Source organism: Ruegeria sp. HKCCE3926 (assembly GCF_017872515.1).
GTDB lineage: Bacteria > Pseudomonadota > Alphaproteobacteria > Rhodobacterales > Rhodobacteraceae > Ruegeria.
The window spans coordinates 113,616-227,130 of sequence record NZ_JAEDOU010000003.1 but is presented as its reverse complement, the minus strand read 5'-3'; the positions used below and the strand labels follow the sequence as shown (position 1 = coordinate 227,130).

The 113,515-nt window shown below is 58.0% G+C and carries 111 protein-coding genes, 1 tRNA gene and 2 pseudogenes (1 of these 114 running past the window's edge); 65 read left to right on the top strand and 49 right to left on the bottom strand.

Annotated elements, in window-relative coordinates; genetic code table 11:
* The 3 genes from I9184_RS11035 to secA form a co-directional block, all read right to left on the bottom strand.
* A protein-coding gene (locus tag I9184_RS11035) for a phosphate ABC transporter substrate-binding/OmpA family protein (RefSeq protein ID WP_209834340.1) crosses the window boundary here: on the bottom strand, positions 1-1,207 show its 5' portion. It extends 350 nt beyond the left edge of the window; 1,207 of the gene's 1,557 nt are visible here — the first part of the coding sequence; its start codon is at positions 1,205-1,207; its stop codon lies beyond the left edge, outside the window.
* Positions 1,208-1,231: 24 nt separating this feature from the next.
* Positions 1,232-2,149 carry a hypothetical protein gene (locus I9184_RS11030; RefSeq protein WP_171724036.1) on the bottom strand — a complete coding sequence of 306 codons (918 nt, stop codon included), beginning with the start codon at positions 2,147-2,149 and terminating at the stop codon, positions 1,232-1,234.
* Between the two features lie 99 nt (positions 2,150-2,248).
* Positions 2,249-4,966 (bottom strand): preprotein translocase subunit SecA, encoded by a 2,718-nt coding sequence (gene secA, locus I9184_RS11025; protein WP_209834338.1) that lies wholly within the window; start codon positions 4,964-4,966, stop codon positions 2,249-2,251.
* Positions 4,967-5,142: 176 nt separating this feature from the next.
* On the opposite strand from secA, the gene I9184_RS11020 reads away from it, so the two are divergent.
* The 13 genes from I9184_RS11020 (at position 5,143) to I9184_RS10960 (ending at position 18,737) form a co-directional block, all read left to right on the top strand.
* Complete coding sequence (locus I9184_RS11020) at positions 5,143-5,991, top strand: peptidylprolyl isomerase (protein WP_209834336.1); 849 nt, start codon at positions 5,143-5,145, stop codon at positions 5,989-5,991.
* Between the two features lie 6 nt (positions 5,992-5,997).
* Entirely contained in the window at positions 5,998-7,224 is a 1,227-nt protein-coding gene (gene argJ / locus I9184_RS11015; RefSeq protein ID WP_209834334.1) for a bifunctional glutamate N-acetyltransferase/amino-acid acetyltransferase ArgJ, read from the top strand.
* Positions 7,221-7,619, top strand: a complete 399-nt coding sequence (locus tag I9184_RS11010) for a (deoxy)nucleoside triphosphate pyrophosphohydrolase (RefSeq protein ID WP_171635455.1) — start codon at positions 7,221-7,223, stop codon at positions 7,617-7,619. Before argJ ends, I9184_RS11010 begins: the two co-directional genes overlap by 4 nt.
* A gap of 173 nt (positions 7,620-7,792) precedes the next feature.
* On the top strand, positions 7,793-9,736 hold the full coding sequence (locus tag I9184_RS11005; RefSeq protein ID WP_209834474.1) for an AMP-binding protein: 1,944 nt from the start codon (positions 7,793-7,795) through the stop codon (positions 9,734-9,736).
* A 78-nt stretch (positions 9,737-9,814) separates the two neighbouring features.
* A complete protein-coding gene (locus tag I9184_RS11000; protein ID WP_171635456.1) occupies positions 9,815-10,633 on the top strand; it encodes an ABC transporter ATP-binding protein in 819 nt (272 codons plus the stop codon).
* Positions 10,634-10,662: 29 nt separating this feature from the next.
* A complete protein-coding gene (locus I9184_RS10995) occupies positions 10,663-11,649 on the top strand; it encodes a branched-chain amino acid ABC transporter permease (RefSeq protein WP_171635458.1) in 987 nt (328 codons plus the stop codon).
* 3 nt (positions 11,650-11,652) lie between these two features.
* Positions 11,653-11,910 (top strand): hypothetical protein, encoded by a 258-nt coding sequence (locus I9184_RS10990; protein ID WP_170345775.1) that lies wholly within the window; start codon positions 11,653-11,655, stop codon positions 11,908-11,910.
* A 3-nt stretch (positions 11,911-11,913) separates the two neighbouring features.
* Entirely contained in the window at positions 11,914-12,990 is a 1,077-nt protein-coding gene (locus I9184_RS10985; protein ID WP_171635463.1) for a branched-chain amino acid ABC transporter permease, read from the top strand.
* A gap of 74 nt (positions 12,991-13,064) precedes the next feature.
* Positions 13,065-14,348 (top strand): ABC transporter substrate-binding protein, encoded by a 1,284-nt coding sequence (locus tag I9184_RS10980; RefSeq protein WP_171635465.1) that lies wholly within the window; start codon positions 13,065-13,067, stop codon positions 14,346-14,348.
* A 107-nt stretch (positions 14,349-14,455) separates the two neighbouring features.
* Positions 14,456-15,289: an ABC transporter ATP-binding protein gene (locus tag I9184_RS10975; protein ID WP_152459549.1), complete on the top strand. Its 834-nt coding sequence runs from the start codon at positions 14,456-14,458 to the stop codon at positions 15,287-15,289.
* A 19-nt stretch (positions 15,290-15,308) separates the two neighbouring features.
* Positions 15,309-16,526, top strand: coding sequence for a phenylacetate--CoA ligase family protein (locus I9184_RS10970; RefSeq protein ID WP_209834473.1), 1,218 nt, complete (start codon positions 15,309-15,311; stop codon positions 16,524-16,526).
* Between the two features lie 122 nt (positions 16,527-16,648).
* Positions 16,649-18,313, top strand: a complete 1,665-nt coding sequence (locus tag I9184_RS10965; protein WP_171635788.1) for an iron ABC transporter permease — start codon at positions 16,649-16,651, stop codon at positions 18,311-18,313.
* Positions 18,314-18,386: 73 nt separating this feature from the next.
* Positions 18,387-18,737: a DUF2794 domain-containing protein gene (locus I9184_RS10960; protein ID WP_117871396.1), complete on the top strand. Its 351-nt coding sequence runs from the start codon at positions 18,387-18,389 to the stop codon at positions 18,735-18,737.
* Here the strand turns inward: I9184_RS10960 and I9184_RS10955 are convergent.
* From I9184_RS10955 to I9184_RS10945, 3 genes are all read right to left on the bottom strand, one after another.
* Positions 18,734-19,471, bottom strand: coding sequence for a C40 family peptidase (locus tag I9184_RS10955; RefSeq protein WP_171724044.1), 738 nt, complete (start codon positions 19,469-19,471; stop codon positions 18,734-18,736). The genes I9184_RS10960 and I9184_RS10955 overlap by 4 nt on opposite strands.
* Entirely contained in the window at positions 19,468-20,850 is a 1,383-nt protein-coding gene (locus I9184_RS10950; RefSeq protein WP_209834332.1) for a leucyl aminopeptidase family protein, read from the bottom strand. The genes I9184_RS10955 and I9184_RS10950 overlap by 4 nt, the downstream gene beginning before the upstream one ends.
* Before the next feature lie 63 nt (positions 20,851-20,913).
* Positions 20,914-21,303: a hypothetical protein gene (locus I9184_RS10945; RefSeq protein ID WP_170345768.1), complete on the bottom strand. Its 390-nt coding sequence runs from the start codon at positions 21,301-21,303 to the stop codon at positions 20,914-20,916.
* 144 nt (positions 21,304-21,447) lie between these two features.
* Between I9184_RS10945 and I9184_RS10940 the strand changes: the two genes are divergently transcribed.
* Both I9184_RS10940 and I9184_RS10935 read left to right on the top strand, forming a co-directional pair.
* A complete protein-coding gene (locus tag I9184_RS10940; RefSeq protein WP_152459543.1) occupies positions 21,448-22,098 on the top strand; it encodes a carbonic anhydrase in 651 nt (216 codons plus the stop codon).
* A 98-nt stretch (positions 22,099-22,196) separates the two neighbouring features.
* On the top strand, positions 22,197-22,733 hold the full coding sequence (locus I9184_RS10935) for an SRPBCC family protein (RefSeq protein WP_209834331.1): 537 nt from the start codon (positions 22,197-22,199) through the stop codon (positions 22,731-22,733).
* 47 nt (positions 22,734-22,780) lie between these two features.
* Here the strand turns inward: I9184_RS10935 and I9184_RS10930 are convergent, their stop codons facing one another.
* The 5 genes from I9184_RS10930 to I9184_RS10910 form a co-directional block, all read right to left on the bottom strand.
* Positions 22,781-23,698: an endonuclease/exonuclease/phosphatase family protein gene (locus tag I9184_RS10930; RefSeq protein WP_209834329.1), complete on the bottom strand. Its 918-nt coding sequence runs from the start codon at positions 23,696-23,698 to the stop codon at positions 22,781-22,783.
* Between the two features lie 264 nt (positions 23,699-23,962).
* Positions 23,963-24,889, bottom strand: a complete 927-nt coding sequence (locus I9184_RS10925; RefSeq protein WP_209834328.1) for a DMT family transporter — start codon at positions 24,887-24,889, stop codon at positions 23,963-23,965.
* A gap of 150 nt (positions 24,890-25,039) precedes the next feature.
* Positions 25,040-26,062, bottom strand: coding sequence for an aspartate-semialdehyde dehydrogenase (locus tag I9184_RS10920; protein WP_209834325.1), 1,023 nt, complete (start codon positions 26,060-26,062; stop codon positions 25,040-25,042).
* 95 nt (positions 26,063-26,157) lie between these two features.
* A complete protein-coding gene (locus I9184_RS10915; protein ID WP_209834323.1) occupies positions 26,158-27,213 on the bottom strand; it encodes a glycosyltransferase family 4 protein in 1,056 nt (351 codons plus the stop codon).
* A 19-nt stretch (positions 27,214-27,232) separates the two neighbouring features.
* On the bottom strand, positions 27,233-28,405 hold the full coding sequence (locus tag I9184_RS10910; RefSeq protein ID WP_209834321.1) for an MFS transporter: 1,173 nt from the start codon (positions 28,403-28,405) through the stop codon (positions 27,233-27,235).
* A gap of 141 nt (positions 28,406-28,546) precedes the next feature.
* Between I9184_RS10910 and I9184_RS10905 the strand changes: the two genes are divergently transcribed.
* Positions 28,547-29,689: a DUF3095 domain-containing protein gene (locus I9184_RS10905; RefSeq protein ID WP_171635484.1), complete on the top strand. Its 1,143-nt coding sequence runs from the start codon at positions 28,547-28,549 to the stop codon at positions 29,687-29,689.
* Between the two features lie 4 nt (positions 29,690-29,693).
* Here I9184_RS10905 and I9184_RS10900 read toward each other — a convergent pair whose 3' ends face one another.
* Entirely contained in the window at positions 29,694-30,464 is a 771-nt protein-coding gene (locus I9184_RS10900; protein ID WP_209834319.1) for an HpcH/HpaI aldolase/citrate lyase family protein, read from the bottom strand.
* Positions 30,465-30,696: 232 nt separating this feature from the next.
* Here I9184_RS10900 and hpaR point away from each other — a divergent pair, with 232 nt between their 5' ends.
* Both hpaR and I9184_RS10890 read left to right on the top strand, forming a co-directional pair.
* Positions 30,697-31,131, top strand: coding sequence for a homoprotocatechuate degradation operon regulator HpaR (hpaR, locus tag I9184_RS10895; RefSeq protein ID WP_171206457.1), 435 nt, complete (start codon positions 30,697-30,699; stop codon positions 31,129-31,131).
* Between the two features lie 607 nt (positions 31,132-31,738).
* A complete protein-coding gene (locus tag I9184_RS10890) occupies positions 31,739-32,437 on the top strand; it encodes a fumarylacetoacetate hydrolase family protein (RefSeq protein WP_171635793.1) in 699 nt (232 codons plus the stop codon).
* Positions 32,438-32,440: 3 nt separating this feature from the next.
* On the opposite strand, the gene I9184_RS10885 is transcribed toward I9184_RS10890, so the two are convergent.
* The gene (locus tag I9184_RS10885) at positions 32,441-33,661 is read right to left on the bottom strand and encodes a crosslink repair DNA glycosylase YcaQ family protein (RefSeq protein WP_209834317.1); all 1,221 of its coding nucleotides are present in this window, start codon (positions 33,659-33,661) and stop codon (positions 32,441-32,443) included.
* Positions 33,658-34,683 (bottom strand): LacI family DNA-binding transcriptional regulator, encoded by a 1,026-nt coding sequence (locus I9184_RS10880; RefSeq protein WP_171635491.1) that lies wholly within the window; start codon positions 34,681-34,683, stop codon positions 33,658-33,660. The genes I9184_RS10885 and I9184_RS10880 overlap by 4 nt, the downstream gene beginning before the upstream one ends.
* Positions 34,684-34,996: 313 nt before the next feature.
* Between I9184_RS10880 and I9184_RS10875 the strand changes: the two genes are divergently transcribed.
* Positions 34,997-36,148 carry a site-specific integrase gene (locus I9184_RS10875; protein ID WP_209834315.1) on the top strand — a complete coding sequence of 384 codons (1,152 nt, stop codon included), beginning with the start codon at positions 34,997-34,999 and terminating at the stop codon, positions 36,146-36,148.
* A complete protein-coding gene (locus I9184_RS10870) occupies positions 36,141-36,608 on the top strand; it encodes a hypothetical protein (RefSeq protein WP_209834313.1) in 468 nt (155 codons plus the stop codon). Before I9184_RS10875 ends, I9184_RS10870 begins: the two co-directional genes overlap by 8 nt.
* 3 nt (positions 36,609-36,611) lie before the next feature.
* Here I9184_RS10870 and I9184_RS10865 read toward each other — a convergent pair whose 3' ends face one another.
* A complete protein-coding gene (locus I9184_RS10865) occupies positions 36,612-36,914 on the bottom strand; it encodes a hypothetical protein (RefSeq protein ID WP_209834311.1) in 303 nt (100 codons plus the stop codon).
* Positions 36,915-37,063: 149 nt separating this feature from the next.
* Here I9184_RS10865 and I9184_RS10860 point away from each other — a divergent pair, with 149 nt between their 5' ends.
* The 16 genes and pseudogenes from I9184_RS10860 to I9184_RS10790 all read left to right on the top strand — a co-directional run.
* Positions 37,064-37,363 carry a hypothetical protein gene (locus I9184_RS10860; RefSeq protein WP_209834309.1) on the top strand — a complete coding sequence of 100 codons (300 nt, stop codon included), beginning with the start codon at positions 37,064-37,066 and terminating at the stop codon, positions 37,361-37,363.
* A gap of 126 nt (positions 37,364-37,489) precedes the next feature.
* Complete coding sequence (locus I9184_RS10855) at positions 37,490-38,086, top strand: hypothetical protein (protein ID WP_209834307.1); 597 nt, start codon at positions 37,490-37,492, stop codon at positions 38,084-38,086.
* Positions 38,083-38,595: a hypothetical protein gene (locus tag I9184_RS10850; RefSeq protein WP_209834305.1), complete on the top strand. Its 513-nt coding sequence runs from the start codon at positions 38,083-38,085 to the stop codon at positions 38,593-38,595. The genes I9184_RS10855 and I9184_RS10850 overlap by 4 nt, the downstream gene beginning before the upstream one ends.
* Positions 38,592-41,831 carry a hypothetical protein gene (locus I9184_RS10845; RefSeq protein ID WP_209834303.1) on the top strand — a complete coding sequence of 1,080 codons (3,240 nt, stop codon included), beginning with the start codon at positions 38,592-38,594 and terminating at the stop codon, positions 41,829-41,831. The genes I9184_RS10850 and I9184_RS10845 overlap by 4 nt, the downstream gene beginning before the upstream one ends.
* 279 nt (positions 41,832-42,110) lie before the next feature.
* Positions 42,111-42,623, top strand: coding sequence for a hypothetical protein (locus tag I9184_RS10840; RefSeq protein WP_209834302.1), 513 nt, complete (start codon positions 42,111-42,113; stop codon positions 42,621-42,623).
* A 419-nt stretch (positions 42,624-43,042) separates the two neighbouring features.
* The gene (locus I9184_RS10835; RefSeq protein WP_209834300.1) at positions 43,043-43,231 is read left to right on the top strand and encodes a hypothetical protein; all 189 of its coding nucleotides are present in this window, start codon (positions 43,043-43,045) and stop codon (positions 43,229-43,231) included.
* Positions 43,232-43,350: 119 nt separating this feature from the next.
* The gene (locus I9184_RS10830; protein WP_209834298.1) at positions 43,351-43,611 is read left to right on the top strand and encodes a hypothetical protein; all 261 of its coding nucleotides are present in this window, start codon (positions 43,351-43,353) and stop codon (positions 43,609-43,611) included.
* 205 nt (positions 43,612-43,816) lie between these two features.
* Positions 43,817-44,236 carry a hypothetical protein gene (locus I9184_RS10825; RefSeq protein WP_209834297.1) on the top strand — a complete coding sequence of 140 codons (420 nt, stop codon included), beginning with the start codon at positions 43,817-43,819 and terminating at the stop codon, positions 44,234-44,236.
* Positions 44,237-44,320: 84 nt separating this feature from the next.
* A complete protein-coding gene (locus I9184_RS10820) occupies positions 44,321-44,728 on the top strand; it encodes a hypothetical protein (RefSeq protein WP_209834295.1) in 408 nt (135 codons plus the stop codon).
* Positions 44,725-46,407: a terminase TerL endonuclease subunit gene (locus I9184_RS10815; protein WP_209834293.1), complete on the top strand. Its 1,683-nt coding sequence runs from the start codon at positions 44,725-44,727 to the stop codon at positions 46,405-46,407. The genes I9184_RS10820 and I9184_RS10815 overlap by 4 nt, the downstream gene beginning before the upstream one ends.
* Before the next feature lie 675 nt (positions 46,408-47,082).
* Positions 47,083-48,294 (top strand): hypothetical protein, encoded by a 1,212-nt coding sequence (locus tag I9184_RS10810; RefSeq protein ID WP_209834291.1) that lies wholly within the window; start codon positions 47,083-47,085, stop codon positions 48,292-48,294.
* Complete coding sequence (locus I9184_RS10805) at positions 48,294-48,530, top strand: hypothetical protein (protein WP_209834290.1); 237 nt, start codon at positions 48,294-48,296, stop codon at positions 48,528-48,530. The genes I9184_RS10810 and I9184_RS10805 overlap by 1 nt, the downstream gene beginning before the upstream one ends.
* Before the next feature lie 138 nt (positions 48,531-48,668).
* Positions 48,669-48,745 (top strand) — tRNA-Arg (locus I9184_RS10800).
* A 308-nt stretch (positions 48,746-49,053) separates the two neighbouring features.
* The gene (locus I9184_RS20920; RefSeq protein ID WP_245218087.1) at positions 49,054-49,704 is read left to right on the top strand and encodes a hypothetical protein; all 651 of its coding nucleotides are present in this window, start codon (positions 49,054-49,056) and stop codon (positions 49,702-49,704) included.
* A 119-nt stretch (positions 49,705-49,823) separates the two neighbouring features.
* Positions 49,824-50,126 carry a hypothetical protein gene (locus I9184_RS20915; protein ID WP_245218086.1) on the top strand — a complete coding sequence of 101 codons (303 nt, stop codon included), beginning with the start codon at positions 49,824-49,826 and terminating at the stop codon, positions 50,124-50,126.
* Positions 50,071-50,601 (top strand): annotated as a pseudogene (locus I9184_RS10790) (integrase core domain-containing protein); the annotation flags it as partial. The gene I9184_RS20915 and the pseudogene I9184_RS10790, both read left to right, overlap by 56 nt.
* A 44-nt stretch (positions 50,602-50,645) precedes the next feature.
* On the opposite strand, the gene I9184_RS10785 reads toward I9184_RS10790, so the two are convergent.
* The 4 genes from I9184_RS10785 to I9184_RS10770 form a co-directional block, all read right to left on the bottom strand.
* Positions 50,646-51,020 (bottom strand): DUF202 domain-containing protein, encoded by a 375-nt coding sequence (locus tag I9184_RS10785; protein WP_171635494.1) that lies wholly within the window; start codon positions 51,018-51,020, stop codon positions 50,646-50,648.
* A gap of 124 nt (positions 51,021-51,144) precedes the next feature.
* The gene (locus I9184_RS10780; protein ID WP_171635495.1) at positions 51,145-51,645 is read right to left on the bottom strand and encodes a DNA starvation/stationary phase protection protein; all 501 of its coding nucleotides are present in this window, start codon (positions 51,643-51,645) and stop codon (positions 51,145-51,147) included.
* A 70-nt stretch (positions 51,646-51,715) separates the two neighbouring features.
* Positions 51,716-53,341, bottom strand: coding sequence for an acetolactate synthase large subunit (locus tag I9184_RS10775; RefSeq protein WP_209834288.1), 1,626 nt, complete (start codon positions 53,339-53,341; stop codon positions 51,716-51,718).
* 51 nt (positions 53,342-53,392) lie between these two features.
* Positions 53,393-53,554, bottom strand: a complete 162-nt coding sequence (locus tag I9184_RS10770) for a DUF1328 domain-containing protein (RefSeq protein ID WP_093961673.1) — start codon at positions 53,552-53,554, stop codon at positions 53,393-53,395.
* A gap of 123 nt (positions 53,555-53,677) precedes the next feature.
* Here I9184_RS10770 and I9184_RS10765 point away from each other — a divergent pair, with 123 nt between their 5' ends.
* Positions 53,678-53,962: a DUF883 family protein gene (locus I9184_RS10765; protein ID WP_209834286.1), complete on the top strand. Its 285-nt coding sequence runs from the start codon at positions 53,678-53,680 to the stop codon at positions 53,960-53,962.
* A gap of 166 nt (positions 53,963-54,128) precedes the next feature.
* Here the strand turns inward: I9184_RS10765 and I9184_RS10760 are convergent, their stop codons facing one another.
* Positions 54,129-54,983 carry a formate/nitrite transporter family protein gene (locus I9184_RS10760; protein ID WP_209834284.1) on the bottom strand — a complete coding sequence of 285 codons (855 nt, stop codon included), beginning with the start codon at positions 54,981-54,983 and terminating at the stop codon, positions 54,129-54,131.
* A gap of 187 nt (positions 54,984-55,170) precedes the next feature.
* On the opposite strand from I9184_RS10760, the gene I9184_RS10755 reads away from it, so the two are divergent.
* A complete protein-coding gene (locus I9184_RS10755; protein ID WP_171172676.1) occupies positions 55,171-55,362 on the top strand; it encodes a PLDc N-terminal domain-containing protein in 192 nt (63 codons plus the stop codon).
* 93 nt (positions 55,363-55,455) lie between these two features.
* Here the strand turns inward: I9184_RS10755 and I9184_RS10750 are convergent, their stop codons facing one another.
* A complete protein-coding gene (locus I9184_RS10750) occupies positions 55,456-55,854 on the bottom strand; it encodes a hypothetical protein (protein WP_209834282.1) in 399 nt (132 codons plus the stop codon).
* A gap of 63 nt (positions 55,855-55,917) precedes the next feature.
* Between I9184_RS10750 and I9184_RS10745 the strand changes: the two genes are divergently transcribed.
* Entirely contained in the window at positions 55,918-56,667 is a 750-nt protein-coding gene (locus I9184_RS10745) for a Crp/Fnr family transcriptional regulator (RefSeq protein ID WP_171635504.1), read from the top strand.
* A gap of 87 nt (positions 56,668-56,754) precedes the next feature.
* On the opposite strand, the gene I9184_RS10740 is transcribed toward I9184_RS10745, so the two are convergent.
* The 3 genes from I9184_RS10740 to I9184_RS10730 all read right to left on the bottom strand — a co-directional run bounded on the left by I9184_RS10740 (position 56,755) and on the right by I9184_RS10730 (position 58,391).
* A complete protein-coding gene (locus I9184_RS10740; RefSeq protein WP_171635506.1) occupies positions 56,755-57,324 on the bottom strand; it encodes a PRC-barrel domain-containing protein in 570 nt (189 codons plus the stop codon).
* A gap of 154 nt (positions 57,325-57,478) precedes the next feature.
* Positions 57,479-58,099, bottom strand: a complete 621-nt coding sequence (locus I9184_RS10735) for a PRC-barrel domain-containing protein (protein ID WP_209834280.1) — start codon at positions 58,097-58,099, stop codon at positions 57,479-57,481.
* A 94-nt stretch (positions 58,100-58,193) separates the two neighbouring features.
* Positions 58,194-58,391, bottom strand: a complete 198-nt coding sequence (locus I9184_RS10730; protein ID WP_171635510.1) for a CsbD family protein — start codon at positions 58,389-58,391, stop codon at positions 58,194-58,196.
* A gap of 211 nt (positions 58,392-58,602) precedes the next feature.
* On the opposite strand from I9184_RS10730, the gene I9184_RS10725 reads away from it, so the two are divergent.
* The 4 genes from I9184_RS10725 to I9184_RS10710 are packed head-to-tail and all read left to right on the top strand — an operon-like array spanning position 58,603 to position 61,268.
* Entirely contained in the window at positions 58,603-59,112 is a 510-nt protein-coding gene (locus I9184_RS10725) for a hypothetical protein (protein WP_209834279.1), read from the top strand.
* Entirely contained in the window at positions 59,105-59,503 is a 399-nt protein-coding gene (locus I9184_RS10720) for a phage holin family protein (protein ID WP_209834277.1), read from the top strand. The genes I9184_RS10725 and I9184_RS10720 overlap by 8 nt, the downstream gene beginning before the upstream one ends.
* Positions 59,496-60,257: a DUF883 family protein gene (locus I9184_RS10715; protein ID WP_209834275.1), complete on the top strand. Its 762-nt coding sequence runs from the start codon at positions 59,496-59,498 to the stop codon at positions 60,255-60,257. The genes I9184_RS10720 and I9184_RS10715 overlap by 8 nt, the downstream gene beginning before the upstream one ends.
* A gap of 9 nt (positions 60,258-60,266) precedes the next feature.
* A complete protein-coding gene (locus tag I9184_RS10710; RefSeq protein WP_209834271.1) occupies positions 60,267-61,268 on the top strand; it encodes an AI-2E family transporter in 1,002 nt (333 codons plus the stop codon).
* Here I9184_RS10710 and I9184_RS10705 read toward each other — a convergent pair.
* Genes I9184_RS10705 through I9184_RS10690 form a run of 4 tightly spaced genes read right to left on the bottom strand, consistent with a single transcriptional unit; the run spans position 61,265 to position 65,268 of the window.
* Complete coding sequence (locus I9184_RS10705) at positions 61,265-62,761, bottom strand: phospholipase D family protein (RefSeq protein ID WP_209834269.1); 1,497 nt, start codon at positions 62,759-62,761, stop codon at positions 61,265-61,267. The two genes, I9184_RS10710 and I9184_RS10705, sit on opposite strands and share 4 nt — an antisense overlap.
* Positions 62,739-64,499 (bottom strand): sensor histidine kinase, encoded by a 1,761-nt coding sequence (locus I9184_RS10700; protein ID WP_209834267.1) that lies wholly within the window; start codon positions 64,497-64,499, stop codon positions 62,739-62,741. The genes I9184_RS10705 and I9184_RS10700 overlap by 23 nt, the downstream gene beginning before the upstream one ends.
* Positions 64,500-64,505: 6 nt before the next feature.
* Positions 64,506-65,051: an RNA polymerase sigma factor gene (locus I9184_RS10695; protein WP_171635524.1), complete on the bottom strand. Its 546-nt coding sequence runs from the start codon at positions 65,049-65,051 to the stop codon at positions 64,506-64,508.
* The gene (locus tag I9184_RS10690; protein ID WP_245218085.1) at positions 65,044-65,268 is read right to left on the bottom strand and encodes a NepR family anti-sigma factor; all 225 of its coding nucleotides are present in this window, start codon (positions 65,266-65,268) and stop codon (positions 65,044-65,046) included. Before I9184_RS10690 ends, I9184_RS10695 begins: the two co-directional genes overlap by 8 nt.
* Before the next feature lie 57 nt (positions 65,269-65,325).
* On the opposite strand from I9184_RS10690, the gene I9184_RS10685 reads away from it, so the two are divergent.
* Positions 65,326-66,141, top strand: a complete 816-nt coding sequence (locus I9184_RS10685; protein WP_209834265.1) for a response regulator — start codon at positions 65,326-65,328, stop codon at positions 66,139-66,141.
* Between the two features lie 56 nt (positions 66,142-66,197).
* Positions 66,198-67,133 carry a mechanosensitive ion channel domain-containing protein gene (locus I9184_RS10680; RefSeq protein ID WP_171635528.1) on the top strand — a complete coding sequence of 312 codons (936 nt, stop codon included), beginning with the start codon at positions 66,198-66,200 and terminating at the stop codon, positions 67,131-67,133.
* Positions 67,134-67,684: 551 nt separating this feature from the next.
* Here I9184_RS10680 and I9184_RS20910 read toward each other — a convergent pair.
* From I9184_RS20910 to I9184_RS10655, 6 genes and pseudogenes are all read right to left on the bottom strand, one after another.
* Positions 67,685-67,862: pseudogene (locus I9184_RS20910) on the bottom strand (IS5/IS1182 family transposase); the annotation flags it as partial.
* A 120-nt stretch (positions 67,863-67,982) separates the two neighbouring features.
* On the bottom strand, positions 67,983-68,999 hold the full coding sequence (locus tag I9184_RS10675; protein WP_209834263.1) for an Ldh family oxidoreductase: 1,017 nt from the start codon (positions 68,997-68,999) through the stop codon (positions 67,983-67,985).
* 11 nt (positions 69,000-69,010) lie between these two features.
* Positions 69,011-69,640, bottom strand: coding sequence for a DUF3726 domain-containing protein (locus I9184_RS10670; RefSeq protein WP_209834261.1), 630 nt, complete (start codon positions 69,638-69,640; stop codon positions 69,011-69,013).
* Positions 69,637-71,325, bottom strand: a complete 1,689-nt coding sequence (locus I9184_RS10665) for a hypothetical protein (RefSeq protein ID WP_209834259.1) — start codon at positions 71,323-71,325, stop codon at positions 69,637-69,639. Before I9184_RS10665 ends, I9184_RS10670 begins: the two co-directional genes overlap by 4 nt.
* 4 nt (positions 71,326-71,329) lie before the next feature.
* Positions 71,330-72,304, bottom strand: coding sequence for a membrane dipeptidase (locus I9184_RS10660; RefSeq protein WP_209834257.1), 975 nt, complete (start codon positions 72,302-72,304; stop codon positions 71,330-71,332).
* Positions 72,304-73,746 (bottom strand): aldehyde dehydrogenase family protein, encoded by a 1,443-nt coding sequence (locus I9184_RS10655; RefSeq protein ID WP_171724079.1) that lies wholly within the window; start codon positions 73,744-73,746, stop codon positions 72,304-72,306. The genes I9184_RS10660 and I9184_RS10655 overlap by 1 nt, the downstream gene beginning before the upstream one ends.
* Before the next feature lie 103 nt (positions 73,747-73,849).
* Here I9184_RS10655 and I9184_RS10650 point away from each other — a divergent pair, with 103 nt between their 5' ends.
* The 3 genes from I9184_RS10650 to I9184_RS10640 all read left to right on the top strand — a co-directional run bounded on the left by I9184_RS10650 (position 73,850) and on the right by I9184_RS10640 (position 79,310).
* Positions 73,850-74,734: a LysR family transcriptional regulator gene (locus tag I9184_RS10650; RefSeq protein WP_171635540.1), complete on the top strand. Its 885-nt coding sequence runs from the start codon at positions 73,850-73,852 to the stop codon at positions 74,732-74,734.
* Positions 74,735-74,850: 116 nt separating this feature from the next.
* Positions 74,851-78,126 (top strand): adenylate/guanylate cyclase domain-containing protein, encoded by a 3,276-nt coding sequence (locus I9184_RS10645; RefSeq protein WP_209834255.1) that lies wholly within the window; start codon positions 74,851-74,853, stop codon positions 78,124-78,126.
* 20 nt (positions 78,127-78,146) lie between these two features.
* Entirely contained in the window at positions 78,147-79,310 is a 1,164-nt protein-coding gene (locus tag I9184_RS10640; protein WP_209834253.1) for a hypothetical protein, read from the top strand.
* Here the strand turns inward: I9184_RS10640 and I9184_RS10635 are convergent.
* Complete coding sequence (locus tag I9184_RS10635) at positions 79,307-82,906, bottom strand: flavoprotein (RefSeq protein ID WP_209834251.1); 3,600 nt, start codon at positions 82,904-82,906, stop codon at positions 79,307-79,309. The genes I9184_RS10640 and I9184_RS10635 overlap by 4 nt on opposite strands.
* Before the next feature lie 331 nt (positions 82,907-83,237).
* Positions 83,238-84,815, bottom strand: coding sequence for a DUF5928 domain-containing protein (locus tag I9184_RS10630; protein WP_171724082.1), 1,578 nt, complete (start codon positions 84,813-84,815; stop codon positions 83,238-83,240).
* Positions 84,816-84,958: 143 nt separating this feature from the next.
* Between I9184_RS10630 and I9184_RS10625 the strand changes: the two genes are divergently transcribed.
* Complete coding sequence (locus I9184_RS10625) at positions 84,959-85,777, top strand: sulfotransferase family protein (protein ID WP_209834249.1); 819 nt, start codon at positions 84,959-84,961, stop codon at positions 85,775-85,777.
* A gap of 199 nt (positions 85,778-85,976) precedes the next feature.
* On the opposite strand, the gene ilvD is transcribed toward I9184_RS10625, so the two are convergent.
* Positions 85,977-87,809 (bottom strand): dihydroxy-acid dehydratase, encoded by a 1,833-nt coding sequence (gene ilvD, locus I9184_RS10620; protein WP_171635553.1) that lies wholly within the window; start codon positions 87,807-87,809, stop codon positions 85,977-85,979.
* A gap of 107 nt (positions 87,810-87,916) precedes the next feature.
* Between ilvD and I9184_RS10615 the strand changes: the two genes are divergently transcribed.
* From I9184_RS10615 to I9184_RS10600, 4 genes are all read left to right on the top strand, one after another.
* Positions 87,917-88,480 (top strand): XRE family transcriptional regulator, encoded by a 564-nt coding sequence (locus I9184_RS10615; RefSeq protein WP_171635555.1) that lies wholly within the window; start codon positions 87,917-87,919, stop codon positions 88,478-88,480.
* The gene (locus I9184_RS10610) at positions 88,477-88,746 is read left to right on the top strand and encodes a hypothetical protein (RefSeq protein WP_152459709.1); all 270 of its coding nucleotides are present in this window, start codon (positions 88,477-88,479) and stop codon (positions 88,744-88,746) included. The genes I9184_RS10615 and I9184_RS10610 overlap by 4 nt, the downstream gene beginning before the upstream one ends.
* A gap of 71 nt (positions 88,747-88,817) precedes the next feature.
* Positions 88,818-89,672 carry a 3-mercaptopyruvate sulfurtransferase gene (sseA, locus tag I9184_RS10605; RefSeq protein WP_171635557.1) on the top strand — a complete coding sequence of 285 codons (855 nt, stop codon included), beginning with the start codon at positions 88,818-88,820 and terminating at the stop codon, positions 89,670-89,672.
* Positions 89,672-90,856 carry an amino acid aminotransferase gene (locus I9184_RS10600; protein ID WP_209834247.1) on the top strand — a complete coding sequence of 395 codons (1,185 nt, stop codon included), beginning with the start codon at positions 89,672-89,674 and terminating at the stop codon, positions 90,854-90,856. The genes sseA and I9184_RS10600 overlap by 1 nt, the downstream gene beginning before the upstream one ends.
* A 70-nt stretch (positions 90,857-90,926) precedes the next feature.
* Here the strand turns inward: I9184_RS10600 and amt are convergent, their stop codons facing one another.
* Both amt and I9184_RS10590 read right to left on the bottom strand, forming a co-directional pair.
* The gene (gene amt / locus I9184_RS10595) at positions 90,927-92,255 is read right to left on the bottom strand and encodes an ammonium transporter (protein ID WP_209834245.1); all 1,329 of its coding nucleotides are present in this window, start codon (positions 92,253-92,255) and stop codon (positions 90,927-90,929) included.
* Between the two features lie 34 nt (positions 92,256-92,289).
* Complete coding sequence (locus I9184_RS10590) at positions 92,290-92,628, bottom strand: P-II family nitrogen regulator (protein WP_152459713.1); 339 nt, start codon at positions 92,626-92,628, stop codon at positions 92,290-92,292.
* Positions 92,629-92,886: 258 nt separating this feature from the next.
* On the opposite strand from I9184_RS10590, the gene I9184_RS10585 reads away from it, so the two are divergent.
* Positions 92,887-95,064, top strand: a complete 2,178-nt coding sequence (locus tag I9184_RS10585) for a PBP1A family penicillin-binding protein (RefSeq protein ID WP_171724088.1) — start codon at positions 92,887-92,889, stop codon at positions 95,062-95,064.
* Between the two features lie 59 nt (positions 95,065-95,123).
* Here I9184_RS10585 and leuB read toward each other — a convergent pair whose 3' ends face one another.
* On the bottom strand, positions 95,124-96,227 hold the full coding sequence (gene leuB, locus I9184_RS10580; RefSeq protein WP_171635566.1) for a 3-isopropylmalate dehydrogenase: 1,104 nt from the start codon (positions 96,225-96,227) through the stop codon (positions 95,124-95,126).
* Positions 96,228-96,318: 91 nt separating this feature from the next.
* On the opposite strand from leuB, the gene I9184_RS10575 reads away from it, so the two are divergent.
* Positions 96,319-96,846: a redoxin domain-containing protein gene (locus tag I9184_RS10575; RefSeq protein ID WP_209834243.1), complete on the top strand. Its 528-nt coding sequence runs from the start codon at positions 96,319-96,321 to the stop codon at positions 96,844-96,846.
* Positions 96,847-96,849: 3 nt separating this feature from the next.
* Here I9184_RS10575 and I9184_RS10570 read toward each other — a convergent pair whose 3' ends face one another.
* On the bottom strand, positions 96,850-97,743 hold the full coding sequence (locus I9184_RS10570; RefSeq protein WP_209834241.1) for a LysR family transcriptional regulator: 894 nt from the start codon (positions 97,741-97,743) through the stop codon (positions 96,850-96,852).
* An 84-nt stretch (positions 97,744-97,827) separates the two neighbouring features.
* Between I9184_RS10570 and I9184_RS10565 the strand changes: the two genes are divergently transcribed.
* Complete coding sequence (locus I9184_RS10565; protein ID WP_209834239.1) at positions 97,828-98,736, top strand: sugar nucleotide-binding protein; 909 nt, start codon at positions 97,828-97,830, stop codon at positions 98,734-98,736.
* Here the strand turns inward: I9184_RS10565 and I9184_RS10560 are convergent.
* The 6 genes from I9184_RS10560 to I9184_RS10535 all read right to left on the bottom strand — a co-directional run bounded on the left by I9184_RS10560 (position 98,728) and on the right by I9184_RS10535 (position 103,684).
* Positions 98,728-99,756 (bottom strand): endonuclease/exonuclease/phosphatase family protein, encoded by a 1,029-nt coding sequence (locus I9184_RS10560; protein ID WP_209834237.1) that lies wholly within the window; start codon positions 99,754-99,756, stop codon positions 98,728-98,730. The two genes, I9184_RS10565 and I9184_RS10560, sit on opposite strands and share 9 nt — an antisense overlap.
* On the bottom strand, positions 99,753-100,583 hold the full coding sequence (locus tag I9184_RS10555) for a hypothetical protein (RefSeq protein ID WP_171635576.1): 831 nt from the start codon (positions 100,581-100,583) through the stop codon (positions 99,753-99,755). Before I9184_RS10555 ends, I9184_RS10560 begins: the two co-directional genes overlap by 4 nt.
* A gap of 331 nt (positions 100,584-100,914) precedes the next feature.
* The gene (leuD, locus tag I9184_RS10550) at positions 100,915-101,520 is read right to left on the bottom strand and encodes a 3-isopropylmalate dehydratase small subunit (RefSeq protein ID WP_171635578.1); all 606 of its coding nucleotides are present in this window, start codon (positions 101,518-101,520) and stop codon (positions 100,915-100,917) included.
* Between the two features lie 41 nt (positions 101,521-101,561).
* The gene (locus tag I9184_RS10545; RefSeq protein ID WP_171635581.1) at positions 101,562-102,104 is read right to left on the bottom strand and encodes a DUF308 domain-containing protein; all 543 of its coding nucleotides are present in this window, start codon (positions 102,102-102,104) and stop codon (positions 101,562-101,564) included.
* Positions 102,105-102,141: 37 nt separating this feature from the next.
* A complete protein-coding gene (leuC, locus tag I9184_RS10540) occupies positions 102,142-103,545 on the bottom strand; it encodes a 3-isopropylmalate dehydratase large subunit (protein ID WP_209834235.1) in 1,404 nt (467 codons plus the stop codon).
* 43 nt (positions 103,546-103,588) lie between these two features.
* Entirely contained in the window at positions 103,589-103,684 is a 96-nt protein-coding gene (locus I9184_RS10535) for an isopropylmalate isomerase (protein WP_224857982.1), read from the bottom strand.
* A gap of 115 nt (positions 103,685-103,799) precedes the next feature.
* On the opposite strand from I9184_RS10535, the gene I9184_RS10530 reads away from it, so the two are divergent.
* The 4 genes from I9184_RS10530 to I9184_RS10515 all read left to right on the top strand — a co-directional run bounded on the left by I9184_RS10530 (position 103,800) and on the right by I9184_RS10515 (position 106,678).
* The gene (locus tag I9184_RS10530; protein WP_209834233.1) at positions 103,800-105,152 is read left to right on the top strand and encodes a mechanosensitive ion channel domain-containing protein; all 1,353 of its coding nucleotides are present in this window, start codon (positions 103,800-103,802) and stop codon (positions 105,150-105,152) included.
* A gap of 164 nt (positions 105,153-105,316) precedes the next feature.
* Positions 105,317-105,676 carry a ribosome silencing factor gene (gene rsfS / locus I9184_RS10525; protein ID WP_171635591.1) on the top strand — a complete coding sequence of 120 codons (360 nt, stop codon included), beginning with the start codon at positions 105,317-105,319 and terminating at the stop codon, positions 105,674-105,676.
* A 44-nt stretch (positions 105,677-105,720) separates the two neighbouring features.
* Positions 105,721-106,191 (top strand): 23S rRNA (pseudouridine(1915)-N(3))-methyltransferase RlmH, encoded by a 471-nt coding sequence (gene rlmH, locus I9184_RS10520; RefSeq protein ID WP_209834231.1) that lies wholly within the window; start codon positions 105,721-105,723, stop codon positions 106,189-106,191.
* A 1-nt stretch (position 106,192) separates the two neighbouring features.
* Positions 106,193-106,678: an NAD(P)H-dependent oxidoreductase gene (locus I9184_RS10515; RefSeq protein WP_171724095.1), complete on the top strand. Its 486-nt coding sequence runs from the start codon at positions 106,193-106,195 to the stop codon at positions 106,676-106,678.
* A gap of 3 nt (positions 106,679-106,681) precedes the next feature.
* Here the strand turns inward: I9184_RS10515 and I9184_RS10510 are convergent, their stop codons facing one another.
* Together I9184_RS10510 and I9184_RS10505 are read right to left on the bottom strand one after the other, a co-directional pair.
* A complete protein-coding gene (locus tag I9184_RS10510; protein WP_171230254.1) occupies positions 106,682-107,029 on the bottom strand; it encodes a hypothetical protein in 348 nt (115 codons plus the stop codon).
* 35 nt (positions 107,030-107,064) lie between these two features.
* The gene (locus I9184_RS10505; RefSeq protein WP_171635598.1) at positions 107,065-107,775 is read right to left on the bottom strand and encodes a DUF599 domain-containing protein; all 711 of its coding nucleotides are present in this window, start codon (positions 107,773-107,775) and stop codon (positions 107,065-107,067) included.
* A gap of 88 nt (positions 107,776-107,863) precedes the next feature.
* Here I9184_RS10505 and I9184_RS10500 point away from each other — a divergent pair, with 88 nt between their 5' ends.
* From I9184_RS10500 to I9184_RS10480, 5 genes are all read left to right on the top strand, one after another.
* Positions 107,864-109,312: an FAD-linked oxidase C-terminal domain-containing protein gene (locus I9184_RS10500; protein WP_209834229.1), complete on the top strand. Its 1,449-nt coding sequence runs from the start codon at positions 107,864-107,866 to the stop codon at positions 109,310-109,312.
* 24 nt (positions 109,313-109,336) lie between these two features.
* Complete coding sequence (locus tag I9184_RS10495) at positions 109,337-110,437, top strand: FAD-binding protein (protein ID WP_209834228.1); 1,101 nt, start codon at positions 109,337-109,339, stop codon at positions 110,435-110,437.
* 4 nt (positions 110,438-110,441) lie between these two features.
* Positions 110,442-111,755, top strand: coding sequence for a glycolate oxidase subunit GlcF (gene glcF / locus I9184_RS10490; RefSeq protein ID WP_209834226.1), 1,314 nt, complete (start codon positions 110,442-110,444; stop codon positions 111,753-111,755).
* A 119-nt stretch (positions 111,756-111,874) separates the two neighbouring features.
* Positions 111,875-112,666, top strand: a complete 792-nt coding sequence (locus I9184_RS10485; protein ID WP_171635605.1) for a trypsin-like peptidase domain-containing protein — start codon at positions 111,875-111,877, stop codon at positions 112,664-112,666.
* Positions 112,663-113,478: a trypsin-like serine protease gene (locus I9184_RS10480; protein WP_209834223.1), complete on the top strand. Its 816-nt coding sequence runs from the start codon at positions 112,663-112,665 to the stop codon at positions 113,476-113,478. The genes I9184_RS10485 and I9184_RS10480 overlap by 4 nt, the downstream gene beginning before the upstream one ends.
* Positions 113,479-113,515 lie beyond the last annotated feature (37 nt).

Below are 113,515 nucleotides of genomic sequence, written 5' to 3'. Positions count from 1 at the left end.
ACAGCGGGCGCAGCGTTTCGATCATGCGCTGAAGCTCATCCAGCCCAACTTCGGGCCCTCCGGTGGCGACGGCATTGGCAAGCCGGTCGCCCTGTACGCCAACCGGCAAGGTTTCAGGCGATTGATCCACATAACCTGCGTCACGAATGGCCATCTGGGCCCCGGGGCTTAGGCTAAAGGCCAGAAATTGCCGTGCAATCCGCGGCAGGCGGCGTTCGGGCAGATACAGAAACATCGGCAGGTTCAACGGATAATCTTCGGTCTTGATCGATTGACGGGTGGCGGCCAGCGGATGCCCACACCCTCCGGTCAACGGCAGGGCTCGGGTATTGTCGGCTGTCGCTTTGCTGGCGATTCCGATGGAAAACGGGTCCTTTGCCACGGCCTTGGTCAGATCGCTCGTTCGAATATGACGGATTGCGGTATCGGTCAGTTCCACGCCAGCGGTCTTCAATACCTGATCCTCGACAGCTTGCGCCAGCCCCGATCCCGGATCCGGCACATGCAATGCGATCGGAGCATCCGGCCCGCCCAGGTCCATCCAGTTCTTCACTTCACCTGACAGAATGCGCGCCAAGTCGGCCAGCGAAATCTGACGCATCACACTATCGGATGCCACCACCGGAACCATGGCGTCCAATGCAACAACCCTGGATCGCCGGGCCCGTTTCAAATCACCCAGCCCCGCGGCATCGGCTGCATCCCGCTCTGCCTCGCGTACTTCGCGCAGGGCCATCACGATATCTGTCTGATCCCCGATCAACTTGGCGAAGCCGCGATCCGTGGTCCCGACGTCAAAGTAGAACCGCGCCAACGGGGCGTCACGGCCTGACTGAAAAAGCTCATAGACGAAGGTGTCAGAATCCACGCGGGCAGGCGTTGCGGTCAAGCCTTCCTGCTGCGCAAACCCGATGATCAGGGCGGGCAGGACCGTTTCGGCGATGACAGACGATCCGGAAAACCGCAACTCGGCTACGAAATCCGTCAGGCTGGGGCACGCAGGTCCGTCGCAGGTGACGCCCGATCCATCAACGGTCAACTCACCGAACTGCGTATCAACGCGGTAAAATTCACCGTCGAAGCCCAGCAGGTTGCCTGTTACTTCGACCTTGCCGTCATGAGACGTCAGTGTGATGTCCTGCGCCATTGCACAGGTCGCACCTGCAACGGTAAACAGCGCGGTCACAGCCGCACGAAAGAAAGTCATAAGAGAGTCGAGCCCGCCTGCGGATTACTTTGCCGCGATTGTCAGGTCTGAGAGCAGATTATTCAACACCAGAAACTCACCGGCCTGTGAACAATCCGGCAGGGTCAGGGACATGTCGCGCGACCGCAGGCGGCTATCTGACAGAAGTTCCAGCGCCTGCACATTCAGCGTTTGCCCGCAGTTGGATTCGGTAACTTCGGCTTCGACCGTCAGGTCGATGCTGCCGGACCGATCCGACGCGCCCGTCGGAAAGGAATATACTTCGATATTCTTGGCACGACCCAGACCCGTCTGGCCCAGGCGCAGAACTTCTCCTGCACCATTTGCCGAGGAATCGTTCCACACATGGCCGCTGTTGCCATAGCTTGCCCCGAATTCCAGCGCGTGAATCTGCAACTCGGTATCACCCTGCCATTGCAGGACGACGCGGTCATATTCGGCAATGTCGGTCACGTGAGTGGTGGCGACCGTGCCTGTTTCATCTTCGAATGAAATCAGGAAAATCGCGTATTCCGACAGTGCCGGGATGGACATGTTCAAGGCACCGGAATCGTCGGTGTTCTGGCTGACCGTCAGGCCGCTGTGATGAATTTCAACGCGTTCGTTTCGGTGGCAGGGTGCCCGCAGCGACAGGTGTGCCATGGCGCCGGGGACGGCGACGGCGCGCGCGCTGATGTTGCAATCCGTTGTTTTCGGTGCTGACGGAACTGCGCGAGGTTCGGGCGCTGCCGCCCCGAAATCTGCGTCAGACGCCGGAGCCGAAGTCAGTACGATAGCATCCAACCCCGACAGAACCGAGGATTGCTGAGATGCCGAGGCAACATCAACACTACCCCCCGCGTTCGCAGGCTGCGCGGTTGGTCCGTTCTGCATCAGGTAGCCTATGCCCAAAGCACAAGCGACCGTGCCGCACATGGTCACGTAGTTTCGAACTACAAACAAGACACCCTCCCCAGTTGAAGGAGCAAATCGCACATTCGCCACGAATCGCGGCCAATTTGTGGCCGCAAGACGAACACATTGTGGATTCGGCGGGTAACGTTAGGTCAGTCGGCCATGGCAGTGTTTGAACTTCTTGCCCGAGCCACACGGGCACGGATCATTTCGCGACGGGTTGCCCCAGGTCGATGGATCGCTTTCGTCGAACCCCGGAAGCGCATCACCCGAGGCCGCAGCCTCGGCCTTGGCTTCGGCCTGTTTCGCGGCCTTGTCCACGGCCTCCTGCGCCTGAGCCTGCTGCCCGGCCATCTGCGCCAGCATTTCTTTCTGTTCTTCTTCGGTCAGCGGACGTACGCGCGACAATTGCTGTGTCACGGTCTCGCGCAGCGAATCCAGCATGCTTTCGAACAGCTGGAAGCTTTCGTTCTTGTATTCGTTCAGAGGATCGCGCTGGGCATAACCGCGGAACCCAACGACCGAGCGCAGGTGTTCCAGGGTCAGCAGATGCTCGCGCCATTTGCTGTCAATGGTCTGAAGCAGAACCTGTTTTTCGATGTTGCGCATGTTTTCAGGGCCAAAGGCGACGGCCTTCTGGGCCATCATCTCATCCGCGGCCTTGATCAGACGTTCGCGCACCTGCTCGTCATCCACGCCTTCTTCGGCGGCCCAGTCCTGAACCGGGACGTCCATGTTCAGCTTGTCCTTTATCGCCACGTGCAGACCCTCAGTATCCCACTGATCAGCATAGGATTTCGGCGGCATGTATTCGTCAATCAGGTCGTCAATCACCTGTTCGCGCATATCCGAAACGATCTCGGACAGGTCGTTTGCAGACATGATTTCGCGGCGCTGGCTGAAGATCACCTTCCGCTGGTCATTCATCACGTCGTCGAACTTCAGAACGTTCTTGCGCATGTCAAAGTTGCGGCCTTCGACCTTGGACTGCGCGCGTTCCAGCGACTTGTTCACCCAGGGGTGAATGATCGCCTCGCCTTCTTTCATGCCCAGCGTGGTCAATACCTTGTCCAGCCGTTCCGAGCCGAAGATGCGCATCAGGTCATCCTCGAGGCTCAGGTAAAATACCGTTCGGCCCGGGTCGCCCTGACGACCGGAACGACCACGCAGCTGGTTGTCGATGCGGCGGCTTTCGTGGCGTTCCGATGCCATGACGTAAAGGCCGCCAGCAGCCAGAACCTTGTCTTTTTCTTCGGCGTGGCGTGCTTCTTCGGCGGCCCGCAGCTCGGACGGATCCGCGTCTGGATTCTCGGCAATCGCTTTCAGGACCTTCATCTCGACATTGCCGCCAAGCTGAATGTCGGTGCCGCGACCGGCCATGTTGGTGGCGATGGTTACCGCACCCAGACGACCGGCATCGGCAACGATCTGTGCCTCTTGTTCGTGCTGGCGGGCGTTCAGAACGTTGTGCTTGATGCCTTCCTTGGTCAGCATCTGGCTGAGCAGTTCGGATTTTTCGATCGACGTGGTCCCCAGCAGAACCGGCTGGCCCTTTTCCTGCGCCTTTTTCGTCTCGGCGATCATCGCATCGTATTTTTCGGCGGCCGTACGATAGACCTGATCATCTTCGTCGATACGGGCAATCGGCAGGTTGGTCGGAACTTCGACCACGCCCAGACCGTAGATCTCGGCAAATTCTTCGGCCTCGGTCAACGCGGTGCCGGTCATGCCGCTCAGTTTGTCGTACAGGCGAAAATAGTTCTGGAACGTCACGCTGGCCAATGTGACGTTTTCCGGCTGGATCTGAACCTTTTCCTTGGCTTCGATCGCCTGATGCAGACCTTCGGACAGGCGACGGCCCGGCATCATGCGGCCGGTGAATTCATCGATCAGAACGACATCGCCGTCGCGCACGATGTAATCCTTGTCGCGCTGGAACAGCTTGTGGGCACGCAGCGCCTGGTTGACGTGATGCACGACGGTGGTGCTTTCCGGATCATACAGGGAATGGCCTTCGGGAATCAGGCCGGCCTGAAGCAGCTGTGCCTCAAGAAATTCGTTGCCTTCATCGGTAAAGGTCACATTGCGCGATTTTTCATCCAGGGTGTAATGATCATCGCTCAGCGTCGGGATCAGGCCATCAATGGCGGTGTACAGATCCGACCGGTCCTGCGCGGGACCCGAGATGATCAGCGGTGTCCGCGCTTCATCGATCAGGATCGAGTCGACCTCGTCCACAATCGCAAAGTTGTGGTGTTTCTGGTAAACCTGCTCTAGATCCGCCTTCATGTTGTCGCGCAGATAGTCAAAACCCAGCTCGTTGTTGGTGGCATACGTGATGTCACAGGAATACGCGGCCAGTTTTTCCGCGTCGGGCTGGCCGGACCAGATCACACCAGTTGTCATGCCTACGGCCGCAAACACCTTACCCATCCATTCCGCGTCACGTTTGGCCAGGTATTCGTTCACCGTGACAACATGCACGCCCTTGCCGGTCAGCGCGTTCAAATAGGCCGGGAAGGTGGCGACCAGAGTCTTGCCTTCGCCCGTCTTCATTTCCGAGATGTTGCCCTGATGCAGGAAAATGCCGCCCATCAGCTGCACGTCAAAGGCCCGCAGGCCAAGTGCGCGCTTGGCGCCCTCGCGTACGTTGGCAAAGGCCTCGGGCAGCAGGTCGTCCAGGCTTTCGCCATCCAGTGCGCGCTTGCGCAGGTCTTCGGTCTTGTCGATCAGACCTTGATCTGAAAGCGTTTCAAACTCTGGTTCCAGCGCATTGATCTTTTCGACCAGAGGGCGGGTCGCCTTGATCTTGCGGTCGTTCGGTGTTCCGAACACCTTTTTGGCGAGCGTTCCGAGTCCCAGCATGTTCACTCCAGAGGATCTGTTCTTTTCGTGGTTGCGACAGGCTTGCCCACCTTGCGCGCAACCCATAGATACGGGGGGTGAAAGGCGGCCCTGTCCAAGGCTTCAAAGCGATGTAAGCGGCAGGTTCCAGAGTGTCAACGCCGCGCCCTGTCGCGGCAAGAAAATAGGATGATTCAATGCCCAAAGGTCTCACTTTTCTGCCATCGCTGGCCCTGGCCGCCGTGATGGCCCTGCCGCTGGCCGCCGAAACCCAGCCGGATGCGTCGACCGTGGTCGCTCGGGTAAACGGGGATGAGATCACATTGGGTCACGTGATCGCCACCGTCGCTTCTCTGCCACCGCAATATCAGCAGGCGGAAGACGACGTGCTGTTCGATTTCATTCTGGAACAGCTGATCCAGCAGCAATTGCTGGGACAGCAACAGGATGGCCTGAACATGCGGAACGCGCTGACACTCGACAATGAAAAGCGGTCGCTTCAGGCGGTTCAGACGGTCGCGGCTCTGACCAACGATCTCGTCACAGAGGAAGCCATTCAGGCCGCTTACGATGCGCGTTTCAATGATTTTGCGGGTGAAGACGAATTCGACGCCAGCCATATTCTGGTGCAATCGGAAGAAGAAGCCAAAGCGCTCATGACTCAGCTTGATGATGGTGCAGATTTTGCGGAACTTGCCCGCGAGAACTCGACCGGTCCGTCCGGTCCGAATGGTGGCGCGTTGGGATGGTTCGGAAAAGGCCAGATGGTACCTGAATTCGAGGCAGCCGTGATCGCGCTGGAAAAAGGGCAGGTGTCGGATCCGGTGCAAACTCAGTTTGGCTGGCATCTGGTCAAGCTGAACGACAAGCGCAAAACCGAAGCCCCCGAACTGGACGCGGTGCGCGATGAGCTGGCCCAAACGATCCAGCAAGATGCCATTCAGGCGCGGATCGACGAGTTGACGCAGCAGGCACAGATCGAACGCCCCGCGCTGGAAGGCGCAGGCCCCGAGATCATGCGCCAGCTGGACCTGATTCAGGAGTAAAGACCAGTGGCCACGATCACGAAGGTATCGCCGCTGGCGCCGGCGTCTTTCCCTGAACTGCCTGCGATTGACGGTGTGCGTTTTGCCACCGTCGAAGCGGGTGTGCGCTATCAGGGTCGCACGGATGTCATGCTGGCTGTTCTTGATCCGGGCACGTCGGTGGCGGGTGTCTTCACCCGCTCGGCCACCCGCGCGGCACCGGTTCTGGATTGTCAGAAGAAAATAGGAGGCCCCAGTGATGGACCTGCGGCGATCCTTGTGAACTCGGGCAATGCGAACGCGTTCACCGGCCACTATGGCCAGACATCGGTTGCCGAGGTGACACAGGCCGTTTCCAAAGCGACCGGCGTCCCCGTCGAACGGGTCTTTACGTCATCCACCGGTGTCATCGGTGAACCGCTGCCACATGATCGCATCATATCGCAGCTTGAAGCGTTGAAATCCGGCCTCAGCCGCCATGCCATCGAAGATGCCGCGCGAGCGATCATGACGACGGACACGTTTCCCAAAGGGGCGAGCGCACTGGTCGAAATCGGTGGCAAAACAGTCTCTATTGCAGGGATTGCGAAGGGTTCTGGAATGATCGCGCCAGACATGGCGACGATGCTGGTCTATATCTTCACCGACGCACAGGTTGAGCAATCGGCGTTGCAGGAAATGCTGAGCGCCCAGACAGATCGCACCTTCAACTGCATCACTGTGGACAGCGACACCTCGACCTCGGACAGTCTGCTGCTGTGTGCGACCGGATCTTCGGGCGTTGATGCCACCGGCGATGCCGCTTTTGCACGGGCTTTGGAAACAGTGATGCTGGACCTCGCGCAACAAGTGGTGCGTGACGGGGAAGGCGCCACGAAATTCGTGGAAATCCGCGTGACCGGAGCCGCCTCGGACGCTGACGCCAAGACCCACGGTCTGGCCATCGCCAACTCCCCTCTGGTGAAAACTGCCATCGCCGGTGAAGACCCGAACTGGGGCCGCATCGTCATGGCCATCGGCAAGTCGGGCGCGGCAGCGGATCGCGACACGCTCAGCATTTCATTCGGTGATATTCTTGTGGCCGAGAACGGCTGGGTCAGCCCGGATTATCGCGAAGACGCCACCGCCGCCTATATGAAAGGTCAGGACCTCGTGATTGCGGTTGATCTGGGGCTGGGCGAAGGGAAATCCACCGTCTGGACCTGTGATCTGACCCACGGCTATATCGAGATCAACGCGGATTATCGCTCGTGAAAACCGTGTTAGTCTCTGCTGTCGCCCTGATCGACATCGAGGGCCGCGTGCTGCTGGCCCAACGTCCCGAAGGCAAATCCATGGCCGGACTGTGGGAATTCCCCGGCGGCAAGATCGAGCCCGGCGAAACCCCCGAGGCCGCCCTGATCCGGGAATTGCACGAGGAACTGGGCATCGACACCTGGGCCTCGTGCCTTGCACCGCTGACCTTTGCCAGCCACAGCTATGATGATTTCCACCTGCTGATGCCGCTGTTCGCCTGCCGCAAATGGGAGGGTATTCCGCAGTCGAAAGAGGGCCAGGCGCTGAAATGGGTGCGCGCGAATGACCTGCGGAACTTTCCGATGCCGGCGGCGGATGTGCCGCTGATTCCGATTTTGCGGGATTGGCTGTAACAATTCGTAAGAATTGAGAAAACATCACGAAAAAGTTGACGCTGATCGTTCTCCTTGTCCTTAATCGAGGCAGCAGCGTTCCGGTCTGACCCGGCGACGCCGTTCCGGCCCGACCCGGGGCCGGATGGGGAGGAGAGATAGAATTGGCTCAGACGCAGTCGGGCGCCGAGGGGATGCACTCCCTTCCGGCGCTGCTACATCGCAATGCGACGCAGTTCGGGGATGCCCCGGCTTACCGCGAAAAGGAGTTCGGGATCTGGCAATGCTGGACCTGGGCGGAAACGGCCGCCGAGATCCGCGCGCTGGCGCTTGGATTTCTTGAACTTGGCGTTGAAAAGGGTGACCACATCGCCGTAATCGGGCGCAACCGTCCGGCACATTACTGGTCAATGGTTGCGGCGCAGATGGTCGGTGCCATTCCGGTCCCTCTCTATCAAGACGCGGTTGCCGAAGAGATGGCCTATGTGCTGGAGCATTGCGGGGCGAAATATGTCGTCTGCGGCGATCAGGAGCAGGTCGACAAGGTCATCGAGATTCAGGAAAACCTGCATCAGGTCAAACACATCCTCTATACCGACAAGCGCGGTATGCGGAAATACGACCACAGCCAGATGAATGCCCTTGACGACATCAAGGCCGAGGGCAGCGCCGGTCATGCGCGTTTCGACGCCGAACTGGACAGGCGCATCGGCGAGATCACCTATGACGACACCTGCGTGATGCTCTATACTTCGGGTACCACGGGCAAGCCCAAGGGCGTGGTGCTGTCGAACCGCAACGTGATCGAAAGTGCAAAGAACTCAGCCGAATTCGACAACCTGACCCGCAACGAAGACATCCTGTCCTATCTGCCGATGGCCTGGGTGGGGGATTTCATCTTTTCCATTGGTCAGGCCTACTGGTGCGGGTTCTGCGTGAACTGCCCCGAAAGCGCCGACACGATGATGACCGACCTGCGCGAGATCGGGCCGACCTATTTCTTCGCGCCGCCGCGCGTATTTGAAAGCCAGCTGACCAATGTGATGATCCGAATGGAGGATGCCAGCAAGCTTAAGCAGCGCATGTTCCACTACTTCATGGCGCATGCCAAGAAGGTCGGCGGTCGGTTGCTGGATGGCAAGCCGGTGAGCTTGGGTGACAAGGTGAAATATGCGCTGGGCAATCTGTTGGTTTACGGGCCGCTCAAAGACACGCTGGGATATGGGCGCTTTCGGGTGGGCTATACGGCGGGTGAGGCGATCGGGCCGGAGATCTTTGATTTCTATCGCTCTTTAGGCATCAACCTGAAACAGTTGTACGGCCAAACCGAGGCGACCGTGTTCATCACCGTCCAGCCCGACGGCGAGGTGCGCGCCGACACCGTTGGCGTCCCGGCCCCCGATGTCGAGATCAGGATCGACGACAAGGGCGAGATACACTACCGCTCGCCCGGCGTTTTCGTCGAATATTTCAAGAACCCGGACTCGACCGCATCGACCAAGGACCCTGAAGGCTGGGTGGCCACGGGCGACGCGGGGTTCATCGAGGAAAGCTCGGGTCATCTGCGGATCATTGACCGCGCCAAGGACGTGGGCAAGATGGCCGACGGGTCGATGTTCGCGCCGAAATATGTCGAGAACAAGCTGAAGTTCTATCCCGATATTCTGGAGGCGGTGCTGTTCGGCAATAGCAAGGATCGCTGCGTGGCCTTCATCAATATCGATCTGACCGCGGTGGGCAACTGGGCCGAGCGCAACAACGTTGCCTATGCCTCGTATCAGGAACTGGCGGGACATCCGCGTGTGTTAGAGACGATCAAGGCCCATGTGGAAGAGGTGAACAAGTCGGTTGCCGCTGACGAGATGCTGTCAGGTTGTCAGGTGCACCGCTTTGTGGTGCTGCACAAGGAACTGGATGCCGATGATGGCGAGATGACCCGGACCCGCAAGGTGCGGCGCGGGTTTGTCGAGGACAAATTCAGCGACATCATTGCCGCGCTTTATGACGGGTCCAAGACGGTTTCGACCACGACCGAGGTGACCTATGAGGATGGTCGCAAAGGATCGATTTCGGCGACGCTGGAAATTGTCGATGCGCCGGTTGTTCCCGTCGCCCAACACAAGGTTGCCGCAGAATGAGGGCCGTACGAGCGCCGCTCGACCTGCGGTCATCGCCCCGCCCGCCGTCCCGTTTTCGCGCAAGTCAGGGAGTGACCGATGCTGGATAATTCCGAAGGATATGTCACCGAAGACGGTCGCAAGATCGGCGGTGTGGTGATGGAAATGAAGAACATCACCCTGCGCTTTGGTGGTGTGGTGGCGATCAAGGATATCTCGTTCGATATCCGCGAGGGTGAGATTCGTGCGATCATCGGGCCCAATGGCGCCGGTAAATCCTCGATGCTGAACGTGATCTCGGGCTTCTATGTTCCGCAGGAAGGCGAGGTCTGGTTTCATGGGTCAAAACGCCCGCCGATGCGGCCCTTTGAGGTGGCGCAGCAGGGCATTGCCCGGACGTTCCAGAATATTGCTTTGTTCGAAGGGATGAGCGTTCTGGACAACGTTATGACCGGGCGGCTGGGGTACATGAAGACCAATATCCTTCAGCAGGCACTGTGGAAGGGCAAGGCCGAGAAGGAAGAGACAGAAAACCGTGAAGCTGTCGAGAAGATCATCGACTTCCTTGAAATTCAGCACATCCGCAAGACGCCGGTGTCGCGCTTGCCCTACGGTCTGAAGAAGCGGGTGGAACTGGCGCGTGCGTTGGCCGCGGAACCTAAGCTGCTGCTGCTGGACGAACCGATGGCCGGGATGAATGTCGAAGAGAAAGAGGACATGAGCCGCTTTATCCTCGACGTGAATGATGAGTTCGGCACCACCATCGCCCTGATCGAGCACGATATGGGCGTTGTGATGGATCTGAGCGACCGGGTGGTCGTGATGGATTACGGCAAGAAGATCGGCGACGGCACACCCGATGAGGTGCGCAACAACCAGGAAGTCATCGACGCCTATCTGGGGGTCAGCCATGATTAAGCTCTGGGCAGAATTGGGGAGGGGCTGGCATGCCTGAACAACTTATCTTCGCGATGGAGGTCATCCTCAACGGTCTGATGGCCGGGGTGCTTTATGCGCTGGTCGCGCTGGGCTTTGTGCTGATCTACAAGGCGTCCGGTATTTTCAACTATGCCCAAGGGGTTATGGCCCTGTTCGCGGCGATGACGCTGGTCGGGATTATGAATGGGCAGGTGCCGTTTGCCCATCTGATCAACGCGACTTTCGGCACCCATATCCATTATTTCGGGTGGAATGTGCCCGCGCTGTTCGCGATCATTCTGACGATGGGTGTGATGGTATTGCTGGCCTGGGCCGTGCAGCGGTTCGTCATGCGCCATCTGGTGGGGCAGGAACCGATCATTCTGTTTATGGCGACCATCGGTCTGGCGTACTTCCTTGAAGGCGTGGCCGACCTGATGTGGGGGTCTGAAATCAAGACGCTGGATGTGGGTCTGCCGCAGGGTATCAATCTGTGGATTGACGAGACCACCTATAACATCTTCGACTACGGCTTCTTCATCGACAATCTGGACATCGTGGCGACGGTCATCGCGGCGCTGTTGGTAGCCGCTCTGGTGGCGTTCAGCCAGTACACCAAGCAGGGCCGGGCCATGCGCGCAGTGGCGGATGACCATCAGGCGGCGCTTTCGGTGGGCATATCGCTGAACTTCATCTGGGTCATGGTCTGGTCGGTGGCCGGGTTTGTCGCTCTGGTCGCGGGCATCATGTGGGGCACCAAATCAGGCGTCCAGTTCTCGCTGTCGCTGATCGCGCTCAAGGCGTTGCCGGTGCTGATGCTGGGCGGGTTCACCTCGATCCCAGGCGCCATCGTGGGCGGCCTGATCATCGGCGTGGGTGAAAAGCTGTTCGAATTCGCAATCGGACCGATGGTCGGTGGCGCAACCGAGAACTGGTTTGCCTATGTGCTGGCGCTGATCTTCCTAGTGTTCAGGCCGCAAGGCCTGTTCGGAGAGAAGATCATCGAGAGGGTATAGGGCATGACCAAGCTGATCGCCATCATCAACGTGATCGCATGGGCGGGGTTCTGGGCTTTTGGCTACATCGCCCTCACATCAGACGATCTGACCGAAGGCCAACTGACGATTGCAGCGATCCTGGCCTTTGCCGGGCTGATCATGGGGGTTCTGGCCTACCTGAAACTGGTGCGCGCCTCGGAGGCGAGCGGATATGCCAAAGGGTCCAATCAACTGGACGCCGAAGCCCGGAATCGGGCGCAGGAACAATGGGGAAAGTAAGACATGTTCTATCGTGAGGCCGGAGATTTCAAAACCTCCTACGTGGATGACAGCCAGACTTTCCCGATCAAGTTCGATCGGTATCGGTACTATGTGGTGCTGGCGGTGGCCTTCGGGATCATTCCGTTCATCATCAACGACTATTGGGCCAACGCACTTCTGCTGCCCTTCCTGATCTATGCGATCGCGGCCATTGGGCTGAACATTCTTGTGGGGTATTGCGGGCAGGTCAGCCTGGGTACCGGGGGCTTCATGGCCGTTGGGGCCTATGCCTGCTACAAGTTGATGACCGCCTTTCCCGACGTGTCGATGTTCATCCACGTGATCCTGGCCGGTGGCATCACCGCCATCGTGGGCGTGCTTTTCGGCTTGCCGTCATTGCGGATCAAGGGGTTTTATCTTGCGGTGGCGACGCTGGCGGCGCAGTTCTTTCTGGTCTGGCTGTTCAACCGGGTGCCGTGGTTCTACAATTACTCGGCTTCGGGGCAGATCAACGCGCCGGAACGGGATGTTTTCGGCATCATCATCACCGGTCCGAATGCATCGGCCTGGGCCACCTATCTGTTCTGTCTGATTTTCCTGACCGTCTGCGCCCTCGTTGCGCGCAACCTGACACGCGGTACGACAGGGCGGACATGGATGGCGATCCGCGATATGGACATCGCCGCGGAGATCATCGGGGTGAACCCGCTCAAGGCGAAACTGACCGCCTTTGCCGTAAGCTCGTTCTTCGTGGGCATCGCGGGCGCACTGTTCTTTGCGGTCTATCTGGGCGCGGTTGAGGTCGGTGAGGTCTTTGGCATCCAAAAATCGTTCCTGGTTCTGTTCATGGTCATTATCGGCGGGTTAGGCTCTATTTTCGGATCCTTTGCGGGCGCTGCATTCCTTGTGCTTTTGCCGGTGGTCCTGAAAGTGGTCGGCGTCGATGTGCTGGGCTGGCCCACAGATATCGTTGCCCATCTTCAGCTGGTGATTGTCGGCGCCCTGATCATCATGTTCCTGATCCTCGAACCCCATGGGCTGGCACAGCTGTGGCGCGTCGCGAAAGAGAAACTCAGACTCTGGCCGTTCCCGCACTAAGGGTAGGCCCAATCAAAAAGACGGGTGCGAAAACCCGAATACACCATCGGATCAATCAAGGGAGGATACACCCGATGAACAAGAAACTGGCAACCGTGGCGCTGAGCGCCCTTATGGCCGCTGGGCCAGCGATGGCGGATCTTGTGATCCCTGATCTCAGCTATCGCACCGGGCCATATGCTGCAGGCGGTATCCCGTTCTCGGACGGCTACAACGACTATTTCACTCTGCTCAATGAGCGGGATGGCGGTATCGGAGGAGAACCGATCCGGGTGGTTGAATGTGAAACCGGCTATAATACCGAAAAGGGTGTGGAATGCTATGAATCGACCAAAGGCGAAGGTGCATTGGTTTATCAGCCTTTGTCGACTGGTATCACCTATCAGTTGATCCCCAAAGTGACGGCAGACGGAATTCCGCTGCACACGATGGGGTATGGCCGCACTTCGGCTGCAAACGGGAAGGTGTTCAGCAACGTGTTCAACTATCCGGCCAACTATTGGAACGGAGCTTCGGGCGCGATCAACTATCTGCTGAGCGAAAATGATGGTGACCTGAACGGTAAAAAAATCGCGCTGGTCTATCACAACTCTGCCTATGGCAAGGAGCCGATCCGCACATTGGAAATGCTGGCTGAAAAGCATGGGTATGAGCTGACGCTGCTGCCAGTGGACCACCCGGGTCAGGAGCAGAAGTCGCAGTGGTTGCAAATCCGTCGTGAAAAGCCGGATTACGTGGTCATGTGGGGCTGGGGCGTGATGAACCAGGTCGCAATTCAGGAAGCTGCGAACATCCGTTTCCCAATGGAAAACTTCATCGGTGTCTGGTGGTCGGGTGCAGAATTCGACGTTGAGCCTGCTGGTGATAAAGCAACCGGTTACAAGGCGCTTACATTCACCGGTCTGGGCGATGACTACCCGGTTTACGACGACCTAAAGAAATACGTCGTCGATTCGGGTAAAGCTGCGGGCGCCGGTGATCAACTGGGCGCGGTGCAATACAACCGTGGTCTCTATGCAGCGATGTTGGCGGCTGAAGCCATCAAGACCGCACAAGAAATCCATGGCGTGACCGATATCACCCCAGCGATGATGCGCGACGGTATGGAGGCGCTGGAGATCACCAATGCCAAGATGGAATCTCTGGGCATGAGTGGATTTGGTCCCGAATTCAGCGTGACTTGTGAAAACCATGGCGGCCCGGGTCTGGTGGGTGTTGTTCAATGGGATGCCTCGACCGGTACCTGGAACAAGCTTCAGGACTTTATGCCAACTGATCAGGAAGTGATCGGCCAGCTCATCGCGGAAGACTCGGCAGCGTACGCGGCCGAAAACAACATCGAACCGCGCTGCGAATAAAGTCGGTTTCTTCCCGGCTGAGGCCGGCTCTCAAAACTCCGGAGCGGCGGTTTGCCGCCGCTCCTCACGAACAGTCCCGAAGGGGACAGGCATGAGGACACGCGCTGATGCTTGATGCGGCACAAACCACTGACGTGCAGGCGGAAACCCTGCTTGAGGTCAACAATATCGAGGTGATCTACAACCACGTGATCCTCGTGCTGAAGGGCGTAAGCCTGACTGTGCCCAAGGGCGGTATCACGGCCTTGCTGGGGGGCAATGGCGCGGGCAAGACGACCACGCTCAAGGCAGTGTCTAACTTGCTGCATTCAGAACGCGGCGAGGTCACGAAAGGCACGATCAAGTATCGTGGCCAAAACGTACACGAAAGCGACCCCGCCGTTTTGGTTGAAAAAGGCGTGATTCAGGTGATGGAAGGCCGTCACTGTTTCGAACACCTGACGGTTGAAGAAAACCTGCTGACGGGCGCGTATACCCGCAAGGACGGCAGCGCAGCGATCCAGCAGGATCTGGAGCTGGTCTACAATTACTTTCCCCGCCTGAAAGAGCGCCGCCGCTCGCAGGCAGGTTATACGTCGGGTGGTGAACAGCAGATGGTCGCCATGGGCCGGGCACTGATGTCGCGCCCCGAGACAATCCTGCTGGACGAACCTTCGATGGGACTGGCGCCGCAGTTGGTCGAAGAAATTTTCGGTATCGTGAAGGATCTCAACGAGAAAGAGGGCGTTTCCTTCCTGTTGGCCGAGCAGAACACAAATGTTGCCCTTCGGTTCGCGCATTACGGATACATTTTGGAATCCGGGCGCGTTGTGATGGATGGCCCGGCCGCAGAACTGCGCGAGAATCCGGATGTCAAAGAATTCTACCTCGGCATGTCTGACGAAGGCCGCAAGAGTTTTCGCGATGTGCGGTCCTATCGTCGCCGCAAGAGGTGGCTGTGAGCGGATGGAGGATATCGCGATGACCTATTTCGACGCACTCGAAACACGCTCGGCGGACGAACGCGCTTCGGATCAGGCCGCAGCTCTGGTAGAGCAGATCAAGCGTGCTGCATCTGCACCCGGGTTTGCTGCACATTTTTCTGATTCAGACACTAACAAGGTGATTTCGGCAGATGATTTGCCGATGCTGCCGGTGCTGCGCAAGTCGGACCTGATCCGCGCGCAGGCGGAGCGCCCCCCTTTTGGTGGTTTCACCGTGAAGCCTGCGCGCCACTTTCATCACGTGTTCCAGTCCCCCGGGCCGATCTATGAACCGGGCAGCACCGATCACGACTGGTGGCGTATGGGCCGGTTCCTGCATGCCGCTGGTGTTGCAGCTGGCGATATTGTTCAGAACTGCTTTGGCTATCACCTGACGCCGGCTGGCATGATCTTTGAAAACGGTGCCCGCGCAGTTGGTGCTGCCGTTTTGCCGGCGGGAACCGGGCAGACCGAACTGCAGGTGACAGCCGCGCGTGACGTTGGCTGCACCGCCTATGCGGGCACTCCTGATTATCTAAAGGTCATCCTGGACAAGGCCGACGAGATGGGCGTTTCGCTGAATTTCTCCAAGGCCGCTGTTGGTGGTGGCGCGCTGTTCCCGTCCCTGCGGCAGGAATATGCGGATCGCGGTATTTCGTGCCTGCAATGCTATGCGACGGCGGATCTGGGTAACATCGCCTATGAAAGCGCCGCGATGGAAGGGATGATCATCGACGAACACGTGATCGTCGAAATCGTGACGCCCGGAACCGGAACCCCGGTAGAGCCGGGCGAGGTGGGCGAAGTTGTCGTGACCTCTCTCAACCCGGACTACCCGCTGATCCGCTTTGCGACAGGGGATCTTTCTGCAGTCATGCCGGGTGTCTCGCCCTGTGGCCGGACCAACACCCGGATCAAAGGCTGGATGGGTCGCGCCGATCAGACCACCAAGATCAAGGGAATGTTCGTACGCCCGGAACAGGTTGCGGCCCTGGTCGACAAGCATGAGGAAATCGTCAAAGCCCGCGTCATCGCAGCCCGCCAAGGTGAGATGGACACGATGACTGTCCGGATCGAAAGCCCACGCGGTGACGACCCGGCATACGCCAAGTCAGTGGCCGAATTGTTGAAACTGAAAGGTGCGATCGAGGTCGTGGCACCCGGATCCCTTCCCAAGGACGGGGTGGTGATCGAGGATCAGCGCGTCTACGAATAGCGGTGTTTTTCAGGTCTGCGGCAGATTGTGCCGCAGATTTGTTGACCGATGCACTGGTGTTTCCGAGCTTTTTGGTCGATTAAAGGCGAACCCTTCGCCTTTGCCAATCACAAGCCGGGATGATGGCCGAAATCGAGTTTTCACAGAATGGATCGCGCAATCGCGGTGTACGCGGTACCCGACTGCTGGCGGGCATCGCCTATGTCGTGGCTGCCGCATGCCTTTTGCCGATGATCGCCGTGGTCCTGGCGGCTGTAACCGGGGGAACGGACACGATCTCGCACCTGATGGAGACGGTGCTGCCAGGCTATATCGCGACGACCCTGATTCTTGTGGTCCTGGTCGCGGCCGGCACGTTCAGCATCGGCACCGGGGCGGCCTGGCTGGTAACGATGACCCGTTTTCCCGGCGTGCGGTTTCTAGAGATCGCACTGGTCCTTCCGCTGGCCTTTCCGGCGTATGTTCTGGCCTATGCCTACACTTTCATTCTGGATCACCCGGGCATCGTTCAAAGCACGCTGCGTGATGTAACGGGGTGGGGCCCGCGCGATTATTGGTTCCCGGAAATCCGCTCGACCGAGGGTGCGGCGGTCATGTTGATCCTGGTGCTTTACCCTTATGTCTATCTGCTTGCACGGGCTGCGTTCCTGCAACAAAGCGCAACCGCGTTTCTGGCGGCGCGGGCTCTGGGCAACAATCCATGGCTGGCTTTTCGGCGCGTGTCACTGCCGATGGCGCGACCCGCCATTGCAGGCGGCGTTCTGCTGGCCGTCATGGAGACCATCGCAGATTTCGGAACCGTGTCGTATTTCGGTGTGCAGACCTTTGCCACCGGGATCTACACAAGCTGGTTTTCCATGGCCGATCGTGCGGCAGCGGCGCAACTGGCCCTGTGCCTGCTGGTCTTTGCCCTGATCATGGCCGTGGCCGAGCGCACCCAGCGTGGCAAGGCAAAATACTATCAGGCGGGGAAACAGCATGTGGCGCAACCGGCGGCAAATCTGACGGGTCTGCGCGCCTGCGGGGCATTTCTGCTGTGTGCAATACCCGTTCTTTTCGGTTTTTTGCTGCCTGTCATCATTCTGGTCGAGATGGGCTTGGACTCCGAACAGAACCTGCTGTCGCAGCGTTATATCAGTTTCATCCAGAATTCGTTGATACTTGCTGGTACGGCGGCGGTCATCACCGTCTTTGCGGCGATCAGTGTCGGGTTCTTTCAACGTCTGAGGCCCGGGCGCGCCTCGTCTGCGACCGCATATATGGCGCGTCTGGGATATGCCGTTCCCGGTGGCGTCATTGCGGTTGGCCTGATCGTCCCCTTTGCGAGTTTTGACAATGCGCTGGACGTCTGGATGCGACAGACCTTCGACGTGTCCACGGGGCTGTTGGTGACAGGTTCCATCTGGCTGCTGGTCGCTGCCTACATGGTGCGCTTCCTGGCTGCCGCGCTTAGCGCGTATGAGGGGGGCCAAAGCACTGTACATGCGAATATGGACGCCGCAGCCCGTTCACTGGGGCAGACGCCGTTGGGAACATTGCGACGGGTTCACCTGCCGATTCTGACCCCCTCTCTGCTGACGGCCCTGCTGATCGTGTTCGTGGACGTGATGAAAGAGCTTCCCGCCACGCTGATCATGCGCCCGTTCAATTTCGACACATTGGCGGTGCAGGCGTATCGGCTGGCCTCGGATGAGAGGCTGGAGGGCGCCGCCGTGCCTTCGCTGGTCATTCTGGCGGTGGGTCTGTTACCTGTAATCCTGATCTGCCGTCAGGTCGGCCGACGGTAACACTTGTGTCGCAATTGTAGGACAACTGCGCATCAGGCTTGATTCAAACACGATTTCCGGCAAGGCTGGAGGTATGAATATGCAGCCTCCCAGCCGGTTCTCGGCAAGCGCAGCGCAGATGCCCGTAGCTTTCGACCGGCATGAGATGTCTCAAATCCTATCCGTTTATGGTCGGATGGTCGCCGCCGGAGAATGGCGTGACTACGGTATTTCCAACCTGCGCGACATGGCGGTGTTCTCGATCTTTCGGCGCACCGCGGAACATCCGATCTACCGCGTCGAAAAGCACCCGCGCCTGAGGTCCCGGCAGGGAATGTATTCCGTCATAGGTATGGATGGCCGCATCCTGAAACGCGGCCACGATCTGCGGGCAGTACTGCGGGTGCTGGAACGCAAGCTGATCCGGGCCGTAAACCCGGATTAGAGCCTTTTGTGGGCCGTGACCGGCCCGTCACCCTGATCCATTATGCGGCGGATCGCCTGATCCATTGGTTCGAATACCACCGCCATATGGCTGGCGTTCGCATGCAAAAGCATGTTTTGGCCCGAAACCCAGGCCACGTGCCCTTTCCAGAACAACAGATCACCCCGTTGCGCAGGGCCCCCTTCGATCACGGTTTTGCCCAAAGCGCGTTCCTGATCGCCGCTGTCGCCGGGGCACGGCAGGCCACAAGCCAAAAGCGCCGCTTGAACCAACCCGGAACAATCGATGCCGAACCGGCTGTTGCCGCCCCACAAATAGGGTGTGCCCAGAAACAGCTGGGCCACTTCGACCGGGTCGTCAGGCTTTTCGGTCATCGGCGCCGTGTGTACCTTTGGGATATATCCCAGTTCGGTTTCAACAAACCGGTCCGTCTCGGTCCTGGCTTGGATTTTGCTTCCGAAACTCAGCGACACCAGATCGCGGCTTTTGAAATCCGCTTCCTGGTAGGCATGCGTTGCAGGCGCCGTGATCCAATGCGTCGCAGGCGCATCCGCCGTCAGCTGATCTGTTCGCAACCAGCCGGTATACCCATCTTTGTCTGCGATGACCCTGTTCCACCCGCTCTTTGTTTCCTCGATCTGAACCGTATCACCGAACAACAATTGCCGGTCGCGTGGCCCGTCTGGGCTGCGCAGCAAATCGACAACGGGTGCGGAAACTCGATGGCGTGTCACAGTCCCAATATCTCCGGCAACGCCGTCAGCACGGCACGAGGTCCCTGACCCAGACCGCCCTTGGTGCGCCCCGGCTCTTTGCTGGGCTGCCAGGAATAGATGTCGAAATGGATGTAGCGGCGTGTGCCCACGAACCTGCGCAGAAACAGAGCGGCTGTGATCGACCCTGCAAACCCGCCCGACGGCGCGTTGTCCAGATCGGCGATGCCGGGTTCAATCATCGCTTCATAGGGCGTGTGGAACGGCATGCGCCAGACCGGATCAGCCGAAGCCTCAGCGGCATGCGACAGGGCAGACGCGCAGCGGTGATCATCGGTATAGAAAGGTGCCAGATCGGGGCCCACAGCCACACGGGCGGCCCCGGTCAGCGTCGCCATCGAGATCACCAGATCGGGTTCACCTTCCTCAGCAAGCGCCAACGCGTCAGCAAGCACCAGACGCCCTTCGGCATCCGTATTGTTGATCTCGACCGTCAGTCCCTTGCGAGAGGTCAGGATGTCCCCTGGGCGGAAGGCATTTCCGGCAAGCGCGTTTTCGACTGCCGGTATCAAGACCCTCAATTGCAGGGGAAAACCCAGCTGCATGATCATCCGCGCCAACCCCAACACATTGGCCGCGCCACCCATGTCTTTCTTCATCAGACCCATGGATGCGCCCGGTTTCAGGTTCAATCCACCCGTATCGAAACACACCCCCTTGCCGACCAGAGTCAGTTTGGGGCCGCTGCTGCCCCAATTCAGCTCGATCAACCGGGGGGCTTGTTCGGCGGCGCGCCCTACGGTGTGGATCATAGGAAAATTCTGTTCCAGCAAGGCCGCGCCGCTGATCACGCTGCACGCGGCACCGAATTCACCGGCCAAAGCCTCGGCCGCCTGCTGCAACTGCTCAGGACCCATATCCGAGGCTGGCGTATTCACCAGATCGCGGGTCAGAACTTCGGCATTGGCCATCGCTTCGATACGGTTGGCGTCAACACCTTCGGGCGCAACCAGCGCCGCGGTTCCAGCAGATTGAGACGCGTAGCGATCGAAGGTGTAACCTGTCATCAACCAGCCAAAGCACTCCATTTCCAGACGATCAGCGGGAATGCCGGACGCGATATGATAGGTTCCTTCGGGCAATGCCATGGCTGCGGCGGCCAATGGGAACCTTTTTCGCTCGCGCTTGTCTTCTGTTCCATACCCGGCCAGCACAAAATCAACCGCGCCATGCGCGCCTGGCACCAGCAGGGTCTGCCCCATCGCACCTGTAAACCCGCTTGCGGCAACCCAGGTCCGGACGGTATCCGGCTGGTCCTGCAACCAACTGTCCAAATCCGGCTGCGCAATCACATGAAGCGGTATGGACGGGTCAGAGGATGGGGCGAAGGACAGGGTCATGGGCGTCTCGGCTGATGGTTTCTGCGCACAGACTAGCCGCGCATGATCTACCCGCAACCCCTGTCAGACGGAAAGGTCCTGCTGGTCCCAGACGGCGGTCAGCGATCGTTCGCCCACGCGGATCAAACGCCCAAGCGTCGCGCCTGCCGCAACGGCGTCACCGGCATCGACGGTGTGGGCCACGTCACCCGCCACCCGGGCCAGGGCCGTCATCCCGATCTGTTCGGATATAGCGACCAGTGACCTGGCGCATTTGCGCAGGTCCGCCCATTCGCGCTGACGCCAGTAGCGTTCGCAGTTTGACAGGCGCACGGCAAGCTCTTCGACCGTGCGACACAGAACATCCAGCGCATTCTTGTCGCCAAGTTGCCGGTACAGCCCGCTCAGTTGATCCGAGTCCAGACGGACGGATTCCTTATGTTCAAGCGTGATAATCTTTTCCACCACATTCACCCTAGTTCAAACGCCCCCACGGCGCGGTGTTGATCCTGGCAGAAAATTCCTTTGCAAAACCTTGCAGGGAAACTGGATAATGGCTCGAATTTTCTTTGAATTCGGTTTAGATCATCCGTCAGCGACAAGAACGGGGACATTGAAATGGAATTTGCCAAACCTCTGCCAAGCTACCTTGTAAAACGGTATCACGGATGGAAGGCCACAACATATTCGGAAAACCAGGTTTGGTATCGCCGTCTCGCCGATGAAGGGCAACGCCCCCGCGCCATGGTCATATCCTGCTGCGACAGCCGGGTTCACGTCACGTCCATGTTCGGCGCTGACCAGGGCGATTTCTTTATTCACCGCAATATCGCCAACCTGGTGCCGCCCTATGCTCCGGACGGGGACCACCACGGCACCAGCGCCGCCATCGAATATGCCGTAACGGCGCTCAAGGTCGCTCATTTGATCGTGCTGGGGCATTCGCAATGCGGCGGCGTGCAGGGCTGCATCGACATGTGCAAGGGGCAGGCGCCGCAGCTGGATGCCAAGGACAGCTTTGTTGGCCGCTGGATGGATATTCTGAAGCCGAAATTCGAACTGGTCGCGGATATCGAGGACGGTGTCGAACAGGCCCGGCAGTTCGAACGTCAATCGGTTGTCGCTTCGCTGGAAAACCTGATGACCTTCCCCTTCGTCTCGTCAGCCGTTGATCAAGGCGCGCTGAGCTTGCACGGCTTGTGGACGGATATCGGCGCAGGCGGGCTTGAAAGCTATGACCCTTACCAAAAAAAGTTCGTCCCAGTTTGATAGCGACAGAGCTGGAAATCCGAAACAACAATGGCGGCTCTGATTCAGGGCCGTTTTTGGTATACTCCACCCATTACACCTGAAGATCGGAGCCTGCCATGAAAGTCATCAAGCGCATCTTCACAGGATTGGTCGTTTGTATTCTGGTTCTGGTCGCGGTTTCCTATCTGTTGCCGGGAAAGGCGGAAGTTTCGCGTAGCATCGCGATCGACGCGTCGGCAAGCGCCATCTTTCCGTACGTGAATTCGATGCAGGAAACCGAAAAGTGGTCTCCGTGGCTGCACCGGGACCCCGAAACCAAACTGACCTATTCTGGCCCTGCCGCCGGGGTCGGGAACACTCTGAACTGGGCGTCGGATCACCCGCAGGTCGGTACGGGATCACAGGAAATCGTCGAAAGCGTGGAAAACCAACGGGTCAAAACGGCGCTGGATTTTGGCCCGATGGGTACTGCCACAGCGTCCTTCATCCTTGAGCCTGACGGGGCGGGAACCAGAGTGACCTGGGGGTTTGACTCGGATCTGGGTCTGAATCCCATGTCCCGCTGGATGGGTTTGATGATGGATACGTGGGTGGGCGAGGACTATGACCGTGGTCTGACCAATCTGAAAGCACTGGTTGAAAACCAAAGCTAGGCTGCTTGTTTGTGGGAAAGCATGCGGAGGTGTGCTTGACCGAAGCCCTAGCCCAGTCGAAACCGGGCAAGCTTTCCCAGGTGATCGGATCCCATGAAGGGGCGCAGCTCAACTGTTCCGGTTGTGCCTTTGGGGAACAACAGGTTGTCTATCGGCAATGGGATTTTCCAACTGCCGAGGTTGTGGGTGTTCAGGACGGTTCCAAAGCTTTGGTTGTTTGCGGCTGCTCCGATCCGTCTGACGCTTTCGCCCCAGGGCACCATATTGAAATCCCCGGCAATCAGAACCGGTCCTTCAAGTTGGCTGATGCGGTCGGCAATCACCTGGCTTTGTCTGGACTGGTCGTAAGGAAATGGCCAGTTCAGATGAACTGAAACAACCCAGACCAAGTCACCGCCGGGCGCTTTGACCTGTAACCCCACAAGCCCATAACCTTGCAGACAGAACTCGGAATTCTCGACAATCGGCAAGGTCGTCAGGATGGCGACGTTTTGTTCAGGACGGAATTCACAGATCGCCTGTTCGGGGTAATGCTCGAACAGGTTGCTCATGTACTTGCGGTTGTGGCTGGAGACTTCCTGCAAGGTCACGATCTGTGCGTCTGATTCAAGGATATCATCGGCCAGCGAATACCGGGGCCAGGCTTTGCTCATCAGGTTCTTCTGGTACAGCGTCAGGCAGGTGTCGTCACAATCGTACGAGGGCGCGGCAACGCTGGCCGCGATGGACCCGATGGCAATCCCGGAAAAGACCAAGGTGGCCAATGCAAGATATCTGGCGCGCATGAAAAGAAGAATTACCGCGCAGGGGAGAAGCAAAACACCAGCCTGAGGCCGGAGCAGAGCGATTGAATCTCCCACGGCAAAAACCTGCCCCGTAAAGCCAATGACAACCAGTATCATCAGAACGCATGTGCATCCGATGGTCAGGGTTCTGGCAATCCTGCGTCTGGTCGAAATGTGCATGCCCTGCCTCTTTTACCTTGCACCGGGCGGTTTTTTCCGGACTTCCGACATCCGCCACGAACAAGGTTCAGTTTTAGGTGGCAAGCGTGTCTGGTTTTGTCAACAGGTTGGCGATTTTCACCGCGCGCAAGACTGTACCCTAACCGAGGTTCATAGCGCAGCCATGATGGATGCGGGTGATGGACCGGAAGGTGCCGATTTAGTGGAAGAGGTGATCCGAGCCGGTTCTGCTGAGCGCATTGACGGGCCACCTCGGGCGCGGACTCACCTGTGACGTTGACTGCTGATCACGGTGGTAAAGGTTCGTGTTGCGCGACTTTGTGCAAGTGCAATGGCGCTCAAAACCAAGGCACAGGCCACTGCTTGCGCACCTGTGATTGTTTCACCGAAGGCAAAAACGCCCACGGCAAACATTGTCGGCAGTTCAATGCTGCCGATAACGGCCGTGCGCGATGCCCCGATGACAGGGGAACAGACGGTGTAAATCAGCTGGGGAACCAGTGCCGTCATAAGACCGATCCCGACGATCAGAAACCAGTCACTGCCGCCTGCTGGCAGGACTTCGCCAATTTCCGAAGAGATAATCAAAGGGGTTAGCCCGACGACCGACCCCAACGAAACCGACGCTATCCTGGCCAAAGGAGCAATTCGCGAAAGACGGTGTACAAGCACGCATATGCCGAAGCCAAATCCGAAAGGTGCAGCCAAAGAGACAAGCAGCGTTGGAATTTGGTCAATCGGTACGGATGCCGGAGACCCTGCAATGCCTGCCGCAAGAACAATCAAACCGGCCGCAACAAGGCTGCGCCGCGTCGGCGGATCGGCGAATATCGCCCAAGCGATGATGATCGTAAACACCGGGTAGGTCATGTAAAGAACACCCACCGTTGATGCCGGCACTGTTTCAAGTGCGGTAACATATCCGACCCACCCAAGCCCCATGACTGCCCCCGCAGCCATACCCCAGACTATTTCCCGCCGGTTTGAACGATGCTTCAGAAGGGTTGGCAACAATAGGATCGCCGTCAAAATGTACCGATAAAACGCAACTGCGTAGGGCGCGAGTCCGTGGTCAGTGAGACCCCGGCTGAAATAGGGTACAAAGCCAAAACAGATGGATGCAAAGAACACTCCCGCCCCGGCAAGGGCGTAGGGTATTGGATCATGCTTGGTTGATGTTGGTCGGCCCATCTTTAACACCTACCATGCAGTATTTCCGTTGGCATCAGCAACCTGACCGAACCGTCACGTCGTCTGTAAACCAGCTATTGGGAAACGCAAAAAACCCGCCGAACGATCAGCGGGTTTCCTGGTTCTCAAGCTTTGACCAAAATCGGGATGTCAGCCCTTTTTCAGAACCTCGCGGCCCAGAAGCTCCGCGATCTGCACCGCGTTCAGGGCGGCGCCCTTGCGCAGGTTGTCGCTGACGCACCACAGGTTCAGACCGTTCTCGATGGTCGAGTCCTGGCGGATACGGCTGATGAACGTGGCGAAATCGCCCGCGCATTCGATGGGCGAGACGTAGCCACCGGCTTCGCGCTTGTCGATCACCATGATGCCCGGTGCTTCACGCAGGATGTCGCGGGCTTCGTCTTCGTCCAGGAATTCCTCGAACTCGATGTTCACGGCCTCAGAATGGCCGACAAACACGGGAACGCGCACGCAGGTGGCTGTGACCTTGATCGACGGATCGACGATCTTCTTGGTCTCGACAACCATCTTCCACTCTTCCTTGGTCGAGCCGTCTTCCATGAAGACGTCGATCTGAGGGATGACGTTGAAGGCGATCTGCTTCTGGAATTTCTTCGGCTCAACTTCGGTAGTCGGGTTGTAGATGGCCTTGGTCTGATCCCAAAGCTCATCCATGCCTTCCTTACCGGCACCGGAAACCGACTGATAAGTCGACACCACAACGCGCTTGATCTTCGCACGGTCATGCAGCGGTTTCAGCGCGACAACCATCTGCGCGGTCGAGCAGTTGGGGTTAGCGATGATGTTTTTGTTCTTATAGTCGTGGATCGCTTGCGGGTTACATTCCGGCACGATCAGCGGAATCTCCGGGTCATAGCGATAGAGCGACGAGTTATCGATCACCACACAGCCAGCCGCAGCCGCTTTGGGGGCATAGGTCTTGGTTGCGTCCGAGCCGATGGCGAACAGGGCCATGTCCCAGCCGGTGAAATCGAAGGTGTCGATGTCCTGGGTGGTCAGTGTCTTGTCGCCAAAGCTTACTTCCGTACCCAGCGAACGACGGCTTGCCAGCACGGCAAGTTCATCGACTGGGAACTGGCGTTCCGCCAGAATGTTCAGCATTTCGCGGCCCACGTTACCCGTGGCGCCGGCGACAACGACGCGATAGCCCATTTCATGTCTCCAAAGTTAAGGACGCGCGTTCATAGCCGCGTTGCAGCAAAGAAAAAAGGGCTATCACGGGTGAATTGGCCGAATTGACGTCGATTTTAACCCGAATGCGCTTTTTCACCCGTGTTCAGCAAAGACCGATACACCCGCACGATGGCCTCGGCCTCACCTTCGATTCGAAAATGCTGCTCGACACGCTGTCTTGCGGCCTGACCGGATTGCACCAGCTTGTCCGGATCGCTCAACATCTGTTCCAGTGCTTCAGCCAGCGCCCCGGCGTTGTCCTTTTCGATCAAGCGGCCGGTTTTCCCGTCCTCGATCTGGGCGCTGAACGCTCCGACCCCGTGGCAGGCGATTGCAGGCACGCCGGAGGCCATCGCCTCAAGCGGTGTAAGGCCGAACCCTTCGTGACGGGCCGGGGCCACGAACAGGTCAAGGGCGCGGTAGGTTTCAACGATCTCCTCCCAAGGGCGCTCGCCCAGGAAGTGCACCCGTTCCGACAGCCCGGCAGCCTTGAGTTTGGCTTCCTGCTCCTGTTGGAAGGTTTCAAATTCTTTGGTGGCGCGCCCGGTGAACACGATGCTGGCGTCGGGATGGTTCGGCAGAATCTCGATCGCCGCATCCACCAGCAGATCGACACCTTTCTGAGGTCGAATACGCCCGAAACACCCGATCAAGGACCCTTCCGGCAGCCCCAGCTTCTGCCGCAGGGCGGTTTTGTCTTCGGCCGGGTGAAACAGTTCGGTGTTCACACCGTGCATGATGACGGTTGCGGGATGTTCCAGAAACGACGCCGCTTGCGGCGTTGTGGCGATCAGCGCATCCATCTTCGAAATCAGCCACTTGGTGAACCCCGAATGATTTCGTTGCGCAGCCGAGGTGAACAGAAGTTTCAGATTGCGTCGCAGCACATGTTTCAGAAACAAACCCATCAGCATTTCGGTGTTGCGCCGTGCATGCCACACCCGGAGCGTTCTGTTCGAAAGGAACGGAATTTTGATCAACCGGATATGGGGCAGATCACCCGGCAGGCCGGGTCCCGTGGCGACGATCCTGATCATTTGCTTTTGAATCGGCAACAGGCGGATTACGGTTGTGGTGACGCCGGAGAGGCTGTGTTTCAGGTTCGGCGCTATAACCTCGATATCCTGCACGGCTTGCTCCGCAATTGCTTCAATCCACATTATCTCGGCTGAATAGATAAATCACGCAACCGATGGCAAGGGTTACCGCAAAAAACCCGAAAATCGCGGTGTAGGGCGCGGTTGTTCCAGCCTGGGCCGTGGCGGCATGAATGCGCCCGGTGACAAATTGGGCGATGCCGACCCCTCCGATTCCGAAAAGGTTCAACAGGGTTACGCCTCGGCCCACCAGATGGGCGGGAACGAAGGCCCGACCATGGGCCATGATGACCGGAAAACTGGCCCCGGTGAACCCTATGATGGCCAACAGCAGAACGGACAGCCATGTGGCATGGTCGATCCAAACGCAAAGCAGGGTCAGCGCCACGACACCCAGCGCGTTGCCTGTGAAGATAACCCATTTCCGAGTGCCGAAGACACGATCCAGCGGTCCGTAGACAAAGGTACCGGCGATCATCGCAGACCCCATGACCAGTGTCGCAGTGCCGATCTGGGTGGTGCTGAGCCCGAAGACATCGTTTAGATACGGCCCGGCCCATAGCCCGCGCAGCGCGGCAGAGGGCGCATAGGCCACCAGCATCAAGGGCATGATCAGCCACAGTGCAGGCTCTTTCAGCAGGTCCAGAAGTGAACCTTTGTGTTCCGTATCAACCTTCGCTGGATCGCGCAGGCTCAGCCAAATACCCAAAGCAATCGCAGCAGATATAACGGCCAGCCCAACCATGGTGGCGCGCCATCCCATCCATTCGACCGCAAGCGCAGTCGGATAGGAGGCCACGAGATTGCCCACCGAGCCAACACCCAGCATGACGGCAGCCAGTGTCGCGAATTTCGCAGGCGGGTATTCGCGGGCAAAGATGAAATAGGAAGCCATCAGAACCGGAGAGCACCCAACCCCGATCAGGCCCATGGCAACACTGACATGCAACGGTGAGGTCGCGACCGCAAAAATTGCGGATCCTCCTGCGCCGCCAACCAGAAGAAGCGCGGCTGCGGTCAGCCTGGGCCCAACCTTGTCCAGCGCCCAGCCGACCGGGATTTGCATTGCAGCGAACACCAGAAACCAAAGGCCGGATGCAAAGGCCAGATCTTCGGGTGTAGCGCCGATATCGCGTTCAAGATCCAGGCTGAGCACAGCCAGAAATGCACGGAAAAACTGGCTGAGCACATAGCCCAGGCACAAAACCACCAAACCCGCCTGCATATTCCGCCTCTTTTCCGCTTTTCCGCAAGGAATGCTTGGCACGCAATGATGCAACGCACAAGCATGTGTACTATGTTTCAAAACGAGGACTCGGGCCGCATTCCGGCTATCATTGCCAGAAGTTTGATTTCGAGGGGGAAAATGAAAGACCTCCATTCCGCATTTTACGAAAACCTGCCCCTGTTGAGGGATTTCACCCGTCTGGCGGATCCGGCGCAGTTTTCGCCGGTGCCCGACGACTGGTTTCTGGGGGTTGCCGACATCGTCGATTCAACCGGCGAGATCGCGCGGGGGCGATACAAAACCGTCAACACCGTGGGGGCTGCTGTTATCTCGGCGATGATAAACGCGATGGACGGCAAGTTGTTTCCCTATGTCTTTGGCGGCGACGGGGCGGCGTTTGCGATCCCCCCCAGCGAAATTGAAGCAGCGCGGGATACTCTGTCAGCCATGCGGCGTTGGGCGGAAGAAGAGTTTTCCATGCCGTTGCGTGCGGCGCTGGTGTCGGTGGCGGATATCCGAAAAGCAGGCAGGGACTTGCGCGTCGCTCGTTTTGCGCCCTCTTCCGGGGTGGATTATGCCATGTTCTCGGGCGGAGGCTTGGCCTGGGCCGAGGCAGAGATGAAAGCGGGCCATCACATGATCGCGCCTGCCGAACCGGGTGCGCAGCCGGACCTGACAGGCCTGTCATGCAGATGGTCAAACAGCCCGGCGCGGCACGGTCAGATCGTGTCACTGGTCGTTGAACCCACTGCGTCGGCAACTGAACGCGACTTTGCCGACCTTGCGCAATCGGTTCTGTCCGCGTCAGAAGAGCTGGAGCGCGCAGGTCATCCGGTGCCTGTAAATGGTCCGCCCATGACGTGGCCGCCCCCCGGCCTCGACATTGATGCGCATGTTTCGCGCAACGGGCGGAATTTGTTTCTGCACAAGCTCGTTCTTCTGTTTCAGAACCTGCTGATCGCGATATTGTTCAAAACACGCAAGAAGCTGGGACAGTTCGAACCCGAACACTACAGGACGATGGTCAGCAGCAATGCCGATTTCCGTAAGTTCGATGACGGCCTGAAGATGACGTTGGATTGTGACCCGGCCACTTTGCGACAGATCGAACACTTGCTGAAAGAAGCGCGCGGGCGCGGCAAAATCCGATACGGTCTGCACGTGCAGGACGAGGCGATGATGACCTGTTTCGTCCCGTCGGCCACACGGGACGATCATGTGCATTTCGTCGACGGTGCCTCGGGCGGATACGCCCAAGCCGCAGCGGCCATGGTCCGTTGAGCGGTTAGTCGGCTTTCCATCGTGCGGCGAGATCACGTGCCGTTTGCGTCAGAAGCATCACATCAATGCCAACCGCCAAAAACTGTGCGCCCATATCCAGATATGCCTGACGGGCCTCGTCATTTGTGGCCAGAATGCCCGGCGCTTTGCCTGCGGCCTTGATCCGCGTCAGTGCATCCCGGATAACCGCGCGCACCTCGGGTGCCGCGCTGTTGCCCTGATGGCCCATATCGGTCGACAGATCAGCAGGGCCTATGAATACGCCATCCACGCCTTCAACATCCAGGATGTCGTCCAGAGCAGCAATTCCGGCGCGGGTTTCCACCTGCAACAACAAACAAATCTCCTGATCTGCGGTCTGAATATAATCTCCGACCGATCCGTACATCGTCGCCCGCGATGCCATCGCGCCCACGCCACGGACACCGGCAGGGGGATAATGGCAGGCCCGAACCAGATCTTGCGCCTGCTCGGCACTTTCCACGATCGGAACCAGAATGGTCTGAGCACCCGCATCCAGAACCATCTTGATCAACCAGGTCTCACCCACGGGAACCCGCACAACCGCATGAGAGTCGCTTGCCGCAAGTGCCAGAAGCTGGTCCCGGATCGACCGGATATCGTTAGGGGCATGCTCTCCATCGATTACCAGCCAATCAAAACCCGCGGTTCCCATCATCTCGGCCGCTGCGGGCTCGGCAAAGCTCATCCAGCACCCGATCTGCGTTTCTCCCTTTTTCAGAGCCTGTTTGAACGCGTTTTGCTGCGCAGCCATACTGTTTCCTTTGTTGCAAAATCTTCGGCGCGACGTGGTCGCGAAAGTGGCCGTTTCCACATCTTCTTCCGTGGCGCGAAATTGTCCAGTTTTAATGCAATTTGGCGTCATCGGATTGACGGCGGCAAAGGCGTGTCACGCAAGGGCGGCGGCGACCCTGCGGTTCTTGTGCTTCAAACCGAAAGCCGAGGGTTCCCTTGCGTAAATCACGGATTTCGGCGATAATTTTGGCATGACCGACGACCTCCCACTGACGTCGCGATCTTTGCCCATTGCGCTTTTGCGGGCGCGGGAAAAGGTTATGGGACCCATCCGAGCAATGCTGGCCGACGCCGGTGTCACCGAACAGCAGTGGCGGGTGTTGCGCGTATTGAACGAAGAAGGCCCGCAGGAACCGACGCATATTGCCGAACGCGCCTGTCTGTTGTTGCCAAGCCTGACACGGATATTGCAGAAACTGGAGCATCGCGGCCTGATCTCCCGACGATGCCATCCGGCGGACCGGCGTCGCCAGATTGTCGAGATCGGTGAGCGTGGCGTTCAGATCATTCATGCCAATCAGCCCGCCAGCATGGCACAGGCGAAACGCATTCGTTCCCTTCTGGGGCCGGAAAAACACGAATTGTTGCTGGATCTTCTGAACGAGTTGAATGACTTGGATACCTGATGCCGGTCGCAGAACATGGGTGTCATCTGCAAGGACCCCGCCGGAGATTTTAGGGGCGATCTCCGACGGGGTGGCCAGACTTGGATTTGGGTTAGGCCTGGCCTGAGGCCGGTTGCGTCACGCCTTGCCTGACGGTCCGGCCTGCGCATCGGAGTATTGAAGAGCCGGAAATGTGGCTCTGACTAGGGTCTTTCGGCCCTTGGGGGAAGGGCCATGCACCTATGCTCTCCGAAACAGACTTAGGCAATTGCCGATCGTTACGTGGGTCCGCAAGTGGTTTCCTCGCGTCACTTTGGTCGCTTATGGTGCCAAGGGCGCGGTGTTGCTGTCTTCGCATCTCATAAGATGGATGCGTCAAACCAGTCTTCCTCAGTACCTAGCCCGACTTTCGTCTGAGCCAAGTGTTAACCCGATTTGTTTGTACCTTGATGCGTCCATAAAGACGGATATGCACTTGTTTTGATACGGCGGTTTTCTTTCAGGTCAGAATTGAGCAGGTTCGCGCTGAAACAACTCTTGGATAGCGGCGAAATCCAGCGCGCTTTCCCGGCTTGCTGACTGTTCTGGCAGGCGTAAGATGACGGCAAAGCAATATTCAGGAACCAACATGTCGAACAGTGTGTTTTCCCTTCCCGATCCAATCACCATCCCCATTGTTGGCGAGACCGCAGGGTATCCTGTTGGGCGCATTTTCTGCGTCGGTCGAAACTACGCGGCCCATGCTGCCGAGATGGGGAATGAAGTGGATCGCGAAGCACCTTTCTATTTCACCAAATCTGCGCCAAACGCGATTCTGACTGGTTCGACCGTCCCGTATCCAGCCGGGACCGAGAATTACCATCATGAAATGGAATTGGCATTGGCGATTGGAAAGCCTGTGTTTCGAACCACCCGTGCGCAGGCATGGGATGCTGTCTACGCCTATGGCTGTGCGCTTGATATGACCCGCCGCGACCTGCAAATCCGCGAGCGAAACAAGCAGCGACCCTGGGATCTGGGCAAAGACGTCGAAAACGGAGCGGTATTCGCACCGCTGACGCCCGCCGCTGCCTGGTCACCGGACGAAAACAAACACATCCGCCTCAGTGTAAACGGCGAACTGCGCCAGAACGCGACACTGGAAGAGCTGATTTGGAAGATAGACGAAATCGTTGTGCACTTGTCCGGTTTTTACCATCTGCGCCCCGGCGATCTGATCCTGACCGGCACGCCCGCTGGCGTGGGCCCGGTTGTAGCAGGAGATGTTCTGACTGGTGAAATCGATGGGCTGGAGCCGATTCAGCTCACGCTGTCTGACGTCGAATAGACCCTATTTAGGGTCTTTCAGCCAGTCAATTGCGAACTCTACATGCGTGACGCCTGCCAGCCTACGCACCCTGTCCAGCTCAGCGTTCAGGCGGCGGGTGCGGGCGTCAGACCAGCGCACTCCGCGTTCGGGCCAGAGCGCTTTGACATGCAGCAGGTCGCGATCGCGATGCGCCTTCATGTCGATCCGGCCGATCAATCGATCGCCTTCAAGCAAGGGGAAGACGTAATACCCATATGTGCGCCTGTCTTCGGGCACGAAAATTTCGATGCGATAGTGAAAGCCAAACAACCGCTCGGCCCGGTTTCTGTCCCGAAGCATGGGGTCAAACGGGCTGAGCACTCGGATCCGACCGGGCGGTTGCGGCAAGTCGGTTGCCCGATCCATCAATTCAGAGCGGGCAAAAGTTTTGCGCAGGCGTCCATCGGCGCAAGTGACCTCGATCTCTTCGATATTGCCTTGAGCCAACGCCGTGGCACACCAGTCTTTGGCTTCGGCGGTGGTAACCGTGCCCCAGAACGCGGCCAGCTCGCCGGACGTGGCAAAGCCCAACCGGTCCAGCGCTGCGTTGCACAGCCAATCCACGGTCGCCGTCGCATCACAGGCCATGTTCCCGGGGCACAGGCGGGTTTCGATCACACGTTCAGTCAGATCATACCGTTTCTGAAACCCGTCGCGGCCCACAACGGTCAGGGCCCCGGAACGCCACAGAAACTCCAATGCGGTTTTTGACGGGTGCCAGTCCCACCAACCGCCCGAGCCTTTCTTTTCATCCTTGCCAACGTCTGACGAACACACGGGCCCGTGGTCGCGGATGTGTTGCAAGACAGTCTCGAACTGTTGCTCGAACCCATCCCGCCGCCAGTTCTTCCAGCGTGCCTTCAACAGATCCGCATCACGCTGAAAGCGCAGATGCCAGTGCGGATAGAACGACATGGGGATTACGGCCGCATCATGTGTCCAGTGTTCGAACAGCGCTTTTTCCCTTTCATAGAGCCTTTTCAGGTTGGCGCTGCGATACGCAGGCCGTCGGGAAAACAGGATCATGTCATGAGCGCGGGCAACGGTGTTGATGCTGTCGAGCTGCACGAACCCCAACCGCTGGACAAGGTCAAGAAGCCCGGCGCCCTTGGCCGCGCCCGCAGGCTGTTCGGCCAAAGCATGGCGATCCAGGAAAACGGCGCGGGCCGTCCGGTTGTCGAGCCGCTTCAGGGGCGCATTCATCGTCGTTTCAGAGTGTCGCCATAGCTGATCTTGGGGGTCAGCGTGACCCGTGTCTCGATTTCGGCCTCCGGGTCCTTCAGGCGTTCAGCGATGATCTGCGCGGCCTGACGTCCTATGTCTAGACGACAGGCATCCATCGTCGCCAATTTGCGCGGAAGACCCTGCAAAAGTTCCACGTTGTTGAACCCCGCCAGACCGATCTGCCCCGGGATATCCACGCCTTGCTCCAGCAGGTACAACAGACCGCCAGCTCCGATCATGTCGTTGGAATAATACAGGAAATCCAGATCGGGTGACCGATCAAGCATGGCCTGTGTCATCTCGCGCCCTTTGGCCAGGGCAGAGCCACCGGAATAGAACTCGCGATCTTCGATCTCGATCCCGTGTTTGCCCAGCACTTCCGTAAACCCTTCAAAGCGTTTTCGGGCGCGGTGATCCAGCGGCATCTTGGTGCCCATAAAGCCGATATGCTGATACCCGGCCTTCAGGATCGCCTGCGCCATTTCGCGCCCGGCGCGGCGATGCGAGATGCCGACCATCGCGTCGACAGGTTTGCCGTCGGTATCCATGATCTCGACCACCGGAATGCCAGCCGAATCCAGCATGGCGCGCGCCGCGTCGGTGTGTTCCAGCCCTGCAATGATCACGCCCGAGGGTCTCCACGAGAGCATCTCGTACAGCACTTTTTCCTCTTTTTCGGGCAGATAATCCGTCACGCCAACCACGGGTTGCAGTTCGGTATCTTCGAGCACCTGATTGATGCCGGTCATCACCTCGGGAAATACCATGTTCGAAAGTGAGGGGATGATCACCGCGACCAGGTTGACCCGGCTGGATGCCAGGGCGCCCGCGATCTTGTTGGGGACATATCCCAGCTCTTTGGCGGCGGCCAGAACGCGGGTGCGGGTGGCGTCGGACACATCCCCCCGGTTACGCAGAACCCGGCTCACCGTCATCTCTGAGACACCTGAAGCCTCGGACACATCACGAAGGGTAAGCGGGCGTTTGGTTTCACTGTTCACGGGAGGCACCTGCGTTGTTGTTTTGTCCGATGCTAGCGTGAACAGGTCGGTGTGTACAACAATTGTGCAAAGGCGATGACAACCCGGAAAATCCCGGTTACAGAAGGCAGGGCGCGGCCCCGTGGCTCAACTGGATAGAGCAGCCCCCTCCTAAGGGGTTACAGCACCCACAAAACAAGCCCCTGAATTTCAGGAAAGGCTAATAAAACAATTCGTTAGACCCGGATAAGCCCGGACCACCCTTTACTAAGCACGGTTAATATACTAAGCCATTCTTAAGCCTCGAGAGGGCCTGGACGCTTTAGGAATAGCCATGGCTAGGACCGTACAGGACAAACCGATCACCACCCGCGCTGCCCGCGCAAAGCTTAATCCGTCGCCGAATGCCCACTTCCGGCGGCTGACGGACAAGCTACATGTCGGCTACAGAAAAGGAGCCAAGCTGCCCGGTCTATGGACGGTGCGAATGCTGGACGCTGATGGGGTGTCTAAGCAGAAGCGCATCCCCGGCGTGGCGGACGATCTGGAACCTGCGAACGGCAACGATGTGCTGAATTTCGACCAAGCCTGCGAAGCTGCCCGCAACATCTTTGCTCCGGCTCCTGCGGCCATCACGGTCGCTCGTGCACTGGACGACTGGTTTGCTGATAAGCTGGCGCGGGGCATGAAGCCCAGAGCGGAACACAGCACCATGAATTATGTCCTGCGGACCAAGCGATGGTTCGGCGATATGTTGGTTCTTGACCTGACTGTTAGCGACATTGAACGCTACCGTGACTCCTTCCTTGAGGGCCATGCGGAGGACCGCCTGCGCGCTCGGAGAGCTACCGCCAACCGGGACATGAACACGCTGAGGGCCGCGCTGAACTTCGCGGCTGACAGACACCTGCCAGACGCTGCCAGGCCTTGGGGCAAGGTGAAGAACTTCGCCAAGGCTGACGCCTTCGGCAAACGTGTCGTGGTCCTCACCGAAACTGAGGAAAACAGGCTCTACGACGCTTGTGAATCTGGCGAGGTGCGTAACCTGTGGCTGGCGGCGTTCTACACAGGTGCCCGGTACGGTGAATTGGTAGCCGCGAACGTAAGAGACCTTGCTCCGCGTCGGTTGACCGTTGACGGCAAGACCGGACGCCGGACCATTGTTTTGTCGCCCAAGGCAGATGCGTTCTTTCGGTCGCTGGTGAAGGGGGTGAACGATCCTGACCGGGCGCTGCTGATAGACAAGAATGGAGACCGCTGGCACCATGACCATTCCCGTGGGCCGATAGACCGGAGCATTGCCAAGGCTGATCTGCCGGAAGGCACGACCTTCTATTGCGCGCGACACTCTTATATTACCCGGCATCTATCTCGGTCGGTCCCGGTCATGGCAATCGCCCAGAACTGCGGCACGTCGCTGGAGATGATTGAGGCGACCTATGCGAACTTTGTGAAACAGGACTTGGAGGTGTGGTTCAGTGACTGATCGGACTGACATAGACTTCTTTGCCGATGCTGAGGAGTATTGGGAGGCTGAGAACTGGGGTCTGGAGTACTGGACCGATCACCCAACGTTTCTTGCGGCTGATGTGGCTCTATTAAAGGAACTTTCGCCAACTGCGCTGAAGGCTGTCGCAATTGGGCTGGCTGCAACCGCCAACGAAGAAATGATTTCTGAATTCAAAGAACAAACGAATCAAAAGCGTAATGAGTCACGTCGTTCAAATCCGAACAATGTCGTGGCTGAAAGAGTCGCGCAGATCGCATGGGCCGAAGCTCATAGGATCAATGCAGGCTATTCTAAGCCAATGACCATAAGCAGAGCATCTACGAAGGTGCTAGAGCACGTGAATGAAAAGCTGAACAAAAACAGAGACCCCAGTTTGCCCGAGGTCTCTCTAAAAGCGAACACGATCTATGCCTACATGAAGCGGTACAAGCCCTAAGTATCACTTCGCCATTGGCGAAGGCTCTACGCAGATAGCACCCCATAACACTTTGAGATCGCGTAAAACGTGTGTTGCGTATTTATGCGACAGGTGGACGTCTACCCATGCTGACAAGAACCGATCTCCAGCTTTGCGACCTGCCTTCTGCGGTAGTGACAAGAAATGTTTCGTGGTTTCGGTAAATACGTCAATCTTGACCTCCCGACCACCGGGATTATCGCGTGGCGTTCGTATCTTAATATCGTAATCCGGCACCGTAATTGGTAGGTTTTCTGCTGATTGTGGAGTTGTGATTACATTCATTTTTTCCCCCTCCTTTGTGGGATGGGGATTGAAATAAGAGTGCAGAACTATTCGAGTCAACGGCACGGAAGTATTTAGCGGGTACGGTAAATATACCATACCCGTTGCGCCCGGTATGCAGGTTCTAATCAACCTATTGGAGCGTGAATATGCCGAAAAAAGACAACGAAGTACCCAAGAATTGGGACCCCGACCTTTTACGCGACATCATCCGTGTGAACGGTGAAGTCATCAAATCATTCGTATCGCAGAACTATGGTGCGATCCCGATCGACGACTTCGCCTGCCAGATCGCGCTTCCTGTTTCGACCATGCAGCAGATACGCAAAGAGGGCAAAGGCCCAAAGACCTTTAAGATAGGTCGGCGCGTGTATGTACACGTGAAGGATGCGCAAGAATGGCTGACCGAATTGGCCCAAGCAGCCGAAGTCGAATCAGACGCAGCATAGAAAGTGCCCCGACCCATGTTTGGCAGGATCGGCCGGAGCACTCGTTGATGTCTGAAAGGACGACCAAACGATACCGTATCTGAGCAATGCCGACTAGGGTGACGGGCGCTCCGCAAGGAGACGCCAATGCCAACTATACCCCCACAATTCAAAGGGTGGTCCGACGCGGGTGTTGAAGGCCAAGCTGAATGGCTTGGCCTGAGCACCAAGCAGAAGTTGCTACGAACTATGTCGCCACACCGCCACCAGATGTTCAAGCGAGCATTGCGACAAGCTGCGGCAGCGATAGACCGCAGCGCACGCAAGTTCCGCGGACCACATGCCAGGATCGCGGTGTTTGCCAACGAACGCATCGGGACGACCATAAAGTTCCCGGCTCCGACCGACTTCGATGCGAGTGTTGCCCGAGGCGAGGCGATCATGCGCCGTGTCCCGCCATGGACGACAAGCACACAAATGCTGAGTGAAGAAGGCTACATCTATTTGTCGGCCATCGACCAGCACGGCGACAGTATCACTCGCGAGATGTGGGACATCGTAGAGCAACGCACCGCAGACCTTTGGGCAGCCGTCTCGTCTGACTTGATGATCGGCAACCTGCTGACACCCGACCCAACCCAACCTGAAATCGCCATCGCGCTCGTGTCGTTGCGCGCCAAGGACGAATTACACCACTGCGCCTTTCCGTTGTGTCTGGTGCCTGTTGCGGAGACCCAACAATGAATGAACAAGAACCAGTAAACGTGATGATGGTGCGGGAGGGCCTGCGGGTTTCCGAACAGATAGAACGCGTCAGACAGGACGGCATGTTCACCCCGGCAAGCACAGTGATTGTCGCCAGTGTAAATACGACAGTCTTTGGGTTGAGGCTTCCGTACATCCCGCATGACCCTGAAGAAAACGATCTGACCAAGCCGGAAACCTACCTTGACCAGAACATCGAGGCCGTGTGGCGAACCGGAACACGCGACCCCGGCATGGCACTCTACGACGCCTTGTACGAACTCTCCACCCACGTCTTAGACGAGTGTAACTACAAGACCAACCTTACCGACATCGGCAACCCAGAGATCGAGCAGATCGTAGACTGCATCTATTCCTTCGCGCTTTGGTGGCTGACTGCTGAAGGCCCAGACGCCTTAGACCGTCGCACGTCTGTACGTCTGATCACGATGGTGAGCGAACCGATCCGCCAGACCTTCAACCTACAGCACACAGTGGTAGTGAAATGAGCCCACGAGACAGTTTCCTGGCCCCCGCCCATGTAACCGTGTTCACCAAGTCGGCTGGAATGCTGACCAAGGAACTGTCGCTAGATGGCGGCAAGTTGAAGAAAGACGCCTCGCAATGCCTGATGGTGCGCGGCGAAGCCCGAAAGGTGTATGTTCCCGATGCGTCGGCCATGGCTGACGTGCTGACCAACCTCGGCGAGAACGAAGCAATTTCCTTGGGCTGTTTCGCCAAGACCGACGAAACCGAAACTGTGGCGGTTGTAACCAACGACAAACTGAACCTTGCCGATACCGAAATTGCGCCAAAGGGTGCGATCTCTCGGTCGCTGGACCACTTCTCGTTCCCTGAATCCGAAGGCTGGATGCTGATAGACCTAGACATGGGTGAGGCTCCGCCGAACATTCAGCGGCGTGTAGACAAAGACGGTGCGGTGTCGGTCCTGCGTGATGTTCTACCCAGCCTGGAACATGCTGACTATGTGTTGCGTCCGTCTACGTCCGCCAAGCTGTACAACGCCGACACTGGCGAGGAGATCGTTGGCAGCAAGGGGGTTCACCTCTATGTGCGTGTGATTGACGCCACCGACATTCCCCGTGCGACCAGAGCGTTTTTTGACAGATGTATCATGGCAGATCTGGGCTGGATCTTCATCTCTCGCGCTGGGCAACAACAGACCCGAACACTGGTAGATGCGACCGTCGGCAGTCCCGAGAGGCTTGTCTTTGAAGCCCCTCCGGTTTGTGTACACCCCGTCGCCCAGAAGCCCGAGGACCGCGCTCCGCAAGCCCATGACGGTGTGCCCATTGATACCCGCCAAGTGTTGCCTGACCTGTCGCCTGCTGAACGCAAGGAATACCGCAACAAGATTGATACCCTGATGTTGGCGACCAAAGAGGAAGCCGACCGGGTGGCCGCGTCTTACGACCGGGTACAAGTCCGCAAGCTGGCAACGAAGCATGGTTGCTCTGACTCCGACGCCAAACGGATGCAGGAACGCAAGAGGGGGGGAGTGCTGTCGGCTGAGGCCGAGTTACACTTTGACCGTCGCACCATCGGAATAGTGTCTGTTTCCGACGTGCTGGCCGATCCCGAAACCTTTGACCGGCTGACCCTTGCCGACCCACTGGAAGGCATTGACTACGGTCGCGGCAAGGCGAAGCTGTACGTGGAAGAACATGGCATCTTCATTCACTCGATGGCCCATGGCCTCGGGACGACCTACAAGCTGGCCCACACTCCCGAGACCATCCATGCCTTGATTGACAAAGCAGTTGAGGCCGGGGCAGACGAGGTGACGAATGTAGATGTGCGCATTCGGTTTCTCTCCGACTTCGCCATTGCTGTAATCAGCGCCGACTTGTCCGACGACCAGTTCGCCATGGTGAAGGAACATGCCGTAGAAAAGACTGGCATTGGTACTCGTGTTCTATCGCAAGCTGTGAGTGGCGAACGTGGACGCCAACGCAGAGCCGAAGCTGAACGCCGAGCCGAAGAACGGGCAACCGGGTTGCCAAGGTTCGTTGTACCGGAATGGGACGCACCATTCGGCCCGACCTTGAATCTGGTTGAAAGTGTCCTTGCTGAAGATGATGCGCCTGAACCACCGATGCGGGACGTGGACGGCAAACTGGTTGAGGTACAGAACCGGGTTCCGGCTGGCCTACACCAACTCGGTACTGGCGACGGGGAAGGCGAGGAGAAACCCGCTCCGCCTGCTCCGACATTGGTTCCGCTGGAGATGAACGATGTGCTGTCGCTCGTAGAACAACACGTCGAGTTCTATAAGATCACCCGCCAAGGCGACATTCTAGATGTGCGTTTGCCCAATGCCCATGCGAACCGCCTTCGGAAGCTACATCCCGAGAAGTCTAAGCTGCCTGTCGCCAAGGGGGTCTGTACCCTGCCATTCCTGTTGCCCGATGGCACGGTGATGCACGGTGAAGGCTTGGACCGCGAAACCGGGCTGATCTATCGCCTGGAACCTGACGTGCTGCGTTCTATGCCACGACACACGCCAACCGATGAGGAAGCATTGGCCGCTCTAACGTGGATGCGGAACAAATGGCTTTGCGACGTAGAAACAGACTGGACCGGGTTCATCGTCGGGGTGTCGATGATGCTGAGCATGATACAGCGAATGGTGCTGCCCGGTGAGCGCCCTGCCTACGTTGTGAGTGCGGCCCAGAGGGGGGCAGGGAAGACGACCTTCGGTAACATGGTGAGTGCTGGCGTGTTGGGCAAATACGCGACTGCGGCCCGATGGTCTACGGACCAAGAGGAGATGCGGAAGTCTATGCTGCCGTACATCTCAGCGGACATTCCGTTGCTGGTATTCGACAACACCCATCGTGGGCAGGACATTGACAGCGATGCGTTGAATGCGGCTCTGACGACCGCCGAATATTCCGACCGGGTGTTGGGCGCGAGTTCTGTAAAATACGTGCAGCCGCGAACCGTGATTGTCGTGAACGGCAACAACATCCGTCCGGCTGGTGACTTCGCTTCCCGTGCCTTGGTCATGTCGCTGAGGTCTGACCGGGCTGACCCCGAGAACCGAGACTTCACCCACAAAGACCCCATTCGGTTCTCTTTCCGCAACAGAGGCAAGATCCTTGAATGCCTGTACACATTGCTGCTCTGGAACCCGAGGCTTGAGCGGTACACGGGCAAACATCGGCTGGACGATACCGAAACCCGGTTCCGCATGTGGTATCACCTGGTTGGGTCGCCTCTGGAAGCCTTGTCTAAGCTCGCGATGGAAGGCGGTATCAAGGACGCGTCCGAGGTGCGCTTTGCCCAGTTGTTCTTAGAAAACGAAACCCAGAACCCGGCTGAACTGGCCCGAGCCACGGTCCTGACCATCCTGGCAGATGCTTGGCAGAACAAAACCGAGTTTGCTGCCCGTGCGGTGATTGCCGCGCTGGAAGAAGAACAGAAGGAAATGAACAACCGTCGCGCCAACAATGGCACAGTCGGAACACCAGACGTTGACCTGAAGTTGGGCGGCAAAGGGCGCGAATTGCTTGAAGCTCTAGACGGGTCCGTTGACACAGGTTCGCGGTTTACAACCTCTATGCCTTCGGCAAAGACGTTGGGTCATCGCTTCGAGCAGATCGTTGGTGCCTTCACTCAGGTGAATGAAGACTTGGACCTTGTTCTACGAGCGCGCAATGATCGGAATGGCAACTTCTACCGGGTGGAAAGCAGAGAAGACCCAATAAGCGGAATATCCTGAAAATAGGGTTTTCTGATTTTCCGTCGCGGGATGCTCGCCTTGTTCCCCTCGCTCCCCACGCTTCTATTGGAAAGCCGTGGTAAGAGTGGGTTAGGAGGGGAGTTTCCCGCGACCGAAAATCATTTAAACGTAATTTTAAACTGAGCCGGAATCCCACCCGCCACCATCCCCTTCTTTTGAGTTCTTGCCAAGTTGATGTGAGTTCTTGCCATCCTATTGAAACAAATGAATTATGTGGCCAAGTTGAGAAAAGAATTTGAGGTACTAGGGTGTGAATTTATGAGGGAAGACGCTTCAAAAACGGCAACGCGCAGTTTTCTATTGCCAGTAGTTGCTGTGCTTTGTGGTCTATTTGGCGGGTACTATGCACTCCATTGGCCGCCGAGCAACTCGTCAAAGTTCGCTCAATTTATTGACGACAGAACTGGTGACATCGACTGGGGGGACGAGGAAGGCGAACCGCCCCTGACGCATTTGTCGAGCGGCTTCAAATGCGTGCGGTTCGTTAGCACTACGAAATTTGAGAGCGTTTTGGACCTGTTCAAGCAAACTGAATATGGTTGCGAATGGGGGTGGCAGTATGAGGTTCGAAATAATCTGGATAGATCGGTTAAGGTCACCGTTCAGTATGAGTTAGAAGATGCTGATGAGTTCATACTGGCCAGCAGCAAAGGTTCGACCACAATCGCAGCTGGTGAGACCGAAAAGATAATCGAGGTCGCCAAGGAACCCATCCCAATGTCTGACCTGGAGCGACTCTATCGAATGGGTTGGCGCATCTGGCATCAATAAACTGAGCATCTGGAGAAAAAGGTTATTCTGTTTCTGCGTCGCTGCGAGTAACCACTCTTTACACCTAAACCACTCTAACTTCCTGAATTTTCTACGAAAAGGGTAGTTAGAGTGGTGTTCTGCGCCGACGGCATTTCAAAATAATGTGATTTCTCGACAGGCGAGGGTCTATGGGTCTTGGTCCCTATCCCTCTGGTCCTCCTGCCCATCCTGCTTGGTCGAAGAACGATGGTCCTTTCGCCAACCAAGGACGAGGGCGACTATACCGCAGGAGTTGAAGATGATCTCTACCAGCCGACCGAGTAGGTCGAGTGCTTCTATAAGCAATTCGCTCACATTGCCCTGTTCTGAAAGAGGTATTCAGGTTAGCTGCTTGTGTGTGGCGGTACAACCAGTGTTCGAAGAACAAGGAAAAGACAATGGACATGCTTTACATTGGGTTTGCCCTCGGCATCGGATGCGTTTGGGCTTTTCGGTGGTATAACAAGAAATGCAAGCGAGATGAGATTGCCAAACTGGTGTTTGGGACAAGCGATGCTTCTGGCCCGTTCGATCATAAGGAATGGAAAGAGTACGAGCGCCGCTGCAAAGAAGCTGGCTGCTGGTGATTGTGCCGGTTGTTCTTTGCAATAAAACCGACACGCCGTTGTGTTGCTGAAATCGTACTTGTTGCCTTACGGCCAATTGCAAACTTGGTCGTAGTTGCCATGCGCGTGGAGATCGCGCTATGAACATTATGGTAAACAAAGGCTTGGTTTTAATGAAACATATTTCGTGGATGCTTATTCTGGGGCTTGCAGCTTGCGTTTCCGCGAGCCCTGAAGCAGTAAAGGGCTATCCTTCCGACTATTTGTGTCGCTTACTCGGACCCGAGTATATTTCCACCCCGCAAGAACAGATCAACATTTACAGGGAATTGGAGCGGCGTGGCGAAAGATGCGTCAACTCAGGTGCCAACGTTAACCAAACGGTCATTGTGAACAACTAAGCATCTTCGACTTTCGTGTCGGCCGAGCTGGACGAAAGGCGGGACGTTGATAGGGCGGGGCCTGTACAAACAAACAGGCAACGTCGCCTAAAGCACGCCCCCAGCTAAACGTAAAAAAGACTTTACTCTGGCCTTCTGTGTGATCAGTGTTCTACAGGTTATGTAGAAAATTCAATTGTTTGGTTATGTTCGGCGCGTTCGCGGTATGATGAAGAAAATTTCTAACTTGTTTGAAGACCTTCTTATCTTGCTTTCTCAGGTTCTCTTCTGGATTTTCGTTGTCGTGATTTGCATTGTGCCCATGAGTGTCGCGCTTCCGGTTATGGGGCAGGCCTTGGAATGGTTACGAGAAGGGCATGTACAACCCCGCGATGGTTTCTGGCTGTATGCCCTGTACGAATGCGGAGAAAGTTGGTGTCGGCCAAGCTACCTAACTCTCACCGACTGGGTTGGAGTCAACCGAATAATAAACTGGGTCTTGGACTTACACGTCGCGATCTATGCCATGGTTGTGGCTACGCTTGGATACGGGATCGCAGTTGCTTGGGCGGACTACATAGCAAATTGGAAAGCACTAGAGGAAAAACTGCGATCGCCGTCCCGCCCTCAGGATGAGTTGGATTGAAAAAGAACGGATGGCCTGACGCAGTGAGTGCGCCTTAAATTTTGTAGACTTTCCGGATGCTTAGATGGCGTTATACTAACGGCCATGCCCCGAAACGTCGTGAAAATTGCCGAAGTTGAAAGTCCTGCCGACGAAGTCTCGGTTTGCCCATCTGATCTGACCGGACAATGGGCTGAGGCTTTCCAGCAACTCGCAGACATTGTCTCTGTACAGTCCGGCCTATGGCCTGCCGATGCGAACATGATCGCCACGGTGGTTCGCGCCCAGCGTCGGGCGGCAATACACGAACAACTGTCGCTTGAGGCTCTACAGGCCCAAGACATGGACGAGTTCGGAAAGCAGTCTAAGCTGGCGAATGCTGCCGCCAGTTCTGCCCGATCTGGCCTTACACAGTTGAAGGCCCATCCTCAGGTCCGCGCTGGGCGAACCGCCAAGCAAGAAGGTGGCAAGATCGCGGGGGCGAAGTCCGAAAGCTGGCGAGACATGTTATGACCCATCCCGAAGGCGAGTTGGTCCCCGATCCGAAGACATTGCCACCCACGGCATGTGTAGACTGGGCCTCCCGCCTACAGCGTGGCTTGATACCGATCTCTCTGAACCGTTTGCCCATCCGATCCGCTCGTGCGCTGAAGTTCGGCAAGATCGTAGACATGCTGAGGGTTCCCGATCTGCCTGGCCAGCCAGCCTTCGGTGATCTGGCTTCCTCCCCATGGCTGAGGCAGGTCGGGATGGCGGTTTGGGGTGGTGATACCATCCGCGAGGCATTCGTGTGCGTTGGTAAGAAGAACGCGAAGTCTGCTGGTGGTGCGTTGCTGTTTCTCGCGGCCATGATCTTAAACAAGAGGCCCCAGGCATCGTTTACCATTCTGTCGCCGACCATTCAGGTGTCGCGCCTAACCTTCGAAATCATTGCTGGCGCAATTCGTGCCGATGAAACGCTGAAGCAGGTGTTTCACATCCGCGATGCGGCCAAAGAAGTTGAGGACTACAGGAATGGAAGCAAGTTGTCGGTGAAGGCGCTGGACGCCAGTTCCATCGCGGGTCTACGCGGATCGGTGCTGCTCGATGAACTCTGGATCGCCGGGGAACAGGCATCGTCCGACCGTCTACGGGCGCAGATCAGGGGAGCGTTGGCCGCTGACCCGACCGCCAAGCTGCTCTACATCTCTACCGTTTCCGACACCATTCCTCGGGGCATGTTCCTGAACCTTCTGGAATACGGTCGCAACGTGCGGGACGGAAAGATCGTAGATGATAGCTTCTTGCCTTGTTTCTATGAGCCATGGCCGGGTTGTCCCGACCCCATGAAAGATGAGAGCGTTTGGCCGATGCTATTGCCGAGCTTCCCGCACATCGCCGATCTACAGTTCTATCGGGGTGCTGTGCGTGAGGCTGTAGAAGCCGGACCCGCTGCCGTACAGATCGCCCGAAGCCAGTTCTTCAATGTACAACCGACTGCCCATCTTCGTGCGCGCGGTTGGGCTGTGGCCCAGCAATGGAGCAAGATCGCCAGTCGTCCTCTACCTCTACCGACCATCCTGGCATCAGCTGAACATGTTGCGGTTGGCATTGACCTTGGTGGCGCAAGCGACTGGTCGTCCCTCGGAGTGATCGGCGTGATGCCCGACGGACAGTGGCAGTGCTGGCAGCAGTCTTGGTTCTTCCAGTCTGCTTATGACATGTACAAACGGGAACGGACCAACTTTGACAAGTTCCTTGCCCATGGCGACTTGAAGTTGGTGGAACCGGGTGAGGACATTCGGCAAATTTTACAACTGATGGAACACGTGAAGAGTGCGGGCAACTTACATGGCGTTGGCGTTGATCCTTACGGTTCGTCCGCGCTTGTAGACGCTGCCGAGAGAGCGGGTTTCAGCATTGATGGCGACCGTCCCGAGGTGATGGGTGTGAGGCAGTCGGTACAGTCGTTGAACGACCCGATCACCCGGCTTGAGCGACAGGTGTTAGAAGGCAAGCTGATTGCGGACAATGGCCCCGCTCTTGCTTGGGCCATGGGGAATGCCGTGGTGCTTCCGGCTGGTGCCAGCGTGAAACTTGAGAGGGAGGAGGCTGCTGGCAAGATAGACCCAGTTGCTGCCCTGATTGACGCCGCTGGTGCGTTGGTGATGCGTCGCCCGGAGCACACAGATATCGGGGCGATGATAGGCTGATGCCAAAGGGCCGGTTGCGAAATATGCGATCGCGACTTGACCCGATGGGAGCGCGTATTTCAACCCGACCACCATTGGTGATAACCGACACGAACCGGGCGGTCCGCGATCCGATGTACCAAACCAAGGAATGGTCGCAGTTAAGAAGCCGGGTGATCCGCCAGAGTTCTAAGACCTGTTTGATCTGCGGCGTGAACCGAGTGACCCACGTAGACCATTTGTTGGGCCATAACGACGCCATCGCCGCCGAGGCCGCGTTCTGTTTGGGCGTGTCACCAGCCCCCACATGGCAGCGTCGGTTCTATGAGGGGCCATTCCTTACAATGTGCGGGCCATGCCACTCCTCCAAAACGGTCCTCGAACAGAATGGAAGGTTATTAGAGTGGATGCAGGCGCATTGGGGCAAGCTTCTGTTTGAAATATGAAAATAGGTTATCGAGGCCGCGCCAATCATCACATTAGTTATTTCCATCCATTGTGCCGAGTGGCGCCGCTCATTTACTTGGGTGTGTATGAAACACTACGACTTTATGTGAAGATGTCTGTCTAAAGGCTGCTCAGCCCGGTCGTTGTGCACTTGGCAGTAGGGGGATTCACAGGGAACTCAGAAGGTGATAGCCTCAGGATTAGGATTGACCGAACAGTATTTTTTTGGAGCGGAAGGATTGCTCGCAGGTGCATAAGCGCGTTTTAGTATTGGGTTCGGCGGGTGTAGATAAGCGCGCAGCCATGGAAGCCTTTGCAGCTGGAGCGGCGCGTTACTCTCATGTGTTTAGAATTGTCGACTTCGACAAAGATTTCGTTGAGCCGATCCGGCCATTCTTTGAGCATTTGAACGATGACATTTCTCTTGCCGCAAATACTTGGTCAAATGCTTGGGATGATTTCAAGAGAGAAGGATTCTCGGAAAACACTATTCTTTGCATGCATAGTGCCTATGTGACTGCGAAACATGGCGCTAGAAGCGTCGTTGACATTTCAGAAGTCTGCGAAAACTTCAAGCCAGACCTTATCATTACCTTGTTGGATGATGTTTACAGCACGCGGTCTCGTACTAGTGGACAAAAACTTAGCCCGACGCTTGAGCAGCTGCTAATGGCTCGGAGAATCGAGGCACTCTTTGGCGATCTAGCAAAAGGAAAAATGGCCACCAAGAAGATGCCAGTTCGCCATATTTTTATTTCTGTTAACCATCCAATTGAATGCCTGATCAATTTGATCGTCTTTGAGGCGGAGGTCACATATCTTTCCTTTCCGATTTCTGAACCAAGAAAAGAACTTAAAAAGGGCGATAGAACCTTTGTTGATCTGATTAATTCGGCTCATTGCATGTCGCTAAATGAAATGCGACAGGACCATGGAAGGTGTTTTATCAGTCCACTTGCAATCGACGAACTTCCATTTGTTCCACCAATAACTGCCAGTGATCACGCAGAAAGCGCAGACGAGTCCCCTAAAAAATGGAAATTCGACGAGGCTGAGAAGCGTTGGTCACTAGAAGAGTTATGGGGGGGAGCAACTCTGTTGAGGTCCGATGAACCTCGGGTACATGAATTCTCATTGGGTGAAATCATATCCGCACGAGGCATCATCGAAACTGATGTAGGATGGCGCGACCGTAGACTTGCTTTACAGTCTGACGATTTGGCGGTGATATGTCCGAAGCCACGAAATCGTAACGAAATCACTAGAGGCGTGAAGAACGAGATACAGACTGCGGCACCGCAGGCTATCCCTATACATATTTGGCAGGAAAAGACATGGGATCCGGATGGCAAGGTGGAAAATGAGTTCGCCAAGCCGGGAAGCATGGGAAGCTCTATGGTAGAAGACATGGCAAAGATTCATGAAACACTCGAACAGTTGATCAAAAGAGGGAAAACATAATGACAAAATGGCAGGTGGTAGTTCGCAAGGATGCACCGGATCTTTCCGAGTCAGAAATGGAGTCTTTTGCCGCCAAAGTTGGTGCTGACAATGTTCGATTTCTCGCGGCACCGAGCGGCTTCGAATTCTTAGAAGTATTTCCCATACTGAGAGCTCAGCGTGACGGAGTCCAATGGGCTTGGCATGGGGAAGAAGCGAAACAGAAGATGGCGACGACAAAAGAATTTGCAAACTGACAGCTTCTTTTTAGCGAGAACCACTGCGCGCTTGGAACAGCAAGAATATTCGGCTATGGAGTGCTCCAACGATCGTTTCCTAAGCGAATTTTAATCGAAAGCAGCCGGAATATTCGTAACCCATTGTTTTTAAATGATGGCCCCGTGGCTCAACTGGATAGAGCAGCCCCCTCCTAAGGGGCAGGTTGCAGGTTCGAATCCTGCCGGGGTCGCCAGTTTTCCCAGATTGACGTTTGACATCCAAAGTCCGTTTTTACGACAAAAAACGGTTTTTTTGAATTGCCCTCGAATCTACCTTCCTTTTAGCGCAGTTCTTTCAACAACTTGTGTGTCGTGGATCGGTTCGTTCATTCCGGCCGGGTTCGATGGCGCAACCCAACCAGGATGCGTTGACACGCAGCATGTTAGTTGTTCCCTAATCGTTTCACAGGTTCCGGAACCTTTCACACCCATCAGTCCCGCCCGCCCCGGCGGTGTGGACAACGGCGCGGCAAGCCCCGTCGCGCCTCGAAAGGATTCTGCGATGCCCCGTGCCACCACCACGAATCCATTTCATGCGCTGCGTTTCGAAGACGACCTGCCGACGCTGCACGAGGTCGAACGGCGCCTGAAAACATTCCTGCGCGGCCTCCGCAGGCAACGCCAGGCGGCGCAGACCGGTGACGATGAAGGCGCCCGCGACAAGATGGACCAGTTCTTCGACTATCTGAATGAGGCCGAGCGGCGGAAGATCCGGCGTCGCGCGCACTGCTACGTGCAACGGCTGGGCGCCCTGTCTGGTCTGTCTCACCTCAGCGAGGAGAACCGCGCGAAGCTGACGCCCATTCGTGGCGGGCTGCCGGTCACCCGCATCACCACCGAACAAGAGGCGGACGAGATCGCGACCGCCTTGCATGCTGAGATGCCCTGGATGGCGCCCGCCACCGAAGCCGTCTGGCACGGGTTGCGGGCCTCGACACGCGAGGGCCTGCCGGGTGTCCGCTTCGCCCCCGCTGATCCTGAACGGCCCGCCTGGTATCGGCAAGAGCTTCTGGGCCCCGGCGACTGGCCCACCATCTGGAGGTCCCTGCGACCAATATTGATGCAACGGGCAAGCCGGCGTCCTTCGCGCTCACCGGATCCCAGCGCGGCTGGGGTAGCGCCCATGCGGGCAAACTGGTCAACACGGTCCTGAACAACCGGCATGGCGGGCCGCTGGTCATCATCGACGAGATCGAAAAGGCCGACGAGGTCCACTCCAACAAAGGCACGCGGCACACGCTGACTGACGCCCTGCTGCCGCTGCTGGAGCGGATGACGGCGGCGACCTGGGAATGCCCGTTCTTCCAGGTCAAGATGGACATGTCCTGGGTCAACTGGGTGATGACGGCGAACAGCCGGCAGGGCCTGCCAGAACCGTTTCAGAGCCGCTGCGTTGTGCTGGACCTGCCGGACCTGACCACGGGGCAGTTAAGGGACTTCGCCATAAACGAAGCCGCGCGGCGGGGACTCTGGCTGAACCCTCTCGGGACATTGCTGCGCAATGCCCTGCCGGGCAGCAGACGGGTCGTGCGTTCGGCTTCGGCCAGAGCGGCCCAACCACGTCTGGTCCTATGATTACGTCCAAGATCGAACCGCCGATGGGCGGGCCTACCGTACCCTGAACATCATCGACGAATACACCAGTGAGGCGCTGATGATCCGCGTTGATCGCAAGCTCAACTCGACCGACGTGCTGGATGCGCTGACGGACCTTTTCATTCTGCGGGGACCGCCGGAATACATCAGGTCCGACAACGGCCCCGAGTTCATTGCGCAGAAGGTGCAGGACTGGATCGCGGCCGTCGGCGCCAAAACGGCCTACATCGAGCCGGGGTCGCCTTGGGAAAACGGCTACTGCGAAAGCTTCATCGCACGGTTCCGCGATGAACTGCTCAACGGCGAGCTATTCTATAGCCTAAAGGAAACCAGATTCCTGATCGAGCAATTGCGTGTCCACTACAATACCGTCAGGCCACACAGTGCACTGGGCTACCGTCCGCCCGCGTCAGAATGCATCGTGCCGGTGGACCAGAGGCCGACGATGCACTAACAATCAGACCGGACCACCCGACGGGGGCACGCCAGGTGCCTTACTTAGACAAGCCACAACACAAGGCAACATGCGATTGATCCGAGGGACAGGCTTCCAACAACCAATTGCAAGTGGAAGCGAGATGCCGGTTGGGCGCTGTGCGCTTCCAATCGGGAATACACGCGGCGGGCGTTCATCCACGCTCCCCAATAGATCAGCAGCGAGATCAACCCAAAAAGAGTGGCTGCGGCTTTCGCCAACCACTCGGGCTCGACGGCGGAAAATACGGCCTTGAGGCCAAGGGCGATGGCCACGCATGCCATCCCGGTTCTCATCCAACCCGCAAACGTGCGCTCATTGGCCAAAATGGTGCGGTCTTCGGCCCAGTCGGTCCGCTCTTCGGCCAAGTTTTGGCTTTTCGTGTTTTTATCAGACATTGCCACCCTTTGGACTGGTCACCAGATCAGAATGTGCAGGCTTGCCTATTTTTCGGCAAGCCTGCACAAGACCTTAAGCGCGCGCAGTTGGATCTCGAAATGCCAAACGCGCCCGGTCACCGCGTCAGCTTGATTTCGAGATCGCCCGCAGCATCCAAGCTGCTTGCTCATGAAATGCCGAACGTTCGGTCGCCAGATCTTCAGTCACGACGTCTTTGCGGCTGCCTGCAAGCTCGGTCAGGGCGTGCAGGCGGTGCGCCACCCGCTCGTGATCAGCAGCCAGATCTTCGATCATGTCGGCGGCGGTCAGGTCCCCTTCGCGGTCCTTGATGACCGAGAAATCCAGGATGTCGGACATGCGCGAGGGTGCCAGATGACCCAGCGCGCGGATGCGTTCCGCGATCTCATCAGCAGCGGCGAACATGTTTTCGTACTGTTCTTCGGTCAGCTTGTGGATCGAATAGAACAGCGGGCCTTCCACGTTCCAGTGATACGCATGTGTCTTGAAGGTCAGCCGGTAGGTGTCGGCCAGAACATCAGCCAGACCCTTGGCCAAGGGAGCGGTGTCGCGCACGCCAGTGGAAACGGGGTTTTCGTTCGGGACAACGTTCAATGCGTCGGTCATGACAACTCCTTTTTTCTACTGGGGAAGAAACGCCCAAAGCCTGGCGTTGTTCCACTTTCGACAAAAAAAATCAGGTGACAGTGGGCATTCCGCCATCAGCCGAATAGTCGACCGACACCCGCAGCAAAGTCGGAACGGCGACGTCGGCAGCCGCCTGCAGCGCAGGAGCAAGTTTGCTGTGGCTTTCGATGTCGTGATAGACCCAGCCAAAGGATCGGGCCAGTGACTCCCAATCGGGGTTGCGGAAGGAAAACTCGCGCGCACCTGGTTGTTTTTCGTCGATCAGACCATAGCCGTTGTCTTCCCAGATCAGAACAGTCACGGGCGCGCACAACCGGGCCGCCGTCTCCATCTCCTGAACGTTCATCAGGAAGTCCCCATCACCGCAAACGGCGATTACCCGACCCTCGTCCAACAGGCGGGCAGCCTCGATCGCTCCGGGCAGCGCAAGGCCCATACCGGCCAGGCCGTTCGGAATGATGATTTGCCCTGCCCGGCGCGCTTGAACCTTGCTGGCGACCCAAAGTTTGTGCAGGCCTACGCCGGACAACAGAACGTCGCCTTCGCGAAGCGTTTCGGAAATCGCCTGACAAATGTTCGACGGCGCGACACAGGCGGCATCGAAAGGTGTTGGCCCACCTTCCAGCGAGGCGTCAATCTTTTGCTGGAGACTTTTGAACCAGCTTTGCGCGGGGCGTTCGGCGGTGGCCTTCGCCAGAACGTCAATGCAGTGCGGAAGATCCCCAGTCAGAGCGGCCTTTACCGGCCAGTCCACATCAACCGCCGAGGCCACGTCCGAGATCTCGAGAACCGGCTTCTTACCGCCCATCGAGATGTTCGAGGTTGGATATTCAACCGGGTCAAACCCGATGGCAATGATCAGATCGCACAGGTCGAAGGCTTCAGACACCAATTCTTTGCCCGGTTGACCGACCGAATGCAGCGAGAGCGGGTGCCCCGGCGGCAAAACTCCTTTGGCCATGAATGTCGTGACGACCGGGGCGGAAAGGCTTTCTGAAAGTGCCCGCACGTCGCTTGCCGTGCCGGATCGGATCACCCCGTGTCCTGCAAGAATCAAGGGCTTTTTCGCCTCGGCCAGCAGGCGCGCTGAACGGATGACCGCATCGGCCGCCGGCCGCACCTCGGCTGTCGGCGGCGCCACGAAAGGTTCGGCCAGAATCGGGACCTCGGCCAGATCCTCGGGCAGGGAAAGATGGACGGCACCGGGCTTGTCGAGCTTGCTCAACCGCACGGCCTCGGCAACGACTTGGGGAATTTCATCCGCGACCATCAGCGTTCGGCTCAACTTGGTGACTGGCGCGAAGAGTGCTTCGAGATCGATGATCTGATGGCTTTCGCGGCCCAGCCTGGACCGCGCACCCTGTCCCGTAAGGGCGATCAGCGGCACATGGTCAAGCGTGGCGTCAGCCACACCGGTGACAAGGTTGGTCGCCCCAGGTCCAAGTGTCGAGAGGCATACCGCAGGGTTCCCCGTCAAACGCCCGTGAACCGATGCCATGAACGCCGCCGATTGCTCGTGCCGGCACAGGACGAAGTCGATGCTCGACTTGTCGATTGCGGCGATCAGATCGGTTGTTTCCTCACCCGGAACACCGAATGCACAGGCCACGCCGTTGGCTTCCAGGCAGGCAACCAGCAATTCGGCGGCGGTTTGGGTATGGACGGCATCTTTCATAGAGCTTTGAACCTCGGGGTACTGTTTCAGGGAATGGGGATGCGCGGGGGCTCACCCACGGATCAGCCGCAAGATCAGCGAACCGATGAACAGGACCAGAAAGATCACGAAAAGGATCTGCGCAATACCGGCCGAGGCCGACGCGATGCCGCCAAACCCGAAGATGCCAGCAACGATAGCAAGTGCGAAAAAGATCAGCGCCCAGGACAACATGGGATTTCCTTTCATTTCTGTGGCTACTGACGGGTTAACGCTTGGAACCCCAGATTGGTTCCGGGTCATTTTGGTGGAACCTTTGACGAGCGCCCGCGTTGGGTCGATGAAAGGAGATCTGACATGACACAGAAAACGGCGAAAAAGGCCCCTCAGGACGCTCCGCATGTGGAGATGGCGGCGCGGATCGAAGAAGTGGCCAAGGAGGCCAAATCAGCGTTGGAAGATGGCGTAACCGCAACGCGTGACACGTTGAAGACGGCGCGCGACGAGGCGCAAAAGCAGCTGACACAGACATCCGAGAAAAGTGCCGCATTCGTGCGCGAGAACCCGGGTCTGGCTATGGTCGGAGCGTTGGGCGTGGGTGTCCTGCTGGGCCTCGCGTTGCGCAAGGCGGACCGCGGTTAGAACACGCGATACTTCGCGACCGATATGGGCATCGAGTACGTATTGCCGGCCATGCTCGGATTGGGTTTGGCCGGTCTACTGATCTGGTTCTTCATCAGGAATCGCTGACAGCGCTATTCGTCACTGCCACGCCAACCAACCCGCCATCCCAAAGGCCCAAAGCACCTCAGGCGCGCTTTGGGTCTTCTTCTATTTCGGGTTTGATCTGGGCGTAGGCCAGCATCGTGAAGACAGCGGTTCCTCCGATGATGTTGCCGGCCAGAACGGGCAGGAAAAAGCTGAAAACGGCTGCGCCTGGTGGCAACTGCCCCTGAAGCATCAAAACCGCCATTTCCACCGATCCGGCAACGACGTGGGTAAAGTCACCGGCCGCAATCATCCAAGTGAAGATTACGATGACCAGCACCTCGTTGTTCTGTGCCGAAGGCAGCATCCAAACGATCGCCGCAATCAGGATCCCCGCCGGTATTCCGCGCAGAAAGCCAACCCAGGCGCCCATGCCGGTGGCGTGGTGGCTCAGGTCGTTGATGACCGCGACGAGTTGGGGCGACAACACCGGCGTATGGATCAGGAAGGCAGATATCGCAAACGCCCCCAGCACATTGGAACCCAGAACGATTGCCCACAGCCTGGCGGTTTTGGTGAAGCACGCGACGGACGGATTTATCATGGCTGGAACGACGGTCGTTATCGTGTTCTCTGTGAACAACTGCATCCGCCCCAAAATGACCAGGACAAAGCCGAGGGAATAGCCCAGGTTCTCGACCAGGAAGCGCCCGCTGGTTTCGGGCAGATGTGCCCGCAAGATCGCTTCACCCAGCACCGAAAAGCTGATCAGCACTCCAGCGGCAATCCCGGACCAGAACAACGCTTTGGTCGGGCGGTCCAGTTCCTCCTCGCCGTTTTGGCGGATGGTCTCGAATATCAGGCGCGGAGACAGGCCGGACGCTTCTTCGACCGCTTCGCGCTCGCTCTCTTTCTCGACAAGATCTTTTCGCGGCGCGTTGTGTGTATTGGACATTTTGACCCCTTGTATCGACCTTCAAACCCAACGTTCTGCCGGTCGTTTTGGTTCCATTAGGCGCAAAAATCCTCAAGCCTCGTGCGAGAGCTGGGATCACACCCAGATCTTTGTCGGGAACTTTTGGCCACCTATCGCGTTGTGTTCTTGTAGGAACAACGACAAGTAACTCGAAAGGAACTTCGGTATGGTGGAAGTGTATGGCATTGGCGGTCTGATCGTCCTGGTTTTGTCGATCTGGGCCATTATCTCGATCATCGGCTCGTCTGCGACGACCGGTGCAAAAATCCTGTGGGTCCTTTTCGTTCTGTTGCTTCCGGTCGTCGGCTTCATCTGCTGGCTGATCTTTGGCCCGAAGGCAGCGCGCAGCGCGATCTGATCAGCGCGGAGATTGTCGGTACAAAAAAGCGCGGCATCGGCCGCGCTTTTTTTGGTTCAAGGATCTGGGGGGCACAATGCACCCTTCGCCGTCTCACCCAGGATCAGAACCGATCTTCAAGCCGTTCCCACTAAAATCCATGGCTGCGATCTTGCGGGCAAGATCTGCGGCCGTAAAAGGCCGTATCAGTGCCGCACATTCAAATTGCGCTTGCACCTCGGGGGACGGGTCCAACAGCAACAGCGCACTGCCGCGCTCGGCCAACAGCCGCGCGACGGCGTCAAATGACGTCTCACTTCTGCGATAGCTCAGAACGCTCAAGGCCGGGGCGAATTTGGGCTCCTGCCAGAAATGCCTGCCCGCGTGCAGCTCGCGGATATGGACAATGCGATCAGTTGGAACTCCGGGGATGGCGTCACTGATGTCCGCTGCTTCGATAAAGTTTTCCGTAACAATCAAAACATCTGCTACGCTGCGGGAAGAGGCTTCCATAAATACCATCCTGAAATCTGTTCGATGCCACCCTAGGGCAATCCCACAGCGCCGCAATAAACTATGACACAGCAACGAAAAAATTCTCTAATCGCATGTGCGGACTGTCCGCTGAGGCAGATGGACGTCTTCCTGCCGTTCTCGGAAGACGACCTGCGATTCATGCAGAGGTTCAAAACCGGCGAGATGCAGGCCGAACCCGGAACGCAACTGTTCATCGAGGGTGCGAAATCCGCGCATCTGTTCACGGTTCTGAGCGGGATGGGCGTTCGTTATAAAACGCTGGAAAATGGTCGCAGGCAGGTCATCGGCTTTGTGCTTCCAGGCGATCTCGTCGGGCTGCAGGCTGGGGTCATGGGCGAGATGCGGCACTCCGTCGAAGCGACAACCGCGATGCGGCTGTGCGTGTTCAATCGCTCGCGGCTGTTCGAATTATATCAGAACCAGCCTGATCGCGCCTTTGACCTGACATTCCTGGCCGCCGTCGAAGAGCATTTTCTGGGCGACGCCCTGACAACCGTTGGCCAGCGCGGCGCGATCGAGAAGATCGCGTGGAGCCTGCACCGGTTTTACACACGGTCGCAGGCCGTCGGATTGGCAAAAGGCTTGCGGTGTCCGCTGCCCTACCGGCAGCAGGATCTTGCGGATGCGTTGGGCTTGTCTCTGGTTCACACGAACAAGACCCTGCGCCGACTGAAGGATCTCGGCTTGGCCGAGTGGTCCAACAATGTGCTGCAGATTAACGACCTTGAGGGTCTGGCCGAGCTTGGCTTGGTCGAAATCACCGAAGCCGTTCCGCGCCCGCTGATCTAAACGTGGTGGATGGACAGGAATTGAAAAACCGCCGACCGAAAAATCGGCCGGCGGCTTGATCACGAGTTTTGCGACTGAAGAGCCGGTTTACGACCCTTCGTAGGCCGGCATATCCTTCAGCATCTCCTTGTCGGCATGAACGAAGGCATAGGTGGTGTCACCATCGATTTCACGCATCAGCGACACGCGCGAGAAATCGATCAGAACATCCTTTTCCCCCAAGCCGAGGAACCCGCCGACGCCAATCACGGCCCCATCAACCGATCCGTCCATGTCGACGACAACCTCTTCGATCTCACCGATCCACTCTTGCGAAACGTCATAGACGCGCATGCCGGTCAGATCTTTGGCCGGGATGGTGCCTTGGGCAACGGGGACATAGCCCGTGATGTCGATGGTGGTTGGATCAACTGCATCGGCCATCTGTCCGGCTTTTTCGCTGATGTACTCACCAGTTGCTTCGGCTGCCTGGTCGACGTCTTCCGCCGTGTTCCGGGCGGCGTTCTTGATGTCCTGCGCGGTATTGGACAGCGCATCACCGGCTGCCTCGGCTGCCTCTTCCAGGTTCTTGCCGACTTCTTCGACATTCGAGCTTTCTGCATAGGCCGATGCCGACATCACCAGAACGATCGAAGTTGTGGTCAGAAAACGTTTCATAGCTCACTCCTTTGGTCTGTTCTGACCGCATTTCCCGCGGTCTTATTGAACAAACGAATGACGCCGCGACTTGTTCCCAGAAAAGTGCAAAAATATCTGTTTTAAAAAGAAAAAACCGCGCAACTGCGCGGTTTGACAAGCCGTGGTCAGACCTTCAGACCGGGTGCAGCGGATCGGAAGATGTGGACAGAACCATGTAGTGTTCGTCGTCGGGAATATTGCGTAACTCAGCGAACGGAAAACTCAGGATATCTGGTCGCCCGTCGATCAAGAGAAACCGCAGAACCTTGGTGTCAGGGTCGAACTCAATTTCCTTTAATTTGCCCAACTCACCAGTAGCGTCAAACACGGGGTTGCCCCGCAACTTCGTAAACCATCGGAAGTTGCTACCAGGTGGCGTGGGTTGCGGGCGTTGGCGGAGAGCGTCATTCAGGACCGCCCCCATCACAACCGGCGCAATCGCGTTGCCGAACGGCCCTACGACCAGGGGCGGTAGGCCTTTGATGTCCACTGCAAGGGGATCTTCGTCTTCTTTGCGCTGGCGAAGGTGATGAAATTGCTGATGGGAAAACGCGCACTCTATCACGCTTGCACCAAGTTCGAGCGTATCGGCGGTGAAAGCCACCGGGTCATTCCCTCCGGCCACGCTCAAATTGACCAAGACGTACTCCAACTCGGTCTGCCCAGCGCTAATAGCGATATCGGAAACGCGACCAATCGCGTGGTCGGTCCCAGCTGGGACAACGGGCTTATTGATGAGGTCAGACAGTTTCATAGCGGTGGTGATTACCTTTGGGTTCTATCTTGGGAGTGCGTGGGGCGCCACCGATTTGACGCCACCCCACACAATATGGGCATCCACCTTTGGGCTACATGTCCTTGATCAGGCGATCCACGATTTCCCGAACGTCTTCTTTCGAATCTCCGTATTTCTTTTGGATGATGCCTTCCAGTTGCTCGCGATCGCCGCGGGCTCGCTCGATCTCATCATCGGTCAAATCGCCGAAACGCTCGATCAGCTTGCCTTTGAATTCGGTCCAGCGTCCAAGAATTTGGTCCCAGTTCATCGTAAATTCCTTTCGATTGCTTCGTCGCTGCCAGTGAAACGCACCAAACTCGAACTGGTTCCGGGCACCGGCGATATTTCTGCGTTGGCCCGAAAAATGGGGGTTCGGGCAGATACCGAACTGTGTCTTCAGTGGTGTTCGAACTGGTCTTGGGAACAATCTCGCCTTCCATGCGTTGGGGGACCGAGACCTCAACACAGGAGATCGAACCATGCCACGTCGAACCGAGACCTCGGAGAAAGCAAAAGCCCATGCCCAGGATCTGGCCGGCAAGGTCAAGGACACCGTGACCGCCGAGGCCTCGGCCCGGGCCGAATCGCTGAAGAACAGCGCAGCGCAGGAGGTTGAGAGCGCCGCTCACGCAGCCGACGCAGCTGCCGATGCATTTCCCGACCAATCGGTGCAGCATCAGGTCTTGTCGAGGATTGCGGACAACATGGAAGCTGTGGCTGGGCAAGTCCGCTCTGCCGACTTGGCCAGTATGAGCCGAAAGGTGTCTGATTTCGCCCGCGAAAACCCGCTGTTGTTCGTCGGATCGGCTGCCTTGGCCGGGTTTGCTGCAGCCCGTTTCCTGAGCGCGCGCAATACGGGCGCGGCCCAGTCCGCATCTTTTGGGGCAGATCCTTGGGATATTGATCCGTCGCTGCTGCATGGGACCTCGGTCGATACGTCGGGCCACACCAGCGCGCTGGCGCGGATGAATGGTGGCCGCGATGCATAACCCCAACGATCTGCGATCTGCACCGGGGCTTGTGGCAAACGCGCTCAAACATCTGTCGGGTTTGCTTCAGGCTGAGGTAAAGCTTGCCAAGGAGGAGTTGTCCCGAAACCTGACGCGAGCGGGCTTAGGGCTGGCCTGCATTGGCATTGCTCTGATCCTGTTGATGATCGCGCTGAACCTCATGGCCACAGCCCTGGTCGCGTATGTCGCCGCCAGTGGACTGTCGGTGGGTATGGCCTCGTTGCTCGTTGGCGCGGGTTTCGTTCTAGTTGCTGCGTGCCTGGCGCTTTTTGGCCGATCCCGCCTGTCCGCCACCGCGCTGGTCCCCGAGCAAACCATGAAAAACCTGCAGCGCGACATCGAAGCGATGAAGGAGTCGACCCATGTCTGACCTGACACCTCTTGAAACGCAGATCGCATACGAACGCAGCGCTCTTGCACGCTCGCTGAATGCTCTGTCGGATACGCTGGCACCGCCACGCCTGGCAGACGAGGCGAAATCGACGCTCGAAGCCTATGGCGGGCAGATTGGTGCGCAACTCTGGTCCACGGCTCAAAAAAATCCGGCCGCCTTTGCTCTGCTCGGTGCAGGAGCAGCCCTTTTGGTTGCGGGTCCCGGGTCTGGCGCAAAAAGAACTCAATCCCCGCCCCAGGCCGTACCTCCGCAGCAGGCCTTCGACGGGTTTGACCGGCGTGTCGCCGACGCTGACAGCCGCATGAAACAGGAGATGACAGGAATGACTGAAAACAGCCAATCTGCCAGCGTGTTGTCCGCCGCCTTGGAACGTGGTCTGGACAAGCTCTCACCCCAAGCCCGTGCCCGTGTGATCGAAGCGCGTAAGGCCGCAATCGGTGCGCAGCAAGCGGTCGAGAAGCGTGCGCGGAAGGCGGCGAAGGCCTCGCAGACCTTCGTCCATGATCAGCCGCTGGCGGCCGGCGCATTGGCGCTGGGCGTAGGTATTCTGGCTGGCGCTCTGCTGCCCAACACTCGCAAGGAGGACGAGCTGCTGGGCCATCGGCGCGATCAGCTGATGCGTCACGCCCAAAAGGTTTTGAACGAAGAACTGGACAAGCTGCATGCCGCGGCCAATGTACGGCTGGATGACGCGGCAGATCGGGCCTCTGGCGCTTTGCGCAGTCAGTGAAGCGCGCCCATGCCAACTGCTTTCAGCTCTCCATCGGCCTTGCGTGCAATGCTGGCGATCCTGACCGGGATCGCCTGCATCACCGCTTTGTACCTGGCCCGGTCCATCGTCGCTCCGATCACATTCGCTTTGGTTTTGGGGGTCGTGGTCGCCCCGCTTGCCGACAAGCTTGAGAAGGTCGGTTGCCCGCGTGTGATATCCGCCTCGGCACTGCTGTTCGTGACCAGCACCGTCATCGTCGCGGCGTTCCTTCTGCTTGAACCGTTGCTGTCCACGCTGGTCGAACAGTTGCCCGCCATCAAACGCGAGTTGCGCTCTTGGGTCGCCGCGATGTCCGAGTTCATTCGGGGCATCGAAACGCTTGGACGCGAGATCGAGGAAACCGTCGGCGCCGATGGGGCAGCGGAAACGGAGTCCGCCCTTCCGTCAGTGATGGATGCCTTGTGGCTGGCGCCCAATTTCGGATCAAAGATCCTGATTTTCATCGGCACGCTGTTCTTTTTCGTTTTGACCCGGCCCGAGCTCTATGCCGCAGCCGGTCCCCTGAAAGAGCGGCTGTATCTGGCTGACCGCGCGGTCTATCGCTATTTCGCTGCCGTGACGTTGGTCAATATCGGCCTTGGGACTGTTACGGCTGTGGCCTTGGGGCTGATCGGCATCAATGACGCCGTAATCTGGGGGGTGGCCGCCGGCCTTCTGAATTTTGTGCTGTATCTCGGCCCGCTGATGATCCTGACCGGCCTTCTGATCGCCGGTTTAACCCAGTTCGGTGGAGCCGCGGCCCTGTTGCCTCCCCTGGTTTTCCTGGCAATCAATCTTTCTGAAGCACAATTCGTAACACCCGCCTTCGTCGGCCAACGTCTGCAGGTGAATCCGCTGGTCGTGTTCATCGCCATCATCTTTGGGCTTTGGCTTTGGGGGCCGGTCGGCGCCATCGTCGCGCTGCCGATCTTGCTGTGGTTCGGCGTGTTGATGAACCCCAAGGTCATGAGCCCGATCACAACCAGCTAGACGATGTTTTCAGTTACCCCGGGCAGCGGTTGCCGCATGTCGCGCGCAACGTCGGCGTCATGCGGGACGAGGAAGCCGCTGCGCGCTTCGGGGCGCCGCACACCGTTGGCCTGAACCTCTCGCCCCCACCACGCGAACATGGCATCGGGCTCGATCTGTTTGCTCAGATCACCCGAGAACCACCAATGGTCCACCAAGGCTTGCCGCAGAACCGCCACCCGCTGCCGGTCGGTGACCCGAAGGGCGACTTCTGTGTCCCACCGCAAAGACCGTCCGTTCAGGTTGGCGGACCCGACCAAGGCATGATTGTCATCCACCACCAGAACTTTGTTGTGAACGTGAATTATCGGAGACCCGCTCAGAACCTCGGCGCGGTCATCGGCCCCGCTTGCGGAAATCGGCTGGACCGGGGTCGAAAGCGATACACGGTCTTGGAACCCCTGCTGGATGATCTCCAGGCATTTGGCTTGAAGGTCCAACCCGAATTGCGCGTCCAGTCCGTCATGCCCGCCAAAGGCCACTTCCTCGGGTAAAGCTGGCAGAACAAGCACCAGTTTCAGGTCCTGCTTGTTAAGGCCCGCCTCAGCCAGAGCCTCGGCCAATAGAGTCGATCTGAAATACTGGGTCTCGATGTGCAGAAGTTGCCGCGCGGCTTGAAAGGCGGCTATGTGCTCATCCTCGATCTCATGCGCGATGGTCTTTGGCGACAGCCGCCAGAACGCAAACCGGCGCGGGCTGGACAGGGTGCGGCGCAGGTGGGTTGCCTGAGGGTCCGGTTGTCCGGTTGCGATTTCATGTTCGAACCGGTCGATATGGCGCGCGGCCTCGGCGGCCTCGGGTCCGCGGACAAGCAACTGAACGTCTGACCAGGTGTTTTTGGCCAGACGATCGTGATCCGGTGTGTCAAAGCGCCTTTCGTTCAAGTCCAATCCGCCGAGGTAGCAGATCTCATTGTCGATCACGGCGACTTTCTGATGGTGCGACACGGTGTGAAGCCGGGGTAACGTGTCCGACCCCAGCCGTACTGCCTGCCGTTCGCGTCGTTCGCGGGACAGCTTCTGAATCCGCTGCGCCTTTTTCCGAAGAACCGCCGGCAACAGCGCGGCCCACGGCAATGCGCCAGCCTGCGCCGGGTGCATGGACACGCGAACGGTCAAGCGCGAGGCGATTTCTGGACCCAGGATTTCCGCTAGCGCAACCGCCTGCCGTTTCGTGCGCCAGCTTAGCTCGTGCAACTCGGTCGCGAAGATCGGATCGAAATCGCTGATGACCAAATGAAACGTTACACCCTTGCGAATGACATGCTCGATCAGGTCAAACCAGGTTTCCCCAATCTGGCGCGCCTCGTCGCTGCGCAGCCGTGTCATGAAATCGAATATCCGAAAACTTGCCTTGATCTGGTGCCGGGCCTCAAGAACCGCTTTTTCCAAGGCGGGCCAGGCTTGCTCGGCCGTGATCAGGACCTCAAAGTCATTCTGCTGCGGCACGGGCATCACCGCTTCTCTCATCCGCAATGGACTGTGGTTCGCTATCCGCTTCTACTTCGGAGATTTCGAACGTCACCTCATACACATAATGCGATGACGTCTCGGTTATGTCTTCGGAACCGTCCAATTGGCGGAGGAAGGCCTGCATCAGCCGCTGACCGATCCCGCCGCTATGGAACATATCCGCACCGTCGTCTGTCTGCCCGCGCGTGTTGGAGATTTTCAGGTGCAGGGTGTTCTCCTCGGGTCGGGTCAATTCCACCGATATTGTCGGCGGTCCGTTCTGCGGAACGCCTACGTATTTGACCGCGTTCGTCAGTGCCTCGGCCACCAGCATCGACAGCGTGACTGCCTGATCCTGCCCCAGTTCGACAGGCGCGATCCGGCAGTCAACCTCGACCACCTGACCCAGAATTGGCGGTCGATGCGCCAGTTCGGCGACCAAATGTCCGATCAGTGCCTCGGTGTTGATCGTCGTCATCTGCGAGTTCTGGTTCAAGCTCTGGTGCACCATGGCCAGGCCGCGAACCCGACGCTGCAACTGTTCCAGCAAGCGCCGGGCCTCGGTGGTTTCGGCCTTGCGCAAATGCATGTTCATGATCGAAGCGATCAGTTGAAGATTGTTTTTGACGCGATGGTGTACCTCGCGCAACAAGAGCGTTTTTTCGACAAGGTCGCGTTCGTGCTGCGCCTCAGCCTCGCGGATCAACAAGACCATGCGGTTGAACGCAGTCTGTATTTGCTGAAACTCCTGCGGGGCGCCTGCGAGGCTTTCAATCGGGTCGCGCTCGCCCAACGCGAAACGACGCACGGCCGAACGCAAGCTGTCGAGATGCCGGATCACCAATCGATGCAGGCCCCACAAGGCAACTCCCAGACCGGTCACCCACATCAGGATCGGAAAAGCAATGGTCAGGGCAGTGCTGCCTGCACCGACAGAGGCCAGCGCCGCCTCGCGTGGCCAACTGCCAATCACGGCGACTTCGCCCGGAATGATGCTGGCAACTGCAAAAACCCGATCCTCTCCGTCGGCCGTTTTAGCCGAAAATGTTTTGCCGGAACTGGACAGAACCAACAGGTTTTCTTTCGCGGGCGGTAGGAATGGTTTGACCTCATCCAAGCCCACATTTGATGACAGCACTTCTCCGGTCGCGTCGAACAGGGCGATGACCACGTCACTACCAATGTTGCCAACATCCATGGGCGTGCGCGCCAGCGCATGAGGTATCGAGATGGAGACGAACCCCATAAGCTCAGTCCTGTTCATGACCGGCTGGGTTACGATGATCACTGATTGCCCTGTCGCCGCCCCGGCACGACTGACAGAAAAAGTAAGCTGCGGATTTTCCGAGATCTGCCCGAAACCGGGCGCGTCCGACAAATCGATGTCCTTCTCGACGGTCGAGCAGGCCATAATCCCATTTGGCTGGATGAATCCGGCAAATACGAACTCGGGCTGGCGTTCAACGAACCGGCGCATGAGGTCCGAACAAGCGGCATTGTCCAGGCTTCCCTCCGCAAGCGCGGCTGTAAGTCCCGAACTGGCACCAACAGCTTTCTGCAGAAGCTCCCGTTCGCGGGTGGCAGCTTCGATCGTGCGCGCCAAAACCGAGGCCCGAGATCTTTCGTCGGCCTCGGTAATCACAGCGCGTGTCTGCAATACCGCAATCAGCCCCAAAGGCAAAAGCGCCAGGGTGACTAGCGCGGCAAGATAGACGGTCAGGCTGCGCGGTTTCGCACCCATCGATCGTCAGGCCGCCGGTTGCGTCTGAACGATCGCCGCCGTCACCGCATCAGTCAATTCGATGGGTTCGTCATCTTCCAAACCCATCAGTTCGGCCAGTTGCGCGCGGGCCCGGTTCACCCGGCTTTTGATCGTTCCAAGGGCGACGCCACACATCTCGGCAGCTTCCTCATAGGAAAACCCTTGTGCACCGACCAGCACCAACGCTTCGCGCTGTTCATCCGTCAGTTGGTCAAATGCAACAGCAAAATCCTTCAACGCCAGCCGTCCGTCATGGTCGGGCTTTTGCGACAGGCTCTCGGCCATGGCGCCATCCACATCCTCGACTTCGCGCTTGCGCTTGCGGTGCAACGAAAAATAGGTGTTCCGGACGATGGTGAACAACCACGCTCGCATGTTGGTGCCTTCCTGGAACGAGTCGATATTGCTCCATGCCTTGATCAATGCGTCCTGCACGATGTCATCGGCAGTGGCGCCGTTTCGGCACAGGCTGATCGCAAAGGCACGCATCGCACCAATATGTTCGACAAGCTCTTCTCGCGGATCAACCATCCGAGCCTCCCGTGTCACCGCTTTTGGGAACACTGGTCTGATTGCGAAGTTTTTCAAGAAGATCGACGAATCGATCCGGAACCGGTTCGTTGGCTACCTCATCGAAAGCCCGCTTGAGGTTCTCGTCGATCCTTTGCTCTATTTCTTGCCGATGGCTTCGGCTTGGCTGTGGTTTTGTCATGGCATCATCAAAAATTTTTACTTTTGCTGGAACCATAACGCCCCAGTATGCGTTTGGTTCCCGAGTTTAGAGAATAAAATGAGGAAAACATAGATGACCGAGCTGACCGGAGTTTCCGTCGCAGATAAAATTGGCCCGCTCTTGCCGTTTCTGCGCCGTTATGCCCGTGCCCTCACCGGCTCACAGGACAGTGGCGACGCCTACGCCGCTGCATCGCTTGAAGCGATCCTTGCAGATCCCGCCCAGTTCGATGCCGATCTCGCGCCGCGGGTCGCGCTGTTTCGTGTTTTTCACGGTATCTGGTCAACGTCGGGAATGCCCGTTGACGCCGATGGCGGCAGTTCTGACATTCAATCGCGCGCTCACGCCCAGTTGGCACGCCTGACGCCCAATACGCGCGAGGCCTTGCTGCTGCGCACGGTCGAAGAGTTCTCGGTCAGCGATATCGCCGCAATCATGCAGATAGAACCCGCCGAGGCTCAGAAGCTGATCGATATCGCCTACGAGGAAATGGCCCGCCACACTTCTGGGCGCATTTTGATCATCGAAGACGAAGCAATCATCGCGATGGATCTTGAAACGATGGTGACCGACCTGGGCCACCGGGTCACAGGGGTCGCACGCACCGAGACGGTCGCCATTGACTTGGCCGAGCGCGAGCCGTTCGACCTGATCCTGTCGGACATTCAACTGGCGGACAAGTCCAGCGGAATCGATGCCGTGAACCGCATCATTGCCCAGCACGGCGATTGCCCCGTCATTTTCATCACCGCCTTCCCCGAGCGCCTACTGACGGGCAAAGGGCCCGAACCGGCCTTTTTGATTTCCAAACCCTACACCGAAGAACAGGTCAAATCGGCCGTCAGCCAGGCCATGTTCTTTGCCTCTAGCGCCGTGATCGAGGTCTGACGCGGCAGGACCGCGCTGCAAGAAAAAAACTCAGGCGATGAAACACGAGGAACATCATGGAAAACGAGATTGCACAGACCGCAGAGACCGTGACGAACACCGTTTGGGCCAAACTGTCACAAGTTCTGAATACCGAGCTGTATGACGGGAAATCGCTGAGCGACCTGCTGACGCTCGAGGCCCTTCTTGGCCTCGTCGCGAACGCGATCGCGGCGCTGATTCTATTGGTTCTTGGGATTGTGATTTCAAGATATGTCGGCCGGAAGATCCGGGGCGTCGGTGAAAACTCGGAACGTCTGGACGACACGCTTTTCAACTTTCTTGGCAATCTGGCGCGCTATACGATCCTGGCGTTTACAGGGCTGTTCATTCTGAATACGTTTGGGGTGCAGACGACGTCGATCATCGCGCTGATCGGTGCCGCGGGTTTGGCCATTGGTCTTGCCCTGCAAGGCACATTGTCCAACGTTGCAGCCGGCGTGATGATCATCCTGTTCCGACCGCTCAAGATCGGCGATTTCGTTGACGTGAATGGCGTGCTCGGAACCGTAAAAGATATCACCCTGAACTACACCGAAATTGCGGATATGGGGAACGTCAAGGTTATCGTTCCCAACGCCGAGGTGTGGGGAAACACCATCAAGAACTATTCCGTCTACGAGACCCGTCGTGCCGAGTGGACGTTCGGCGTTGGATACGGCGTCAACTTGGCGGAGGCCGAGCGCGTCATTCGCGAGACGATCATGTCGGACGCCCGTTCGCTGGCTGATCCCGAACCGTTCATCCAGGTGAACAATCTTGGCAGCAGCAGCGTCGATTTTCTTGTCCGCGTGTGGTGCAAGTCTTCGGACTACTTCCAATACCAGGCGGACATGAAGCGCAAAGTCAAAGAGGCGCTGGACGAAGCCGATATCAATATTCCGTTCCCAACCCGCACGCTGCTGATCGAAGACGTCGAGAGACGGCAAGAGAAGGCGATCGCGGCAGAATAACCTTGACTGTTGAACCTGGGGTCTGAAGCCAGAGCTCATCGGACAGATGTAGCGTTTTGAGCAATTGAGATGCGGTCATCGGCTGGGACGCTGCAATGATTGCAGCGACTTAAACAACAAAATGGGATGGCCATGAACTTACTATGTGAGACTGGATGTATCTGGTGAAAAAACTGCTACTTGCGTGATCGACGAGACCAGGGTCGTTGAGAAGGAACTCTCGTCGCAAAGCCTGTCGATGAGCATTCAATACTGACCGGGTTTTGGAGTGCGCCCATTTTTGCTCCGAAACTGAAACAGGCCGCTACAGTCATATCCGATTTCCTGGAAAGTTGAGAGGCAGAGCCTGCAGTAGAGCCGCAATGTGGCTTGCTGCAGGCAATCAAACGGGCCGTTTTGCAACTTTTTTGCGCAACGACCGCCAGGTGCCGGATACTCCGCTAAATCGCTGCTTTGGCTGTCCTTGGCAGCTTACGCAGCGAATGGCAGCGAGAATCACAGGTTCTTGGGCCGTGCAGCGAGCGGCGATTTGGGTCTGGCCCAGTTGTGTTTCAACGCCAACACGTCACGACAGCCGATAGAAAGACCGTGAGACATCGGTCTTGTCGGGTTTCAACGCGCTGCCAGTCTTTTGGTCTGCCGATCGTTTTCGCGCGGCACGGATCGCCGCATATCGGATTTCACACGCGACTTGCGCTTTTTGCGGCCCGGGATACAGGCGCATATCCCGTTGCCTATCAACGCGCCTGTAAATCAGAGACAGGCAAATCCTTTGACTGAATTGTCCAGCGCAATTTTGGGGATTGCCGCCAATTGGTCACTGCACCCAATGGAAGGTGAGGCCGTCGCCTAGCCGGAGCCCAAAATCGCTTCAATCTTTGACAGGGTTGCGGAGTTCACTGCGACACCCGCTTCGCTTGACGAAAGCCGGCTCTTGCGGCGGCCATCACCGGGCAGATGCGCGCCGTCCTGAGATCTGATCGACTCAACCAGAGTTGCCATTGCATTTGAAAACAAACCTGCAGAGGACGCCACGGGATCAATCGCAATGAAGAACTGCCCTGTCTTCGGGGGGCCACCGGCCGTTCCGGAAAAAGGCGATGCGTTCAACCCAAGTGTCGATCCGGTAAGGGCAGCGGCCATGACTTCGGTCAGCAAAGCAACACCCACGCCCTTGTAGCCGCCCGAGGGGGCCATGCTGCCTTTCAAACCAACGTCAGGGTCGGTTGTCGGGTTGCCGTCAGCGTCCAGCGCCCATCCGACAGGAATGTCCTTGCCTTCTCTTGCATGCTTCATCACTTCGCTTTTGGCGATGGTGCTGGCGCTTTGATCTATCAGCAGCGCGGGTTGACCATCCGTACCCGGTGCAGCGATCGAGAACGGATTGGTCCCAACAACAGGTTTCGATCCGCCCGAGGGTGCGATGGATGCTGGCGCATTGGTGAACCCCAATCCGACCAGCCCTGCCTGGGCCAGCCGATACGTGTGATAGCCCAGCACACCGCAATTGTAGCTGTTTGTAATCGCCAATGCGGCGATGCCCTGTTCCCGTGCCGCAGGGATCAGCGCCTCGAAACCCAGATCAATGGCCGAATGTGCAAACCCGGTTTTGGCATCGACGCGGATGAGGCCCGGACGCGGGGTTTCAAGGGCCGGTTTTGCGTGACCGTCCACCTTGCCGCATTGAACATGCTCGCAATAGATCGGGATATACGCCAGCCCATGGCTGGCCACGCCGTCCGCCTCGGTCGCGGCTGTGGCAACAGCCAGAGGGCGTGCGTTTTCTTCGCTTGTGCCGGCGGCAACCAGCGCATTGAATGACAGCTCTTCGATTTCGGCAAGCGAGAGGGTTCTGGTTTCGGTCATCGGGTGGTCCTTCAATCGTTGTCTGACAAGCCTGCACCAGCGCCAAGCAGCCGGGATTCTTCTGTTGCGGGGGCATAGGTGCGATGCGCCACAGTGTTGAGGAATTGCCACGCCCCCGGATCCGGGTCAGCGCGGCTGTGCAAGGAGCGGGTGGGTCTGATGTTGCCGGCTTCGGTTATCCCGACGCGGTTTGCCCTCTCCATTCCAAAATCTTCACAGCTGAGATGAACACCATCAGTGGTCGCGGAAACCCCGTCCAAAGTGATTTCCACAGTCGATTTCCGCTTTTTCGCCATGGTGGCGACAAAGGGCAGCAACAGAAGAGGTGCAGCAACATTGGAAATCAGAACTTTGCCTTGCGACAGGGCGTCCGGGAAATCTGATAGCGCCGATCCGGTCATAAGGGGGCACAGATCCCGGGCGCCGGTCCACACGCCGTCCCGGGCCTCTGGGGTGTGATGTTCCAGGTGCGGAGCAAATTCCTGCTCAAGCAACCGGGACAGGATCGCAGGCCCGTCAAACCCCTGGGCGCACAGCCATCGGGTTGCTTTCGCAGCTTCTTCCGCCACACCCCAGGCATATCCAGCCCCACGGGTTGCGCGTTTGGCGGTGGCTTCCACTTCGTTCAACGAGAAGGTCATTGCACAACCTCCGGATAAACCCAAAGATCGGCGTTCGCGGTGTTCAGTTCTTCCGGGTAGGGCGCGCCCGCATACATGCAGATACGCACCCACCGATCCGAACGCGGGTCGAAATGCGTCGCCCCAAAGAAGGACAGTTTGGCGCGCAGCATATCAATGGGCATCACCTGCGCGCTGATCGTGTTGTCTCGAATTTCACCGTAGGGAGCGATACGGCTGATTTGCGCGCGGCGCACGCTGTGGCGGTGTTCCGGATGGCGCAACAGAAACTCTGCTATCGGAGCGTCATCAGGCCAGTTCTGCAACGCTTCGAAAGCCAAGGTTGCATCCCGCGCCGGTGCAAGAGGTTGTTCATAATCCGAGATCGGCTCCTCAAACCGCTCGCCCAGCCGGGGTTCCAGCTTTTCTTCGGATACGTACCAGGCCCGCGCGCAGTTTTTGGCGGCGGCCCAATCAAGGTTCAAAGCCCAGTCAAAACTGTTCCGGATCAAAGCACGCACCGCTGATACCGGCATTGCCCCATCAATCACCTGTGCAGAGGCGTCGGTGTCTGCCATGCAGCTCGCAAGCCCGTCAACAAGCGCGCCATAAGGTTCAAGGATCAAAGAGGCCAGCAGCTCCTGACCTTCTTCGGTCAGCGCGGCTTCGGACCAAAGGATCAGTCGGTTCCAGGGGTGATCCTGTGTCAGATCATCCTTGGCCAGGTATTTCTCGATTTCTTGCAGATCCGAATTCAGCGCCGCCAGCTTTTCCATCTGCACCGGGTGTTCAGATCGCCACCAGGCGATTGACTGTTTGCAGCGTGCAAAGACATCGCAAAAGACACGTGCTTCATCTTCCGAAGCCGCATCAATGGACCGAACGCGCGAGATCGCCTCCTCGCGCACCATGATCCAGTTGTTGAACAGCACCGGGTGATTGACGATGAACGGCGCCATGCCCAGGCCGGTCGAATTCCCGATGCCCAGCCAGCGCGCGATGTCCGGATCAAGCTCTGCGGTCTGGTCTTGGCCTTTGACCCGCGCCATGTGCTGCACCAGATCGCGCACAAAGGCGCGGGTCAGATAGACCGACAGCATCTCGATCTGGAACGGACCGCTGACTTCGGCCCGGCCGGCTGTCTTTTCGCGGTCCGCCGCGCCGAATTTGCCCGAACCATAAACGGCCGTGGTCCGCATCAGATAGCCGACCTTGTAGATCTGTTCGAGGTCGGGTTGCCGCCCCGCAGCAAGCTGATCCACCACATGAGCCCAAAGCCGCACGGAACGGTTCGCCCGCGACAGGGACAGTTCGGCTTCGCTGACGCGTCCGGCTTCTTGCAACGGAACATTCTGCGACAGACGGTCGATATCCTCTGACGTTGGAATGCCGTCAAACAAGGTAAAGGTGGCATCCCAGGCCTCGGCAATCACCCGGTCCGATCGTTGATCGGGTGGCAGGTCATGGGCAAAAGCGACCAGCGAATAAGCCCGATCGGGGCCTTGCGCAGTATAGACCGCATGGCCCACACCCTTGTTGTCAATTTCGAACGCGGGGCGCGAAAAGCTCCAGTTTTCCTCGGCCATGCGACGCGTCAGCTGCCGCATAAAGCTGAGCCGACATTGGTGCAACGATCCCAAACGTGACAGCCGCATGACCGTGGATGGGTCACGTCTGGCGATCTCTGTCTGCGCGTGTGGTTCCATTTGGTTACCTTTGTGGGACGAAGTTCTCGGCAAAGAACCGATACCAGTTCCCGCCCATGATCCCGGCCACTTCGTCATCGTTCAGGCCGGTCGCGCGTAACCCTTCTTCGATGTTGCCAAAGTCTCGGTTGTCCTGAAACCAACCCGGCATCGGTGGGAATCCCGGAGCCGAGGCCGAGCCTTCGCCATAGTCGATCTCTTTTGTCCAACGCCCCACACGCATCCATTCCACGACGCTGTCGGGCTGATCCTGACACAAGTCAGTGCCAATCCCCAGATGTTCGGCCCCGTATTTGTCGGCGGTGCGGGCGATCATTTCGCAGAAGCTCTCCAGCGTGCAATCGGACTTGTCTTTCAGGTGGTGAGGGTAGACCGAAAAGCCCAGCATCCCACCTTTTTCCGTTACCGCACGGATGACGTCATCCCGCTTGTTGCGCAGGGCCGGGGACCATTCGTGCGGATTGGCGTGTGTAATCGCGATGGGCCGGTCCGAGATTTCAGCCGCCTCGATCGTGGAACGGTCTGCCGAATGGCTCATGTCGACCACAAGGCCCACGCGGTTCATCTCTTTGATGACCTGCTTGCCCATGCGGGTGATGCCGGTGTCTTCGGCCTCGTAGCAACCTGTCGCCAGCAGGGATTGGTTGTTGTAGGTCAGTTGCATGAACCGCGCGCCCAGATCGTGCAGGATTTCGACCAGCCCGATATCGTCTTCAATGGGCGACGGGTTCTGAAACCCAAAAAACACGGCGGTTCGGTCCGTATTACGGGCCGTGTCGATATCGCTGGCCCACCGGCCTTTCATGATCAGATCCGGGTATTGCTCGAACCAGCGGTTCCATTTCTCGAAATTCAGTACCGTTTCGCGGAAATTCTCATGATACGCGATGGTGACGTGGATCGCATCCACGCCCCCTTCGCGCAACTGGCGAAAGATCTTTTCCGACCAGTTGGCATATTGCAGGCCATCGATCCGCATCAGACGGGGCCTGCGCTGATATAGGCGGTTTTGACGGTCGTGTAGAATTCAGCCGCCGCCTTTCCCTGTTCGCGGGGTCCGTACGAGCTGTCGCCGCGGCCACCGAAAGGCACGTGGTAATCGGTGCCCGCGGTGGGCAGGTTCACCGTCACCACGCCGGTGCGCGCGTTGCGGCGGAAATGGGTGGCGCGGGCCAGCGATTTGGTCACGATGCCCGAGGTCAGGCCGAAATTGGTGTCGTTCACAACGCTCAGCGCCTCGTCATAGCTGCCGACCTTGATGACGCTGGTCAGGGGCGCAAACATTTCTTCGCGGTTGATGCGCATGTCGTTGGTGGTGTTCAGGAACACGCCCGGCGACATGTAGAAACCGTCATGGGGCATCTCCAGGCGCTGACCGCCACAGGCCAGCTCGGCCCCTTCGGATTTGCCCAGTTCGACATAGGCGAGGTTTTCATTCAACTGCTGCTGGCTGACGACGGGGCCCATCTGCACGCCCGCTTCCAGCGCGTGACCCACTTTCATTGCCTGCGCACCGGCAACCAGTTTCTCGACAAAGGCATCATGGATGCCCGCGTGAACCACCAGCCGCGACGAGGCAGTGCATTTCTGACCGGTGCCGCCAAAGGCCCCGCCCAGCGCCAGAGTTACCGCCAGATCCAGATCGGCGTCGTCCATCACGGCCAGCGCGTTTTTGGACCCCATTTCCATCTGCACCTTGGTCAGGTTCTGGATCGCGGCGGCGGCGATGCCTTTGCCCACGGGCACAGACCCGGTGAAGGAAATCGCATTGACCTTGGGGCTTTCCACCAGCCGCTGACCGATGGAACGGCCCGAGCCCATCACCAGGCTGAACAGACCTTTCGGGATATCCTGCCGTTCGATGATTTCGGTCAGGGCCACGGCCGAGGCAGGGGTGATGTTGGCGGGCTTCCACACAACCGCGTTGCCATAGCACAGCGCCGGGGCAATCTTCCACGAGGCGGTTGCAGTGGGGAAGTTCCATGGGCTGATGATGGCAACCACGCCAACAGCTTCGCGGCGCACGTCCACCTCGATATCGGGGCGCACGGAATCGGCGTTCTCACCGATCTGTCGCAGGCATTCGGCCGCATAGTAAGTGAAGAACTGACCGGCGCGGTAAACCTCGCCTTTGCCCTCGGCCAGCGGCTTGCCTTCTTCACGGCTCAGCAAAGTACCCAGCTCTTCGGCGCGGGCCATCAACTCGTTGCCGATGGCGTTCAGGACGGCCTGTTTGCGCTCGAGCCCGTAGGCGGCCCATTCGGCCTGCGCGACGCGCGCCTGATCCAGGGTCGCCTCAAGCTGGTCGGCGCTGGCTTGTGTGAACATGCCGACCAGATCGCTCAGATCCGATGGGTTGCGGTTTTCGATTTCGCTTTCGCCAGCCAGCCATTCGCCGGCAATCAGATTCAGTTTGGTCACGTCAGGCCCCAAATTCGCAAATTTCAGTTTGCGAAAGAATGGAACTTGCTGACGACATCAGTCAAACTCAAATAACTTTAGAAAACTTCAGAAAGATTGAAGCATGGCCGTGAAAATAGAGATGCTGCGGTGCTTTTGCACCGTGGCCCAAACCGGAAATCTTGCCGAGGCAGCCAGCCGTTTGGGCCGCACGCAATCCGCGGTCTCAATGATGTTGAAACAATTCGAAGAGCATCTTGGCAAGAAACTGTTTGAAGGCGAACGGAAAAACCACCTTACTCCGCTCGGTCAGCAAGTTCTCGACCTTGCGCTCAAACAGGTGCGGGATTTCGATCAGGCTGTTCAGAATATTGAACTGGCGGCACAGGCCGAGCACGGGTTGATCCGGATCGTATCCGTGCCGTCCGTGGGGGCGCTGGTCTTTCCTGCTCTGCTGGGCCATATGACGTCTCGTTTTCCCGGCCTGAAGATCGAGCTGCGAGACGGAGATTCGCAGCAGGTTCTGGATGCGGTCGCCGGGGACACGTCTGATATCGGCATAGCGTCCGGCCATTTTCCGCTGAACGGGGTCAGTGCAGAGCCGCTGTTTCAGGACCGTTTCGGCTTGGTTGCAGCGTCCGATCATCCGCTGATGACACGGGCGGAACCGCCAGCCATTTGCGATCTGGTGGCTCAGCCTTTCGTGCGAAACGCCCTGTGTGACTTTATCGAGTCCGCGCCTTTCCGAGAAATTCTGGACAGGGCCGAGGTTACCATCCACAACACGCATTCCCTGATCACGACTGTCAGGGCAGGCCAGTGGATCACGGTCCTGCCGCAGACCGTCGCGCAGTTCATCCCGGACGCAGTCGCCTTTCGTCCGATTTCGGATTTGCCGGACAGGCGCGAGGTGTATCTTTATGTGCGGGAAAGGTCGCGATTCCGAGAAATTTCGGAGGCCTGTCGTTCATTTGTCCTGTCGAGTGGGTTTGGAAATTCAAGCCTGTGAATGCATCAAAAGGGGATTAACCCTGCTCAAAATCACAAATTAATTTGGTTTTTGCAGACTCATGCCCGCTGCCATGCTAGGTTCTCGCTTGAAGTGGGGGACTTCAGAGGGGCGATATGTCTCAAGATCTGAGGGGCTGGTTGAGCGCAAATGGATTAAACGAGTACGCGCAGGCCTTCATTGATAATAAGATCGACTTTTCCATTCTGCCTGATTTGACGGCCGAGGATCTGATCGAAATCGGTGTGACCGCTGTCGGCGATCGTCGGCGGCTTTTGCGTGCCATCGAGCAACTTGATTCCGCGCAGATCGCCGCAGAGCCTGAACCCGCAGCGCCGCACGAACCTGCGCGGCGGCAGGTCACGGTGATGTTTGCGGACCTGACCGGGTTCACGAAAATGTCCAGCAAGCTGGATGCCGAGGATCTGCACGCGCTGCTCAACCAGTTCTTCAGCAAAGTGGACAATGTGGTCGAAAAATACGGCGGCCGCATCGACAAGCATATCGGTGATGCGGTCATGGCCGTTTTCGGAGCGCCGATCTCACATACCAATGACACGGAAAGGGCAGCACGGGCGGCAGCTGAAATTCATGCGGTTCTTCCGACGTTATCACCGCCGCTGTCCTGTCATATCGGTATCTCTTCGGGTCAGGTCATCGCCAGTACGACAGGCAGCCAGTCGCATACGGAATATACGGTGACAGGGGATGGGGTGAATCTGGCGTCTCGGCTGACAGATATCTCAGGGGGCGGCGAGACTCTGGTCTCACATGACATTCAACGCGCGCTGGGCCCGTTGTTCGTGGGCGACTCCATCGGGGTCAAGGCGATCAAGGGGCTGAACGAGCCGGTTGAGGTCTGGCGTCTGGACCGGCTGGCCAGGAACATTCGGACGAGACGGCACAAATTCATCGGGCGCGAGCGTGAGATGTCGATTTTCTCGGCCACATTCGACCGATGCCAACGCCATGGAAAAGGTGAAGTGCACATCGTTCTGGGCGAACCCGGAATTGGAAAAACCCATCTGTCCGAGCAAGTGGCGGAATTGGCGACCAGCCTGTCCTACACGATCCACAACGGCGTTGTGATGGATTTCGGCGCGCGCGAAGGTCATTCAGCCATTCAGACCGTTGCACGCAGCATTCTGGGGCTTGAGGCGTCGGACGGGGCGGAAACCGGGGCGGCCGTTGCAAAAGAGGCCATTACCAAGGGCTGGGTCAGCCCTTCCAACGCTGCGCACCTCAATGCTTTGCTTGAACTCGAGCAGGATCCGGGCCTGGCCGAGGTCTATGCGGTGATGGACAACAAGACCCGTCTGCGGGGGCGGCGTCAGGTGCTGGAGGAGCTGCTTTCCGCCAGCAGTCGGGAATCGCCCCTGCTTATTCAGATTGAAGACATCCATTGGGCGACGCCCGACATCCTGGCGGCGTGTTCTCATATCGCCGCGGTGACGCGGAACACGCCCTGTGTGTTGATGATGACCAGCCGGGCCGAGGGCGATCCGATCGACAGGAACTGGCAGATGGCCACGGATGGCGCGCTGGTGTCAAAACTGGAACTGGCACCGATGGGAGAAGAGCACGTCAGGCAACTGGTCGAAGAGTTCCGGGCCATCGATCGCGACTTGCTGGAAACCTGCGTCCAGCGCGCCGGTGGAAATCCGTTGTTTCTGGAGCAGCTGTTGCGAAACACGGATGTGCTCAAACAGGAAACTGTGCCGGGCAGTATTCAGGGTATCGTTCAGTCGCGATTGGACGCACTGGATCGCGCCAGCCGAACCGCCATTCAGGCTGCATCGGTTCTGGGTCAACGGTTCTCGCCCGAAGTTCTGAATTTCATTCTGGGTGAAGGGCATCTGGATACCAGCAACCTTATCCGCTCGGCGTTGATCCGAGAGGCAGGGCCCGATTTCATGTTTACCCACGCGCTGATCCGGGACGGGTCCTATGCAACACTGGTCAAATCCGAACGCGCCCGCCTGCACCGGCAGGCGGCTCAGTGGTTCGAAGACAAGGATGCAACCTTGCGCGCCCAGCATCTGGACCGGGCCGGGGCCAATAACGCGGCGCAAGCCTATCTGGAAGCAGCCGACAAATTGATACAAGCCTTCCGATTCGACGATGCCAGCCCGCTGATCGAGCGTGCTTTGGAATTGCCGTCCCCGGCGGGTGTCCGATTTGACCTGCTGTGCGCGCGGGGCGAAACCCATCGGTTGCAGGGGTTGTCAAACGAAGCTTTGGACGAGTTCAAAGACGCCGCCGGTTTGGCTGAAACAGACGAACAAATCGCCCGGGCCCATATCGGGCTTGCGCAGGCGGCGCGGCAAGCAAGCCTGTATCAGGACGCACTGGAAGCGCTCGACACGGCCGAGGCAGCGGCACAGCGCTGCGGGTCCGAGGAAGATGAGGCCCAGATAAGCTATGTGCGCGGCAACGTCTATTTCCCGCTGGGCCGGAACAAAGAAGCGCTGAAGGCCAACGAGCGGGCGCTCTCGCTTGCCCGCAAGCTGGAATCCCCGCGCCTTGAGGTTGGGGCGCTGAGTGGGTTTGGCGACGCCAATTTCATGAAAGCCTCGATGAAGACGGCGGCGGGGTTCTATACCCAAGCCGCTGAACGGGCACGCGAAAAAGGGCTGGTTCGGGACCTTGCAGCCAATCTGCACAATCTCAGCGTGGCGCGCAGCTATACTGGGGATGTCGGGCAGGGCCGAGCAGATGCCAATGAGGCGATTGAAATCTCGCAGACGTATTTCGCTTTCGTTCCGGAATGTGTTGCGCAAACATGCCTTGGCGTGGCCGAGACCTTTCTGGGCAGTCTCGACCGTGCGCTGGAAGCCTTTGGCGTTTCGGCCGAAATCGCAGAGCGCGTGGGCGCAAAACGCCTTGAAGCGCAGGCGTTGGAACATTTGGCCAGAACGCAGGTTTATGCCGGCCAGGTCGGGCGCGCACGTGAAACCGGTCTGCGAGCAGTCGAAATCGCGCTTGAACATGGCCGGAACTTTGTTGGACCCAAGGCCCTGTCAGCCCTGGCGATGGCCGAAACGGACCCGGATGAGCAAACGCGCCTTTTGAAACTGGGTTCCGAGATCATCGCCGAGGGATGTGTTGGCCACAGCCATCTGCACTTCTTCCCCGATGCCAGCGCCGTCATGCTGGCGCGTGGTGATTGGGATGCCGCAATGGAGTATGCGGATGGCCTTGCCGCGTTCACTAGGAACGAGCCGTTGCCGATGGTGGACCTGTCCATTCGTCAAACACGGCTGTTGGCCGAGAGCGGAAGGCAGAATATTCCACCGTCAGAGCATAGCGGTTTTGCCGGTATGACCGAGCATTTTGCCGCGATGGGCATTACCCAGTCCTTGCTGGGCCGCGCGGATTTTCTGACCAGTTAGGCGGCAAGGCAGGAGGCTGAATGAGCGTCGAAAAAAAGGTTTGGCTTATCTCTGGCCTGCTGACCTTTGGGTTGGCCGCCTTGTTGCTCAAGCTTTGGATCGAACTGAACCATTTCGAGGAAGACCTGACGCAGCTGCCCGATCAGGCTTCGGTAGATGCGTATCTGTGCAGAATGGACGTGGCGCCGGACTATCGTTTGAGAACGGGGATTTTCATAAAGTCGTTCAGCTTTCTGGGCGCCAGCGACGTGCGGCTTACCGGCTATATCTGGCAGCACTACAAAGCAAAGGAACATGATGCGATCCTTCCCGCCGAAGGTGAGGTTGGATTTCTTCTGCCCGAAGCGGTCGATACGGCAAACGGCCTTGTTGAAGAGGCATACCGCTTGTCGCAACCCGACGGCGTCTTGATTGGTTGGTATTTTGAACAAACCCTGCGCCAGAGCTTCGACTACACCAGTTATCCCTTCGATCACAAAACGGTTTGGGTGCGGTTCTCGCCCGCTTCTTTCGAGGTCAATATCGCGCTGGTTCCTGACTTCGAGGCTTATCCGGCGACCGGATCGGATGACATTTTCGGGATCGACAACCGGATCGTGATGGGCACGTGGGAGCGAGAAAACACCTATTTCGACTACAAGCTGTCGAAACTGGATACGACGCTGGGCATCCGGCAGAACGCTTACCAGACCAACACGCCCGAGTTGCATTACAACTTCGTCATCAAACGCAATTTTGCAAACGCGTTCATCGTTCACATGATCCCGTTGCTGGTCGTGGTGATGCTGCTGTTCGGTGCAGTCATGACCGTCACGCGCCGCGAGGGGTTGGTCGAGCGGCATGACTTCAGCACGTCCAGCGTGATCGGCACCTGTTCGGTTTTGTTCTTCGTGATCCTGCTGGCCCATGTGCAACTGCGCGAAGGATTCGCCGGATCGCCCGTGATCTATATGGAGTCGTTCTTTTTCCTTATGTACTTCATGCTGTTGGCGGTTTCGATCAATACGTACCTGTTCGCCTCAGAGGCGGTGCCGTCGCTGCGGATCATCCATTATCGAGACAACCTGATCCCAAAGGCCAGTTTCTGGCCCTTCGTGCTGCTGTGTATGGTGGCGATCACGGCCTATAACCTCGGCATCAAGGACAGCTCGGAACCGCCACCGATCAGCACGCGGGATTGTTAGGCCACGGGTTCAAACCCGGGTTTGGGTTCGCCCTGCGCCATGTCCAGCGTGTAATCGCTCACCACTTCGGATGTACCCTCGCGCCAGCTTTTCAGGTATTTTTCCGGATCAGCGATCACATAGGCATATGCGGGTTTCATCGCACCCTCGATGACGACGTTGATTTTCTTGCGCACATAGACATTCTCGGGTGAGCCGGGGCCGTAATACCCTTCCAGCCTGTCCAGTTCGCCGAGGCCGGATTCGGTGACACGGTAGACCTCTCCACCCACTTGCTTGCCCATCCCCTGCTGATCCACAAGGGTTGCCATGCGATGCAGATACCCACAGTTGGGATTGTCGCAGAATGGTTCCTTCGGGATGATCAGGGGCATTGGTTGCCGGGTGCGCGCCGTTCCCACGAATTCATTCAGGACCGCGCTGTGTGCGTCATGATTGGGGAACCCCCGCTTCAGTGATCCATAGGTGAAATACAGGTAAGAGGGCTCGTTCACCGCCACGAAGCTTTCGTCACGCCCCTGTTCGGGGTCTGCCATCTTCAGGTTGTGATCTTGCGCCCAGGCGTCCAGCATGGAACGGATTTCCGGTTCGATCTGCATGCTTTGAACGAATTCGATGCACGAGGTCGCATCCATGTCTTCGGCCCGCAGCAGGATTTCCGCCATCTTCGGTGCCTTGTTCATCACCGCCACATGCAATGCGGTGAATCCGTGATCGTTGACAATGTTGACGTCGATACCCCTGTCGATCAGGTTCTGGGCGGCCTCATAATCCGGCTTACCCAGATCATGGCCGCTTTCGCCCAGTTCGCCTTCACCGCCCGCTGCATAGTGCAACAGTGAATCTCCATGGGCCTCGTCCACGATGTTGACCCCGACGACCCCTTCGTCGATGGCACGGAACACGCGCTTCCATTCGTTGATATCATCGGCGGCAGCGGCCTCGCGCGCCCATTTGCAGACGCGATACTTCTGGTCGTCCAATTCCTCGAACGCGTCTTCCAGTGCCTCCATGATCTGGTCCGGCGTTGCCATCATGCCGATGCCCATCCGGCCGTTCGACAGGCGACCTTCACGCGGTCCGACGAAATCGACCCCAAGCGTCTTAAGCTTGTCGACGTTGTTCTGTGTGGTGATATTGTTCCACATATTCGTATTGCACGCGGGGCAGAGGATCACGGGTTTCTTCTGGTATTGCCATGCCACGAAGACCGAGGTCAAAAGATTGTCGGCGATGCCATTGGCAACCTTGCCCATCGTGTTGCAGGTGATGGGGGCCACGATGACGCAATCTGCCCAGTCACACAGTGCCAGATGCGAGGCGCGCACCGGCATGTCGAAATTCAAATAGCGGAAATTCCACTCGTCATCGTCGCGGTAATAGTCATTGTGGGTGATCTTGGCGTCGATCCGTTCGGCGCCGAAATCCCGAAAGAATTTCTCGGCCGAAACAGACGGGATCAGTTTCACGTTATGCCCCGCGTCGACAATGCGTTCGACAAGCTCGGGGATCTTGTCCGCCGCCGATGACCCGCAGGCGCAGAGCAATACGTTTCGCTTTCCGGCGTTTACTTGATTCATCACCCCCTTGGGATAGCCGAACGGGTTCTTCTCAAGGCTTGGGGTTTCATTCAGTTCGGATACCGGCAGCCCTTCCCTGCGCATTCTGGCCTGCAATTCACCGGCCTGGATCATGTCTACGATGTCTTCCAGCTTTTCACTTTTGCTGATGCATTTTCCTTTGAAAAACAAATACGGCACGTCCGGTCTTTCGCCCAGCGTCACCAGTTGCCGCCGCATCCTGATCATATTGGGATCGCGCCCGCCCACGTCGATCTGCTTGACGGTCGTTGCCCCGATATTCGAAAGAATGCTGCGCAGCATATAGGACCACGGGTCCTCGTCCTCGTAGAACAGAACCATCGTATTGTGCTTGATGATGCTGGCAACATCGCTTGGGTTTTCGGGCGGCTCGACCTCTTCGATCACCAACAATGCAGGGTCTTCGAGATCCCGCAGACCACGGAAGATGTTGCCCCGCGGCGCTTGCCAGACCTGCGAGGTTGCCGGACTCATATCGACTATGGTCACAACGTCTTCATCCTCGTCATAGTCTATGCAAAGGCACCAGAACTCTTCGAGCAACGCAGTTTCCCGGAACACGTTGTCCGGCGGGCGGATCGCCTCGATCCCGGTGACGCGATTGAAGTCGATGTTGATCATCAGGTGACGGTTGCTGTCGGGGGTCAGGCTTTTCAACTGCGCCTTGAACCAGTCTTCGGGGGTTTGGATTGATTTGTCGTCGCGGGTCTCAAAGCTCTGGAACGAACTGCTCAGATGCAGGTTCTCGGATTGTCTGATATACTTTTCGACCATGTCGTGCATGTCTTTGGCGGTGGCGACCCGGCGGACAGTATCCGTGAACGACACCTGGGCCGCCCGCAGCAACTCGTCCTCGTCCACCCTGTAGTCGCCGTGAATGGCGAGGCTTTCCACCAAAACGCCGATCGAGTTCATGTTGGGCGTTGCCCGGCGGAACAGGTTGCGGCGTTTCTTGGGATCTTTCGCCAGATAACGTGTGCTGTCGACGTAATTGCACCGCTGCTTGAAGGTCTTCAGGTGCGTCTTGACCGCGGCCCGTGCTGAAAACCGCAAAAGGCCGCGGGACCGCATCGAGGTTCCGTCACGATCCGACATGGCTTGCCACAACCGTTCGACGGTTGTCACCCAAAGCTTGCCGTATTTCTCAGGGTGCACATCCATCATATGCACCAGCCCCGTGCTTGGATTGCACTTGGCGATGACGGCAAAATGGCCGCCGGGCATAGTCTTGTTGCCATGGGCAAGACCGACCTGGAAATTAGCGACCAGAATGTCGTTGTCACCGCCCAGCCGGTTGGATTCGTCGATCGCCTCAAGCAGCAGCGGCACACTGGTTGTGTCTGCGTCCATGAAATAGGCCTGAACCTGAACCCGCTCGCGCAGCCCCTGCGTGTGAATGTAGGTGCAGGCGACGTCAAAAAGCTCGCCCAGCGAGATTCCGTCGTTCACGACAAAGGACGAGGGCAATGCGCATTCGCGGAAGATGTCATTCACTTCGCAGCTGAACCCCAGCGCCGACATGCTAAGAGCGGCCGCCGTGACACTGCAACAATTGATCGGCTGCTGAAAATTCTGCAACTGAACGCTGACCAGATCACCAAACATCGTTGCAAAACAGGGTTGCCGGACGCTCTCTGGTATCTGAAGCCAGTTCTGGCTGGACAGATACGCCAACCGGGTTCCATCCAGCGCAAGCGCTTCTAGGCTGACAGGGATATCCGAGATCTGAAGGTGTTCTTCATAGAAGTAATCACCGACATCCGCGCTGGCCAATGGATTTCCGTTCTGGCGCAGCTGAACCACGCCACGCAGCACGATATACATGCCGTTCGCTGGCAGAACCGCGTTTCCGGTCACCTCGATACATTCGAATTGTGGGTTGATGACGGCTGGGTCGGCGATCTGAGCCTTACCCGGAAGGACATCATATATCATCTTCCAGTCTGCGTCGCTTGGGGTGTAAGGTCTGGATTTGGAAATTTGATCTATGGTCACAACTGTGTCCCCCCGGAGTTGCGTTGCAATATTTCAATCTTCGGTCCGCCAGCGCCTCTGGTTCTTCGAAGCTCGGACAACGGTCATTCAGAATAAAAGACCTGCCTGTTTTCAGTGTTTGTTTCTGGCAAGGGCCGTGTTTCTGATGGAAAAAGTATGAACAAAATGGCCCAATTGGCTGCACAGTATCCGATAATTGAAAAAAAATCACGAGTGCAGTTGCAGCGGCTGCGGCTGCCTTGCATGGCGGAACACTTGCCATCCGCGATTTGGATTGCGCGGGTCACGGGTGCCAGCCTTCGGGCAGACAATCTGTGAAGGGCTTTGGGGATCAGTCGAGGAAAAGGTAATCCAACTGCATGACGGCTTGGGCTTTGTCTTCACCAACCCCAAGAAACTTGGCAATAACCGCTTCATTGTCGGCGCGCGGGGCCGTTTCCCGCAGGCGCAGGTAATTGTCCAGCCGGGCAGCGCGGATCCGTTCGGATTCATAGCCCAGATCGTTGCGAAGGGTCGGCAGCAAGGAAGCAACGGTTTCCGTTGGGCTGTTGTCTCCGGCCAGCCCGACGCGACGCGCGTGGCCGATCAGATAGTCGTCCGAGTATTCGCATTCGATCTCAAGCACGTGGGTTTTGGCCTGGTCGCCGCAGAAATCCTCGAGCGCGTCAAGATTGGCCGGGTCAAGGCACAGCACCAGCTGATCCGACCCGAAACTGTCGAACAACAGGCGCAGAACGGCACGCCGGTGACGAGAGCGCTTGGTCAGTGTGGAGTCGATCCCGCCCAGATCCGGCAGCAACGTATTTTCTTCGTTGAACAGGTATTCAACGCAAGGAATATCCGTTTCAGATGCGATCTGATCGACAAGACGTTTGGCAACATGCCATTTCTTGCAGACGATCACGAACAGTTCCCGTTCCGGGCCGAGTACGCTCCCGGCTTCCCAGAAGCGTTGTCCGAACCGGCGGCCGATACGCCCGCGACCAGTGAGAAACGCGTACAGATTGCGCCCCTCGTTCGAGATCGGGAAATCGACGCCCTCACTGGCATAGAGCGAGCCGAGCCGGGCCTTCAACTCATGCGCCTCGGCGCTGATCTTGCGTGCGAACAGATAATCCTGGCCCAGCAACATGTCATAGTGGTCATTGTAGAACGTGACCGGCATTCCATAGTCCGAGAACATCAGGAATGTCGGCGTTCGGTTTTCAATCTCGTTTTTTGGGATCAGGTGACGCACCAGCGTCTGAAAAAAGGTTTCATCAGGAATCCACGTGGTCGAAAAAAAACGGATCACATCCCGGCGCTGATGCAGGAAATCCAGTATCATTTCGACGGTTCTGCGACGCAGGCACCACCATTGGCTGCCGATCATCATCTGAATGTCCTGGGGGATGTCCCGCGTCAGACCGAGGCGCTTTTGCAATTCATAGGCGGCATAGAACAGCTTGGACTGCGTGCGCTCGTTAAAGTAGTGGCGATAGATCAGCCGGTCTTCCTTCATGCCGGTCTTGATCCAGTTGCTTTCAAAGAAATCGTGACTTTCGATGAAATCCTTGTCGTTATCGTCGAGGTAACGGTGCGTGTATTCAGCGGTTTTGATCGCCATGCAGTCACCCGACAGCATGTAGAAATGTGTGGCGCGGGGGAAATTTTCCACGGCGGCTTCCAGGGCGTTCAGCGTGGCCCGGACCAGCGACCATTCTCCCCAGCCGCATCTGACGCGTTTTTTTGCAAAGGTCACATTGGGGTTCTGATCCAGTGCGGAACGAATGCGCTCATAGGCTTTGGCGCTGGCGCTGGCGTCAAAATGGATGGCCATGCAATCGCCGACAGCGGTCAGTTGTTCGGCCTGTGCAATGATGGCTTCAGGGTCCTTGTGACACAGCAATATATAGGCGACTTTTGCCATTGAGATTACGCAATATCCGTTTCTGCCTGATTTCAACCGTGATACTGAGGATGAGCGATTGAATAAACAGAATAATTTTGGTTCTTTGTTACCAAAAGCTGGCGTATCGCATCGAGACCTGGCCAGCGCAGGAGGCACAGCAGATGGGGTTTCCCGGTACCTGGATGACCGAGAGCGAAAGCATGGTGTACCGCGTGGTGCCCAAATGTGCTTGCTCGACCATTGGTCAGATCATGTATTTCTCGGATCATGGTCAGTTCTTCGACGGTGATATCCATGATGCCAAGGACGGCATGCACAAATGGGCATTTGATCAGAGCCAGAAGCTGATCTCGAACAATGTGCGCAATCACGCGTCCTATTCTTTCACTTGTGTGCGCAATCCCTACACCCGCATCCTAAGCTCATTCTTTGACAAGATCTGCGGCATTCAGCGCAACGGCAAGAGATACCGCGGCAATCTGGTGCCGACGCTGATCTATAACTACGGGATCGAAGTGGGCGGCGGCGACGGCAAGGGAGAGTTTGACCAGATCGCCAGCTTCCGCCGGTTTCTGCTGTTTGCGCGTGATACGATCCGGTGGCGGCGCCCAATGGACCCGGACATTCACTGGTCTGCGATGTCAGGCCACGTGTCTACTTTCATCGTGAACGGCGGTCACTATGACCGGATATTCTGGACAGAAGCGTTCAACGACGGGATGCAGGATGTTCTGGACAATGTCGAGCTGAAGCACCCGGTCAAACTGTCCGAGATTCCACGGTTCAATGAATCCGAAGGGCATGGGCCAAAACGTGCGCATCCGGTCGAGGACTACTTTGACGATCTGTCAATGCATCTGGTCTACGAGATCTACAAGCAGGATTTCGAGCTGTTCAAATACGACTTCGAAAACCCGGCGAACAAGATGCCGATCGGTGAAATCGATCTGCATGAAATCCACGCCAAATTGGGCGACTGACGGTGGGGTGCTCCCGCCCGTCGTCGATATTTCTTGCGAAACATCTCCTCCGGTTGGGCCCGGCGCCGCGCGCTGCGCGGCGCCGGGCCCAAGGTCGAACGTGGCATCGGCGAAGCCGATGGTACGGATCGGGCGCGGGAGCTCTTGAGGACGGTTGATTACCCGGCTCGCCGCCTCGGCAAGCCGGTCGCGTGTGTGCTTAGACTTGGCGAACAGCCCCTTTTGCTGCGCTGGTCGTCAGCTTGGCATAGGCCTTGAGCGCGGTGGACACTTTACGTTTGCGGGGCGCGGCGGGCTCCCACCCCTTTGCGTTCTGTTCCGTGCGGCGGGCGGCCAGCTCTTCATCCGAAACTGCCAGATGAATGGTGCGGTTTGGGATGTCGATCTCGATCGTGTCGCCATTCTGAACCAGACCGATCTCACCGCCTTCGGCCGCTTCGGGCGAAACATGGCCGATCGACAGGCCTGATGTGCCGCCCGAGAAGCGACCATCGGTCAGCAACGCGCAGGCTTTGCCCAGACCCTTGGACTTCAGATATGACGTCGGATACAGCATTTCCTGCATCCCCGGGCCACCGCGCGGGCCTTCATAGCGGATGACGACCACATCGCCTTCTTTCACCTTGCCCGTAAGAATGTCGTTGACCGCCTGATCCTGACTTTCGCACACGTAGGCCGAGCCGGTGAATTTCAGGATATTGGCGTCCACGCCAGCAGTTTTCACGATACAGCCGTCGCGAGCGATATTGCCGAACAGAACGGCCAGACCACCATCCTGGCTGAACGCGTGTTCTTTCGAGCGGATCACGCCGCCTTCGCGGTCGGTGTCCAGTTCCTTGTACCGGTTGGACTGGCTGAACGCCTGTGTGGTGCGCACACCACCGGGGGCGGCCTTGAACAGCTCCTGCGCCTTTGGATTGTTGGCGACCTTGATGTCCCAGTTGGCGATCGCTTCACCCATTGTGGCCGAATGTACCGTGTTGCATTCCTCGTGCAGCAGGCCTGCGCGGCTGAGCTCTCCGAGGATCGAGAAGATACCTCCGGCGCGGTGGACGTCTTCCATGTGCACATTTTCGGTGTTGGGCGCGACTTTGCACAGGCAGGGAACGCGGCGGCTCAGGCGGTCCATGTCGGACATGGTGAAATCAACGCCACCCTCATGCGCGATGGCCAACAGATGAAGCACCGTATTGGTGGACCCGCCCATGGCGATGTCGAGGCTCATGGCGTTTTCGAATGCTTCGAAGGTGGCAATCTCGCGTGGGAGAAAACCTTTTTCATCCAGATCATAATGGCGCTTGGTGATCTCAACGATGCGGCGGCCTGCCTCAAGGAACAGCTCTTTGCGGTCGGCATGTGTCGCCAGTGTCGAGCCGTTGCCCGGCAGGGCCAGGCCCAATGCTTCGGCCAGGCAGTTCATCGAGTTCGCAGTGAACATGCCAGAACAGGAGCCGCAGGTCGGGCAGGCATTCTCTTCGATATGTTGAACCTGTTCGTCGGTGAATTTGTCGTCCGCCGCGGCGACCATGGCGTCGACGAGGTCGATTTTCTTGGCCTCCAGATCGGCGATATCGATCTTGCCAGCCTCCATCGGCCCGCCCGAGACAAATATGGCAGGGATGTTCAGGCGCATCGCGGCCATCAGCATGCCGGGGGTGATCTTGTCGCAATTCGAAATGCAGACCATCGCATCGGCGCAATGGGCGTTGACCATGTATTCGACCGAATCCGCGATCACTTCGCGCGAGGGCAGCGAATACAGCATCCCGTCATGGCCCATTGCGATGCCGTCATCCACCGCGATCGTGTTGAATTCTTTGGCCACACCGCCTGCAGCCTCGACCTCGCGCGCAACCATCTGGCCCAGATCCTTCAGATGCACGTGGCCCGGGACGAATTGGGTGAACGAGTTGACGATGGCAATGATCGGTTTGCCAAAATCATCGTCTCCCATGCCGGTGGCGCGCCAAAGGCCGCGTGCGCCAGCCATGTTGCGGCCATGGGTTGAGGTTCTGGATCGGTACAATGGCATGATGCTGTTTCCCTTTTGCCTCGGGTTGCATGTCTTGGGGTTCGTACGTTATAGCGCACGTACCACATGTGCGCTATAACGCACAAGAGGATTCGCGGGACGATGAGATGGACTCTGACGATATAACGCTGAAACTGCGAGACGTGCGTGCGGCATCGGGCCTGAGCCTGTCGAAAGTGGCCGAGATGACTGGCGTGAGCAAAGCCATGCTGGGGCAGATCGAGCGCGGTGAATCCAGCCCAACCATCGCAACGCTGTGGAAAATTGCCAAGGGGTTTCAACTGCCGCTCAGCGCGCTGATCGATACGATGAACGGGGACCCTTCGGTTTTTCAGACCGTAACTTTCCCCGGCACGATCGAGGTCAAGATCGTCTTTCCATTCGATCCCGCTCTGGGCGCCGAGACATTCCACGTCAACCTCAGGCCGAACCAAAGCCACGAGTCGCCCGCCCACGCGACAGGCGTGACCGAAGAGGTCTTTGTTCTGAGCGGCACGCTTGAGATCCTGCGCGGAGACGAGTGGGTTTCCCTACAAGCCGGGCAGGGGTTGCGTTTCGCGGCCGATCTTCCGCACGGGTATCGCGCCGGCCCCGAGGGGGCGGCCTTTCTAAACATGCATCATTACGCCCAACACACCGAATTTGTAGAGAACGGCAAGGCCCATTCATGACCGCATTTTTCGACAGCCTGACCATCGTCGACGCCATCGGCTCTTTCGGGGCTCTGATCGTGGTCGCCGCGTATTTCGCAACACAGATGCGGATGATGAACTCGGATGATCTGGCCTTTCCGGTGATCAACCTGCTGGGCTCGGTGCTGATCGTCTATTCCCTGCTCCAGAATTTCAATCTCGCATCAATGTTGATCGAGGGGTTCTGGATTCTGATCAGCCTCATTGGGATTATCCAACATTTCCGCCTGCGCAGCGCCAAGTGAGCGCTATCCAGCCTTGAACCCCTATGCCGCCGGGTATAGGGAAAAATCAAGCGCGCTTAGGGGAGGCTTTGATGCAGGACGATCCAAAAACCCTCGTATCCACCGAATGGCTGGCCGCGCATATGAAGGATCCGGATCTGCGGATTCTGGACGGGTCGTGGTACTTGCCCGCGCAAAATCGTGATGCACGGGCGGAATATGACGCAGGCCACATCCCCGGGGCGCGGTTCTTTGACATAGACGAGATATCAGATCGCCGTTCCGACTTGCCGCATATGGCGCCTCCGGTCGAGAAATTCATGTCGCGCCTGCGCGCGATGGGTGTGGGCGACGGTCATCAGGTCGTGGTTTACGATGGCGCTGGGCTGATGTCGGCTGCGCGCGTCTGGTGGCTGTTCCGTCTTATGGGGCAGGAAAACATCGCGGTTCTGGATGGTGGATTCCCCAAATGGCAGGCGGAAGGGCGCGAGGTCGAAGACCTGCCGCCGGTCATCCGTGATCGTCATATGACCGTCCGGGTGCAAAATCAGCTTGTCCGGGACGTCACGCAAGTTTCCGCCGCCGCCAAGCTGGGTGATCATGAGATCATCGACGCCCGCTCTGCCAGCCGGTTTTCCGGGGCCGAGGCCGAACCGCGCGAGGGTCTGCGCTCGGGGCATATTCCGGGTTCACGCAATGTCCCCTTTGGCCAGTTGCTGAACGCCAATGGTACCATGAAGTCGCCGGAAGAGTGCCGCGCCATATTCGAGGCCGCAGGCGTCGATCTGTCGAAACCGGCGATCACCTCGTGCGGGTCTGGCGTGACCGCCGCGATCCTCAGCCTTGCGCTTGAACGCATGGGCAAGAAAGACCACTCGCTTTATGACGGCTCATGGGCTGAATGGGGCGCCTTCCCGACCCTGCCCGTCGCAACCGGAGAGACCTGATGTTCGAGAACCTGAAACCGCAGCCTGCCGACAAGATCCTGGCGCTGATGCAGATGTATCGCGAAGACCCGCGTGATCAGAAGATCGACCTGGGCGTCGGCGTCTACAAAAACGCGGAAGGCATCACCCCGGTCATGCGCGCCGTCAAAGCGGCCGAGCAGCGCGTCTGGGAAGAGCAGGAAACCAAAGCCTATACCGGGCTGGCCGGCGATCCGGCCTATGCGGATGCGATGATCGGGCTGATCCTCGGCACCTCGGTTGAGCGCGGCAATATCGCCGCCGTGGCGACACCGGGCGGCACCGGCGCCTGCCGTCAGGCCTTCGAGATGATCCGTATGGCCAACCCGTCGGCCCGCGTCTTCGTGTCGAACCCGACATGGCCGAACCACTTGTCGATCCTGAACTACCTGGGGATCGAGACGGTTCCATACCGCTATTTCGATGGTGACACGCGTGGCGTCGATTTCGACGGCATGATCGAAGACCTGAAGACCGCAAAAGCGGGTGACGTGGTTCTGCTGCACGGTTGCTGCCACAACCCGACCGGTGCCAACCTCAACATGGTTCAATGGCAGGAGGTCGTGAACCTGATCAACGCGCTTGGCCTCGTTGCGATGATCGACATCGCCTATCAAGGCTTCGGCGACGGCCTGGAAGAGGATGCGCAAGCGACACGACTGGTCGCGTCTTCGGTCAAGGAATGTCTGATAGCGGCGTCATGCTCGAAGAATTTCGGCGTGTATCGCGAACGCACCGGTTTGCTGATGGCCATCAGCGCCGATGCCGGGCAGACCGCTTTGAACCAGGGTACATTGGCATTCCTGAACCGCCAGAATTATTCCTTCCCGCCCGACCACGGCGCGCGTGTTGTGACCACGATCCTGATGGACGAAGCCCTGCGCGCCGACTGGATGGCCGAACTGGAAGAGGTGCGCCTGTCTATGCTGGGCCTGCGTCGCCAACTGGCCGACGAACTCCAGCGTCTGAGCGGCTCGGACCGCTTTGGTTTCATCGCCCAGCACCGCGGCATGTTCTCGCGCTTGGGTGCGGCCCCTGAACTGGTCGAGAAACTGCGCGTTGAACACGGCATCTACATGGTTGGCGACAGCCGCCTGAACATCGCCGGTCTGAACGCCAACACCGTTCCGATCCTTGCGCAGGCGATTGTCGACGTCGGCGTCTGATTTTCGGGCATTGCCAAACAAGAAACCCGGGCACGAATGCCCGGGTTTTTTTGTTTGGGTGGAAGTGGGATCAGCCTTTCGAGAATTCGGGATAGGCTTCCATGCCCAGTTCGCCCATGTCGAGGCCGTTGATCTCTTCTTCCTCGCCAACCCGCAGGCCGACGGTGGCCTTGAGGATCGAGAACAGGATGAAGCTGACTACGAAGACGAAGATCCCGATAGCCGCGAAACCGATGACCTGGGTCACGAAAGACGCATCACCGTTGGTCCATGCCACGATGAAGGTGCCCCAGAAGCCTGCGATCAGGTGAACCGGGATGGCGCCGACCACGTCATCAATCTTCATCTTGTCCAGCAGCGGCACGGTGTAGACTACGATCACGCCGCCGATGCCGCCGATGATCAGCGCCTGAAACAGCGACGGCGCCAGCGGTTCGGCGGTGATCGAGACCAGCCCGGCCAGCGCGCCGTTCAGAACCATGGTCAGGTCGACCTTGCCATACATCACCTGCGTCAGGATCAGGGCGGCAACGGCGCCGGCGGCGGCGGCCATGTTGGTGTTGGCGAAGATACGGCTGATATCGGCCATGTCACCGATCGTGCCCATGGCCAACTGCGAGCCGCCGTTGAAGCCGAACCAACCCAGCCACAGGATGAACGTCCCCAGGGTTGCCAGCGCCAGGTTCGAGCCGGGGATCGGCACAACTTTGCCTTCCTTGTTGTATTTACCGATGCGCGGGCCCAGTACGATGGCACCGGCCAGAGCTGCGAAGCCACCTGCGGCGTGCACCAGGGTCGAGCCGGCGAAGTCGCTGAAGCCCATCTCGGACAACCAGCCGCCACCCCACTGCCAGGACGCTTCGATCGGGTAGATGATGCCTGTCAGAACGATCACGAAAAAGAAGAAGGGCCACAGTTTGACGCGCTCGGCCATGGTGCCCGATACAATGGACGCGGTGGTGGCGCAGAACATCAGCTGGAAGAAGAAGTCCGAACCGACGGATGCATAAGACAGGTCGGTTTCGACACCTTCCAGACCAACCGGTTCCAGTGACGTTGGCGAGAACGCGCCCAGAATGCCGGTGATCGTCCAGCCGTCGCCCGGATACATCAGGTTGAAGCCCACCAGCCAGTACATGATGGCTGCAAAGGAAAACAGACCCATATTCTTGACCAGCTGCATGGCCACGTTCTTGGAGCGCACCAGACCGGCCTCGAGCATGGCAAAGCCCGCGGCCATCCAGAACACCAGAAAGCCGCCCATCAGGAACAGCAGCGAGGTCAGGATGTATTGTGTATGCTGCGCGGTTTCGCCGGTTGCGGCGGCCTCCTGCGCCAGGCCCATCTGCGGCAGCGCGACGATCGCGGCGGCAGGGATGAGGGATTTCATCAGGTTCATGTTCAGTCCTCGAATGATTGTCGGTCTCGGCGCCTTACAGCGCCTCTTCGTTGGTTTCCCCGGTCCGCACGCGCAGGGCCTGCTCGACATCGAGGACGAAAATCTTGCCGTCGCCGATCTTGCCGGTCTTGGCGGTTTTGGTGATGGTCTCGACGATCTGGTCGGTCATCGCGGCAGGCACCACGATTTCCAGCTTGATCTTGGGCACGAAATTCACCGCGTATTCGGCCCCCCGATAGATTTCGGTGTGGCCGGATTGCGAGCCGAAGCCCTTGATCTCGGTCACCATCATGCCGCGCACGCCGGCCTCGGTCAGTGCCTCGCGCACCTCCTCCAGCTTGAACGGCTTGATTGTCGCAATGATCAGTTTCACGTCTTTCCCCTCTGGTTCTCCGGTGGAACCGGTTTGTTTGCACCTGCAGAAAAATGCGCGACGGATCGCGGTATGAAACGGCTCTTGGGGGTCAAAGGGCTGCCAAATGGCAGAAGATTGCACATTTTTTGCACAATTCGGTCGCGTTGATTAAATAACGGGCAGTGTTGTGAGGGGAATTTTCGGAAATTCGGACCTCTACATACTCGGATCACCGGGGTATGGTGGCGCAAAAGAAAACCCGGGCAGAGTTTGAGCATGACTGAGTCCAAGCGACGCAAGCCGAAATTGGTTGCGGACAAAAGGTACCCGTCAAAGGGTCGTAAACCGTCGGCATCCAAGCGCCCGGCGGGCAAGAAGGCGACGGCTCGCAAAACCACCACACGCAAAACTGCGCGCAAAAAGACGCGCAAGAGATCGGGGGGCAAAGGCGGCGGCATCCTGCGTCGTTTTTTCCGCTGGGTCTGGCGCATGGTCTGGGGGCTGACCTGGCGGGTCGGAGCGGTCGTGGCCATCCTGATCGCCCTGGCGGTGGGTGTCGTCTATTCCTCGTTGCCGGACTTGGATGCCTTGTTGGACGGCCGTGCGCGCGGGTCTGTCACGCTGCTGGACCGCGACGGCAAAGTGTTTGCCTGGCGGGGCGACCAGTTTGGCGGGGTGATCACTGCCGATACGGTGTCGCCGCATCTGAAAAACGCCGTCATCGCGACCGAGGACAAACGGTTCTATCGCCATTTCGGGGTGAGCCCGCGCGGTGTGGCAAGCGCCGTTCGCATCAACCTGAGCGAAGGGCGCGGCCCGTTGTCCGGGCATGGCGGGTCAACCATAACGCAGCAAACGGCCAAATTGCTGTGTCTGGGCGTGCCTTATGATCCGACTGAATGGGAATCAGAGGCCGCCTATGAAGCCGATTGCCGACAGGGATCGCTGTTGCGCAAGGCCAAAGAGGCCATTTATGCAATGGCGATGGAGGTGAAATACTCCAAGGATGAGGTTCTGACGATCTACCTGAACCGGGCTTTCCTTGGTGCAGGCGCGCGCGGGTTCGAGGCCGCAAGCCAGCGGTACTTTGGCAAGTCCGCCGCCGAAGTCTCGCCGGCCGAGGCAGCGATGTTGGCCGGGCTGTTGGTTGCGCCCACACGTTATGCACCGACGAACAATCTGCAACGGTCGCAGGACCGGGCCCGCCTTGTGATCGGTCTGATGGAGGATCAGGGCTATCTGACCGCCGCGCAGGCCAGCGAAGCGCGGGCCCGCCCAGCCCAACTGTCCGAGGCGGCGGCTGCACGGGCCGGGGGATATTTTGCGGATTGGGTTATGGCCAGCGGGCCCGAGTTCTTTACCCGCAACACGACCGAAGATGTGGTGATCCGGACCACCCTGGATCAGCGCATTCAGACCTCTGCGGAAGAGGCGCTGAAATTCATCTTTCAGGAAAAAGTGCGCGAAGGATCAAAGGCGCAGGCGGCCATTGTGGTGATGTCGGCCGACGGTGCGGTGCGCGCGATGGTTGGTGGGCGCAAGACACGCGTGTCTGGCGCGTTCAACCGGGCGACGCAGGCGTTGCGACAGACGGGATCATCGTTCAAGCCATTCGTCTATGCCACCGCGCTGGAACTTGGGTATTCGCCGCTGGATACGGTGATGGATGAACCCTATTGCGTCGATATTCCGGGGTCAGGCCAGTGGTGCCCCAAGAACTACACCAACAAGTATTATGGGCGGGTGACCTTGGCGGATGCGCTGAAAAACTCGCTGAACATACCGGCGGTGAAAGTGGCCGAGATTTCCGGCCTGGACAATGTTCGGACGGTTGCCAGCGGCTTCGGGATTGCCAGCGACCTGGCACAGGGGCCTGCGCTGGCGCTTGGTGCATCGGAAAGCACGTTGATCGAGATGACCGGGGCTTATGCAGGCATCCTGAATGGCGGGTCGCAGGTTGAACCTTATGGGCTGACCGAACTGAAGCTGCTGGGCGACGAAACACCCGTCATGGTCACGACGACCGGTATTGGCGAGAGGGTCATCAATGAAAAGGCTGCCAAACAGCTGACCTGGATGATGGAGCGCGTGGTCTCTGAAGGGACCGGCGGGCGGGCCAAATTGCCCGGCTGGCAGGTGGCGGGCAAGACCGGAACGACCCAGGCCGCGCGCGACGCGTGGTTCATCGGGTTCACGGCGGATTATGTGACCGGGGTCTGGATGGGGTATGATGACAACACGCCCTTGTCCGGCGTGACCGGTGGTGGCTTACCGGCCGAGATCTGGAAAGAAACCATGCTGCGCGTGACCGAGGGGATGACGCCCACCCCGTTGCCGATGATGGCGCCGGAACCTCCGGTGCAAACGGCGCAGCCGCAGCAACAACGGCGAAAGAAACAAACCGGGTTGGACCGGGCTATAAACAACCTGTTGAACAATATCTTCGGGAATTGAGCAGGCAAAAAAAGGCGGTGCGCTGGGCACCGCCTTTTGTTTTTTCATTCTTTCGTTTCTTAGACGCTTGCGTCCAACGCTGAAAGGATCGCGTCGCCCATTTCGCTGGTCGAGACGGGCTGAACGCCCTGATCCGCAAGCAGGTCGCCGGTGCGAACGCCGTCGGCCAGAACTTTCTCGATCGCAGCTTCCAGCCGATCCGCTTCCTCGCCCTGATCAAAGCTGTAGCGCAGAGCCATCGCAAAGCTGAGGATGCAGGCGATCGGGTTGGCTTTGCCTTGACCCGCGATATCGGGGGCAGACCCGTGTACGGGCTCGTACATTGCTTTGGGGCGTCCATTGGCCATCGGCGCGCCCAGCGACGCCGACGGCAGCATGCCCAGAGAGCCGGTCAGCATCGCGGCGCAGTCGGACAGGATGTCACCGAACAGGTTGTCGGTCAGGATCACGTCGAACTGTTTCGGCGCGCGCACCAGCTGCATGGCACCGTTGTCGGCGTACATATGGCTCAGCTCAACTTCGGGGTAGTCAGCGGAAACGCGGTTGACCACTTCGCGCCACAGAATGCCCGATTCCATCACGTTGGCTTTTTCCATCGAGCACAGCTTTTTGTTCCGGCGCATCGCCAGTTCAAAGGCCGAACGCGCGGCGCGTTCAATCTCGGATTCGGTGTAACGCTGGGTGTTGATGCCGACGCGTTCATTGCCTTCCTCGAAGATACCGCGTGGTTCACCGAAATAAACGCCCGAGGTCAGTTCGCGCACGATCATGATATCCAGACCCGCAACGATGTCTTTCTTCAGCGACGAGAAATCAGCCAGCGCGTCAAAGCACTGGGCCGGGCGCAGGTTCGAATACAAGTCCATTTCCTTGCGCAGGCGCAGCAGGCCGCGCTCGGGCTTCAGGCTGAAATCCAGATCGTCGTATTTTGGGCCGCCGACAGCGCCCAATAGAACCGCGTCGACCTCTTGCGCCTTGGCCATCGTCTCATCGGACAGAGGCTTGCCGTGGGCATCATAGGCGGCACCGCCGACCAGATCCTCGCTCACGTCAAATTGAAGACCGCGATTGGCGCCGAACCAATCGATGATTCTGCGCACTTCGGCCATGACTTCCGGGCCAATTCCGTCTCCGGGCAGGATAAGGAGCGAAGGGTTGGACATGAAGGGTCTCCTTGCGTTTTGTTGCACAGGGCCTAGCGTCTGCGTTGCATCGGGTCAATGAGACGAACCTGCCAAAACAGAAGGAAAACACATGCTGACACCTGGAAATCCGGTTCCTGCGCTGAAAATCGAATCTGTTGCCCATGGCAGCTTCGATCTTGACGCGGACAAGGGCGAACACGGGACGCTGGTGATTCAATATCGCGGGCTGCATTGCCCGATCTGCATCAAGCAGATGACCGAGGTCGAAGCGGCGCTGGATGACTTTGCGGCGCTGGGCGTCGAGGTCATCATGATCACCACCGATACAGCCGAGCGCGCGGCGGAAGCCGCCGAAAAAGCCGGAGCGTCGCGCCTGCGTGTGGGCCACAGCCTTCCCCTGTCCGCTGCGCGGGATGATTGGGGCCTTAACATCTCGACCAAGCGCGAAGGCAGCGCCGAACCGGACCTGTTCGCAGAGCCGGGGCATTTCTACATCGCACCCGACCGGACGCTGTACTATGCATGGCAACAGACCACGCCTTTCGGTCGCCCGTCCATGTCGGATATTGCGGGTGGTTTGAAATTCACACTGGGCAACAACTATCCCGCGCGCGGAACTTATACCGGCCCGCTTTGACCCTCAAAGAGCGGCTTTGAGCCCTTCTGCCAACAAATCCCAGACTCTGCGGATGCGCGGGGTTTGGCGCATGGCCTGAGGTGCGGCCAGCCACACGGGTAGAATCGGGATGTCCACATCCAGCGGCAGGATTTCCACGTCGGGGTCGGCTTTGGCAACCTGTACCTGGCTGAAGCCTATGCCACAGCCCGCCCGGATCAGTTCCCAATAGGCGCTTTGCAGGTCACAGCGGGTGGCAAAACTGTCGCGGCTTGCTGGCCACCCCTTTTCACGCATGGCTTTGATGATCTCCTGGTTCGCGTCAAACCCTACCAGATCATGCATAAACAGTTCTTCGGGTGTCTTGGGGCGCCCCTTCCGGTCCAGATAGGACTTTGCCGCACAAAAACACAGCGGCACATCCCCGAGATAGCGGGAAATGAGATCCACCTGCGCAGGGCGATACATCCGCACGGCGATATCCGCCTCGCGATAAAGCAGATTCTCGGTGGTGTCAGTGGCCACCAGTTCAAGCTGGATCGTGGGCTCTTGCCTGCGGATGGACGCCAGTATCGGTGGCAGCAGGTGATGCGAGGCAAAGACAGATGCGGTGATGCGCACCGAACCTTCAAGCTGTTGCGATTGCCCCGCGGCGGCAAGACTGAACGCGGTCATGGCGCTGTGCATCTGCTGGGCCATCGGCAAAAGCTGTAAGCCGGCTTCGCTGAGCTTCAGACCACGCGCGTGGCGATCGAAAAGAGAGACACCCAGTTCGTCCTCGAGGTTTTGGACCTGCCGCCCCAAAGTGGGTTGGCTGCGATTGAGATGTCGTGCGGCGGCGGACAACGATCCCGTCTCGGCCACGGCCAGAAAGCATTGAATCAGAGACCAATCTGCATGTGTCAGAGCTTTGTCCATTCAGAAATGAATACACGTTCTGCGAATTGCGGCAATTCCTTGCGCGAAGTGAATGGGTAGATTGACCTCAGACAGGAGGCAAACATGGCACAATCTGCACTGGTACTGGGCGCAACAGGTCGTTTTGGACGCAACGCAGCCCTGGCGTTCAGGCGCGCGGGCTGGGATGTGACGGAATTTGACCGCAGGTCTGATTCGCTGTCACAGGCGGCGCGCGGCGTGGACGTCATCGTGAACGGATGGAATCCGCCCTATCCCGATTGGGCACGCGATGTGCCGGTACTGACCAAACGGGTGATAGATGCGGCCTCAGATACGGGGGCGACCGTGATCGTACCGGGCAATGTCTACGTATTTGGTGGGAATACGCCGGGCCCATGGTCGGGCGGGACGCCGCATCGAACCACCAACCCTTTGGGCCGGGTTCGGATCGAGATGGAAGAGGCCTATCGCGCGTCAACCGTGCGCACCATCCTTTTGCGCGCCGGGGATTTCATCGACACCAATGCATCCGGAAACTGGTTCGATCAGGTCATGATCAAGCGTCTTTCGCGCGGTCAGTTCGTTTATCCCGGTGATCCGGACGCACCGCACGCTTGGGCCTTTCTGCCTGATCTGGCCCGCGCCGCCGTCGCGCTGGCTGAGATGCGGCAAGACCTTCCCCGTTTCTGCGATGTTCCATTTGAAGGGTACACTTTGACCGGGACGCAGATCGCTCAATCGCTTTCGCAAGTCACCGGCCGGCCGTTTACAGTGCGGCGTATGAAATGGTGGCCTCTGCAATTGGCCCGCCCATTCTGGCGCATGGCCCCTCATTTGATCGAGATGCGGTACCTCTGGCACGTGCCGCATCAATTGGATGGCGGTTATATGAAAGAATTGCTGACCTCGTTTTCTGAAACGAAGCTGGAGGATGCCTTGCGTTCCGCCATTTCGTCCCAACGTGCCGTTTCATCGGCGACGGCCGGGAACAGGGGCGAGGTTCTAGGGTAGGATTATGTCAACCCAGACCAGTCGATGCCTGCTGGCGCGTCGGGCACTGTCGTACAGCGTGTCACCTTCCACGGGCCAGACAATGCCGGTTTCCGAGATTTGCAGATCACTGGACGGCAACACATAGTCAACGCGCATTTCCCCGGTGGCTTTCCATTCGACCGTTGCTGATGAACCCGATGGGTCCTTTGGCATCGGATCCTGCACATGGGGATCGGCCAAAAGCGCGCGAATGGCCTGCTTGTGGCCTTCTCCGCGGGTCGGGTCGAGATTGGCGTCCGCGGCCATCACGAAGGGGCCTTGAGGAACTGGCCCCAGGCCGCCATTCAGCAAAACCGACCACAGGCGAATCTCGTCCCTGTTGCGCAGACCGTTGCGATCCTCGGGTCCGTCAAAAACCGGTGGGGCAGCGTGAAAGGTCATCAGGCTAAATCGCCCCTGCGGGGTTTCGATCGGAAGCACCCAATGCACGGTCGAGGACAGGCGCTGAATGTCGTGCGCAGCTTCAGACGGGAAGGGGAGCCCATCCCTGAATGGCAAATCAGCCTCAGGCAGGTCTTTCCACCGCAGATTGGTGTAATCCTGAACGTCTTCGGTCATGATTTCGAAACGGGACAACACCGCCACCCCTCCGTGGCCGGTGAACTTCCCCCAGCCCTGCGCGTCGCCGGGGCCTTGCGTTTGGCCATCTCCGTCCAGATCCAGCGGCGTTTCCAACCCAGCATTTGGTTGGGCGGAAAAGTGATAGGGGAAATCCAGGCCCGCCTCGCGCAGTTTCTCGGACAGGGCGCTCAGGGCCGCGCCGTCCAGATCCCAGTCGATGCCTTGCAGGGCAATGACATCAGGCCGCGCCGCAGCAATGACCTCGACAACGGCTTCAACCTGCGCATCATCCCGCTGGATGTCGCGCAGCAGCAGGCCGGGGCCGTTTCTGCTGAGTTCAGTGTTGTAGGTGGCGATGCGATAAACCTCTGCCTGTGCCGAGAAAGGCAACAGCAGCAGAGCAAGGGCACGGATCATGCGGCTTGCGTTGTCTCGTTTGTCGAATAGGCGCGGCGCTTTTCCACGATCAGACCCGCGATGCGAAGCGTCGCCATGCCGCGCATGATCATGCTGGCGGGCAGGAAGGCCCAGGCGCACATGGTCCAGATCAATGTTTGCGGATTGCTCAGCGAGATCGGGGCAACGACGCTGCTCATGAGCTTGATGACAGCCGGAATGAGGAAGGGGAGCAGAACGCCAATGCAGATATTCAGGCGACCATCACGTTGCAGGCGGGTGACAACATCGCCGCCCTTGGTGGGATCAAACAACGGCAGATTGGTCCATACGTTGAAGGCGCCATTGCCCGTGGGCCAGCCGCGCACTTTGACCGCATAGGCAAAGCTGGCGACGGTGACCAAGGCGGCAACATAGGCCACACTGGCTGCGATCCGAACCAATTCGATCAACGGCTGACCGGCATCCAAGGGTAGCATCAGCACGATCAACCGAACCGGGGAATAGGGAAAGTCCGCAACATTCGCGACGGCCAGACCTGCGGTGTAGGCGAACGCGGTCAGTTCAGTCGGCTCATAGGTGTTTTTGCAAACCAGTGTCAGAAAGGTGACCATCGACATCAGCCCGACAAACCGCAGACGGTTCACCGGCGGCGCATCGCGAAATTCAATAAAACTGGGAAAAGCAGAATTGTACTCGGCGAATGTCAGGATGAACGCGAGAATCGCGAGAAAGACCAGAATCTCGGTCCCGTTCGTCGAGGATACAGGCAGGTACAACGCGGGTGTCAGCACCATCAGTGCCACAAGTATTCCGCGTATCGCCGCCCCTGTTGTGCGCGCAATCACTATCCGAACCCTTTTTCAAACCGGATAAGTCGATCTTCGCCGACTTACATTCCAACTTGTGCCCATCGTCTCGAGTTTTTGACGGATGCCTCTTTAGCGCCAACATGGACGATAAGCGGCATTTCGCTCAAGACAGGGTGCAGAAAACACGTGATTTCGGGCAAAATGATGGCGCAACTGGTGCGGGATTGCATCATTTTCGACGCAAATCCGACGTGTATCTCAATATGAGACCAAGATGTTGTGGTTTTGCGAAAATCAACCCCAAGAATGAGAACGGGGCCGCATTGGCGACCCCGTTAGGTTGAGTGTTCAAAGAATCGCTTGGGCCTTACACCCAGGGGCGGGCCTGGCTGGCGTGTTCCTCAAACTTGTCGATGTGGTGATCTTTCTCCATCGTCAGGCCAATATCGTCCAGACCGTTCAGCAGGCAGTGTTTGCGATGCGGGTCAATATCAAACTCGATCACGACACCATCCGAAGTGGTGATCTGCTGATCTTCCAGATGTACCGTCATGCGGGCATTCTCGCCTTTATGCGCGTCTTCCATCAGGATCGCGTGATGCTCTTCTTCGACCACGATCGGCAGGATGCCGTTCTTGAAGCAGTTGTTGAAGAAGATGTCGGCAAAGCTGGTCGAGATCACAACCTTGATGCCGAAATCCTTGATCGCCCAGGGTGCGTGTTCGCGCGACGAGCCGCAGCCGAAATTGTCTCCGGCGACCAGAATTTCGGCCTCGCGATAGGCGGGTTTGTTCAGGACGAACTCTTCGTTCTCGCGCCCGTCATCATGATAACGCATTTCGTCAAACAGCACGACGCCGAGGCCGGACCGTTTGATGGTTTTCAAATGCACTTTGGGAATGATCATATCGGTGTCGATATTGATCAATGGCATCGGGGCGGCCACCCCGTGGACTTTTTCAAACTTATCCATGTTCACACTCCTGCGGGAGAGGGCCGCGCCCAGGCCCCGCGTTAAGCTTGTTTCGTTTCTTTTGGTGCGTCCTTGACGAAGAACGCCATGAAGACAAGGCCGAGCCCGTTAAAGATCATCTCGATCCCCAGCAGGATGCCCAGCAATTGCAGCAGCACCGAAGGGTCCATTGCGGCAAAGCGCCAGATCAGGATCGCCAGTACAATCGACATGATGCCCGAGACCAGCGTCGCCCAGAAATATTGCGTTCCGCGCATCTGGAACGACAGGATCACGCGGGCAATGCCGCCAGCCATGAACAGGATCAGGCAGACAGTTGCCAGTGTCAGCGTTCCTTGCAGTGGGTGATCCAGAAAGGACCAGCCCAGAAACAGCATCACGACACCCATGATAAGTGACAGTATCTTGTTGCCGGCCCCATCGACGGTGAAGCCGCCAACAACCTGTAACGCGCCTGAAATCAGCAGCAATACACCTGTGACCACCGTCACGGTGATTGATGCCACGACCGGTGCGCCCAGCACAAAGATGCCGAACACTATGGACAGAAGTCCAAGCAATAGCCATTTGACCCAGTCACTCATTTGTTCAATCCCTCAAATATCTAGATATGAGGGCACCTTACAACAATTCACGGACGTCTGTCAGCCGTCCCGTGATTGCCGCTGCGGCAGCCATTGCCGGGCTCAGCAGATGTGTGCGCCCGCCCCGGCCCTGACGGCCTTCGAAGTTGCGGTTCGAGGTTGCGGCACAGCGTTCGCCCGGTTGCAACTGGTCGGGGTTCATCGCCAGGCACATCGAACAGCCTGCCAGACGCCATTCGAACCCGGCCTCTTTGAAGATGTCGGCCAGGCCTTCTTCTTCGGCCTGAGCGCGGACCAGCCCCGAACCCGGCACCACCATCGCGCGCATCCCGTCCTTGATCTTCTTGCCTTTAAGGATCTCGGCCGCGGCACGCAGGTCTTCGATACGTCCGTTGGTGCAGGACCCGATAAAGACGGTGTCAATCTCGACATCGGTCAGCTTCTGACCGGCTTTGAGACCCATATACTCGATTGACCTGCGGGCCGCTTCGACCTTGCCGCCTTCGAAATCCTCGGGGTGCGGCACGGTTGCCGTGATCGGCAGAACATCCTCGGGGCTGGTGCCCCAGGTGACGACAGGCGCGATGTCTTCGCCACGAATCGTGACAACCTTGTCGAAATGCGCGCCTTCGTCGGTGTAGAGTGTTTTCCACCAATTCATCGCGGCTTCCCACTGCGCACCTTTCGGCGCATGCGGACGGCCTTTGACATATTCGAACGTGGTCTCATCCGGTGCAATCAGCCCTGCGCGTGCGCCACCTTCGATGGCCATGTTGCAGACGGTCATGCGGCCTTCCATCGACAGGTTGCGTATGGCTTCACCGCAATACTCGATGACATAGCCGGTGCCGCCGGCGGTGCCGGTTTCGCCGATCACGGCCAAGGTGATGTCCTTGGCGGTCACGCCCGGCTGCAATTTGCCGGTGATTTCCACCTTCATGTTCTTGGATTTCTTCTGGATCAGGGTCTGCGTGGCCAGCACGTGTTCGACCTCGGACGTGCCGATGCCGTGGGCCAATGCGCCGAATGCGCCATGGGTGGCGGTATGGCTGTCGCCGCAGACGACGGTCATGCCCGGCAGGGTCCAGCCTTGTTCGGGGCCGACGATGTGCACGATGCCCTGACGGACGTCATTTACCGGGTAATAGTGAATGCCGAAGTCCCGGGCGTTCTTGTCCAGCGCTTCGACCTGAATGCGCGATTCCGGGTTTTCAATACCGTTCACCCGGTCAGGTGTGGTCGGAACGTTGTGGTCCGGCACGGCAATGGTCTTTTCCGGCGCGCGCACCTTGCGGCCCGCCATGCGCAGGCCTTCGAACGCCTGCGGGCTGGTGACCTCGTGGACCAGATGGCGGTCGATATACAGCAGGCAGGTGCCATCATCGGCTTCGTGCGCGACATGGGCATCCCAGATCTTGTCATAGAGTGTTTTGGGGGACATGTGTCCTCTCCCGTATGTAATGAGAAATAGCTGGCGAGTTGGCTCAGGCGACGGGTAGGCGCGCCAGGACCGTGCGGGCAGCCCCAAAGAACCGTTCGCGCAGACGCGCGCGGTCTTCCAGATTCTGTTCTTGGGCCACATTGAGTCTCATGCGGTTCAGATATACCGCGCCTTTGCTGCAATCAAGGTTCAAAACCGGTGTCAGGCTTGCATCGCCTGGCATTGCTGTCCAAGCTGCCGTCCAGGAGGCGCGTATGAACCAAGACCTGATCCCCAGCTCGCTGACAGACCTTTACAACAACATGGTCGCGGGGTTCTCTTCCGAGCTTCAAGAACTGGTCGAGTTGGTGGTTACGCCGGGCTGGCGGCAGTATCAGTTGGTCATCATCCTTTTCCTTTGGGCGCTGGCTTTCCTTCTGAAAGTTCTGACACAGCCACGATGGGATGCCTGGACACGCGCACGCACCGGATGGCCGAAATGGCGGCTTCGCACCATGGTACAGCTGATGCAGCGGCTGACACTGGTCTATTTCGTGCTGCTGTCCTGGCTCTTGTATCAGGTTATGCAGCATGCCACCTGGCCGTCGCGCAGTTATCTCATTGGGATCATTGCAACTCTGGCAACTGCGTGGCTGGCGATTGCACTGGTCGCGAGGCTTGTCCGCAACCGGACGCTGCGACGGATATTCAAGTGGGCAATGTGGGTCTATGCAACGCTTGTTGCTTTGAATCTGACGGATGACGTGGCCAAATTCCTTGATGGGGTCGCGATTTCCGTCGGTGACCTGCATATTTCCTTGCTGGGCATTCTCAAGGCCATCCTGCTGATCGGGGTCCTGTTGACGCTGGCCCGCATCGGCACCCGCGCGGCCGAGCGTGGATTGCAGAGCAATGACGACATCACCCCATCCATGCAGGTGTTGTTGGCCAAGGGAATTCAGGTGCTGCTGTACGGCGCGGTCTTTCTGGCTGCGATCCGCACGCTGGGCTTCGATCTGACCGGCATTGCGCTGCTGTCGGGCGCAATCGGCGTCGGCATCGGGTTTGGCCTGCAAAAAGTGGTGTCAAACCTCATATCGGGGATCATCATCCTGATGGATCGGTCGATCAAGCCAGGCGATGTGATCTCGCTGGGCGATACGTTTGGTTGGATCAATGCGCTGGGCGCACGCTATGTCTCGGTTGTCACGCGGGACGGGCGGGAATACCTGATCCCGAACGAGGACCTGATTACCAACCAGGTGGTGAACTGGTCGCATTCCGACAAATTCGTGCGGTTGGATCTGGATTTCGGCACCAGCTATGAGGATGACCCCCACAAAGTGCGGGCAACGGCGATCCGGGCTGTAAAGGCAGTGACCCGCGTATTGAGTGGCGGAAAACATGAACCGGTATGCCATATCACCGGTTTTGGCGACAGCAGCGTGGATTACGTTCTGCGGTTCTGGATCAGCGATCCGACCAAAGGGCTGACCAATATCAGGGGAAATGTCTATCTTGCGCTGTGGGATGCGTTTCAGGACGAAGGCATCTCGATCCCCTTCCCGCAGCGCGAGGTTCGGCTTTTGTCGGAAAACGCAAACATGCAACAAATCGCAGAAGAGTGATCACCCCTGCGCGGGGCCAGACGCGCTTTCATTGAAATGTTGCATTCCCCTTGCTACCTTATTAGTACCCTGGCGCCGGGGTTTCACGGCGCGCAGCAAAGGAGGACTATGTCCTGTCTCTACATACACAGGCGGGTTTGCCCGCCGAAGACGGGTCCCGTGTAATGGCCCACTCTCAGTCAATCAGCGACAAGCTGCTTGAGCGTATCCTTTCCTCACTTTCCGATGACAAGGCCGAAGACGTCGTGCAGATCAACCTGCAAGGCAAGTCGTCTGTCGCGGATCACATGGTCATTGCTTCGGGTCGGTCGACCCGTCAGGTCTCGGCCATGGCGGAAAAGCTGACGGATCGCATCAAGCAGGAATTCGGTTTCTCCTCGAAGGTCGAAGGCAAGGATGCCGGCGATTGGGTGCTGATCGATACGGGCGACGTGATCGTCCATATCTTCCGCCCCGAAGTGCGCGAATTCTACCAGCTGGAAAAGATGTGGCTGCCTCAGGGCGGCAGCGCCTCGGCGAACTGAGGCGCCATCCCGGCCCGTATTAAAGGGCCGGAGGCGAGAGAGATATGCGTATCAGCATAGTTGCGGTCGGGCGATTGCGCGCCGGACCGGAGAAGTCCCTGCTTGATGATTACCTGACCCGCTTTGACCGGACCGGACGTGCGCTGGGCCTTGGTCCCGCGCGGGTGATCGAGGTCGAGGACAAGAAAAACGCAGGCATGGGGGCCGAAGCCGCGTTGCTGCGCAAGGCGCTGCCCAAGGGCGCGGTGATCTGTACGCTGGACGAACGTGGGTGCGTGATGTCCTCGCCCGATTTTGCCAAGAAACTGGGTAGTTGGCGCGATGCCGGGCGGCAGGATCTGGCGCTGATCATCGGCGGAGCGGACGGAATAGACCCTGCTTTGCGGACGGAAGCCGACTTTTCCCTCTCGTTCGGGTCGATGGTCTGGCCTCATATGCTGGTCCGTGTGATGCTGGCCGAGCAACTGTATCGGGCCGCGACCATTCTGTCTGGTGGCCCCTATCACCGGGTCTGACATGGCGCAGCTTCTGATCGTTTACCATTCGCGCACAGGTGGTGCCCGGCAGATGGCCGAAGCGGCGGCTGAATCGGCGCGGGCTGAGACCGAGGTTGAACTTGTGCCTGCGGATCAAGCGGGGCCGGAGGATGTGCTGGCCGCCGACGGCTACATTTTCTGCGCGCCAGAGAATCTGGCGGCGATCTCGGGCTTGATGAAGGAATTCTTCGATCGCTGCTATTATCCGGTTCTGGGACAGATCGAAGGTCGTCCATATGCGCAGATGATTTGCGCCGGATCAGACGGAGAGAATGCAGCCCGCCAGATCGCACGGATCGCCACTGGCTGGCGGTTGAAAAAGGTCCAGTCGCCGCTGATTGTCTGCACGCATGCGCAAACGCCCGAGGCCATTCTGGCCCGGAAAACCATTCCTGAAGATCAGCTGGATCGGTGTCGCGAGATCGGCGCCGCGCTGGGTGCGGGCCTGGCCATGGGGATTTTCTGAAGGTCAGTTCAGTTCGACCAATGTCGTGTCTTCGTTCCAGCCATCCACATTGCACCGGGCCTGAATCTGCACCTGTGACACGTTTTCCGGAATCACCACGCCACCAAGCGAGCGGGTAAAGGGTTGTTCTGTCTCGTGCGGGTGGTGCAGCACCCGCATTCCCAGTTCATTCCCGTCCATGTCCAAAACGCGCCAGCCGTCGGCGTAATGATCCCACCCTGTATCGGGATGCCGGATCGTCACATCGAACCGCCATGTGTCACCGGTGGCACTGGCGCGGACCTGTTCGATTGTCGGCGGGTCGGCAAGGGCAGGTGCAGCCAGAAGGGCGCTGAGAATCACATATCGCATGGTTCGAACCTAGGGTTTAATGTCGCGCTTGGGGATCACGTCTCTGTGTTCGACGTTTGGGCCATGAGGATCGCGCGGGAATGCGATGCAAATTCGCGGCGATACAGGACACCGAATGTGATCATTGTGCCCAACACCAATGCCATCGGCCCGAGAAACCACGCCAGCGAAGCAAGGGCGAAATATGTGGCGCGGAGACCGCGGTTGAAGCTTCGGGCAGCGGTCACGCAGATCTCGGCCGCCTGACCGGCCCGAGGATAGGCGTTTGGGTCTTCAGGATCGTTTGGAACCGAGGCCATCAAAACGGCGCAATACCCAAAAAGGCGATGTGCCCAGACGTATTTCAGAAAAGCATTGGCCAGCAGCAGGACAACCACAAGTATCTTGATTTCCCAGACCATCGCCGGTGCGCTGCCGATGGCAAGATCCGTCGCCACCCCGGCCAATCGCTCGGTATTGCCCAACAGGGCCAGACCGCCCCCGATGGCAATCATCGTGGTTGAGGCGAAAAAGGTGCTGCCTTGCCGCATGGCAGCCACGACCTGCGCATCGAACATCCGTGGCTGGCGCGTCACCATCTCGTGCATCCAGTCGCGGCGGTAGCCATCCATCACAAGGGCGACGGACGGTTTCTGTGGTGACGGGTGTTCGATCTTCCATCCGATCCATAGCCACGCACCCAGCAATATCGCCATGGCAGCATAATCCAGAAGGGAAAACAGGGCGGCACGTTCGATCCAGGTCATGGCGCGACAGTAAGACCGGACATCGCAACTTGCCAGAGTGGTAAATTGGTAATATTATTTTACCAAAGAGAGGAAGGGGAGGGATGCCATGGAAATGCCAAAGCCAAGCCCGGACGTACTGAACCGGAAAAGCACGATCGTTTCGCGGCTGTCGCGGGTTCTGCCAGATACGGCAATTATCCATGATCCGGCTGAAACCCGAGCCTATGAGTGCGATGCCCTGACGGCTTACAAATGCCCGCCGATGCTGGCCGTGCTGCCGTCGAGCACGCAGGAAGTCTCGGATGTTTTGCGCATTTGCCATGAAGAAGGCGTGCCGGTCGTGCCGCGCGGTGCGGGTACGTCGCTGGCCGGCGGGGCATTGCCAACTGCTGATTGCGTCATTCTGGGCGTTGCGCGGATGAATGAGGTTCTGGAAACGGACTATGACAACCGTTTCATCAGGGTGCAGACGGGCCGCACCAATCTGAGCGTGACCGACGCGGTCGAGGAAGAAGACTTCTTTTATGCGCCTGATCCTTCCTCGCAACTGGCCTGTGCCATTGCCGGCAATATCGCGATGAATTCAGGTGGCGCCCATTGCCTGAAATATGGCGTGACAACGAACAACCTTCTGGGCGTGACCATGGTGATGATGGATGGCAGTGTTGTCGAGATCGGCGGCGCGCATCTGGATGCACCCGGTCTGGACTTGTTGGGCGTCATTTGCGGCTCGGAAGGTCAGCTGGGCGTGGTGACCGAAGCAACACTGCGCATTCTGCGCAAACCCGAAGGCGCGCGGCCGGTTCTGATGGGGTTCGACGACAACGAAGTCGCGGGTCAGTGTGTTTCTGACATTATCAAATCGGGCATTCTGCCGGTCGCGATCGAGTTCATGGACACGCTGTGCATAAAAGCCTGCGAAAACTTTGCGCACGCTGGATACCCCGATTGCCATGCGCTGTTGATTGTCGAAGTGGAAGGGTCTGAAGCCGAAATTGACCATCAATTGGCGAAAATCATCGAGATCGCCAAACGACACAACCCGGTCGAACTGCGAGAAAGCCAGTCAGCCGAAGAAAGTGCAAAAATATGGCTTGGTCGGAAATCCGCATTCGGCGCCATGGGGCAGTTGAACGACTATATGTGCCTTGACGGTACGATCCCGGTGTCGGCCCTGCCGACGGTGCTGCGCCGTATCGGCGAGTTGAGTGAAGAATTCGGTCTGCCTGTTGGCAACGTATTTCACGCAGGGGATGGGAACATGCATCCGCTGATCCTTTTCGATGCCAACAAACCGGGTGATCTGGAAAAATGCGAGGCATTCGGGGCCGAAATTCTGAAATTATGCGTGGACGAAGGCGGTTGTCTGACCGGTGAGCACGGCGTGGGTATCGAGAAGAGGGATCTCATGTCGCATCAATATGCGCCTGCCGATCTTGAGGCGCAGATGGCGGTCAAGGACGTTTTTGACCCCAAATGGCTGCTGAACCCTGCCAAGGTGTTTCCACTGAACGTTTCGGAAACCCGTCGCCACGCGCAGATTGCTGCCGAGTAACAGGCTCTAATAACGGATTTTGCCATGAAACCTGAATCAGAATCTGAACTGGCCGACATGGTGGCCGGATTGAAAGACCCTGTTTGCATCGTCGGCGGCGGCACGCGCGCGGTCACCGGCCCCGAAGCGAATATCGAAACCGGGGCTCTGCGTGGCATTTCGCTTTACGAACCCGGAGCACTTACTCTTGTGGCCAAGGCCGGGACACCATTGGCAGAGATCAAGGCCGTGCTGGAGGCGGAAGGTCAGCAGCTGGCGTTTGAGCCGATGGATCACCGCAGTTTGCTTGAAACTCAAGGTGAACCAACGATCGGCGGTGTCATCGCGGCCAATATCTCGGGCCCGCGGCGGATTCAGGTCGGTGCCTGCCGGGATTTCCTGCTAGGTGTGCGTTTCGTCGACGGGCGCGGACAGGTGGTCAAGAACGGTGGGCGAGTTATGAAAAACGTCACCGGTTATGATCTCGTTAAATTGATGGGTGGGTCTTGGGGAACACTGGGAATTCTGACCGAAGTGTCGTTGAAGGTGCTGCCCAAGCCGGAAAAAGCGGCGACTTTGTCCGTCGCCGTTCGGGATGCCGGCAGCGCGGTGAAAGTTCTTTCCGCTGCGTTGAAATCACCTTTTGAAGTGACGGGTGCCGCCTATGACCCGGCGGGTGGAAATGCCCTGCTTAGGGTCGAGGGGTTTGCAGAATCGGTGACGTACAGGATCGGTCGTTTGACCGCCTTACTGGCAGATTTTGGTGAGGTGACAGACGAGGGAGACGCCGCAGCGCCTTGGACCGGGATCCGCGACGTTCACCCATTTCAGGGAAAGGACGGGGACGTCTGGCGGCTTTCGGTAAAACCGGGTGACGCGGCAGAGATTTCGGCGCGCGCCGAAGCGGATCAAGCGCTGTTTGACTGGGGCGGCGGTCTTGTCTGGCTGCTGGTCCCGGCTGGCACGGATGTGCGTGCCCGGCTTGGCGCGTTTTCAGGTCATGCCACTTTGGTACGATCTGACCACGACACGATCAGAAAACTGGGGCGATTTCATCCGGAGCCCACATCAATATCGGCACTGACAAAGGGCTTGCGTGCGAAATTTGATCCTCGGGGTTTGTTCAACCCGGGGCTGATGGGATAGGGCGATGCAGACAACATTCACTGATGAGCAATTGCAAGACCCGGCCATCCAGCGCTCGAACGAGATTCTGCGAAACTGCGTCCATTGCGGATTTTGCACGGCCACGTGCCCGACATATCAGGTGCTGGGAGACGAGCTGGACAGTCCGCGTGGGCGCATCTACCTGATCAAGGACATGCTGGAAAACGAGCGCGTGCCCGACGAAAAGACGGTCAAGCACATCGACCGCTGCCTGTCCTGTCTGGCCTGCATGACCACCTGCCCGTCAGGTGTGCATTATATGCATCTGGTCGATCATGCGCGCGAATATATCGAGGCCAACTACAAGCGCCCGCTGACGGATCGCGTGTTGCGCTGGGTTTTGGCGCAGATCCTGCCTTATCCGATGCGGTTCCGTTGGGCCCTGATCGGGGCCAGGCTGGGCCGTCCTTTCCGGTTCCTGATGCCTGATGCCCGGCTGCGCGCGATGTTGGAGATGGCGCCCAAGCATATCCCGTCTGTCAGCCGCAACGATGATCCGCAGAGTTTTGCGCCCGGCGGTGAACGAAAAATGCGGGTGGCGCTGATGACGGGCTGCGCACAAAAGGCGCTGAACACCGATATCAATGACGCCACGATCCGCCTGCTGACACGGTTGGGGTGCGAGGTCGTGATCGCTGACGGTGCCGGGTGTTGCGGAGCTTTGACCCATCACATGGGCAAAGTGCAAGACAGTCATATGGCGGCAACCGCCAATATCAGAGCCTGGAAACGGGAAATGGACGGTGATGGGTTGGACGCCATCGTCATCAACACCTCTGGCTGTGGCACAACCGTGAAAGACTATGGGCATATGTTTCGCAATGACCCGCTTGCCGAAGATGCGGCGCGTGTGTCTGCAATCGCCATGGATGTCAGTGAACTTCTGATCCAGCTAGACATGTCGGCGGGGGAAAACAAAAACCTGACCGTCGCCTATCATGCAGCCTGTTCATTGCAGCATGGGCAGAAGATCAAATCCTATCCCAAAGACTTGCTGAAACACGCGGGTTTCACGGTTGTCGAACCCGCCGACAGTCATTTGTGCTGCGGCAGCGCGGGAACGTACAACCTGATGCAGCCGGAAATATCAGGCCAGTTGAAACAGCGAAAAGTCAGAACACTTGAGGCGAAACAGCCCGATATCATTGCTGCCGGCAATATCGGGTGCATGATGCAAATCGGTTCTGGTACGCAACTGCCGATCGTTCACACGGTAGAGTTGCTGGACTGGGCGACGGGCGGGCCAAAGCCACCGGCCTTGCAGAGAACAGCGGATCCGGTTCCCGTCTTGCGGTAAATCATGCTGATGCCAGCGCGCATCATTTTCCAGGGAAATACCTTTGGTGCATGACCGCCCTATTTTCGCCCAACGCGGCACGTAGGACAAAGGCTTCAAAGTGAGTCTCGGAGAACCGCGTGCGCAACTGGATCAAGGCGATCGTGCTCTGTGTCTTGCCATTGGCGGCCACGGCGCAGGACACTAGGCTGGAAAGCCTGGATACGTCGGATTCCGGGCGCGAGTGGATGGCTGTCGGGCGGTTGGATATCGCCGGCGCAGGGTTTTGCACCGGAACGCTGGTGTCGCCGACGCTTGTACTGACAGCGGCGCATTGCCTGTTCGACAAAAGATCAGGACAACGGATCAACCCTGCGGATATCGAGTTTCTGGCTGGGTGGCGTTTGGGGCGTGCGTTGGCCTATCGGACCGCGCGCCAGGCTGTGATCCATCCGGACTACCAATATGGCGTCGATTCTACGGCCGACCGGGTAAGCGCGGACGTGGCTTTGATCGAGCTGTGGCAGCCGATCCGTAATACCGCCGTCATTCCATTTGAGTCGGGCGATCAGCCCAAACGTGGAGCTGAAGTGGGCGTTGTGTCTTATGCGCATGACCGGTCAGAAGCTCCGTCGCTGCAACAGGTCTGCTCGGTCATGAACCGGCAGGCCGGGGTTATGGTCATGTCCTGCGATGTTGATTTCGGGTCTTCGGGGGCACCCGTTTTTTCTTTCTCGGGCGCGCGCCCTCAGATCGTATCGGTGGTTGCGGCCAAGGCCAGTATGGACGGCCAGAGTGTTGCAATTGGAACCGCGGTTGAGCATTCGCTGCAATTGCTGCGTGACGAACTTTCTGCGGGGCGGGGATTTGGGCTTTCCTCGTCCGGATCGGGAACGAACAAGAACATAGGCGCAAGGTTCATTCGACCATGATGAGAGTCTTCTGGAGCTTGTTATTGGGCCTGAGCGTCTTGGCAACAGCGCCGCAAGCGCAATCCAACAAGCGCAAGCTGACCGACCGGGATGACCTTTATGGTTGGGAGGCTATCGGTCGACTGGATGTCCGCGATGCCTCGTATTGCACCGGCACGTTGATCGCGCAGGACATGGTACTGACCGCAGCCCATTGTGCGGTGGATCGTCGTACCGGGAAGACATATGTGCCCGAAGACATCACGTTTCGTGCAGGCCTCAGCAACGGCAACGCTTTGGCCGAACGTCAGGTCACGCAAATCGCCCTTCATCCCAGCTATGGGGCGCAGAACCCGCTGTCGCACGAAGGCGTCCAGTTGGACGTGGCCCTGATGCGGCTGAATGAGCCTATTCCGTATTCGGTCGCCGACCCTTTTGCGCTGCACAGCGGCCATGTTCCGGGCAACGAGATCAGCATTGCCTCGTATGGACGGGGACGGTCCGAGGCGATCACCCGAGAACGGTCGTGCCGTATCATCGACCGCAGGCAGGGTCTGATCACCTTTGATTGCGACATTACTTTCGGGTCTTCCGGGTCTGCAATTCTGGCGAAAAACGGTGCGCGCTGGCAGATCCTGTCCGTGGTATCGGCGGTAGGCACGAACGGCCGTAGAAAGGTGGGGTTTGGCATGGAGCTTGACGGGATCGTCGCCGAGCTCAAGGCCATCATGCGGCGCGACGCACCTCAGCCCAAGGCTTCGATCCGCCGATTGCAGGTCGGGTCCGGTAAGTCAGGATCTGGTGCGAAATTCATCAGTTCTGGCGGGGGTTGAACTCGGCGAAATCGCTACCCATGTGATGTGTATCGGA

Excerpts from the sequence above, each read along its gene's own strand:
- secA (WP_209834338.1), bottom strand. The coding sequence starts at position 4,966 with ATGCTGGGACTCGGAACGCTCGCCAAAAAGGTGTTCGGAACACCGAAC.
- I9184_RS11020 (WP_209834336.1), top strand. The coding sequence starts at position 5,143 with ATGCCCAAAGGTCTCACTTTTCTGCCATCGCTGGCCCTGGCCGCCGTG.
- I9184_RS11005 (WP_209834474.1), top strand. The coding sequence starts at position 7,793 with ATGCACTCCCTTCCGGCGCTGCTACATCGCAATGCGACGCAGTTCGGG.
- I9184_RS11000 (WP_171635456.1), top strand. The coding sequence starts at position 9,815 with ATGCTGGATAATTCCGAAGGATATGTCACCGAAGACGGTCGCAAGATC.
- I9184_RS10995 (WP_171635458.1), top strand. The coding sequence starts at position 10,663 with ATGCCTGAACAACTTATCTTCGCGATGGAGGTCATCCTCAACGGTCTG.
- I9184_RS10990 (WP_170345775.1), top strand. The coding sequence starts at position 11,653 with ATGACCAAGCTGATCGCCATCATCAACGTGATCGCATGGGCGGGGTTC.
- I9184_RS10985 (WP_171635463.1), top strand. The coding sequence starts at position 11,914 with ATGTTCTATCGTGAGGCCGGAGATTTCAAAACCTCCTACGTGGATGAC.
- I9184_RS10980 (WP_171635465.1), top strand. The coding sequence starts at position 13,065 with ATGAACAAGAAACTGGCAACCGTGGCGCTGAGCGCCCTTATGGCCGCT.
- I9184_RS10975 (WP_152459549.1), top strand. The coding sequence starts at position 14,456 with ATGCTTGATGCGGCACAAACCACTGACGTGCAGGCGGAAACCCTGCTT.
- I9184_RS10970 (WP_209834473.1), top strand. The coding sequence starts at position 15,309 with ATGACCTATTTCGACGCACTCGAAACACGCTCGGCGGACGAACGCGCT.
- I9184_RS10965 (WP_171635788.1), top strand. The coding sequence starts at position 16,649 with ATGGCCGAAATCGAGTTTTCACAGAATGGATCGCGCAATCGCGGTGTA.
- I9184_RS10960 (WP_117871396.1), top strand. The coding sequence starts at position 18,387 with ATGAATATGCAGCCTCCCAGCCGGTTCTCGGCAAGCGCAGCGCAGATG.
- I9184_RS10950 (WP_209834332.1), bottom strand. The coding sequence starts at position 20,850 with ATGACCCTGTCCTTCGCCCCATCCTCTGACCCGTCCATACCGCTTCAT.
- I9184_RS10940 (WP_152459543.1), top strand. The coding sequence starts at position 21,448 with ATGGAATTTGCCAAACCTCTGCCAAGCTACCTTGTAAAACGGTATCAC.
- I9184_RS10935 (WP_209834331.1), top strand. The coding sequence starts at position 22,197 with ATGAAAGTCATCAAGCGCATCTTCACAGGATTGGTCGTTTGTATTCTG.
- I9184_RS10930 (WP_209834329.1), bottom strand. The coding sequence starts at position 23,698 with ATGCACATTTCGACCAGACGCAGGATTGCCAGAACCCTGACCATCGGA.
- I9184_RS10925 (WP_209834328.1), bottom strand. The coding sequence starts at position 24,889 with ATGGGCCGACCAACATCAACCAAGCATGATCCAATACCCTACGCCCTT.
- I9184_RS10920 (WP_209834325.1), bottom strand. The coding sequence starts at position 26,062 with ATGGGCTATCGCGTCGTTGTCGCCGGCGCCACGGGTAACGTGGGCCGC.
- I9184_RS10910 (WP_209834321.1), bottom strand. The coding sequence starts at position 28,405 with ATGCAGGCGGGTTTGGTGGTTTTGTGCCTGGGCTATGTGCTCAGCCAG.
- I9184_RS10905 (WP_171635484.1), top strand. The coding sequence starts at position 28,547 with ATGAAAGACCTCCATTCCGCATTTTACGAAAACCTGCCCCTGTTGAGG.
- I9184_RS10900 (WP_209834319.1), bottom strand. The coding sequence starts at position 30,464 with ATGGCTGCGCAGCAAAACGCGTTCAAACAGGCTCTGAAAAAGGGAGAA.
- hpaR (WP_171206457.1), top strand. The coding sequence starts at position 30,697 with ATGACCGACGACCTCCCACTGACGTCGCGATCTTTGCCCATTGCGCTT.
- I9184_RS10890 (WP_171635793.1), top strand. The coding sequence starts at position 31,739 with ATGTCGAACAGTGTGTTTTCCCTTCCCGATCCAATCACCATCCCCATT.
- I9184_RS10885 (WP_209834317.1), bottom strand. The coding sequence starts at position 33,661 with ATGAATGCGCCCCTGAAGCGGCTCGACAACCGGACGGCCCGCGCCGTT.
- I9184_RS10875 (WP_209834315.1), top strand. The coding sequence starts at position 34,997 with ATGGCTAGGACCGTACAGGACAAACCGATCACCACCCGCGCTGCCCGC.
- I9184_RS10865 (WP_209834311.1), bottom strand. The coding sequence starts at position 36,914 with ATGAATGTAATCACAACTCCACAATCAGCAGAAAACCTACCAATTACG.
- I9184_RS10860 (WP_209834309.1), top strand. The coding sequence starts at position 37,064 with ATGCCGAAAAAAGACAACGAAGTACCCAAGAATTGGGACCCCGACCTT.
- I9184_RS10855 (WP_209834307.1), top strand. The coding sequence starts at position 37,490 with ATGCCAACTATACCCCCACAATTCAAAGGGTGGTCCGACGCGGGTGTT.
- I9184_RS10850 (WP_209834305.1), top strand. The coding sequence starts at position 38,083 with ATGAATGAACAAGAACCAGTAAACGTGATGATGGTGCGGGAGGGCCTG.
- I9184_RS10845 (WP_209834303.1), top strand. The coding sequence starts at position 38,592 with ATGAGCCCACGAGACAGTTTCCTGGCCCCCGCCCATGTAACCGTGTTC.
- I9184_RS10840 (WP_209834302.1), top strand. The coding sequence starts at position 42,111 with ATGAGGGAAGACGCTTCAAAAACGGCAACGCGCAGTTTTCTATTGCCA.
- I9184_RS10835 (WP_209834300.1), top strand. The coding sequence starts at position 43,043 with ATGGACATGCTTTACATTGGGTTTGCCCTCGGCATCGGATGCGTTTGG.
- I9184_RS10830 (WP_209834298.1), top strand. The coding sequence starts at position 43,351 with ATGAACATTATGGTAAACAAAGGCTTGGTTTTAATGAAACATATTTCG.
- I9184_RS10825 (WP_209834297.1), top strand. The coding sequence starts at position 43,817 with ATGATGAAGAAAATTTCTAACTTGTTTGAAGACCTTCTTATCTTGCTT.
- I9184_RS10820 (WP_209834295.1), top strand. The coding sequence starts at position 44,321 with ATGCCCCGAAACGTCGTGAAAATTGCCGAAGTTGAAAGTCCTGCCGAC.
- I9184_RS10815 (WP_209834293.1), top strand. The coding sequence starts at position 44,725 with ATGACCCATCCCGAAGGCGAGTTGGTCCCCGATCCGAAGACATTGCCA.
- I9184_RS10805 (WP_209834290.1), top strand. The coding sequence starts at position 48,294 with ATGACAAAATGGCAGGTGGTAGTTCGCAAGGATGCACCGGATCTTTCC.
- I9184_RS20920 (WP_245218087.1), top strand. The coding sequence starts at position 49,054 with ATGCCCCGTGCCACCACCACGAATCCATTTCATGCGCTGCGTTTCGAA.
- I9184_RS20915 (WP_245218086.1), top strand. The coding sequence starts at position 49,824 with ATGACGGCGGCGACCTGGGAATGCCCGTTCTTCCAGGTCAAGATGGAC.
- I9184_RS10785 (WP_171635494.1), bottom strand. The coding sequence starts at position 51,020 with ATGTCTGATAAAAACACGAAAAGCCAAAACTTGGCCGAAGAGCGGACC.
- I9184_RS10780 (WP_171635495.1), bottom strand. The coding sequence starts at position 51,645 with ATGACCGACGCATTGAACGTTGTCCCGAACGAAAACCCCGTTTCCACT.
- I9184_RS10775 (WP_209834288.1), bottom strand. The coding sequence starts at position 53,341 with ATGAAAGATGCCGTCCATACCCAAACCGCCGCCGAATTGCTGGTTGCC.
- I9184_RS10770 (WP_093961673.1), bottom strand. The coding sequence starts at position 53,554 with ATGTTGTCCTGGGCGCTGATCTTTTTCGCACTTGCTATCGTTGCTGGC.
- I9184_RS10765 (WP_209834286.1), top strand. The coding sequence starts at position 53,678 with ATGACACAGAAAACGGCGAAAAAGGCCCCTCAGGACGCTCCGCATGTG.
- I9184_RS10760 (WP_209834284.1), bottom strand. The coding sequence starts at position 54,983 with ATGTCCAATACACACAACGCGCCGCGAAAAGATCTTGTCGAGAAAGAG.
- I9184_RS10755 (WP_171172676.1), top strand. The coding sequence starts at position 55,171 with ATGGTGGAAGTGTATGGCATTGGCGGTCTGATCGTCCTGGTTTTGTCG.
- I9184_RS10750 (WP_209834282.1), bottom strand. The coding sequence starts at position 55,854 with ATGGAAGCCTCTTCCCGCAGCGTAGCAGATGTTTTGATTGTTACGGAA.
- I9184_RS10745 (WP_171635504.1), top strand. The coding sequence starts at position 55,918 with ATGACACAGCAACGAAAAAATTCTCTAATCGCATGTGCGGACTGTCCG.
- I9184_RS10740 (WP_171635506.1), bottom strand. The coding sequence starts at position 57,324 with ATGAAACGTTTTCTGACCACAACTTCGATCGTTCTGGTGATGTCGGCA.
- I9184_RS10735 (WP_209834280.1), bottom strand. The coding sequence starts at position 58,099 with ATGAAACTGTCTGACCTCATCAATAAGCCCGTTGTCCCAGCTGGGACC.
- I9184_RS10730 (WP_171635510.1), bottom strand. The coding sequence starts at position 58,391 with ATGAACTGGGACCAAATTCTTGGACGCTGGACCGAATTCAAAGGCAAG.
- I9184_RS10725 (WP_209834279.1), top strand. The coding sequence starts at position 58,603 with ATGCCACGTCGAACCGAGACCTCGGAGAAAGCAAAAGCCCATGCCCAG.
- I9184_RS10720 (WP_209834277.1), top strand. The coding sequence starts at position 59,105 with ATGCATAACCCCAACGATCTGCGATCTGCACCGGGGCTTGTGGCAAAC.
- I9184_RS10715 (WP_209834275.1), top strand. The coding sequence starts at position 59,496 with ATGTCTGACCTGACACCTCTTGAAACGCAGATCGCATACGAACGCAGC.
- I9184_RS10710 (WP_209834271.1), top strand. The coding sequence starts at position 60,267 with ATGCCAACTGCTTTCAGCTCTCCATCGGCCTTGCGTGCAATGCTGGCG.
- I9184_RS10705 (WP_209834269.1), bottom strand. The coding sequence starts at position 62,761 with ATGCCCGTGCCGCAGCAGAATGACTTTGAGGTCCTGATCACGGCCGAG.
- I9184_RS10700 (WP_209834267.1), bottom strand. The coding sequence starts at position 64,499 with ATGGGTGCGAAACCGCGCAGCCTGACCGTCTATCTTGCCGCGCTAGTC.
- I9184_RS10695 (WP_171635524.1), bottom strand. The coding sequence starts at position 65,051 with ATGGTTGATCCGCGAGAAGAGCTTGTCGAACATATTGGTGCGATGCGT.
- I9184_RS10690 (WP_245218085.1), bottom strand. The coding sequence starts at position 65,268 with ATGGTTCCAGCAAAAGTAAAAATTTTTGATGATGCCATGACAAAACCA.
- I9184_RS10685 (WP_209834265.1), top strand. The coding sequence starts at position 65,326 with ATGACCGAGCTGACCGGAGTTTCCGTCGCAGATAAAATTGGCCCGCTC.
- I9184_RS10680 (WP_171635528.1), top strand. The coding sequence starts at position 66,198 with ATGGAAAACGAGATTGCACAGACCGCAGAGACCGTGACGAACACCGTT.
- I9184_RS10675 (WP_209834263.1), bottom strand. The coding sequence starts at position 68,999 with ATGACCGAAACCAGAACCCTCTCGCTTGCCGAAATCGAAGAGCTGTCA.
- I9184_RS10670 (WP_209834261.1), bottom strand. The coding sequence starts at position 69,640 with ATGACCTTCTCGTTGAACGAAGTGGAAGCCACCGCCAAACGCGCAACC.
- I9184_RS10665 (WP_209834259.1), bottom strand. The coding sequence starts at position 71,325 with ATGGAACCACACGCGCAGACAGAGATCGCCAGACGTGACCCATCCACG.
- I9184_RS10660 (WP_209834257.1), bottom strand. The coding sequence starts at position 72,304 with ATGCGGATCGATGGCCTGCAATATGCCAACTGGTCGGAAAAGATCTTT.
- I9184_RS10650 (WP_171635540.1), top strand. The coding sequence starts at position 73,850 with ATGGCCGTGAAAATAGAGATGCTGCGGTGCTTTTGCACCGTGGCCCAA.
- I9184_RS10645 (WP_209834255.1), top strand. The coding sequence starts at position 74,851 with ATGTCTCAAGATCTGAGGGGCTGGTTGAGCGCAAATGGATTAAACGAG.
- I9184_RS10640 (WP_209834253.1), top strand. The coding sequence starts at position 78,147 with ATGAGCGTCGAAAAAAAGGTTTGGCTTATCTCTGGCCTGCTGACCTTT.
- I9184_RS10630 (WP_171724082.1), bottom strand. The coding sequence starts at position 84,815 with ATGGCAAAAGTCGCCTATATATTGCTGTGTCACAAGGACCCTGAAGCC.
- I9184_RS10625 (WP_209834249.1), top strand. The coding sequence starts at position 84,959 with ATGGGGTTTCCCGGTACCTGGATGACCGAGAGCGAAAGCATGGTGTAC.
- ilvD (WP_171635553.1), bottom strand. The coding sequence starts at position 87,809 with ATGCCATTGTACCGATCCAGAACCTCAACCCATGGCCGCAACATGGCT.
- I9184_RS10615 (WP_171635555.1), top strand. The coding sequence starts at position 87,917 with ATGGACTCTGACGATATAACGCTGAAACTGCGAGACGTGCGTGCGGCA.
- I9184_RS10610 (WP_152459709.1), top strand. The coding sequence starts at position 88,477 with ATGACCGCATTTTTCGACAGCCTGACCATCGTCGACGCCATCGGCTCT.
- sseA (WP_171635557.1), top strand. The coding sequence starts at position 88,818 with ATGCAGGACGATCCAAAAACCCTCGTATCCACCGAATGGCTGGCCGCG.
- I9184_RS10600 (WP_209834247.1), top strand. The coding sequence starts at position 89,672 with ATGTTCGAGAACCTGAAACCGCAGCCTGCCGACAAGATCCTGGCGCTG.
- amt (WP_209834245.1), bottom strand. The coding sequence starts at position 92,255 with ATGAACCTGATGAAATCCCTCATCCCTGCCGCCGCGATCGTCGCGCTG.
- I9184_RS10585 (WP_171724088.1), top strand. The coding sequence starts at position 92,887 with ATGACTGAGTCCAAGCGACGCAAGCCGAAATTGGTTGCGGACAAAAGG.
- leuB (WP_171635566.1), bottom strand. The coding sequence starts at position 96,227 with ATGTCCAACCCTTCGCTCCTTATCCTGCCCGGAGACGGAATTGGCCCG.
- I9184_RS10575 (WP_209834243.1), top strand. The coding sequence starts at position 96,319 with ATGCTGACACCTGGAAATCCGGTTCCTGCGCTGAAAATCGAATCTGTT.
- I9184_RS10570 (WP_209834241.1), bottom strand. The coding sequence starts at position 97,743 with ATGGACAAAGCTCTGACACATGCAGATTGGTCTCTGATTCAATGCTTT.
- I9184_RS10565 (WP_209834239.1), top strand. The coding sequence starts at position 97,828 with ATGGCACAATCTGCACTGGTACTGGGCGCAACAGGTCGTTTTGGACGC.
- I9184_RS10560 (WP_209834237.1), bottom strand. The coding sequence starts at position 99,756 with ATGATCCGTGCCCTTGCTCTGCTGCTGTTGCCTTTCTCGGCACAGGCA.
- leuD (WP_171635578.1), bottom strand. The coding sequence starts at position 101,520 with ATGGATAAGTTTGAAAAAGTCCACGGGGTGGCCGCCCCGATGCCATTG.
- I9184_RS10545 (WP_171635581.1), bottom strand. The coding sequence starts at position 102,104 with ATGAGTGACTGGGTCAAATGGCTATTGCTTGGACTTCTGTCCATAGTG.
- leuC (WP_209834235.1), bottom strand. The coding sequence starts at position 103,545 with ATGTCCCCCAAAACACTCTATGACAAGATCTGGGATGCCCATGTCGCG.
- I9184_RS10530 (WP_209834233.1), top strand. The coding sequence starts at position 103,800 with ATGAACCAAGACCTGATCCCCAGCTCGCTGACAGACCTTTACAACAAC.
- rsfS (WP_171635591.1), top strand. The coding sequence starts at position 105,317 with ATGGCCCACTCTCAGTCAATCAGCGACAAGCTGCTTGAGCGTATCCTT.
- rlmH (WP_209834231.1), top strand. The coding sequence starts at position 105,721 with ATGCGTATCAGCATAGTTGCGGTCGGGCGATTGCGCGCCGGACCGGAG.
- I9184_RS10515 (WP_171724095.1), top strand. The coding sequence starts at position 106,193 with ATGGCGCAGCTTCTGATCGTTTACCATTCGCGCACAGGTGGTGCCCGG.
- I9184_RS10510 (WP_171230254.1), bottom strand. The coding sequence starts at position 107,029 with ATGCGATATGTGATTCTCAGCGCCCTTCTGGCTGCACCTGCCCTTGCC.
- I9184_RS10505 (WP_171635598.1), bottom strand. The coding sequence starts at position 107,775 with ATGACCTGGATCGAACGTGCCGCCCTGTTTTCCCTTCTGGATTATGCT.
- I9184_RS10500 (WP_209834229.1), top strand. The coding sequence starts at position 107,864 with ATGGAAATGCCAAAGCCAAGCCCGGACGTACTGAACCGGAAAAGCACG.
- I9184_RS10495 (WP_209834228.1), top strand. The coding sequence starts at position 109,337 with ATGAAACCTGAATCAGAATCTGAACTGGCCGACATGGTGGCCGGATTG.
- glcF (WP_209834226.1), top strand. The coding sequence starts at position 110,442 with ATGCAGACAACATTCACTGATGAGCAATTGCAAGACCCGGCCATCCAG.
- I9184_RS10480 (WP_209834223.1), top strand. The coding sequence starts at position 112,663 with ATGATGAGAGTCTTCTGGAGCTTGTTATTGGGCCTGAGCGTCTTGGCA.